This window comes from Neorhizobium sp. JUb45, assembly GCF_004343585.1.
Taxonomy (GTDB): Bacteria; Pseudomonadota; Alphaproteobacteria; order Rhizobiales; family Rhizobiaceae; genus Neorhizobium.
On sequence record NZ_SLYW01000003.1, the window covers coordinates 173,014 to 288,356 of the forward strand.

Here is a 115,343-nt window from a genome sequence, read left to right on the forward strand (position 1 = left end):
GTGCGGGCGGTGAAGGAAAGATCATGCAATACGGCACGGCTGTCATATTCGAACGACACATTTTCGAAGCTGATATCGTGGTTTGCAAGCTGCACCTCCCTGCCCGTATCCGGTTGAGCAGCGGTGCTAAGCACCTCCTCGACAGATCTCGACGCCACGGAAATATGGGCGATGTTCTGGAAAAGATTGAAGAGTTTGGTGAGGGGCAGGCTATAGCCCGAGCCGAGGATGACGAAAAAAGCCAAGGTGGCGATATCGATTTCACCGGCCTGCAGCAAAAGCAGGCCGACCGGCAGGATGATGGTGACATTGGCGAGGACGAGCGCGCTGAAGGCGCCGCCGAGCGGCACATAGGAGCGAGCGATGTCGAGTTCTATATCGACATAGTCGCGCACGGCGCGGGAAGCGCCGGAGACGCTTTCACTGCTGCTATTGAAGATTTTCACCACCGGCATGCCCGCCACATATTCAAGCACGGCTGCATTCATGCGCTGGTTGGCCACCTGAAATGCACCGACCTTGCGGCTGGAACGCACCGTCGCCATCACGATCAGCAGAAAAGCGACCGGCGTCAGCACGATCGATGCAAACGCCATGCGCCAATCGACGACGAACAGCCAGACCGAAACCACGGCCCATGTGGTCAGCGCGCTGCTGCCTTCCGGAATGCCGTGTGCCGCAACCATTTCCAGCCGCTCCGGCTCGTCGATCACGAGCGTCTTGGCCTCACCAAGCGTCCGGTCTGAAAACCAGCCGAGCGGCAGCCGCATGAGGTGGGCGGCAATCGCCAGCCGCAAGTCGTGAATGATGCCGAATGCCGCGATATGCGCCTTCGCCACCGAAGCGGCCTGCAACCCATAACCGCCGAGAATGGCGACAACGGCCAGCCCGGAGGAGATCAGAAAACCGGAAAATGTCGCTTCTGCCGCAATGACGTCGACGACCAGACGCCAGACCAGCCACAGCGGAACAAGTTCCAGCGCGGCGGCACAGCAAGCAAGGAAAACAGACACTGCGATGGTGAGCCGCTTTTTGCCGGCATGGAGCCAAAGCAGGCGCAGGCTGGCGAAATAGTCGATTTTGGGTCCGACGGCCGTGGGACAGTTTTCATGTCCGTTTTTCTTTTCGGCATCGGCATTGCTCATCTCAGTCACTACGCACACCCGGTTCTACACGGCAACATTCCAGCCGATCGCATTGCTCGCGAGCGCCCCTGCCCGCGTTCTCCATCTGCATCCTTCTCGCCAGACAATGGGCACGGTGGGCAAGCCGCGCCTGCCGCTAAACTCCGCATTCGGCTGAATTGGCTCCTCAGCGGAGCGGTCACCAACGGATGGTTCGGTGTCTAAGGGAGAAGACAATGCCGCCATCGCCATGATGGTGCGCAGACGAGTGCCGTAATGCTGGAGGTTGCCGTGACTGCTGAACCCATCGCGATCATAGGAATGACCTGCCGCTTTCCCGATGCGCCGGATATCGCCACCTTCTGGCGCAACCTGACCGGCGACCACGAGGCAGTGCGACCGCTCGAACCTGCCGAGATGGAACGGCAGGGCATAGATCCCTCGCTTCTCGAAAACCCGGACTACGTGAATGCCGGTACGGTGGTTGCGGATGCAGACAGGTTCGATCACGCCTTTTTCGGTTATTCGCCACGCGAAGCCGAGCTGATGGACCCGCAGCACCGACTGTTTCTGGAGGAATGCCGGAAACTGATGGATATTGCCAACCTGACGCGCAGCGATCTCAAGATCGGTGCGTTTGCCGGTTGCCGCCAGAGCACATACCAGTCGCTGCTGCCGCCCATCCGCGCCGAGGAAATCACCCGCACCGACAGTTTTCAGCAGCTGATGGGCAATGACAAGGATTACCTCGTCACCCGCGCCGCCTACAAACTCAACCTGACCGGCCCGGCCATGACGGTGCAGACAGCTTGCTCCAGTTCGCTTGTTGCCGTGCATCAGGCCATCGAAAGCCTGCTGAGACGCGAATGCGACGCAGCCCTTGCCGGTGGCGTGGCGATCTCCTTCCCGCAGGGCAGCGGGTATTTTCGCCAGCAGGGCATGATCTTTTCAGAAGACGGTCATTGCCGGCCGTTCAGCGCCGAAGGCACCGGCATCGTGGCCGGCAATGGGCTGGGCCTTGTTGCGCTGAAAAGACTGGCGGAGGCGCAACGGGGCGGTGATGTCGTGCATGCCGTCATCCTCGGCTCGGCCGTCTCCAATGACGGCAGCGCCAAGATCGGTTACACCGCGCCCGGTCGTGCCGGCCAGCAGCGCGCCATCCGCGAAGCGCTATCCCGCAGCGGCGTTTCGCCGATCGAAATCGGAATGCTGGAGGCGCATGGCACCGGCACTCCCCTTGGTGATCCGGTAGAGATCGACGCAATTTCCGAAATCTATCGCGCCGCCGAGGTGAAGCCGCAGACCATTGCGATCGGTTCGGTGAAGGGCAATGTCGGACATCTCGATACCGCCGCCGGCATCGCGAGCCTGATCAAGACGGTGCTTGCGGTCAAATCCGCGGCCATTCCGACAAGCCTCCACAGCACTCCTCATAATCCGCGTATCGGCTTTCCCAATACGCCGTTTCAGCCTGCCGAAGAAACGACAGCGTGGCCGGATCGCTTCGAGCGCCGTATCGCCGCCGTCAGTTCCTTCGGTATCGGCGGCACCAATTGCCACATGATTGTCGCCGAGCCGGGCGTTTCAGAAGGCGCGACGGACCGATCGGATTGCGAAGACCATATCCTCGTCTGGTCCGCCCACAGCGAAGCAGCGCTTCAGCATGGATTGCCGGCACTTGTGCAAACGCTTGACGACAGCGGACTTGCTGCGCAATGCGCGACTGCGGCGCTGCGCCGCCAGCATTATCCTTATCGAGCCGCCGTCACTGGCCGCACTGCGGAAGAACTGAAGGCCGCAATGTCCGCCATCAAGCCGATGCGCGCATCGGCGGGCGGTCGCGTCGCATGGATGTTCAGCGGTCAGGGCAGCCAGTTCACGGCGATGGGCAAGCGGTTGCGGGACGAAAACCCGTCCTTCCGGGAGGCTTTCGATACCTGCGTTGCCGGTTTTGCTGCAAACGGCATCGAAGACCTAGATGACGTGATCAATGATCCGGCAAGGGCCGCCGACCTCGACCGCACGCTCTATACCCAGCCTGCCCTGTTTTCCTGGCATTATGCCTTCTCACAGATGCTGATCGACTGGGATCTGCGACCCGATCTCGTCTTTGGCCATTCCGTCGGCGAATTTGCCGCCGCCGTCACGGCCGGCATGCTGGCACTCCATGATGCCATAAGGCTGGTGGCGATGCGCGCTCGCCTGATGGAAAATGCAACCGAAGCCGGCGCCATGCTGGCTCTCTCGCTCCCGCAAGCGGAGCTTGAGGCGGTTTTGCAGAACCATCCGGGCATCGGCATTGCCGCCATCAACGGCCCGGATCGTTTCAGCCTCAGTGGCCGTATTGCAGAGATCGACACGCTGTCGATCGAATTGACGGAACGCAAGGTCGCGCATCGCCGGCTTGGTGTGAACCGGGCGTTTCACTCGGCAACCATGGAAGCGATCGAAATGCCGTTCAAGGCGGCATGCCCGGTTGCGGATTTCGGCGCGCCCGAATGCGACATGCTTTCTACGCTGACGGCGGACCTGCTAAATCCCGGCTCGCTTGATGCCGATTACTGGTATCGCCAGCTGCGCGAACCTGTCCGTTTCCTTGATGCCGCCCAGCGTCTTGCCGATCTCGATATCGATCAGGTGATCGAGATCGGCCCGGATGCCAGTTTCTCCAGGCTGCTGACCGCTTGCGATATCCCCGCGTCGGCGGCAGCGCTCACCGCAAAAAGCGCTGACGATCCGGCATCCGTGATCGCTGCGCTTTACCGGCTGGGGCATGAAGCACCGCTCGAAAATCACTACCGTTCGCGCAATTTCGGTCTGGCCAGCCTGCCGCCGGTCAGCCTGATGGGAACGCGCATCTGGCCGGAGACATTGCCGAAAACAGCCCGGCCGACAGAGAACAAATCGGCTCTGGAAACCCTGTTCGCTCCCCTCAGGGCACCATTCTCAGCGCGCAAAGCCGCTGTTCAATTCGGTTTCGAACGGCCACTGCCGATCACGGCAAGGCCTTTGGCCGGGACGGATCACCGCGGCTTCCTCGGGCATGGCAAGCTGGCGCTCGCATTGGCAGCCGGCGCGGTAGAGGCCGAATATCGTCCGGCCGCCGCCCCGGCATTGCCGACTGCCGCAACGACACCGCTAGCGGACTGGCTGGCGGCGGCGACCGCAGCGGGCAACACCATAGCGACAGCATGGCTTTCCGCTGACTGGCGTCAGGCCAGCGACGTCCGTGAGGTTGAGGGCCGCGTATTTCTGTCGGACGGCAGACGCTGCGTCGCCTGGCTGGACATGGGTGAGCCGGAAATCGCTGCCGAACAGATGCCGGTGCAGCTGTGGCAGTGGCGCTGGAACGAGGTGGCGCGCCTTTACCAGCAGAAACTCAGCGCATCCTCCATCGCCACGCGCGAAGAATGGCTGATCGTCGGAGACGGCGCGGTCGCCGATGAAATCGCGGCCATGGGCAGGTGGATCGGCCATAATGTCCTGCAGAGCGGCCAGCCACTCGACGGAGCGTTCAGCCAGATCATCGATTGCCGCGCGCTTGGCGATGCGACGGAATTCACTGTCGGCACAACGGCGGTAACCGCTGCGCTTAACCGCGCCCTCGGTTGGCTGCGTCATGGACTGGCGCATCCTGCGTGCCGCATCACCACGCTTGTCGCCAATGCCTGCGATCCGCAGACCGGAAATCCGGCCGGCCCGAACTGGGCCACCATGCAGCTTTGGCGCAGCCTTCGCAATGAACACCCGCATCTGCCGATGACCTGCGTGGACATTGCCGATGGCAAGGATATCGAAGCGCTGACCGGTCATCTCGATCATCTCCATGATCTTGGCACCACATTGGCATTGCGTGGCGGCAAACTTTACGAGCCGGCCATCGAGGCCGCCATCGCGCGCGAAGATCACAGCCCTATCGACTGGGGCAGCCGTCCGGCCACATTGATCGCCGGTTTCGGGGCTGTCGGGCGGGAACTCGCTTTCTGGCTGGCCAATCAGGGATGCCGGCATCTTGTCATCATCCTGCACCGCGCACCGGATGCCGCGCAGGAAGCCTGCATTGCTGAACTGAAGGCTCGCGGCACGACTGTCGACATGCTTCATGCCAGCCTGACCGATGCAGCAGATCTGCGCGCCGCCGTCACAAATCTCGGCGTGTCGATCGGGCAGGTTTTTCATACCGCCCATGCCGGGGGAAGTGCACTTCTCTCGGAAGAAACGTTGGAACGCTTTGCCACCGGCGTCACCGTGAAAATCGAAGGCAGCCTTGCTCTCTATCAGGCAGTTTCCGACCAGCCGCTGGCGCTATTTTGCCTGTTCAGCTCAGCCGCCTCGCTGCTGGCCATGCCGGGCGCGGCCTATAATGTCGCCAATGCCTGGCAGGATGCCTTTGCCCAGCACCTGCGCGATCAGGGCGTGCCGGCACTCTCGATTGCCTGGGGCCAGTTCGCCATGGACCGCCGCGCGGAAAAACTGGAACAGCTGGGCAAGACCAGCCTCAAGCCCATCCCGGCGGCAACCGGCTTTGCCATCATGAATGGTCTTCTGAAGGACGGCGTCACCGGCCTCGTACCGATCTCGGTCGATGCCGTAGCGCTTGCCGCGGCGACCGGCGGCATGCCGGCCACCCGCAGCCTGCTGCGCCCGCTTCTCGATACCCGCAATGAAGCCAGGGAAGAGGTGGAATTCGAACTCACGCTCGATGGCCTTTCCGAATCCGAACGGTCGGAAAAAATCGCCGCCTATCTGCGCGCGATCATCGGCAAGCGGCTGAAATTCGACAGCGATGCTCTCGACATCGACCGACCGCTGACCGAACAAGGCGTCGACTCACTGGTCTTCCTCGAACTCGTTCACATCATCAACGGCCGCTTCAACCTGTCACTGCCACCGACTGCCGGTTACGAGTATGGCACCATCGCCGCACTCTCCGCGCATATTGCCGGCCTCACGGAAAAAACCACCGACGACATCGATTTCTCGCGTCAGTTGGCTAAGGGCAATATCGAGATCATCGACCGGCCGGAGGAACGTTTCGAACCCTTCCCGCTGACCGATCTGCAGCAGGCCTTCTGGGTCGGCCGCAAGGGCGGCATGCGGCTCGGAGCCGTTTCCTGCCATGAATATCTGGAAATCGAACTCGACGATCTGAACGTCTCAGCCCTCGAAACCGCGTGGAACCGGCTGATCGCTCGCCACGAAATGATGCGCTGCGTGATCACGCCCGCCGGTCAGCAGCAGATCCTGAAAAAGGCACCGCACTACGAGATCACGCAACGCGATCTGACAGTACTTTGCGAACAGGAGCGTGAGGAGACCCTGAACGGGATCCGCGAGCGGATGTCCTATCAGGTGTTCGATCCGCAGGTCTGGCCGTTGTTCGAACTGACCACCAGCCATCTTCCGGGTGGCGCGACACGCATCCATCTCGACATGGATCTGCTCGTCTTCGACATCCAGAGTTTTCGCGTCGTGTTTGGCGAACTGGCAACGCTGCTGGCAAACCCGGAAGCTTCACTGCCCGACCTCTCGCTGTCTTTCCGCGACTATGTGCTGGCCGAAGATGCCGCGCGTCAGGGACCGGCATGGGACAAGGCCCGCGATTTCTGGCTGGAAAAACTCGAAACATTCCCGCTGGCGCCGGAACTGCCGCTGCGTCGCAAGCCGGAAGAGGTTGCCCGCCCGACTTTCCGCACGCTTGATCATCGGCTTTCGTCCTCCCACTGGAAGCAATTCCAGGCGAAGGCGTCCGAGTGCGGCCTGACCGCCAGTGGTGCGCTTCTGACCGCCTTCAGCCAGGTGCTTGCGACCTATAGCAAGGCGCCGGAATTCACCCTCAACGTCACCTATTTCAACCGCAAGAACGTGCATCGGCAGGTGATGGACATTTGCGGCGATTTTACCTCGCTGATGCTTCTGCCGGTCGAGGCACGCGGCCAGGAAAACTTCATCGACGCGGCCAAGCGCACCCAGAACGACCTCTGGCAGGCATTGGCCCACCGCGAATTCAACGGCATCCGCCTGATGCGAGAACTCGGCCGCCAGCGCAATGGGGGCGCCGATGGCATCGACATGCCGGTCGTTTTTACCAGCATGATCGGCATGGACTTTGACGATCCGAACCGCGCCGACTGGCCACTGACCAGTCGTCAGGTGTTTCAGATCAACCAGACGCCGCAGGTCTGGCTCGATTATCAGGCAACCGAATATGGCGGTGCGCTGGTCACCCGTTGGTTCATTGCCGACGACCTTTTTGAACCACGCATGATCGACGGCATGTTCCGCGCCTACACGGATTTCCTGCAGAAGCTGGCTGTGGATGACACGCTCTGGGGGGCGCTCGTGCCCGACATGCGCCCCGAGACGGATCGCCTTCTGGCGGCAAGCACCCAGACGATTGCGGAGCGGCCGCAAGGCGTGTTGATGCCGGATCTGCTGCAGCACTCGGCGAGTGCCATGGCCGCCAACACCGCCATCTTCAGCCCACAAGGTGATCGCACCTACGCCTCTCTGCGGACGGATGCGAACCGCCTTGCCAACCACCTGATCGCCCTCGGTCTTCAGCCATCGCAGCCGGTCGCGGTCGTCATGCCCCGCCAGCCGGATGCGGTTCTGTCGGCGCTCGCCATTCAGGCTGCCGGCGGCTGCTATGTACCCGTCAACGGCGATTACGAAAACGAGCGGCTGATCGCCATCCTGCAGGATCTTTCGCCCTTTGCCGTGCTGACCCATGGCCCGGCACCTACCCTTCCGGCAGAATTTTTGCGTATCGATCTGGCCAGTCTTTCGGTCACGGATCTGCCCGATACGACGCCGGAACAGCGCCAGACCGAAAAAGACCTCGCCTATATCATCTACACATCCGGAACGACCGGCCAGCCCAAGGGCGCCATGCTCGATCACCGCGGCCCGCTCAACACGATCTCCGCGCTGATCCGCCGACTTGGCGTCACCGAACGCGACCGCACGCTGTCGCTATCGGCCTTCCACCACGACATGTCGGTGTTCGACATCTACGCGATGATGGCAACCGGAGGCGCGATCGTGCTTCCGGATCAGGACCGCTCCAAGGATGCCATGCATTGGCTCGATCTCGTTTGCGAGCACCGGCCGACCATCATCAACGCCGTTCCGGCCTTCGTCTCCATGCTGCTCGATGCGCAGGCGCTGCGCCAGATCGATCTTCCAGCCCCGCGCCATGTGATGATGGGCGGCGACTGGATCCCGCTGGAGCTGGTGCGCCGCCTGAAAGCGTTGTGGCCGACATGCGAGATCCACAGCATCGGCGGGCCAACCGAAACCGCCATCGTCTCGGCCTACTACCACCTGAAGCAGATCGATCCGGCCTGGACAAAAATCCCTTACGGCCGTCCGCTCGAAAACCAGACATGCCGCATCCTCAACACCGCGGGGCAGGATTGCCCGATCAGTGTGGTCGGCGAAATCTGCACCGGCGGTCTGGCCATGTCGCTCGGTTATTGGGGCGACGAGGTTCGCACGGCGGAACGCTACCGCATCCACGCGTCCAGCAGCGAAAAACTGTTCCATACCGGCGACCTCGGCAGGCTGAACCCGGATGGCGAAATCGAGATCGTCGGGCGCATCGACAGCCAGCTGAAGATCAGCGGCATGCGCATCGAGCCGAGCGAGATCGAGGCCGTACTGGGCGAACATTCTCACATCGCCGATGCCGCCGTCATCTATGGCGGGTCGCCGCTGAAGCAGTTGCATGGGTACTTCACCCCTTCCAGCGACGCACCGGCGAACGGTTCGCATAGTGACGGCGACAATGGCTGGCACCGTGCGCTGACGGTGGGAGACTGGGCCTGCAACGACCTGTCGGAGGATTTCAATCTCGACGACTACGGCAGCCATTTCGACAATATGGAACAGCTCAGCACCTGGGTGATGCTGGCGACCATGCAGGCGGCGGGACATTTCTGCACTGCCGGTGATACGGCCACGACTGGCGATCTCATCGCCTCGCTGAAGGTGATCGAGAAATACAAAAAGCTGTTCGTCAGCTGGCTCGATGTGCTTGAAAGCGATGGCTATCTGCAACGGAGCGGCGCCACCTATCGCGCCACCGATCGTATTGCCCTTGCCGAACGGCTGCCATCCCTGAAGGCCCGTATCGCCGCCCGCGCCACGCAGGGTGCCGATTATGACCGCCGCATCTGGTCGCTTTACGAGCGCTGCATCGCCGAGCCGCAGGCGCTGTTGCAAGGCCGGCTCAATCCGCTGGAACTGATGTTCGAAGGTGGCCGCACCGATTTCGTCGAAAGCTGGTACCGCGAAAACCCCGTTTCGAAACATTTCAACATCGTCGCTGGCGAAACGGTGCGCGGCCTGTTCGAAGATGCCGACCCCGACCGCACGATCCGCATTCTCGAATTCGGTGCGGGTATCGGCAGCGTCACGCATGATATCCTCAAGGCCCTGCCGCACGAAAACTTCACCTACGCCTTCACCGACCTGTCGCGCTACTTCCTCGACAATGCGCAAAAGATGTTCGCTGACTGGCCGCAGATGCATTTCGGCCTGTTCGACATCAACCAGGATCCGGCCCTGCAGGGGTTTGACCTCGGTTCCTACGACCTCATCATCGGCGCCAACGTTCTGCACGATGCGGCGGACGTCAATCGCAGCAGCCGGCTGGTGCGTTCTCTTTTGAAACCATCGGGTCATCTGCTTCTCGTCGAAGGCACCCGCAATCCGCGCTTCCAGCTGGTCAGCCTCGGTTTTGTCGAGGGGCTGAGCCATTACGAGGACGAGCGGCTGGAAACCAACCTGCCTATGCTTGATGCAAGCCGCTGGCAGACGGTGCTCGGCGGCGCAGGCTTTGCCCTGCAGGCCGCCTTGCCGAAACCCGGCAATCCGGTCGAGCGCATGAACTATCACGTAATCCTCGCCCAGAATGCAGCGACAGTGACCGTGATCGACCATGCCGAACTCGATATCTGGCTGAAGGCAAAGCTACCGGATTACATGGTGCCGCAGCGCTGGCACCAGCTTTCCGCCATGCCGCTGACGCTGAACGGCAAGGTGGATCGCACACGCCTGCAACAGGCCGTCGAGCTGGAAGTGCAGCCGCCCGAGCAGAGCGAGGATCCGCTGGCCGAAGGTTTGCAGACCCGGCTTGCCGGTCTCTGGCAGGAAATTCTGGGTCAGCAAATCATCTCGGCATCGGCAAATTTCTTCGTGCTTGGCGGGGATTCACTGCTGATGACGCGGCTTTCGAGCCTGCTGCAGCATCATTTTGGCACCGCACCTGATCTCGCCTCTCTGCTGCGCAACCCACTCCTGAAGGATCAGGCCCGTCTGATTGCCGAAATCGCCGGTAAAGAGGGGGCGCTGGAAGACGACGAAGCCTTCGAAAGCGGAGTTATCTGATGGAAGCTGTAGCCCCGATGACGCTCGCCGAATTGCAGCGGCAGATGCAGGAAAACCGCATCCGCCTGTGGGTGGCGGATGGAGAACTGCGGTATGCCGCCCCGCAGGGCAAGATGACGGCAGCGCTGCGTTCCGCGCTCGGTCATCACAAGACTGTGCTGATCAGCGAGCTTTCTCGCGAAGCGGCGACAATCACCGCGCAGCCGGACGCCCGCCACCAGCCCTATCCGATGACGGATCTGCAGCAGGCCTATTGGGTCGGCGAGCATGGCGGTTATGCGCAATCCGCCATCCCCTGCTTCTTCCATCATTGCCGTTTCGAACACATTGAGCCGGACGTTGTTCAGCAGGCATTGTTTCGCCTACAGACCCGCCACGAAGTGATGACCGCGCGCTTTCTTGCGAACGGAACGCAGGTCATACCGAAGCCGGGCGATAACCCCTGCCTGTTGGCCGTCGAGGATTTTCGCGCACTTTCCGCAGACGAGGCCGAAAAGCGTCTCGAAATCCTCTGCGAAACCTATCCCGAAACACTGCCGTCACTGGAACAGGGCCCGCCGCTTGCCGCAACGCTGGTGCGGCTGGCCGGCAGCGACCGCCTTCTGATCGCTTTCCGCCTGATCGCCATCGACGGGCCTTCACTCTCGATGATTTTTCGCGATCTGCTGCGCTACCTGTTCGAGCCAGATGGCGCGCAGGAGACGCCACCGCTTCTCAGCCATCGCGATTATGTGCTGGCGCTCAAGGCGGCATCGGCGCCCGAAAGTGTGAAATATTGGGATCGTACGCTACCGGCCCTGCCGCCACCGCCGCAACTGCCACTGACCGGTCATTCGCCACGCTGGTCGAGTTTTCGCCGACTGGCCGGAAAACTGGATGGCGAACGCTGGCAAAAATTGAAGGCGCGTGCCGCCGAACATGGCGTCACCGCAAACGCCGCCATGCTGGCGCTTTACGCTGCAATGCTGCGTCCGTTTTCGGCTCAACCGGATTTCACCCTGAACGTGCTTGCCAACTACCGGCCGTTCTCGTATCCGCAGATCGGCGAGATGACCGGCAATTGCTCCAATACCTCGCTGATCGACTGCGTTGACGGCGGCAGTTTTGCCGAACAGGCGCGCCGCATTCAGGCATTGATGGCCGAACGGCTGGCCCATGCTTCGGTCAGCGGCGTCTCCTTGATCCGTCGGTTACAGCTTGCCGCAGACACCGACGCGCCGGCTGCACCCTTCGTGTTCACCAGCGGTATCAGCAGCGGTCGCCCCAGCCTGCCGGCCGAACACACCAGCCGTTTCGAACTGCTGGGCAGCCATCTGCGCACGCCGCAGGTGTGGATGGACCATCAGGTGATCGAGAACCATGAGGGGCTGATCTATTACTGGGATTATGTCGAACAGGTTTTCGCCGATGGCGTGCCGGAAGCAGTGTTTCAGCACTATCAAATGGCGTTGGACAGACTGGTCGAAAACCCGGCGGCATGGATAGACAGTAATCCTGCCGGCAGCGATACGACGCTTCCCCCTCTCGTCCCCGGCCATGCTCAGGACAGGGCAGAAACGCTGCCTCAGGTGTTCCTTTCCACAGCCGCCCGCACGCCGGATGCGATCGCCCTGCTTTCGAACGACGAAACGCTGACCTACGACGATTTACGCCTCCGGGCTGAGCGAATTGCTGCGACCCTCACCAATCGCGTTGCAAAACCTGGCGATATCGTCGCGATTGCCTTGCCGAAAGGTGCCGACCAGATCGCCGCCGTGATCGGCGTCAGTTTGGCCGGGCTCGTGTGGTTGCCGATCGACAGCCGCATGCCGGCCGAGCGTCGTGATGCCATTCTGCGCCATAGCGGCTGCCGCTGGCTGATTGCCGAAACGGCGAATGTACTGCCGGACGGCGTCTGCAATCTGTCGCCGCAGGTTTTTGCTGAACTGCCAAACCCGGCCTTTGCGTCCGCGTTCGCGCGTCCTACCGATCGCGCCTACATTATCTACACATCCGGTTCGACCGGCCTGCCCAAGGGCGTGGTTATCACCCATGGCGCGGCGCTTAACACCATCCGCGACATCAACCGGCGTTTCGACATCACCGCGGATGATCGCATTCTGGCGCTATCGGCGCTCAGCTTCGACCTGTCCGTCTTCGATATCTGGGGCGCGCTGGCCGCAGGCGCCGCCATCGTCGTGCCGCCCGACAGCGAGTTCCCGGATCCGGCAGCAACCCTTGCCGCCTGCGCCCGCCACGGCGTGACCGTGTGGAATTCGGTACCGGCGCTGCTCGACATGGCGCTGTCTGCGTCCACCGACGCACCGGTCAGCGCACTAAAAACGCTGCGCACGATCATGCTGAGCGGTGACTGGATTCCGCTGGCGCTTGCACAAAAGGTTCTGGTCGATTTTCCGGATGCAAAATTGTTCAGCCTCGGCGGCGCCACCGAAGCGTCGATCTGGTCGAATTTTTATCCGGTCACGGCAATCGACCCGGCGTGGAAATCGATCCCCTACGGTTTCGGGCTATCCGGCCAGCAATTGCATGTGCTTGACGCCCATGGCCGCACCTGCCCGATCGGCGTAACCGGCGAGATCCATATCGAAGGGTTTGGGCTGGCCGAAGGTTACCTCAACGACGCCGAAAAGACTGCCGCCAGCTTTGTGGTTCATGAGAGCGGTCGCCGCCTGTATCGTACTGGCGATCTTGGGCGCATGCTGCCGGATGGCGCGATCGAATTTCTGGGCCGCAAGGATTTTCAGCTCAAAATCGGCGGGCATCGTATCGAGGCAGGCGATGTGGAAGCCAACCTCACGCGGCATCCGGATATCGATCAGGCTCTGGTCTTTGCAATGCCGACGCCGGGCGGCCATCCGATATTGGTCGCCTGCTATACCGGCCGGTCGATGCCATCCTCAGAACTGGGTGCGTGGTTGGGCGAGCGTCTGCCGCGATACATGGTGCCGGATCGCATCGTTCATCTGGACACCCTGCCACTGAGCGCCAATGGCAAGCGCGACCGCAAGGCGGCAGTTGCACGTGTTGCTGCCATCCTGCCGGCTGGCGGAGACGGTAAATCCTCCGCCACCGCGATTGCGCATGACCTGGCACCGCTTGCCGATCTCTGGGCAGAGGTCACCGGGCGCAAGCCTGTCTCTCCGGAAGAGGATTTTTTCCAGAGCGGCGGCAATTCACTGCTGGCCGTGCATCTGTCGCGGGCCATTTCGAAAACGTTCGGAGTCGAGGTCGGCCTTGTCACGATTTTCCGCGCACCGACGCTGGCCGCAATGCGCCAGGCCATCGCCGCGCAGATGCCGGCCGACACTTCCTCATCACAGACCAGCGGAGCCGCTTCATGACCTGCCTCCCCTTCAAGGACACAAAGCCTCACGCGAGCATCGATCTGTTCTGCCTGACCTATGCCGGCGGCAGCTCGGCGGTCTATCGCGACTGGGATCGCCTGTTTCCATCGTGGATCTCGGTGCGACCGATCGAATATCCGGGGCGCGGCACGCGCATGGGCGAGCGGCTGGAAAACGATCCCGACCGTCTGGCGGGCGATATCGTCGAAGGATTGAAGCCGCACATGAAGCGCCCCTTTGCCATTTTCGGCCACAGCCTCGGTGCGGCACTGGGTTACCGCATGACCCTGCTGCTGCAGGAAAAAACGCCGCCGCTTGCCTTCTTCGCTTCCGGCCGACACAGCCCGGCTTGCGCGGATCCGGCGCCGCAGCGGGCGCATCTCTGCGACGACGACCTGCTGGCCGAGGTGCGCTCGCTCAACGGATCGCCCTCGGAAGTGCTGGAAAACCGCGAGTTGATGGCGCTGCTTCTGCCGATCATCCGCAACGACTTTCACATGAGCGAAGCGATCCGCGCCGAACGTGATGCGCGGCGTATCACCTGCCCCCTGCATGTCTTCGGAGGTGTTGATGACCCGGAAGTGCCACCGCGGGGCATCGCCCAGTGGCGCAACGTGTCCGCCGATGCGTTTTCGACCACGATGCTCGATGGCGACCATTTCTTCCTCCACCACGCCCAGCATGTGCAGGCGATCTCGGCGCGCATTGCGGATGTCCTGATGCCGCACGCATCCGGGCAGACCGAAACGCGACGCCGCGCCTGAAAAGAGGAGAGACCATGTCCCGCACCTTTTGCCAGATTGTCGGTTTCGGCCCCGCCTGTACGAGTTTTCTCGTCAGCGCCGACCGCAATGGCCTCCTGACTGACCTGCTGCAACGCGGCCTCGTCATTCACGAGCGGCGCCCGAGCGTCGAGCAGCTGCTGTTTTCCGGCATCAACTACGATATCCCGTCCAACTCCGACGCCAGCGATTTCCTCGACGGCATTTCGCCGGATGGCATTTTTGCGCCGGTTCTGGACAGCATGCCGGCACGCCTCATTCGTGCGCGCGGCAGCCAATCGGCGCCATTGCAACTGGTGGCCATGCTTTCGGCCGAACTGCGTCGGGTCTTTCTCACTGCAGCCGGCCGGTTTTCGAATTTCGAATTGCGGCTTGGCCAGATGGTGCGTGAAACGGTGCAGACCGGTAGCGGCTGGGTGATGCGGTTCGAGGACGGTTCCACCGTCGAAAGCCGCCTCGCCATTCTTTCTGCCGGCAGCACACCACATCTGCCGCCGGAACTTCGCCGGATCGCCGAGCAGCGCGGCATTCCGCTTCTCCATTCGGACACGGTTTTGCGGCCGGTCGATCTTGGCGATCTGCTGCCGGAAAATGCGCGGCGCATCACCGTAATCGGCGCATCGCACAGTGCGTTTTCCGTTCTGCACAAGCTGATCGAGGCGCTGCCCGGCCGCCCTCTTGACCTGACGCTGGCGCACCGCACCCCGATCCGCCGCATGCACCGTTCGGCCGACCTCGCCCGCGAAGCCGGCGAAACGTTTGATCCGGTGCGCGATGTCTGCCCGTCCAGCGGCCGGGTTTTTCGTTTCCAGGGCCTCTATACCCGCTCGAAACTGCTTTACGAGCAAATCCTCGCCGGACGTCATCCCAACATCACCCTCGCACGCTGCGCCGATGCGGACGCCGTGACCGACATCATGCGGATATCCGACGTGGTGATCGCCGCCACCGGCTACCGGCCCAATCTGCCGCTTTTCAGCGATGCAGCGGAGCGGCCGATCAGGCTTGGCCGCAATGGCAGCGCCGTCAATGTCGATGCTTCGGGCCATATCGCCGACAGTCAGGGCCGGCCGCTTGCCGGCCTGCTCGGCATCGGCCTAGGTTTCGGCCGCATGCGCTCCGACATCGGCGAGCCCTCCTATCGCGGCGCGCCCGTCGGCATCAACATTTTCCAGGGCCCGGACGGCGACGCGCTCTGTGACAGCATTCTCTCGACACTCCAACAAAAAGCAGGTGAACCTCTTGGCAAAGAGTATTCTTAAGGAATGGGCCGGGCGCTTCCGCAGCGAGGCGACCGGCGTTTCGGCAAAAACCGAATGGGCCGACCAGCTGACCCGCTCGCGCAATGCCGGGCCTCGGATGACCAACCAGACGGTGATCGATCCGAAACAGCACGGAACGGGCACGCTCGCCGTGCATGCCGGCACCTATAACGACCCGATCACCGGTGCCGTCGGCACACCCGTGTTTGCGGCCACCACCTTCCTGTTCCAGAAGGAAAGCTACGAAGCCTTCGATCAGGGCATGATCCGCGATTACCCGATCTATACCCGTTACGGAAACCCCAACCAGTGGGCCGTGCAGGAGAAGATCGCGGCGCTGGAACATGCCGAAAGCGCCATCGTGTTTTCCTCCGGCATGGCGGCGATCAGCACCACGCTTCTGGCGCTGACCAATCGCGGCGGCCATATCGTCACGGCGCGTGATCTTTACGGCGGCAGCTACAATCTGATGCGCGAGGACATGCACCAGTTCGGCCGCGAGGTGACCTTTGTCGATCCGATGGATATCGCGGCAATCGAGGCGGCTGTTCAGGACAATACCGAGGTCCTGTTCTTCGAAACGCTGACCAATCCGCTTTTGAAATTCGCACCGGTGCGCGGCCTCGCCAAGCTGGCGGCCGAGCGCAACCTGTTCCTGATCCTCGACAACACGTTCCTCTCGCCCTGCTGCCTGACGCCGATCGATGACGGCGCACATGTGGTCATCCATAGCGGCACGAAATACCTGAACGGCCATAGCGATCTGGTTGCCGGCACGGCCGCCGGCAGCCGCAAATATCTCGACATGATCTGGGCGCAGATGCTGAAGCTCGGCGGCAGCCTCAATCCGCAGGATTGCTCGGTTCTCGAGCGCGGCATGAAAACGCTGGCACTGCGTATGCGCGCGCATAACGAGAATGCGGAGGCGCTGGCCCATTGGCTGGCGGCGCATCCGGCGATTGCCCGCGTCTACCACCCGGCTTTGCCGGATTATCCTTATGCGTGGGCGGCGGAAGCGCTGACAAAGGGGAGCGGCGGCATGGTGTCCTTCGAGGTGAAGGGCGGCGACAAGGCCGGGCTGAAGCTGATGGAAGGGCTGAAACTCGTGCATGCCGCCACCAGCCTCGGCGGCGTCGAATCCCTCATCAGCATGCCCTTCAACACCAGCCATAGCAGTCTGATCGATCGGCAGCGACGTGAGGTCGGCATCAATCCCGGCCTGATGCGCCTGTCCGTCGGCATCGAGGATCTCGACGATCTCAAGGCCGATCTCGACCGGGCACTGCGCGCAATCGGAGACATCAAGCAATGAAAAACGGCATCAACGTCGCCGCCGTCAGCGAACTCGTCCACGAGATCCGCAAGGTCGCCGGCGAAGGCGAAATCTTTTACTGCGTCGATCTGGAATGGCTGGGCGGCCTGACGATGGATATTCACACACGGCCGCTGCGCTTCGGCAGCAAGCGGCTGGGGCGCGATTTCGCCTTTCGCGTCAGCCATCACGACGATCCGAGCCCGCAGGCGCCGCCGACCCCGGCCGATTATTTCACCACCGGGCTTGGTGCCTGCGTCGCCAATATTCTCGTGCAGGGCGCATCCTACAAGGGCCTGACCATCGACAGGCTGCAGGTGGAAACGGCGACAAAACGCAGCGGCGGCGCGCTGTCCGATACCGCCATCTCGGTCAATCTCGACGCAGACGGCAGCTGGCTGCAATACAAGCAGATGATGATGAACGTGGCGCGTTTTTCGCCCAATTACATCACCGTGACGCTGCCGAACAGGATCGAGGTTTCCTACCGCCACCTGCCTTCGAATTTCCGCCGTGCCAATGGCGCTGCGAATGATGCCAAGGTCAACGGCACTGCAAACCCGACGGCACAGGCCGGCTCCAATGCGCCGATCCATCTCGGCGTCGATATCGCCTGGCGCAACGCCACCCAGTTCGATGTCAGCCTGCGCGACCGCCAGTATCAGGACGAAAGCTGGAGCCTGCCCGCGCGTTTCTCGGTTGATCAACCGGCGCCGGCCGCCGGTCTCAACGAGGCGCCCAACCCGCAGGAATATCTGCTGGCGGCGGTGCTTTCCGACCTTGCCCAGCAACTGGTGATCCTGTGCGTACAGGAAGGCAAACCGCTACGCCAACTGTCCGCATCCATGCGGTGCCGGCTGGACATGCGCGGCTGCTTCAACCTGTTCGACAAGTCGGCCGTGCAGTTGCAGGACAATGTCATCGAGATTTCCGCCGTCAGCGACAATACGGAGGAAGAGATGCAGGCGTTTCTCGCCCGCGCGCAACAGTCCTCGGCCTGCTGGCAGGGTTTTGTCAACGCGACGCCGGCAAGCCTGGAACGGGTGGCCTGACGGGCCACGAAGCGACCGACAGGCAGATAGCCTCTACGCCAACAGCAAAACCGTCGCCTTCACCCGCGACGGTTTTTGCGTTCGGCTGATCCGTCATCCGCCTCACCTCCAAGCCCGAAACCGAAATTTTCATCCGTCAAGTCACTCCGCGAAAGGCACTGAATGCTCCGCGTCTGGCCGGACAGGAACAATGCTCCCGCCTAGTATGTGACATGCGCAGAAACACACGTCCGCGGCCATTTTCGCGATGCGAACATTCAGTCACACGAGCGGGGCAAAGCATGCTTTCAATTTCCCAAACCGCCCTCTCGCCGCTTCCCGTCTCCCATAAATGGCAAGGTGCAGCCACGTGAGCGCTCAGTCTTTGGAGCAACCGAGCGAGCGCATCGCCATCATTGGCCTGGCCGGACGTTTTCCCGGCGCGCCGAGTGTCGCCTCCTTCTGGGCGATGCTGGAGGATGGATTGTCGGGACTGAGCAAGCCTGCGGAAGATCATCCCGGTGTCGTCGGCGCGCGTTTTGCACTCGCCGACAAGGAATGCTTTGACGCGGAATTTTTCGGCTTTGCACCGTCGGAAGCAGCCCTGATGGACCCGCAGCAGCGGGTGTTTCTGGAAACCGCCTGGCACGCCATGGAAGATGCCGGTTACGGGAATGGGGCCAACCAGGTAACCGGTGTGTTTGCCGCCTCCGGATTTGGCGATTACGTGCTCAAACATGTCGGCCTGCGCAGCTATGCCGACAGCGCCGCCGAGCATTTCGCGATGTTGATCGGCAATGACAAGGATTTTCTGGCCTCACGCGTCGCCCATCATCTCGACCTCAAGGGTCCGGCCGTGGTGGTGCAGAGCGCCTGCTCCAGCGGACTTCTGGCCGTGCATCAGGCCATCCAGTCGTTGCTGTCAGGTGAAATAGAGATGGCGCTGGCCGGCGCCGTGTCGATCTCGATGGATATCGAGGACGGTTATCACGCAGATCCCGGCGGTCCGATGTCGCCGACCGGCCGCATCGCGCCCTTCTCGGCCGGTTCCGATGGCATTGTCGGCGGAAACGGCGTGGCGGCATTGGTGCTGAAGCGGCTGGAAGACGCCATCCGTGACGGCGATGCCGTTCAGGCCATCATCGAAGGTTCCGCCGCCAACAATGATGGCGCGGAACGCGGCAATTTCACTCAGCCGAGTGTATCCGGGCAGAAGCGGGTTTTGCGCGAGGCGTTGGCGCTCAGCGGTCTCGATCCCGCCGAGATCGGCTATATCGAAGCCCATGGCACAGGCACGCCGATCGGGGATCCGATCGAGATGGAGGCGATCCGGGCCGTCTATGGCGCGGGCAACACGCCCTGCCTGATCGGTTCGGTCAAGGCCAATGTCGGCCACCTCAATGCGGCAGCCGGGCTGGCTGGACTGATCAAGGCCATCCGGGTGGTGCAGACCGGCCGAGTGCCGGCGACGCTGAATTTCGGTGCGGCCAATCCGCTTCTGGAACTTGACGGCAGCCGGTTTGCGATCTGCGACCGGCTGACGGACCTGCCGACCGCTGCCACATATACCGCTGCCGTCAGCTCCTTCGGTTTTGGCGGAACCAACGTGCATGTCGTTCTGTCGAGTCCCACACCGGAATCCGTTGCAGCCGCCAGTGATGCGCCCGTCCTGCTGGCATGGTCGGCCCGCAGCGACGCTGATCTGGCCGTCATGGAACAGGCCCTGGCCGGTTTCTGGAGCGAAGTCGCAGACCGATCGCTTCTGGATGATGCCGGCACGCTGCTGACCGGCCGCAAAACCTTCGCCCACAAACATGCGATGGTCGCTAGCAATCGCGGTGAAGCCGCGGCCAAGCTGGCTTGCGGTAATGTCATCCACTCAAACACGGGTGAACCTTCCGAGCTTGTCTTTGTGTTTCCCGGTCAGGGAACGCAGTTCGCCGGCATGGGCAAACCGTTCTACCAGACGCTTGCGGCCTTCCGCGAGGCAATCGATCGCTGTGCGACGATCGCAACGCCGCTGATCGGTGAGGATATTCGCCCGCTGATCTTCGGCAATGACAATACGGCGCTGAAGCCGACGCTTGTGACGCAATTTTCGCTGTTTGCCACGGAATATGCGCTGGCCCGCAGCCTGATATCGGCCGGACTGAAACCGGCGGCCCTGCTGGGCCACAGTATCGGCGAATATGTTGCAGCCTGCATCGCCGGGGTGTTTTCGCTGGAAGATGCGCTCAATCTCGTTTTTGCGCGGGCACAATTGATGTCGCGGCTGCCGGAGGCGGCGATGCTGGCCGTTCCGGGCAGCCCGCAGACCATCCGGCCCTATCTGCACGACGGCCTTTCACTGGCAGTGGTCAACCGCCCGGATCGATGCGTCATTTCGGGTTCAACAGGCGATATCGAAAAGCTGGCGGCAGACCTTGCCGGCAAAGGCATTTCAAGCCGTTTGCTGGATGTTTCGCATGGGTTCCATTCGCATCTGATGGATCCGGTTTTGAGCGAATTCGCCGAAGCCTGCGCCAAAATTCGTTTTTCCACGCCGAAAATTCCGGTGCTCAGCAATACCAGCGGCAGAATTGCCGATGCGGACGACATTGCCACACCGGATTACTGGGTCAGGCACCTGCGCCAGACCGTGATGTTTGCCGACAACATGGAAAATATCGCGAAGATCTGGCCGAACGCCACCTGCCTCGAACTCGGGCCCGGCACGAGCTGCACCGGTGCGGCCAAAGCCGCCGGTTTGCGATGCCTGCCGATGCTCGTCTCCGCGGACAGCCAGACGACCGATCTTCTGACGGCGCTTGCCGCGCTCTGGGTGGAAGGCCACCCGATCGACAATGATCTGCTGATGCTCGGGCGACCGTGGCGGCGCGCATCGCTGCCGGGATATCCTTTCCGCCGCATACCGCATCTCCTGCCGGCACTGGATCGCGCAACCGAACAGGTGCCACTTCAGCCAAAAGCGCTCTCGCTGGAAAAATGGTTCCACGCGCCGACATGGCATTCCCTGCCCATGTCAGGAAAATCGGGAATATCCGAACAGAAAACTCTTCTTCTATTCCTGCCCGAGAAGAACGAGGTTTCCGACGGTTTCGACGGCAGCATCCGCATTCTTCCCGGCAATGCCTATTCTCAGGAAGCCGATGGCAACTATCGACTGCGGCCCGGCAATGCCGGTGATTTTTCTCGTCTTGCCGAAAATCTGCGCATGCGTGGCATACAATCGGCAACCTGCGTTTTCGGCTGGCTGTTTGACGAAAATGCCGTTGCAACGAGCTATGGCGACGATAGCCTCGTGCGGTTGGCGCAGACCTTGGCACCCGCCGGCCTGATCGATCACGTCATTCTCGTCACACGAACACTGGCGCCGATCATTGGCACGGAACAGCCCGATGCGGAACAGGCGCTGGCGCTCGGCGTGCTGCGGGCGATACCGTTCGAACATGAGGCGGTGAAAGCCAGCTGGCTGGATGCCGACCGTCTGCCGAACCGCAACGAGACCGACCGGATCCACATGCTGCGCACCCAGCATGCCGGCAGACACGCGCTTTCGCTTGGCCTGCGCAATGGCCGTTTCTGGCAGCGCCATATCGAACCGGTCAGCGTCGAACCGACTATCGCCGGAGATGTTATCAAGGACGGTGGCGCATATCTGATTGCCGGCGGCAACGGCAATCTTGGCCGCCATCTGGTAACACAGCTGCGTCAAAAGAACTGCAATGTCATCACACTCGGACGGTCAGCATCGACGACCGATACCGTGACGGATGGCGAAGCGGGCGGCAGCCTGACCCACATCACCGGTTCCGCAGCCGACAGATCCATACTGGAAGACCTGTCGCGCAATCTGCGGGCACAAGGCAGAATGCTCAACGGCATTTTCAACCTTGCCGGCCGCTATGTCACGCAGACGCTGGCCGACCGCACACTGGCGGAAACGGACGGCAACCGCGCCGCCAAGGTGGATGCAACGACCGCTCTTGCCGATATCTTTGCATCGCACGAGCCGGATTTCCTCGTCGCCTTTTCATCCCTTGCCGGCGAGACATCCGGTTACGGCAATTCGGATTACATGTCCGCCAATCTCTATCTCGATTTTCTGGCCGAAGCGGGTGCGCGGCCCATGCCCGTCATCAGCATAGGCTGGGATAACTGGCAGGCCGAAGGCGCTTTCCATGGTGTGCAGCAGAATGGCAAAGCGCTGTTTACCGGTGAAGACTGGCAGGCGATCGACCCCGAGCGCGGGTTTTCCGCATTGTGGCGGATCATTGCCAGCGGTCTGCCGCATGTGATCGTCACGCCGCGCGCGCTCGACCATCGTCTGTGCGAGATCAGCGATGCTGCCAATGCCCGGTTTGCTCGTAAACCCGATGCAAAGAGCAGGGTGATTGCCGCCAATGACGGTTCGCCGCTGGAGCGTTTTTCCCGGCTGTTGTTTGCGCAGACACTGGGCATGCCCGAAATCACCGCAACGGACGATTTTCTTCAGCTCGGCGGCGATTCCATTCTGGCCGTCCGGCTGCTGTCGCGCCTGCGCCGCGTTTTCCAGATCGAATTCGGCCTGCCGGATTTCCTTGCCGCACGCACGCCGGAACAACTGGCCCGCCGCCTCGAAACCTTCGACGGCACAGAACAGACGGCACTCGCCTATCTGCACATCCATGCCCTTCCCGATACCGAGCGGCAGGCGCTTTTGCGCCGGTCGGCCAGCGCCTGAGGTGAACCGCCCATGTCGATCAACACCTCGCTCAACACCCTGCCCATCTTCGATCCGGAATTGCTGAGCCGGCTTACCGGACTTGATGACGACCCCGTTTTTATTGCCGCCGATACTGACCAGCGCCATCAACCGTTTCCGCTCACCGAAATCCAGCGGGGCTATCTCATCGGCCGCGATGCCAGCCTGCCGCTGGGTGGCGCCGCCTGCCAATTCTATTACGAACTCGATTGCGAGACGCTGGATATCGATTGTTACCGGGGCGCCTGGCGCAAGGTGATGCAGCGCCATGACATGCTGCGGGTGAAAATTCTCGACGCCAGCAGCCAGCAGGTGGAACGGGATATTCCCGAACCGGCAATAGTCATTCACGATCTCACCAGCGAAGCCGACCGGGAAGAGCGGCTGACCGAGATCCGCCGGCGGCTGGCGCGCGATCTGCCGGCTGCCGACAAATGGCCGATGATCGACATAGAACTCAGCCTGATGCCGAGCGGACGCGTATTCATCCATCTGCGCTTCGATCTTCTGGTCGCCGATCAGCAGAGCATTCTCATTCTGCTTGATGAGGTTGCACGGTTTTATCGCGATCCCGGACTTCATCTGAAAGAACCCGCCCTGACATTCCGTGATTGCGTGATGACGGAACGTTCGGAAGAGGATGCATACAAGGCACGAAGCTATTGGCGTGAACGTGCTCCCGACATGCCGGATGCACCGGTCCTGCCTCTGCTGGCACCCGTCGAGGAATGTGGCGTACCGGTCTATGATCGGTTGTCAAACACAATGGCCAAGCCACAGTGGAATGACCTTAAGACAACCGCGGCACGGCTTGGCGTAACCCCCTCGGCGGTTCTGCTGTCGCTGTTTGCCGAAGCGCTATCGGCCTGGGCGGCAAAGCCGCATTTCTGCCTGAACATGACGCTGTTCAACCGCCCGCCCATTCACCCCGATGTCGACCGTGTGATCGGCGATTTCACCACCAATCTCTTGTTCGAAACCGATCTGCGCACGACCGAAAGCCGGCGCGCGCGCATCGCACGGCTGCAGGCCGCTCTCTGGAGGGACATGGAACACAGCGCCGTCGGAGGCACGGAGGTGCAGCGGCTGATGGCGACGGCGCGTGGTCATCTCGACCGTCCGTTGATGCCTGTGGTCTTCACCAGCACGCTGACCCAGAACGACGCCAAGCTGTTTACCGATGCCGCCGCCCAACCCGGAAAACCGGTGCTCGCCCTGTCGCAGACACCGCAGGTCATTCTCGACAATCAGGTGATGGAATGGGAAGGTGCGCTGGCGATCAACTGGGATATCGCCGTCAACGCGCTCGATATCCGGATCGCCCGCTCGCTGTTCGATGATTTCGTTGCTCTGGTCGAGCGTTTTGCCAGCCGGCCGGACATGCTGGATGAAACGGTTTCGGCCGTTGCCGATCCGTCCGAAGCGATGATAGCCCCGGCGATTATCGAGCATGCCGCGCGACATGAGCGTCTGGCAGACCTCTGGCTGCGAAACCTGCCGGCAGTGCTGGAAAAGCCTTCTATCGGCACATCGGATCGCAGCCTCACCCACGCGGAACTTGCCCGTCAAGTGGCAGGATTGGTGGAGCGGCTTGCAGAAGACGATATCGGGCCGGGCGCAAAAGTCGCCATCCGGCTCGCCAAGTCACCGGAACAGATTGCCGCCTGCCTTGCTGTCTCGATTGCCGGAGCGGCCTATGTGCCCATCGATACGACGCAACCTCTTGCCCGGCAAGCGCGCATCCTCGCGGATCTCAAGCCGAACGCCATTATCGGCGACGGGCTGCTTCCGCTCGAACTCGCCGAAACACCGACCGCACATGTGATCGATATCGGCCGCGTGCCGCTCGGGTCGATCGACCGCTTGCATGAAGCACCTGGCGCAGCGCCGAATGATCTGGCCTATATCATCTATACGTCCGGTTCGACCGGCAATCCGAAGGGTGTGATGGTCAGCCATGCGGCGGCGGTCAACACGATTGCCGATGTCAGCGCCCGTTTCGGCATCGGCGCCGATGACTGTGTGCTTGGCCTGTCGCAACTGCATTTCGATCTTTCGGTCTATGATATTTTTGGCGTGCTCGGCGCCGGCGGTGCGATCGTGCTGCCGGATGTGGCGGAGCAGAACAACCCCGCCCATTGGCAGGCGCTGTGCCTCCAGCATGGCGTGACGCTGTGGAACACCGTGCCGGGCCTGTTTTCGCTCTTCGTCGATTACCACGAGATCGGCACTGGCCGTGCCATGCCGCCAATCGCCACGGTGATGATGAGCGGAGACTGGATCGGCCTCGATCTTCCCGGCAGGGCGAAAAAAGTCTGGCCGCAGGCAAGGCTGTTCAGCCTTGGTGGCGCCACCGAGGCGGCGATCTGGTCGATCTACCATCCGATCGAAACCGTCGATCCGGCCCGGACCAGCATTCCCTATGGAAAGGCGCTCGGCCGCCAGCAGATTTTTGTGCTGACCGAGGACATGCACATTGCCCGACGCGGCCATACCGGCGAACTTTATATCGCCGGCGATGGGCTGGCCTTCGGATATTTCGGCGATGCCGAAAAGACGAAAGCCCATTTCCTGAAACATCCCCGCAGCAGCGTGCCGCTTTACCGCACCGGCGATCTCGGCGCCTATGACGCCGATGGCACGATCATCTTCCAGGGTCGCACCGATGCGCAGCTGAAGATCAACGGTTATCGCGTCGAACCCGGCGAAATTGCCCGTGTGCTGCAAAACCATCCGGATATCGAGGAAGCACAGGTTCTGCCGGCAGGCGACAGGAAAAACCCGCGCCTTGCAGCCTTCATTCGCAGCAGCAGCGGCATCGACCACAAGGCCATCGCGACCCATCTGCGCGCCGAACTGCCCGCCTATATGGTGCCGGCACTTTTCCATACGGTCGAAACATGGCCCTTGACGGCAAATGGCAAGCTTGACCGCAAGGCTTTGCTGGCGTTGATCGATGAGGCCGGGCAGACCAGCGCTCCGGCAACCGGGGTGAAGACAGATCAGGCACTGCAACTTGCCGTTCTCGGCATGGTCGCCGAAATCCTCAGGCAACCGTCGGTGACGATTGACGACAATCTCGTCGCACTGGGTGCCTCTTCGCTGGAGCTGATCGCACTGGCTAGCCGCATCGAGGTGCTGAGCGGCAAACGACCGCCGCTGACCGAACTGGCGCGCGCCGTAAGAATGCCGGATCTGGTGGCGCTGGTCGGCGCTCTGATGCCGGAGACGTCGAAGACGGCATCAGGTCCCAGCCTCTGGCCCGGCGAAGATGTTTTGCGCGATTACCTAGCCCGCAATCCTGCCATCAGTGATCCGGTGGCGCGGCGGCTGTTCAAGACGCGGCCGCGTTCGCTTCAAAACGGTAATGCCATCGTGCTGGACGCTCAGCCGGGGATCGACCTGCCACCGCTGGCAGACCGTCGCAGCTGGCGGGATTTCTGCGATCGTCCGCTGTCGTCGGCTGAATTGTCAGAACTGCTCAGCCCGTTGCGCCGCCATTATGCCGATGGGCAGGCACGCCGCCTTTATGCCTCCGCCGGCGGACTTTATCCGGTTGACACCTATCTGATCCTGCAGCCGCAGGCTGTCGATGGCATGGGTGCCGGTGGCTATCGCTATAATGCGGATACCCATGCGCTGATCCCCTGCGCCTCGGGCGACACCATGGTCGATATCGCCACGCTCAGCTCCGGTAACCGCGATCTGCTGGCGGCCAGCAAGGTGCTCTTCTGCTTCGTGCTGTCGCTGGACGCCATCGCGCCGCTTTATGACACGGCCAGCCTGCCCTTCGGCATGATCGAATGCGGCGCGATCTGCCAGCTGCTGGAACAGGCCTCCGCACAATTGCCGGTCGGCCTTTGCCAGATCGGCGACATGCCGCTTGCCGAACTGGGTCGCCGCCTCGGTCTGGCATCCCACCGCATATGCCTGCACACACTGGCAGCCGGCGCTTTGCATCCCACCCCGCACGCGACATGGCTTGCCACCCCAAAAACCTATGAACAGGACATGATGGAGGGCGAACTGTGAGCCTTTCCGCCCTTCTCGACGAACTCGAACAGACCGGCATCCAGCTATGGCTGGAAAACGGCCAGCTGCGTTTCCGGGCCCCGGCCGGCGCCATGACGGCACCGCTCAAGGCAAAACTGACGCAGCAGAAACAGGCCTTGCTGGATCGTCTGTCCGGCTCATCCGGCCAGCCCGCGGCAGAGGCCTCGCGTTTCGAACCTTTCCCGCAGACGCCGATCCAGCAGGCCTATCTGGTCGGGCGCACCGGCGCGCTCGATCTCGGCGGCGTTTCCGCCAACAGTTATCTCGAATTCGAATGCCCGGATCTGGATATCACCTGCGCCGATGCCTGCCTTGCCGAGGTGATTGCCCGGCACGACATGTTGCGTACCGTACTTCTGCCCGATGGCATGCAGGTGGCGATGGAAAGCGTACCGGACTATCCCGTTCCGCTCAGCGATCTGCGCGGTCTCGATGCAGCAGACCAGCAGAAACGCCTTGCCGAACTGCGCAAGGATATCAGCGAGCGGGTCCGCGACCCGTTTACATGGCCGCTATTCGAGCTGCATTGGGTGCGCACCGGCGAAAAGCTTCTGCTGCTCTCCTGCGTGGACCTGATCGCGCTCGATGCCTGGAGCAGCCAGCTGTTTCACCGTGAATGGTTTGCGCTGATCGATGGCCGGCAACTGCCGCCACCACCCGGCATCCGTTTCCGTGATTGCGTGGTCAACGAGACCAGCGAGCAGCGCAAGCAGGAGGCGTGGCAATACTGGCATCGCGAACTGCCGCTTCTGCCGCCTGCGCCCCATCTGCCAGCGTGCCGCGTGTCGGGCCAACCGGGCCGTTTCCACCGCCTTTCCGGTCATGTCGACCAAGCTCGCTGGCAGGCCCTCAAGGCCGCGTGCAAAGACCGTGGCGTAACGCCCACCAGTCTTGTCGCCGCCGTTTTTGCCAATGCGCTTTCCATCTGGAGCCGCAATGAAGACGTGACGTTGAACATGACGCTGTTCAACCGCCCTCAGCAACATGCGGACATGCGCCGGGTTCTGGGTGAATTCACCAATACGACGCTTGTCGGCTTTGCCGGCATGCAACGCCCGCTGCTGGAGCAGGTTCGGGAAACCCAGTCAGGCCTGCTGGAGCGGTTGGAAAACAGTGTCGTTTCCGGCGTCGATCTGCTGCGCGAACTGGCGCGGCTGCGCAAGGATTATTCCGGCTCGCTGATGCCGGTCGTCTTCACCAGCCTGTTGATCGGTGAGGAAGCGGAGAGCGGCGATGACCGCCGCTGGAAACAGATCGCCGGCATCAGCCAGACGCCGCAAGTAGCGCTCGATCATCAACTGTTCGAGGAAAACGGCGGTCTGTCCTTCAACTGGGATGCCGCCGAAGCCGCGCTCGATCTCGATGCCGTGAAGGCAGCGTTCGAGCGCTATGTCGAGATACTGACGGCGCTTTGCGACGATACCGGCAATTGGGACCGGCCGATCGCACGGCTTTTGCCGGAGAGCCAGCAAACCATCCGCCACGCCATCCACGCTCCACCGACCATCACCCTTGATGACAATCTCGATATTACGGCCGGTTTCTGGAACGGCCTGGGCGAGAATGCCGGGCGCGATGCGCTGCTCTGGAGCGGCGGGAGCATGTCCCATGGCGAACTCGCGGCACGCGCCACGACCCTTGCCGGGCGCCTGCGCGATACGGGTGTTCACAAGGGCGACCGCGTGTTCGTGCGGCTGCCGAAGGGACCGCTTCAGATCGTCGCCGTTCTGGCCGTTCTGCATGTGGGTGCAGTCTACGTGCCGGTGGCGCCGGACCTGCCGAACGCCCGCATGGAGGCAATGCGTGCGCAGGTGACACCCGTTGCCGAAATCGTCGAAGCCGGTCAGGTCGGCGAGGATGACCACCGCCAGATTGCCGTATCGCTGACGGATGCCATTTCGGACGTGGCTGCAACCGACAGAGTGCCGGCAAAAAGCAGCGACACCGCCTATATCATCTTCACCTCCGGTTCGACCGGCGTGCCGAAAGGCGTGGCGATGTCGCATGGCGCGGTTGCCAACACGCTGGATGACATGGCCACCCGTTTCGGCATGACAGCCGATGATCGTGTCTTTGCGCTGTCTTCGCTGAGTTTCGACCTCTCCGTCTACGACATCTTTGCACCGCTGGCGCATGGCGCCGCCGTGGTGTTTCCCGATCCGGGCCAGGAGCGCAATCCTGCTCATTGGCACGCCATGCTTGAAGCGCATCGGGTTACGATCTGGAACTCCGTGCCGATGCTGCTCGACATGGCGCTGGTCTGGTGCGCCAGCATGACGCTTGCGTTGCCCGCTTCCCTGCGGCTGTCACTGGTGAGCGGTGACTGGGTGCCGCTCGATATGCCTGCCCGCCTCACAACGTCTGCCCCTCAGACGCGTCTTGTCGCACTCGGCGGCGCGACAGAAGCGGCGATCTGGTCGAACTGGCAGGAGGCGAACAGGATCGCCCCTCATTGGAAATCGGTGCCTTACGGCAAGCCGCTGACCAACCAGTATTTTCGCGTGCTCGACCGTTATGGTTCGGACCGACCCGATCGGGTTGCCGGCCAGTTGCATATTGGTGGCCATGGACTGGCCGATGGCTACTGGGGCGATGCGGAAAGAACCTCCTCGGCCTTTATCACCATCAAGGAGAGTGGCGAACGGCTTTATCGCACCGGTGATCTCGGTTGCTTCTGGGAAGACGGCACACTCGAATTTCTCGGTCGCGATGATGGTCAGGTGAAGGTCGGCGGGCATCGTATCGAGCTTGGCGATATAACCCATGCTCTGGAAAGCCATGCCGACGTCGCCCGCGCCGTGGCGATCACGCAGGAAACGAGCGGCGGCCGCCAGATCGTCGCCCATGTCGCGACCGCCGGAAACACATCGCCGAGCGAAGAAATGTTACGCCAGCATTGCCGCTTCCTGCTGCCGGCCTACATGGTGCCGACCCGTATCGGCATTCATGCTGCCTTACCGCTCTCGGCCAATGGCAAGATCGATACCAAGGCGCTGCCGGCAATCACCGAACGCCTGTCGGTTACCACGTCACTGCGTTCCAGCCGCGTCCGCAGCGTGTTCGAGCGCATCCTCGGTCGCCGGGGCCTGCCCGCCGATATCAATTTCTTCGAACTTGGCGCCACATCGATCCGCCTCGTGGAGGCACATGCGGCGCTGCGCAACGAACTCGGCATCGATCTGCAGGTCACCGATCTTTTCATGCACACGACGATCGCCACGCTGGAGGCTCATGTCGCCAGCCTGCAAGCCGCTGACACAACCGCTTCCGGGAAGGTTCACTGATGCAGCACGCTCCCGCCAAAACAATGGTCGCAGAGACCGCGCCGACCTTCCTATCGCAGGCGGATCTTCTTGACCGCGCCCTGTTCGTATCCCCGAAGACCCGCATGCTTGCCAGCGGCATGGCGGCTTGCTGTGACCCCGCCGACGGTGACCTGCGCGCCAGCATGGATCGGTTGTTCGCGATGGCCCGAGCCGGCGGTCACCCGCCGGTCATCATAGGCGCCATTCCCTTCGACACAAATGCCGCCCCTTCGCTTTATGTGCCCAGACAGATCGAGGAGCCGTCGCTTGCCGACTGGCAGGCTTTTGGTTTTTCGCCCTCCCGTTACGCCGCACCCAAGATCACGGACATGCGGCAGACACCGTCTCCGACGGATTATCGTCGCGCCGTGGCGGAAGGCGTGCAGCGCATTGCCCGCTCGCCTCTCGAAAAGCTGGTTCTGGCCCGTCGCCTCGAAATCGAGCTCGATAACCAACCGGATGTCATCAGCCTGCTGGCGACGCTGATGAAACGGCACAGGGCGAGTTTCGTCTATTCCATCCCGCTGACAGCCGATGGAGACCGGGAAGCCGGCCTTCTGGTCGGCGCCAGCCCGGAACTTCTGGTATCGAAGCGCGGCAACCGGGTGTTCGCCAATCCGCTGGCCGGCACCATCGCCGCCGATCCCGATCCGAAGCGCAATGCCCGCAACATTGCCGACCTCATGGCATCACCCAAGGACCGGCACGAGCATGCCTTTACCAGCCGCGCCGTCGGCGAGGCACTGCGGCCTTTCTGCAGATCGATCAACGTCCCGCACGAGCCGAGCGTGCTTGCCGCAGGGCCGGTCAATCATCTGTCGACCGTTATCGAAGGCGAACTGTCCTCGACCGATACCGGCATTCTCGACCTCATGCTGGCGCTGCATCCGACACCGGCGGTTGGCGGCGTGCCGCGCGCCGAAGCTTTGGCGGCGATTGCCGATATCGAACATTTCGACCGTGGTCTTTATGCCGGCATGGTCGGCTGGTGCGATGAAAACGGCGATGGCGAATGGGCGGTGACGCTGCGCTGCGCCGAGATCCGCAACCGCAACATCCGCCTGATGGCCGGTGCCGGCATTGTCGCCGGATCCGACCCGGATGCCGAATTCCGGGAAACAGAAAACAAGTTCAAGACCATGCTTCAGGCACTCGGCCTCGATGCGAAGGCAATCTGACAGATAAGAGGAGCCGATCATGCAGCACACAAGGGCGGGCGACGACGCAGCCGACATGCCGACATGGCCGCAGGAATTTCGCGAGCGCTATATCGGCGAAGGCTTATGGCGCGACGAAACATTTGCCGGCACAATCGATCGGCTTGCCGCAGGCTATGGAAACAGGATCGCGCTGATCGACGGCGACCGCCGGCTGACCTATGCCGAACTGCAACAGCGCGTGCATGCGCTGGCCGCAGGTCTTTCCGAACGCGGTCTGGTGCGGGGCGACAAGGCCGTTGTGCAGATGCCGAACAGCATCGCCTTCGTCGAGATCACCTTTGCTCTGATGCGGCTGGGCGTCGTGCCGGTTCTGGCACTGCCGGCTCACCGCCATCTCGAAATCGGTCGTTTTCTCGAATTCGTCGAGGCACGCGCCTTCTTCATCGCCGACCGGGCGGGCGGCTTCGACTACCGGGGCCTTGCCCGCGATCTCAGGCCCGGCCTGCCGGCGCTCGAACATGTCGTCGTCGATGGCGAGGCAGAAGAATTTCTCGACCTCTCATCGTTATACAAACATGGCGGCACGGTCCCTGACGCGCCCTCACCGGATGATGTGGCCGTTTTCCAGATTTCCGGTGGCACGACGGGCGTTCCAAAGCTCATCCCGCGCCGCCATAACGAATATCTCTACAATATCCGCACGGCAGCCGAGGTCAGCGGCATGGATGGTGACACCGTCTATCTCTGCGCGCTTCCCGTCGCGCACAATTTTCCGCTGGCCTGCCCCGGCATTATCGGCACATTCATGCAGGGTGGAACGGTGGTGATGGCCCCGGATCCGGGTGCCGACACCGCCTTTGCGCTGATGGATGCCCACAAGGTGACCATTGCCGCGGTGGTGCCGCCACTTGCGCTTTTATGGATGGAAGAGGCCGAAAAGCGCAACCACCGGCCGGAAAGCCTGCAGGTGCTGCAGGTGGGGGGCGCCAAGATGAGTGCCGAACCGGCGCGACATGTCGGACCGAAACTCGGCTGTACGCTGCAGCAGGTTTTTGGCATGGCCGAAGGGCTGATCTGCTTTACCCGGCTCGATGACCCGCAAGAGGTTATCGTCAACACGCAAGGGCGACCGATGTCACCGGGCGACGAAATCCGTGTCGTCGATGCCGATGGCAATGACGTCCCAGTCGGAGAGACCGGCGAGCTTCTGACGCGAGGCCCCTACACGATCCGTGGCTACTACCGCGTGCCCGAGCATAATGCCCGCGCCTTCACGCCGGACGGTTTTTACCGGACGGGGGACATCGTGCGGCTTGCCTTTGGCGGCAATATCGTCGTGTCCGGACGCGACAAGGACCAGATCAATCGCGGCGGCGAAAAGATATCGCCGGAAGAGGTGGAAAACCTGCTCCTCGCCCACGACGATATCCATGATGTCGCGGTCGTCGGGTTACCGGATGCCATGCTCGGCGAACGCATATGCGCTTTCGCGATCAGCAGGAGCGGCCAGACGAAGGCCCTTGCCCTGACCCGACACCTGCGCAGTCGCGGCCTCGCTTCCTTCAAGATGCCGGACGATTTCGTTTTTGTCGCAAATTTCCCCGAAACCGGCATCGGCAAGATCAGCAAGAAGGAACTGCGCGAAAAACTGAAGCAACTCCATCTCGACCAGATCTCCATCAGCAAGGCCGGATAGATCATGCCCACGCCCAAGGAACTCGGAATAAAGGCACTGACGCCGGCGGATTGCCAGGATCTCGGCGATATCAGGCAGGCGATCGACACGCTCGACCATGCGGTGGTGGAAATGCTCGGCCTGCGGCTCGGCTATGTGCTCGAGGCTTCACGTTTCAAACCGGATGCCGCCGCCATTCCCGCGCCCGAACGTGTTGCCGCCATGTTGCCGGAACGGCGGCGCTGGGCCGAGGAAAACGGCCTCAACCCGGATTTCGTGGTGCCGCTGTTTGCCCAGATCATCCAGTGGTTCATCCAGCAGCAGGTGGCGTTCTGGCAGGAGCGACACGAAACAAACAGGTCGGTGGAATAGGATATGGCGGAACTTGCGCGAGCCGGACACGACCTCAGTGAGACCTACAACGCCGCGAGAGCGCGTGTCCACGCGATGGTGGCTGCAGAAATCGGCGCCGAGCCGGAAGAATTCGGTCCCGACGAAAACCTGATCGAACTGGGGCTGGCCTCGATCGCACTCATGCGCCTGCAGGCGGCCTTCGCCGCCGCTGATGCGACGATACCCTTGAGTACACTGATCTCCGAGCCGACCGTCGATGCCTGGACGGCGCTCGTCATGGAAAATCGGTTGGACGGCAGGGCCGATATCGGCTCGGCTACCGCAAAACCCGAAGCGGAAGAAGCAGCCTTTCCGCTGACGGACATCCAGCGTGCCTACTGGCTAGGCCGGGAGAACCACTTTGAACTCGGTGGCACCGCTGCCCACGGTTACATCGAAGCACGCTGCGATGATCTCGATATCGATCTGCTTGAAGACGCGCTGAATGCGACGATTGCCGCACATCCGATGCTGCGGGCGGTGATCAGCGCGGATGGCATGCAACGCGTGCTCGACGACGTGCCGCGTTTTCGGATCGACCGTACCGATCTGACCACCCATGCCGATACCGGGCGGGAGAAAGGCCTGCAGGCCATTCGCGATGTCATGGAACAGCAGGTGCTGCCGGCCGATTGCTGGCCGCTTTACCGCGTCCATGCTGCCCAAGTTTCCGAGCGCTCCCATATCCTGCATCTGAGCTTCGACATCCTTGTCTTCGATCTCAAATCACTGGAGATCTGGCTGGGCGAATGGTGGACCCGTTACAGCGATCCCGATGCCGTCATCTCCGCTCCGGTTGCCCGGTTCCGCGATCATGTCGCGGCGCTGGAGGCACGCGCACATTCTCAGGCAACGCAAGAGGCACGGCGTTACTGGCGCAAACGTGCCGCCTTGATGCCGCTTGGTCCCGCGCTGCCACTCGCCCGACCACTGGAAGCGCTCACCCCGCCGCGTTTTGCCCGGTTGCAGACCATTCTCGATCGTGATGACTGGCAAAGACTGCAGGACGCGATCCGCCAGCGCGGCCTGACGGCATCGGCCGTATTGCTGGCCGCTTACGCACGTATCCTTTCTTCGTGGAGCGACAGCAGCCGGTTCTCCCTGACGACCACCCTGTTCAACCGTCCGATGACCGGCCCGGACAGCGGCAACGTGATCGGCGACTTTACCTCGCTGACACTGGTCGAGACCGACAGCGGATCGGCGCCTGCATTTCTCGCGTTTGCGCAGCAGGTGCAGACGCAATTATGGCACGATCTCGACCACAGCGCTGTGAGCGGCGTCGAGGTTCTCGGCATGGTCGCCGGTGTTCACGGCCTGCATAACCGGGCGATCATGCCGTATGTCTTTACCAGCGCGCTCGGCACCGGCCGCAGTTATCTCGACGCCTTTTCGGGGTTCGGCGAGATCACCCGCGCTGCCGTGCAGACCCCGCAGACCCTGCTCGATCATCAGACGCTGGATCACGACGGCCGGCTGGTGCTGAACTGGGATCATGTGGAAGCGGCATACCCACCGGGCCTGATCACCGACATTGCCGACCTGCATCTGCAATTGCTGCGCACACTTGCCCGTGACGAACCTGCCTGGGATGCGCCTGACGTCACGGCATTGCCCGCCGCGCAAGCCAGCCGACATGCGGCCGTCAATGATACGGCATGGCAGGCACCGACAACCGCCGTGGCTTTGCATGAACCTTTCCAAAAGCAGGCACGGCAACGTCCCGACGCTATTGCCGTCATCGCCGATGGCCAAAGCTGGACCTATGCCGATATCGACTGCGCCAGCATGCGTCTTGCCCACCGGATCGCCGCCCGGCAGGAGAACCATGGTCTGCCGGTGAGCATACTCCTGCCCAAGGGCTGGCAGCAGATCGTGGCCGTGCTCGGCATTCTCAAGGCGGGCATGGCCTATCTCCCCATTGATCCGGCCTTGCCGACGGCGCGCATCGGGACGCTGCTGGAGGAAAGTGGCAGCAATCTCGTACTGGCTCTGCCCGACAGCGAGATCGAAAAAGTTTCCGGGCGTCAGGTCCTGCATATCGGTCGCGACCTCTTTGAACCCATGATGGAAGCGGAAGAACTGGCGCCGCTGCGGCAAGCCTGTGCCGATGATCTCGCCTATATCATCTTCACCTCCGGCTCGACCGGCAAACCCAAAGGCGTTGCAGTCCGGCATGGCGCGGCACTGAATACGGTTCTCGATATCAATGCGCGTTTTGGCGTCGGCCCTGCCGATCGATGCCTCATGGTCTCGTCTCTGAGTTTCGATCTTTCCGTCTACGACATTTTTGGCCTGCTGGCGGCAGGCGGAACGGTGGTGATACCGCCGCCTGCGGTGGCACCGGATCCGGACAACTGGCTGGACCTGATCGAAGAGCACGACATCACGCTGTGGAACAGCGCACCGGCGCTGATGCAGCTGTTCCATGACCGTCTGTCTGACCGCGAACAGCTGACCGCACTCTCGCGCCTGCGGCTGGTGATGCTGAGCGGCGACTGGTTGCCGCTGCCATTGTGCCGCTCCCTGATCGCGCTCGACAATGGACCAAAACTGGTGTCACTCGGCGGCGCCACCGAGGCGGCGATCTGGTCGATCGCTCACGAGGTCGATGCGGTCTCGCCCGCCTGGACAAGCATTCCCTATGGCCGACCGCTCGCCAACCAGACCATTCATGTTCTGGATGAAAATTTTGCCCCGCGCCCCGACCATGCCATCGGCGAAATCTTCATTGGCGGTGCTGGCCTCGCTGACGGGTATTGGCGCGACCCGCAAAAGACGGCGGAGCGTTTTGTCACGCATCCCACCAGCGGTGAACGGCTTTATCGCACCGGCGATTTCGGGCGCTGGCACCCCGATGGTTTTGTCGAGTTTCTCGGCCGCCGCGATGGTCAGGTCAAGGTCAACGGCCTGCGTGTCGAACTGGGCGAGATCGAGACGGCGATCGCAAACGATCCGTCCATTCGACAGGTCAGCGTCGTGGCCGCCGGCACGGCCGGCAAGGGAAACCGGCTCGTCGCCTTCCTGACGCTCGATGAACAGGGTGCCTATGACGAAGCCGTGCTGCGCCGATATCTCGACGACAGGCTGCCGGCCGCGATGATCCCCGCCACGTTCGTTATCCTCGACCATTTGCCGCTTTCCATCAACGGCAAGGTCGACCGCAAGGCTCTGGAAAAACAGGCACAGGAACTGGCCGAGCCGGCGCAGAGCAAACCGACATTGCCTGCGTCGCAACTTGAAAACCGCATCCGCGACATTTGGCAGAACCTGTTGGAACATCCGGTGGAATCCACCGCCACGAGCTTTTTCCAGGCGGGCGGCAATTCGCTGCTGGCAACCCGGCTGGCGGGAAGGCTGTCGCAGGCTTTCGAAAAACCGATCTCGGTGATCCGCGTGTTCGAACATCCCACCATTGCCGGACAGGCCGCTTTTCTTGCCGCGGATGGCGAACAGGAACCGGCGGTCGCAGAGCCGACACCAACACGCATTCGTCGTTTCCGCGACCGTCCGCGTGCATATGAAGGAGACAGACGATGAGCCATCCCGGCGGTTTCATCCATACCGCAAGCCTCGCCGTTGTCATGGCCGTCACCGGCATGGGCACTTTGGCCATGGCACAGGAGCAGCCAGCCGTCGTCGCGTCAAAACTGCCGGCGATCGTCGTCACCGACGTGATCGAGCGTGCCCTCACCGATCGCGTTCTGGCCAGCGGCACGATCCGCCCTGTGGACGAGGTTCTGGTTCAGCCACTCGTCGATGGCCTGCCGATCAAGGTTATCCATGCCGATATCGGCGACCGCATCACGGCCGGGACCATACTGGCGACGCTCGATGGCGATGCGCTGGTTTTGCAGCAAAGCCAGTATCAGGCCAACAAGGCCAAGGCCGAGGCGGCTCTTGCGCAGGCGCGGGCGCAGGTTGTGGAGGCGCAGGCAAGCTACGACGACACCATTCGCCAGCGCGACCGTACCAAAAGACTTGGTCAAAGCGGCACAAGCTCGGTTTCGCAGATGGAACAGGCGACAGCACAGGCCGACGTTGCCGACGCCAAGCTGAAGGCGGCCGCACAGGCCGTTATCGTCGCCGAGGCGGAAATCAGGGTTGTCGATGCCCAGCTTGCAGATATCGAGCTGAAACTTGGTCGCACGGACGTGCGCTCGCCGGTGTCCGGTATCATATCGATAAGGAACGCAAAGGTCGGCGCGATCGCCGCCGGCAGTGGCGATCCGCTGTTCAACATCATCCGCAACGGCGCCATCGAACTGGTCGCAGATCTGCCGGAAGCCGACATCGGCAAGATCAGGCGTGATCAGAAAGCCACGATCCGCGTGGCCGGCAACCGCACCGGCATAGACGGCGTCGTGCGCCTCGTCTCGCCGACGGTCGATGCCTCGACCCGTCTCGGCGCCGTCCATATCGTCGTCGATGCAATAAGCGCCGCCCGATCCGGCATGTTCGCCAGCGCCGAAATCATCGTTTCGCAGGCCAATGTTCTGGCATTGCCGCAATCGGCCGTCACCACAGGCCGAGACGGCCCGACCGTCCGCAAGATTGCTCAGACGAATGGAGACAATGTCGTCCGGCAGGTCTCCGTCGCAATCGGCGTTCAGGATTCCGGTTTTGTCGAGATCGTCAGCGGGCTTGTCAAAGGCGAAAGCGTCGTGGCCAAGGCCGGCGCCTTCGTGCGCGATGGTGATCATATTGCGCCCGTAAACGCGCCGGATCACACGCAATCGGCGCAGCCTACGAACTGAAGGTTTTTCGAATGAATTTTTCCGCCTGGTCGATCCGCAACCCGATCGCGCCGATCCTTGGTTTTGCGCTGCTGATGTTCGTCGGCATCCAGTCCTTTTATGCGCTGCCGATCACCCGCTTCCCGAACGTGGATGTGCCGGTCGTTTCGATCGTGGTCAACCAGAGTGGTGCATCGCCGGCGGAGCTGGAAATGCAGGTGACCAAGGAGGTCGAGGACGCGGTCGCGGCCATTAGCGGAATCGACGAGATCCACTCGACCGTGGTCGACGGGCAGTCGACGACCAATATTCTCTTCAGGTTCGAAAAGCCGACCAACGAAGCCGTTCAGGACACCAAGGATGCCATCGACCGCATCCGCAGCGACCTTCCCGCCGATGTCGAAGAACCCGTCGTCTCCAAGGTCGATGTCGAGGGTCAGGCGATCCAGACCTTTGCCGTCTCCTCCCCCAACATGACGCTGGAAGAGATTTCATGGTTCGTCGATGATACCGTCAAACGCGCCCTGCAGGGTCAGGCTGGCGTCGGCCGTATCGACCGTTACGGCGGCTCCGACCGCGAGGTCCAGGTCATGCTCGAACCCGGTCGGCTCGATGCCTATGGCATTACCGCATCCGAAGTGAACGAGCAGCTGCGCGGCACCAATGTCGATCTCGGTTCCGGCCGCGGCCAGATCGGCGGCAATGAGCAGGCGATCCGCACGCTCGGTGATGCACGCAGTGTCGCGGAACTGAGCAATACCACCATCACCCTGCCGACCGGCAATTTCGTCAAACTCTCGCAGCTCGGCCGTGTCACCGATGCCTATGAGGAGCAGAAATCCTTCTCGCGCTTCAACGGCAATCCGGCCGTCACCTTTGCCGTCTTCCGCGCCAAGGGCGCCAGCGAAGTCTCCGTGGCCGAAACCGTCGCGAAAAGTCTCGATCAGGTGCGCGCTGCCCATCCGGATGTCGCCATCGAGATGGTCGATGACTCCGTCTACTTCACATACGGCAATTACGAATCCGCACTGCACACGCTGGTCGAAGGTTCGATCCTTGCCGTCATCGTGGTGTTCCTGTTCCTGCGTAACTGGCGTGCGACGCTGATCGCAGCCGTCGCCCTGCCCTTGTCGGCCGTGCCGACCTTCTGGATCATGGACGTGATGGGCTTTTCGCTCAATCTCGTCAGTTTCCTAGCGCTGACGCTGGCAACCGGCATTCTGGTGGATGACGCGATCGTCGAGATCGAAAACATTGCCCGCCATATCAAGATGGGCAAGACGCCGTATCGGGCAGCGCTGGAAGCTGCGGATGAAATCGGCCTCGCCGTCATCGCTACCAGTTTTACCATCATCGCCGTCTTCGTGCCGGTGTCGTTCATGCCGGGCATTCCGGGCCAGTATTTCATCCAGTTCGGCCTGACGGTTGCGTTTTCGGTGTTCTTCTCGCTGATGGTGGCGCGGCTGATCACGCCTCTCATGGCCGCCTATCTGATGCGGGCAGAAGACGCGATGGATGACCATCACGACAATGATGGCCGGCTGATGCGGGCATATTCGAAGGTCGTCTCCGGCACGACACACAAATGGTACTGGCGTTATGCGACGCTGCTCGGCGCGATCGGTTTCCTGTTCGCATCCATGGCGCTCCTCTCGCAGGTCCCCGGCAGTTTCATGCCGCCGGAAGATTCGTCGCGCGTCGTCCTCTCCGTCGAACTTCCCCCAAGCGCCACGCTGGAGGAAACGGACCTCACCACCAGCGAGGTCTTCCGAACCATCCGTGACATAAACGGCGTCGACAGCGTGTTCGTGTTGGGCGGCGCGTCGCCCAAGGGTGATCTGGAACTGCGCCGTGCCACCATCCGCGTCATCCTCGGCAACATGGATCACTCGCTTTGGAAGACGATCGTCAATAAGGGGCTTGGCAACATCCCGCTGCTGGGTGCCTATTTGCCGAAGGTCGAAGACCATGGCCGCACACGGCCGCAATGGGATATCGAGAAGGAGCTGTTTGAAAAAATACGCGCCATTCCGGATGTCCGCATTTCGAAAGTGAATGACCGGGCCGAGCGCGAGCTGACCTTCAACTTTCTCTCCGATGACAACGACAAGCTGAATGAGGCCGTCGCCATTCTGGAAAACAACCTTCGCGCCTCGGCGATCCTCGCAAATGTATCGTCCGAAGGGGCGCTTCCCCGCCCGGAACTGCAGATCCGTCCGCGCAAGGATGAAGCCGCCCGCCTCGGCGTCACCCCACAGCAGATTGCCCAGACCGTGCGCGTCGCCACGATCGGGGATATTGATGCGGCACTGACAAAGATCTCGCTCGATGACCGGCAGATCCCCATCCGTGTCCAGACCTCGCTTGACGCTCGTCGTGATCTCGCGCGGCTCCGATCGCTGAAAGTGAAAACCACATCGGGCGCCACCGTACCGCTCTCCAGCGTCGCCGATATCGATTACGCCGAAGGTCCAAGCTCGATCAAACGTTACGATCGCCATCGGGTTGTGTCGATCGGCTCGGATGTGCCGCAGGGTACGGCGCTGGAAACCTCGACCGCCGAGTTCAAACGGATCGTCAATGAGACCACCTTGCCGCAGGGCGTAGGTCTGGTGGAAAGCGGAGACGCAAAAGTTCAGGCGGAGATGCAGGCGGGTTTCGGCAATGCCATGCTGCTCGGGCTGCTGCTGGTTCTGGTCGTCCTGATCCTTCTCTTCAAGGACGTGATCCAGCCTTTCACCATCCTCTTCTCGCTGCCGCTTGCCATCGGCGGCGTCGCGGTGGCGCTGATCATCACCCAGAACGCGCTGTCCATGCCAGTGCTGATCGGCATTCTCATGCTGATGGGTATCGTCACCAAGAACGCCATCCTGCTGGTCGATTTCGCCATAGAGATGAAACATGCGGGCATGGCACGTGTCGATGCCATGGTGGAGGCCGGACGCAAACGCGCCCGCCCAATCATCATGACCTCGATCGCCATGTCTGCCGGCATGCTGCCATCCGCGCTCGGCGTCGGTGAAGGCGGCTCGTTCCGTGCACCGATGGCGATTGCGGTGATCGGTGGCATCATCGTCTCGACCGTGCTTTCCCTGCTGGTCGTGCCGGCCTTCTTCCTGATCATGGACGACCTGTCACGCCTGCTCGCGCGTCTGTTCGGCCGATTGGTCGGGAAGAAGGACGAGGAAGAACTGCCGATGACGAAAGAGGCGCTCAGCAAGGCGTCGCGGCAACACACGGAAGCACTTGCTGCATTGGAAAAACGTATCGCCACGGCAGACACCAATAGGCAAATCGCCGCCGAGTGACATCCGCGACGGTTTGGCAGATCACGATTGCTTCGGAGCGATTTCAGTCTGACGGTCAACCCTTAGGGCGATGATCAAGAAACTCCAAGTGGTGGTCGTTTTCATCGACCTATGCCGAACGCAATCGCGAGCTGCCCGTTTAGGGGAGCAGCTCGCACGTTGTCCTTTCGGCAATTCAATTGAAGGCGCCAAAGCTTAGTGAGCATGCCACGGCGTTGGGGAGTATCCTTCGACCATCGAGGCCAGACGCCCGTCTCCCAGCTGACGTTTGCGCACGAGCACGCTCATGACACGTGCCGCGGTCGAAAAGGTCATTTCATCGAGGGGCCCCTCGCCCTGCCAGGGCTTGGAGAGTTGCTCGGTAACACCGCCCACGACATTGGCAGGCACGACATCCGTGCAGCCGCGCAATGCGCCGAAAATTTCGGATATGGGGATTGTTTCAAGCCCGACAGAAAGAGCCGGTTCGGGGTCTCCAATCTGCCAGTCTTCAAATGCTTCGAGTGAGTCGCGAAAATACTGCTGCAGGGTGATCGGCGCGTGACCATGTTCAAGCGCGGGAAGGATATGAGCCATCAGCTTTCTCCGTGTCTGCTTGTGGGGTAAGTCGACCAATCCAGTCGTTTTACACGTCTATGACCTCGCCGTGAAGCCCTTTTGACACGCAAGGATTGCACCGACCCGCGATAGCATCGAATCCGCAGCACTCCCCTTCGGGTAAAAAGCGCCAAAAAACAGCCGATTATTGAAGGTTTATTCCTTTCAACCCAAGCGCCGGCATGGCTCAATAGCCGCTTAATTTCAGGAGGCTTTGATGAGCAATGTCGTTGGCTTGACCACAAAGCTCAGGGCGGTTGCGCCCTATATCGCAAGTGAGGACCAGGCGATCGAAGTCGCAACCACGCTGGCAAAGCGGGTTCGCGAGGGTTCGAGCAATCGCGACCGTCAGCGCATCCTGCCCCATCATGAAATGGAGCTTGTTTCGCAATCCGGGCTGCTCGGCGTTACCGTTCCCGCAGAATATGGCGGCGCCGACATTTCGAACCCGTTTCTGGCGGAAGTGATCGCCATCCTCTCGGAAGCGGATAGCTCGGTCGGCCAGATTCCGCAGAACCATTTTTATATTCTGGACGTGCTGCGGCTTGCCGGAAGCGAGGAGCAGAAGCGATATTTCTTCTCACGCGCACTGGCGGGTGACCATTTCGCCAATGCGTTGGCGGAAAAAAACGTGAAGGCGGCGGGCGACATCGAAACGCGCCTCTCACCGGACGGCGCCGGCTATCGGATATCCGGCCGGAAATATTATTCCACCGGCGCGCTGTTTGCGGACTGGATCGCCATATTCGCGCTCGACGAGCATGACCGGCTGGTGATGGCAATCGTGGCACGGGAAAGCGATGGCTTGTCGATCGTCGATGACTGGTCAGGTTTCGGGCAACGCACCACCGCCAGCGGCACGGTCAACATCGACAATGTCTATGTTTCGGCGGATGCCGTCATCCAGCAACACCTCGCATTCGAGCATCAAACACCGCTCGGCGCTTTCGGCCAGTTGCTGCATGCCGCAGTCGATCTGGGCATTGCACGCGGCGCCTTTGCCGACATGGTGGAGTTCGTGCGTACCAAGGCGCGCGGTAACATCAATCTTGGCATCGATGCCGTCAGTGCCGATCCGCTGGCGGTGGCGCGTGCAGGCTCGATCGCGGTAAAGATCGAGGCCGCGTCGGCTGTTCTGGATCGCGCCGGCCGGAAGATAGACACGGCACAGGTCAGCCCATCTCTGGAAGCCAGTACCGAAGCCTCGATATCCGTGGCGGCGGCGAAAATCCTGACGACCGAGGCAGCATTGGACGCGACCAACGCGCTGTTCGAGCTGGCGGGCACATCATCAACCGACGAGGTTTTCAACTTCGATCGCCACTGGCGCAACGCGCGGACACATACCGTGCATGATCCGGTGCGCTGGAAACATCACGCCATCGGCGATTTCCACCTCAACGGCAAGCTGCCCAAGCCGAACGGGCAATTCTGATCAGCGCGTAACCTGTTCGATCAAATTCGAGGACCGCTTGGCGACCATTTGCTCCAGTGTCATCGTGTCGAGCACGGCGGAAATGGCATCCCTGACTTCCATCATGGAATGCCGGACCTGACAGTGATCCGGCTCGTTGCAATCGTCGCAGGGTTCGAAAGCCGTCTTGCTGGCACAACGGATCGGAGCGAGCGGCCCGTCGAGAATACGCACCGCCTGGCCGATGGAAATTTCCGAGGCTGACCTGGACAATGCATAACCGCCGCCCGGCCCCTTCTTGGAGCGCAGAATTCCACCCTTGCGCAGTTCAAGCAGGATCGCATCCAGGAACTTCTTGGAAATGTTGTTCTGCTGGGCGATATCGCTCACGAAGGCGGTTTTACCGGGTTCAAGCTGGGCCAGATGCACCAGCGCCTTCAGCCCGTATTTCCCTTTTTTGGTCAGCATGGATGCTCGACAATCCGATCACTTTTCCGGCTTCATTGCCGGGTGTTACGCCAGCGATAGCGAAATCGTCGAAAGCCTTCAATCATCCGACTCGGCAAAAAGACGAGAGTTTATGAGGGAAAACTCTTGCATCGGCAGTCGGCCATCGCAGAGCACCTTACTTGAAATGAGATGTACATTCCTAAATTATAGGGAATACCGATATCATATTTCCAAATACCGGCACCAAGAATGGAATTTTAGATTTATCTTTCGATCTCCACGTCATCTTTGTTGAAAACGGCAAGGAGAAAGTATAGTTATTTCATAGAATAAAACTTCAAGGAGACACACATGATCGATAGCCCACAAAAGCGCACTTTCTTGCGTCCATCCTCCTTGGCCGTTCTTCACTCCGTTGTTGCCACTCCAATGCCTCGCGAATGCCAGGCGCCACCGGCGCAGATCATCCAGCAGGACACACGGAACAGAGCCCATACGGGCGGAGTGAGCACCATGAGCAGACAAGTTATTGAACACGCGGGACTTCCAGTCGGCATTGCAGTCCATCAGGACGACGCTTACCGCTTTATTGCGGTGAAGTACCACGTCATAGACCTCGACGAACGGCGGTTCGCCAACCTGAGCGATCTCAGAGCCGCCATTCGCGATCACGTCATTCAAAATAGCAGCGCGCTGGCAGCATGACCGATATCGATTTTGAAAACTCCCGGCGGCCATCGCGCACCAGGGAATTATTGAACGGAACCGCATCCGAGCACCGCCGCACGCGGGGCAGTTCGGCACGCAATCTTTTCTGCGTGAGTTCGCTCAGCCTGATCGCGATCGGTATTTTTCTGATGATCGTTGGCGCAGTCTGCCAAAGCACATCCGCTCTGCCGGAGTGGACCGGCATTGCGCCGCTCACGGCCGGATTGGTGATCCTGATCTTCCTGACCGGACGACATAGCTGAACATGATGGTGCGGCAGGCAGGATAAACCCTGCCTGCCGACAAGCCATTTATGTCACTCGTCAGGACGGCTCGCTCTCCGTTTTGCGCGCCAGAACATTCCCAACGACAATGACCAGCAGACCGGCTATGCCAAGGCATGCGGCAAGGAAGAACATCGGCACGATGGCGCTTCCCGTGGCATCATTGATCCACGGCACGGCATTCTGGGCAATGAAACCACCAAGATTGCCCACCGAGTTGATGGCGGCGATGCCCGCTGCCGCTCCTGCCCCTTTCAGGAACCGTGACGGCAGGCTCCAGAAGACCGGTTGTCCGGCAAAGATGCCGGCCGCGGCGATGCACAGGAAGACGAACTGTATGATCGGGGAGGTGAAGACCGCCGACAATGCCAGCGCGATGGCACCGATAAAGGCTGGACCAACAATATAAGGCGTCTTCTTCTCGGTCCTGTCGGCAGCGGCTGGCACGAACCAGAGCGCGATGGCGACGATCACCCACGGGATGATGTTGATGAAGCCATTGGTGGTGTTCGACACGCCAAAACCCTTGACGATCGTCGGCAGCCAGTAGCTGAGACCATAGGCTGCCAGAGGAAATCCGATAAAGCACAGCGCCATCAGCAGCACACGCGGGTTGATCAGCGCCTTGAAACCATCGTCGGCCTCGCCATCCATGCCCTGATTTTCGCGGGCGAGGCGATCTTTCAGCCAGCGTTTTTCATCGTCACTCAGGAACTTTGCCTTTTCCGGTGTGTCGTCGAGATAACAGAACGTCACGACACCGGCGATAACGGCGGGCACGCCGGTTGCCAGGAACACCCATTCCCAACCGGCCAGCCCAAGAAAACCATCCAGATCCAGCAGAAAGCCACCGAGCGGCGCGCCGACAGCATTGGCAAGGGCACTGAAAATCATGAAGAGGCCGACCATGCGGCCACGGTAATCCTTCGGGAACCAGAGCGTGAGGAGATAAAGGACGCCCGGAAAGAACCCAGCTTCCGCCACACCAAGCAGGAAGCGAAGGATGTAGAACATCGTCATGTTCTGGGTAAACGCAAGGCCGATCGTCACCAGCCCCCAGGAGACGAGGATGCGGGTAAACCAGACGCGCGCGCCAAAACGGGTGAGAAACAGATTGGCCGGCACTTCGAAAATGAAATAACCGACGAAAAACAGCGAGGCACCCAGGCCGTAAGCGTATTCGCTCATGCCCAGTGCATCGACCATGTCGAGTTTGGCATAACTGACATTCTGCCGGTCAATATATGCAATGAGATAGAGAATGCCCAGGAACGGCATGAGCCGCCAGGTGATCTTTTTGATAAGTGCCTGTTCTGAAACCATGCATCTCCTCCAATGCAACAACGCCCCCTCAACACCACCTAGTGTGCAGCAGGGGACTGGCAAGTGGAGGTCGCATGCCATCAGCGAAGTAAGGGCGGTTCAGCCTTCGTCGCGGTCACCATCATCATCGTCGCGAAACTTTCGCTTATAGGGAAGCGTCAGGATCGCCGAAGCAGCGGCTGCCGCAGCGAACAGCGACGCAAACGGCACCATGACAAGCATCAACGGCAAAACAGGATTGGACGCCCGTCTGAGCAGGCCCAGCAAACCGCCGATATCGAGTAGCAGCAGCGACGCGCCGACAAATATGCCGATCAGCGCGCCACCCAGAGCGTTCAGCGCCATCAGGCGCAACATATCCTGATGATCACGCCGTGCCGCTTCGGGGCTCATGCGCGGCTTGCGACTGTTGAGCAGAATGAAATCGCGTTTGCGCTGCCGGCCCGCCCACCGTTTGATCGGCTTGAGCGGATCGGTCAGCCTTGCCATTTCGACGATCGGTACAAGCATCACGTTTCCTCCGCAGCCTGTCGATCGTCAAAAAATATCAGATTTCGAAGAAGTTCTCGAACGATTCCGGAAAGCTCTTGCGCGCCACTCGCTCATCGATCCTCAGCAGGGCCTGATAAGAAAGCGGATCGAAATCCTTTTCCACCGGCACGACTTCACGGCCCAGAAGAAGGTTGAGACGCGCGGCATCGAGATTGCCGCGCTCAAAGGGTTCGGCCCCAAAATGATGCCAAAGCGCATGGAGAAATGCACCGTCGACGCGGTGTTCAGCCATGCCCGGGCGTTTGCGCCGAGGGATCACCTTCAACGGCGTCACACCCTTGGGATTGGCGCGACGGATCGTGAACTGGATCCCGGTGCTTGGCATCCCGCCCGGAAAACCGCGATGTTTGGTCATTTCGGGCAGGTTTGCCATCTGTCTCAGTCCTTTAAGCGTTGGCGACCTTGTCGGCCGTCTTTGTGTCGAAATCGGAAGCGTCGTGACGCTCGCGCAGCTGTTCGGATGGCTCACCGGATGTCCGGTTGACCATACGGCCACGCTTCACTGCAGGCCGTGCGAAAATCTCCGCCGTCCAGCGTTGCAGGTGCTTGTAACTCTGAACTTCGAGAAAGTCACCGGCATCGCCATAGGCCTGGCCAAGCGCGAGATTGCCGTACCACGGCCAGATCGCCATGTCCGCAATCGAATATTCCTTGCCGGCCATGAACTGGTTATCGGCGAGGTGACGATCGAGCACATCGAGCTGACGCTTGGTTTCCATGGCGTAGCGATCGATCGCATATTTGATCTTGACCGGCGCATAGGCGTAAAAATGGCCAAAACCACCGCCCACAAAGGGAGCCGAGCCCATCTGCCAGAACAGCCAGTTCATGGCTTCGGTGCGGCCCCGCAGATCGGTCGGCAGGAAGGCACCGAATTTTTCCGCCAGATAGACGAGGATGGAGCCCGATTCGAACACGCGGATAGGCTCGCCGCCGCCTTTTGGCGCGCGGTCCAGCAGCGCCGGGATTTTCGAGTTCGGATTGACATCGACAAAGCCGGAGCCGAACTGGTCGCCCTGGCCGATATTGATCAGCCAGGCATCGTATTCGGCGTCGGAATGGCCGGCTGCCAGCAGTTCTTCCAAAAGGATGGTCACCTTGACGCCATTCGGCGTACCCAGCGAATAAAGCTGGAACGGATGTTTGCCGACCGGCAGAACCTTGTCCTGCGTCGGGCCGGCAATCGGCCGGTTGATACTGGCGAACTGGCCGCCATTGCCCTTTTCCCAGGTCCAGACTTTTGGAGGTTCATAACCCGCGGGAAGATTGTCGGCGGAAGATTTTTCGGTCATCAAAACGGTCCTTTGCGTGGATAGCAGTTGGCGTATGAAAAACGCTGAAAGGCTATATAGGCAATCGACCGCGTGGATGCACAGGTCCCAGACCTGATATACCGACAAAAATTAGAAATCTATTCCTTCAACGCTGCCATCTTGCCAGCTCGGTATTGACCCGATCCCGCCAGCCACGCGCCTTGACCAGCGTCTCGGGGAACAGTCCGTCGATGGCAAAGAAAGGTGCGGAAGGATCGGCAGCATCGCCAGCCCGTGCGGCGCCGAGAATTTCCTCTCGACGTGGATCGTTGCAATCCATCCGCTTGGTGACCGCAGCAATCCAGGCGGCAACGACATCGGCAAACTCGGTCGCATCACCACCCGCCGCCAATGCTTCCGCTGCCGGCGCAAAAATGCGTTGCGGCAGTTTCTGGCTGCTGTCCGAGGCGATCTGCACATTGCGATGGGCAATCGCCGGATTGGCAAAGCGGGCGATCAGCTGATCCGTATAAGCGTTGAGATCGATACCCGGCACCGGATCGAGCGTCGGCAGCACCGCTTTCATGTGCCGTTGAACCAATGCCCTCAGCGCCGGCACCGCCATCACATCGCGCACATATTCCAGATTATGCAAAATGCCGAGATGGGCGATCAGCGTGTGGGAACCATTGAGCAGCCGCAGCTTCATCTTTTCATACGGCTCGACATTTTTGACGAAGAGCGCGCCGCCCGCTTCCCATTGCGGTCGACCGGATACGAACCGATCCTCGATCACCCACTGCATAAAGGCTTCGGTCTCGATGGCCAAAGCATCCTCGACACCGAGCAGTTTTTGCGCACGCTCGCGTGTTTCATCGGTGGCGGCAGGCACGATGCGATCGACCATGCTGGAGGGGAAAGCACCATTCTCCCTGATCCACGTCGCCAATGCCGGGTCACGCCGCTCTGCCATCTCCAGCACAAGGCGTTCAACGATATGCCCGTTGGAGGGCAGGTTATCGCAGCAGAGAACGGTATAAGGCGGCAGCCCCGCCGTCTTGCGCAGCGCCAGCCCTTCGACGAGAAAGCCCAAAACGCCGACAGGTTCGTGCGGATTGGCGAGATCAGCGGCGACCGCAGAATGCGCCATGTCCAGTCCACCGCTGGCCGGGTCGAGACCATAAGCCTTCTCCGACACAGTCAGCGTGACGATACGGATCTCTTCGCTGGCAAGGGTAGCCAGCACCTTGGCGCGGTCGTCTGCGGCACAGATCCAATCGATCGTGACGCCGATGACTTCCGCCGCATCATCCCCCTCACCACGCACGATGACGGAGAACAGGCCGTCCTGCGCTGCCATTGCCGCGACCGGTTCCGGCGATCGCAGGTTGACGGCGACGATGCCCCACGGCCCGAACGTGCTCATCAGCGCGCGCTGGGTGAAAACCGCCTGATGTGCACGGTGAAAGGCGCCAAGCCCGATATGGACGATACCGGGTTTCAGCACCGTGCGGTCATAGGCCGGCACCGCCACGTTTGCGGGAAGAATGGTCGAGGATGAGAGCCGTGTCATGGCGTCACCGCATGCCGTAGTCGGCGTGCAGGAGCGTCCGCTCGATACCTCGCAATTCGGCCAGCCCCTTGAGACGGCCGATCGCCGGATAACCGGGCTGGGCGCCACGCGTCACGTCATCCAGAATTTCCTGACCATGGTCGGGACGCATGGGGATTTCGTGATCCTCCCTGCCGTCGTCGCGCCGCCGCTTTTCTTCCTTCAGCAGCGCTGCGATGACGGCAACCATATCCGTGCCACCTTCCAGATGTTCGTCTTCGTAAAACGAGCATGGCAGGCTGTCCTCGTCGCGCGTGACATTGCGCAGGTGGACGAAATGGATACGCGAGGCAAACCGTTCGGCAATCGCCGGCAGGTCGTTATCGGCACGTGCACCGAGCGAACCGGAGCACAACGTCACGCCATTGGCACGGCTATAAACCGTATCGAGAATATAGGCGTAATCGGCCTCGGTGGAGAGAATGCGCGGCAGGCCGAGCAGCGGCCACGGCGGATCATCCGGATGGGCGCAGATGTTGATGCCGACCTCTTCCGCGACCGGCACGACTTCGCTCAGGAAATCGATCAGATGCGTCTGCAGTTTTGGTGCAGTGATGCCCTGATAGGTCCGCAGCTTTTCCAGCAACTGGTCGAGCGTGTAGCCATCCGCCGAACCCGGCAGGCCGGCGCCGATATTGCGGCCGAGTGCAGCAATCTTGGCATCGCTTATTTCGGAAAAACGCCGGGCAGCGGCATCCTGCAAGGCTTCCGGATAGTCAGAGGCAGCATCCGGCCGTTTCAGGATGTTGATATCGAAAGCGACGAAATCGGTGAGATCGAAACGCATGGCGCGGGCGGCGTGGCGGGTTTCCCAGCGCAGATCGGTGCGGGTCCAGTCCAGCACCGGCATGAAATTGTAGCAGACCGTGCGGATGCCACTTTGCGACAGACGCCGCAGCGTTTCCTGCCAGTTGGCGACGTGGGTGCGCCAGTCTCCCGTCTGGGTCTTGACGTTTTCCGACACCGGCACGCTTTCCACCACATCCCAGAACAGGCCACCGGCCTTGATTTCCGCGTGGCGTTTGGCGATTTCATCCACCGGCCAGACATCACCGGTCGGGATGTGATGCAGGGCGCTGACAATGCCCTTGGCCCCCGCTTGCGCCGCATCCTGCACGGTCACCTTATCGACCGGTCCGAACCATCGCCATGTATGTCTCATGCGTCATGTCCCTTGATATCCGAATTCAGCACAATCAGATCGTGAGTGGCCCGCGCCCTCCTCCGGCGCGGGCGGCATTGGTCAGCGGATCAGGCCCATCTCGGTCGGCAGCCACAGGGTGATGGCCGGGATGAAGGTGATCAGCACCAGTGCGACCAGCAGCGGCACCAGCCAGGGCAGGATGGCGATTGTCGTGCGCTCTACCGAAAGTTTGGCGACACGCGACAGAACGAACAACACCATGCCAAGCGGCGGATGCAGCAGACCGATCATCAAATTCAGTGTCATGATCAGACCGAAATGAACCGGATCTATATCAAACTGCAGCACGATCGGCAGCAGGATCGGCACCAGAATGGTGATGGCGGCGATCGTATCGAGAAAGCAGCCGACAAACAGCATCAGCAGATTGACGAGGATCAGGAACACCCACTTGCTGTCGGTCAGGCTGGTGATCGCCGTCGACAGCAGCTGCGCCGTCTGGCTGACCGTCAGCAGCCACGCGAAGACCGAGGCCGCCGCCACGATGAACAGAACCGAGGCCGTGGTTTCGATCGTGTCGAAGGTCGCCTTGGCCAGCGACTTCATCGTCATCGTGCGGTAGCGCACGAGGCCGAGGAACAGCGACCACAGAACGGCTGCAACAGCCGCTTCCGTCGGCGTGAACCAACCCATGGTCATGCCGCCGATCAGGATGACCGGGGTCATCAGCGCCATGACGGCGGAAAAGTCAAAGTACCAGTCACAGGCAAGAAGAACCACCAGCACGATCAGGATCGACAGGTTGAGCGACAGACCGACCAGCGTCAGAAGATAGATGCCGATCGGCACCATCATCACCACCAGCACTTCCAGCGAGGCGCCAAAAATGTTGCGCAGGCTGAACGGGGTGTCAGAACCCCACTGCTTCACATAGGCAAAGACGGCGACGGTCAGCATCATCAGCACGGTCATGACCACGCCCGGCACGATGCCGGCCATGAACAGCGCGCCGATCGAGACATTGGCCATCATGCCGTAGATGACGAAGGGCAGTGATGGCGGAAAGATCGGCCCAAGCGTTGCAGAGGCGGCGGTCACACCGACGGCGGCTTCGACCGGATAACCGTGATCCTTCATCGCCTTGATTTCGATCGTGCCGATACCGGCGGCGTCGGCAAGCGCGGTGCCGGACATGCCGGAAAACACCACAGAGCCGATGATGTTGACCTGCGCCAGACCACCCTTCATCCAGCCGACCAGCGCGACCGCGAAGGAATAGATGCGGCCAGTCACGCCGGCCGAGTTCATCAGGTTGCCGGCGAGGATGAAGAAGGGCACGGCCAGAAGCGGAAAGCTCTCGACGCCGGCAATCAGCCGCTGGGCTGCGATAATGTCGGGCGCGACGCCGTAAAAGACGATGTAGAGGACCGACGAGGTGGCCATGGACACGGCGACGGGCAGGCCGAGCACCATCAGAAGCAGAAAGGAACCGATCAGAAGCAGCATGATATCAACCCTCGGCGCTCTGGAATTCTTCGGGGCGTTCCAGCACCGAATAACCGCGACGCATATTGGCGACAAAAACCTGGATGGAGCGCAGCAGCATCAGCACGAAGGCGACGAGCACGCTGTAAAAGACGATGTTGCGGGGAAGCTGGACGGTGACCATTTCCTCACCCTCGACGATCTCCATGTAACGCCACATCAGCCATGAGCCGTAGGCGAAGAAACCGATGCGGATGAGATCGACGGCTGTCGCCATTATGCGGGTGATATGCGCCGGCAGGTAATGGTAAAGCACATCCACCTGGATATGGCGCGACATGCGCACGCACATGACCGAGCCCAGAAACACCACGCCGATCAGGCAGTTGACGGCGATTTCCTCGGTCCATGCATAACTGTTGTTGAGCACATAGCGGGTAAAGAACTGCAGGAAGACGCAGCCCGTCATTGCCCAGAACAGGGCAAGAGTCACCCAGTCCTCGAAGGCATAGATTTTCAGGTTTACGTCGATCGGGGCTTCGTCGAAGGTATGCGCAAGCTCCTCAGGCGTGACCTGAGTGCGAATTTCCGGCTGCGTTGACATATTCATGCATCCCATTTGCTGGTGAGCGGTCGCGGATGATGAAAGCCCCCTCTGGCCTGCCGGCCATCTCCCCCACAAGGGGGGAGAAAACCTGCCGCAACCGCCTTGCCTCAAGGGAGGTTCGGCTGGTCGGCCGGGTTAAGCCCTCCCCCTTGTGGGGAGGGTTGGGAGGGGTCTTTCTTCAGCTAAGCGCGGCCTTCCTCGACCGCGCCAAACGGGATCACTTGATGGCGCGAATGGCTTCCCAATCGGACTTCTGGTAGCCGAACTCTTCGAACGTCACCTTTTCCAGCACGTTCTTCTCGAAATCGGCCTTGTCGACCTCGACAACATTCAGACCACGCTTCTTGAAATCGTCGACAAGCGCCTTTTCACGCTCCTCGATGATTTTCGTGGTGCGCTCGGCGGCCTGCAGCATCACCTCGGTGAAGATCTTCTTGTCTTCATCGGACAGGCTTGCCCAACGGCTCTTGGACACGACCGTGTTGAGGTGGTCGACGATATGGCCGGACAGGACGATATTCTTCTGCACTTCGAAGAATTTCTTCGCCTCGATCGTGGTCAGCGGGTTTTCCTGAGCATCCACCGTGCCGTTCTGCAGCGCCAGATAGACTTCGGCGAAGGCAATCGGCGTGGTGTTGGCACCGCAGGCGCGGGGCATGGCGAGATAGGCCGGCACGTCCGGCACGCGCATCTTCACGCCCTTGAGATCTTCGCATTTCGCGATCGGCTTGTTCGAGGTCGTATGGCGGGTGCCGTAATAGCTGACGGCCGTGATGACGTTGCCGGTCTTGTCCTCATACCCCTTGGCAAGCCGCTTGAAGACATCGCTCTTGGTATAGGCGATCAGATGCGCCGGATCACGGAAGATATAGGGGAAATAGGTGACGCCGATCGGCTTGTAGTCACGCGAGGCAAAGCTCGAGCCGGAAATGATCATGTCGACCGTTCCGAGCTTCAGACCCTGGTTGATATCGGCTTCCTTGCCGAGCTGCGATGCCGGAAAGACGTCGATCTTGTAACGACCTTCGGTGCGCTTGGCGATTTCCCCTGCAGCCCAGACGGATTCCGTGTGGAAGGGTTCGGATGTCTCATAGACATGCGCCCATTTCAGCGCGGTCTGCGCCTGCGCGGTCAGCGACGATGCCATGATGACTGCCGCTGCTCCCAGCAGCGTTTTGAACCTGAATGTCATGCTCTCCTCCCGAGTGATTTCAGATATGTGCGATAAAGATCCGCCGCCTCCTCGCGGTCGGATCAGTCTTCTCTTGGCGGCTCCTCTCCGAAGCTTTCCGAGAATCTCTTCTGCGAGCGTGTCAGATGCTCGCGCATGGCTTGGCGCGCCGCTTCCGGGTCACCGGCAGCGATTGCGTCGCGAATGACGTGATGTTCCTCCAGTGCCTTCTGCCAGGTATGCGGCCCCTCGAAATAGCTGGCGAGCTTTTCGAAATAGGGCGACAGACGGCGGTCGTAGATCAGGCCCGTGAAACGATTGAGGGCCGAGTTGCCGATGATGTCGGCAATGGCGGTATGAAAGGCGCGGTCGATCGCCAGCGCCTGATGCGAATTTTCGAGCGAACCTGCCATCTCGGCCAGAAGCGCGTCCAGCACGGCGATATGTTCAGGCCGCGCCACACGCGCCGCCTCTTCGGCAATCGCGCTTTCGATCAAGCAACGCGCCTGCAGAAGCTCGAACGGTCCATCGCTGTCATCGGCCGGCAGAACGGTATTCTTGCCCGGCTTGCGGTTCACATAAACGCCCGATCCCATGCGGATCTGGATCAGCCCCTCGACCTCGAGCACGATCAAGGCTTCACGCACGGTCGGGCGCGACACACCCAGCCGTTCCGCAAGCTCGCGCTCCGCCGGAAGACGCTCGCCAGCCGGCAGCTCTCCCGTTTCGATAAGCGCACGCAACTGCTCCGCGACCTGCCGGTAAAGGCGGCGCGGCTCCAGAGCCACAAACATTGATGTCCTCCCGGCGCCGACAGTTCCTCCTCCGCGGCGCTGGTGGTCAGATTGTCTGACCAATTTGCAGATGTCAATATTTTATAAAGAAATGGGGCAGTTCCTATAGTGGTCCATATATGCGGCAGGACGGGCCGAAGCATAAGCGGGCCAAACGCGCCGCTTATGCTCGCATGTCGCAATACGAGTTAGCTGAAATGCAGCGTCACGCCGTATGTCTCGCCAAGGGCGGCAAATGCTTCCCGCGTCGCCGGATCGATCCGCACGCCGGCCTTTTCCCGCTCGGCAGCCACAGCCCATTCACGATCACCGGGCGCCATCACATGCTGCCCCTCCCTTGCCGGGGAATTGCGCAACACGTCCAGATACCGTGCCATGCCGGCATCGAATGTCGCCTGATCCCCAAAAGCATCCGGCTTGATGGCGATGACGAAGGCACCGAGCCCGCGCGGCGTCGCCATGTCCGACGAGATCATGCCCGGCAGATCGAAACTGAGCCGCATGCCGGTCACGACCGCGCTGAGGATTTCCGCGAGACCGGCAAGGCCGGCACCCTTGAAACCGAATTCACCGCCGAGCGGTGCCAGCATGTCCACCGCTTCCGCATCCCGCGTGTCGATGCCCGCAGAATCGGATGCCACGGCCTGCGGCAGCTCTGTACCTGTGCTGCGATAAAGAAGCACGCGGTTGAAGGGGACCGCGCTTGTCGCCATGTCGAGCAACCATGGATTCTCTCCCGCGGAGGGAACCGCCACGGCAATCGGATTGGTGCCGTGAAAACGTTGCGCGCCGCCATGCAGGCGAACAAAGCTGTCGGAATTGCAGAAGGTGAAACCGATAAACCCTTGCCGCGCGGCCTCTATCGAATAGGCGCCGGCCGGCCCGAAATGCGAACTGTTGCGAATGCCGACAGCGCCGATACCGAAGTGCGCCGCCAGTGCGATGGCGTGATCCATGGCCGTATAAGTGGCAAGCGCCCCATGCGCATCGCCGGCATCCAGCGTTTCGATGGCACCGAAAGCATTGGCGACCTTCAGGTCCGGGTTCTTGTTGATGCGCCCGCCTTCCAGCGCCCTGACATAATGATCGAGAAGCCGCACGCCGTGACTATCCACGCCGTGGCGCGTGCCATGCATCATCGCTCTTGTGACCGCATCTGCCGTGGCCTCGTTCGCCCCACAGGCGATGAGCACCGAATGGCAAAAGCGCTCAAGCTCGCCCAGGGAAACACTGTTCTGATTATGCTGATCCACGCGTTTGGCTCCTCCCATTCAATCGTGTGCGGAGAGCCTAACGCATCCCTTTGGAAACCGGAATGGTTTGCGCGCAAGACGAGGATGGCGGATCGACCCGATCGCCGCTAATGGTTTCCAATCACGCTTCGATCACACCGATCGCCTTCAAGGTTCGCCATGCCCGCAAATCCCGCCTCCTCGATCAACACCCCTCTCGATCTCACCACACGCTTCGTGGGATTTGCCGAACTGAATGAACCACGCGTGGTCATCGACGAGGCCGTCCTCAACCGCAATATCGAGGACATGGCCGCTCTGATCGGCGGGCGTGCGGCACTGCATCCGCATATCAAGACCCACAAGAGCCTCGAGATCGCCCGGCTGCAAAAACAGAACGGCGCGGCAGGCTTCACCACCGCCCGCCCCTATGAAGCGGCCATGCTGCTGCGCGACGGTCTTTTTCCCGTCACCATCGCCTACCCGCTTCTCAATCCGCTGACGATCGCCAGTCTGCTGCGGGAGGCAACGAGCGCCGAAGACATCCGGTTTGTTGCCGATAGCCACGAGACCGTGGAAGCGCTTGTTGCGGGTTCACAAGAGGCAGGACGAAAGGCGACGGTCTTCATCAAGGTCGATGTGGGCCTGCATCGCTGCGGTGTGGACCCGAATGGCGGCGCGGCTCTGGAGATTGCGGCCGCCATCGACAAAAGCTCCGACCTCGCCTTCGCCGGCCTGCTTTCGCATGCCGGTCATGCCTATGGCGCCGGCAATGCCGTTGCCATCACCGCGATTGCCGAAAGCGAACGCGCCATCATGTCCGCGCTACGCAAGCAGTTAGAGGCGGCCGGCCTTGATGTGCCGCGCGTTTCCGTGGGCAGCACGCCGACCATTGTCAGCAATGCCGGCTTCGACGGCATCGATGAAGTACGGCCCGGCAATTATGTCTTTTACGACCTTACCGCAGTGAGGCTTGGGCTGGTGGACCGCAACAATCTGGCGCTCGGCGTCGCCGCGCAGATTATCGCCGTCAACGATCATTACGCCATTGCCAATGTCGGCTCGAAAACCCTGTCTTCCGATCTGGGTGCACATGGCACGTCGGCGACAAAATCCTTCGGCGAAGCCTGGATGATCGGTCAGGATGAGCCGATGTCGGTGGCAAAACTTTCCGAAGAACACGCGTTTCTGGAATGGAGCGGCAAACGCCCCGCAGTCGGAACGCCTGTGCTCATACTCCCCAACCATTCATGCCCGGTCGCCAATCTCAGCGGCGGCATGCTGGTTCTCGGCGGCGAAAACGCACCTTCACGAGCGCTGCATGTAGAAGCTTTTGTCGGCAATTTCCGGTAGGAGTTACGGCGCTATTTCTGTCGGATGTGCTGCTCGACCAGCCGTTTCAACACGGCCTCATCCTTCGCCTGCAAAGCATCGACCATCTGGTGATGCTCAAGCGCTGACTGATCCACCCGCGCCCTCGTATGCCACTGCGAGACAGGCGCGGATGAGGTGCGCTGGCGCAATTCCGCAATGACGCCGTTCAGCTCCTCATTGCCGGAAAGATCGACGAACAGCCGGTGGAAGGCAAGATTGCCCTCATAGACCTCGAGCAGCGTGCCCGAAAGCGTCAACTCCTGAAAGCGAACCGCCAAAGCGCGCAGGTTTTCGACATCCGCATCACTCGACCGGGCGATCACTCTCGGCACGATACCGGTTTCCAGCATGATGCGGATTTCGGCAATATCCTCGGCCTGCCTGCCATCGGTGCGATAGACATGATAACCGCGATTGGGAACATGCTCGACCACGCGTTTTAATGCCAGCCGGTCCAGTGCGCGGCGGATTTCATTGCGGCCGCGACCATAACGGGTTTCGAGATCGATCTGCTTCAGCCAGACACCGGGAGCATAATGGCCAGCCTGGATGTCCTGCAGGATCAATTGGGTCGCGTCCTGCCCATCTTCCGCCTCGGTCACCGTGAGAGAGCCTGTCATCACCTACCTTTGAAACCCCGCATTTCTGCTTAAGAAACAATCAAAAATACATGTTGCGCAAATGTTATTCCGTCAATAGGATTGGTACCAATTTTGTTAATAAAAGAAATACCGCGCATGAAAAACTCCGATGCCGTATGGGAACTGGTCGATGAAAAGACCGCCGATTACGCTCGTTTGAGCGATCAGGTCTGGGACACGCCGGAAGTCAACTACGAGGAATTTTCGTCGTCCGACGCGCACGCGGCACAGCTCGCGGCCGAAGGTTTCCGCATCACCCGCAATGTCGCAGGCATGCCGACGGCGCTCATGGGCGAAGCGGGTGAAGGCGGCCCGGTAATCGCTATTCTCGGTGAATATGATGCCTTGCCCGGCCTCAGCCAGCAGGCCGGCCTTGCCGAAGAAAGCCCGCTTGTCGCCGGTGGCCACGGCCATGGCTGCGGCCACAACCTGCTCGGTTCCGGCTCGCTTCTGGCCGCCGCCGCCGTGAAGGATTATCTCGCCGCCAACAACATTCCCGGACGCGTGCGTTACTACGGTTGCCCGGCGGAAGAAGGCGGATCGTCGAAGGGGTTCATGGTCCGGGCCGGCGTGTTCGATGATGTCGATATCGCCATCTGCTGGCATCCGGCCGCTTTTGTCGGCGTCAACAATCCGGTGTCGCTGGCCTGCAACGAGCTGAATTTCCATTTCTCCGGCCGCGCCTCGCATGCCGCCGCCACGCCGCATCTGGGCCGCAGCGCCCTTGATGCCGTCGAACTGATGAATGTCGGCGTCAACTATCTGCGCGAACACATGCCGTCGAGCGCACGCGTGCATTACGCCGTCACCGATACCGGCGGCCACGCGCCGAACGTGGTGCAAGCGCGCGCCACAGTGCGCTACCTTGTGCGTGCCCGCGATCTTCCCGACCTTCTCGAACTGGTGGACCGCGTCAAGGACGTGGCCGACGGAGCTGCCAAGATGACCGGCACGACGGTAAGAAGCGAGATTATCAGCGGCGATGCCAATCTGGTCGGCAACACGCCGCTGGAAACCCTGATGCACAGCCATATCGAGCGTATCGGCCTGCCGGATTTCGACGACGCGGATCGCGCCAAGGCCGCCGAATTCCAGAAGACGTTCACGCCGGCCGACATCAAGGCTTCGTTCCAGCGCTTTGGCCTCAAGCCGCGTCCCGGCGTATCGCTCTGCGACGTGATCTTTCCGCCGGAAAGCGGTGACACATCGATCGTTGGCTCCACCGATGTCGGCACCGTCAGCTGGGTGGTTCCGACCGTGCAGGTGCGCGGCGCGACCTATGCGATCGGCACGCCCGGCCATTCCTGGCAGCTGGTCGCCCAGGGCAAATTGCCGGCAGCCCACAAGGGCATGGCGCATGCCGCCAAGGTCATGGCTTCCACTGCCGCCGACCTGTTTGCGCATCCGGAAAAAATCGCCGAGGCCAAGGCTGATTTTGCATACCGGCTGGAAGGCACGCCCTTCGTCAACCCGATCCCGGATGACGTCGATCCACCGCTGCCGCCCGCTCAGGACGCTGCATGACACAGCCCTCGCTTTTCGATCTGTTGGGCAGTGGCCCGGATGGCTGGGGCCCTGCCCTTGCCGCCGGCGCGCTGATGACGATCCTGATCGCGCTGGCGGGTTATGCCATCGGCATGGTGTTCGGGGCATTGGGCGCCTGGGCCAAAATCGCCGGCGGACCTGTCGCGCGCGGCGTTGCCGGCACCTATACGACAGTGCTGCGCGGCATTCCCGATCTTCTTGTCATCTATCTCTTCTATTTCGGTGGCAGCACGGTCATTTCGGCAATCGGCCACCTGTTCGGTGCAAGCGGCTTCATCAGCTTCCCCGGCTTTCTGGCCGGCGCACTTGCGGTTGGCGTCACCTCCGGCGCACAGCAGACGGAAGTGTTTCGCGGCGCCTACAAGGCGGTCCATAGCGGCGAACTGGAAGCGGCGATTGCCTGCGGCATGTCGCCCTTTCTGCGTTTTCGCCGCATCATTGCGCCGCTGACGCTGCGCCACGCGCTGCCTGGCATGGGCAATGTCTGGCAGGTGGTACTGAAGGAATCCGCGCTGGTATCGATCACCGGCGTGGTTGAACTGCTGCGCCAGTCGCAGATCGGCGCCGGCTCCACCGGCCGGCCTTTCGACTTCTATTTCATCGCCGCCATCATTTATCTCGCCATCTCGACCCTGTCGGGCGCGCTGCTGCAATTCGGCGAAAAGCGGTTCACCCGCGGCGTTCGGAGGGGCTGATGGATTTTGCTTTTCTCTACGAGACGTTCGTCACGCTGGTCTCGGCCATTCCGACGACGTTGCAACTGGCCGCGACATCCGTGGCGCTCGGCACCGTTCTCGCGCTTGGTCTGGCTCTATGCCGTCTCTCCGGCATTGCGCCGCTCGACTGGTTCGCCCGCGCATACATTTTCATTTTCCGCGGCACGCCGCTGCTGGTGCAGATCTTTCTGATCTATTACGGCCTCAGCCAGTTCCGCGAAGTGCGCCGCAGCATGTTCTGGTTCATCCTGCGCGATCCCTATTGGTGCGCGGTGATCGCACTGATGTTGTGCACGGCAGCCTACTCCGCCGAAATCATCCGTGGCGGGCTGTTGTCAGTCCCGCACGGTCAGGTGGAAGCCGGCCGCGCTTCCGGCATGTCGCGTTTTATGGTGTTTCGCCGCATCGTCATGCCGCTTGCCATACGCCAGTCATTGCCGGCCTATTCCAATGAAATCATCTCGATGGTGAAAGCGACCTCGCTCGCCTCGATCATTACCATCATGGAAATAACCGGCGTGGCCGCCAAGCTGATTTCCGAAACCTACAGGGCGATTGAGGTCTTCATCGTTGCCGGCGCGATCTATCTCGCCATCAATTTTCTGCTGATCCGCATCGTCGCCTTGATCGAATATCGCCTCAGCCCGCATCTGCGGCAGGCGCCTGTCCTGCCGCCCGTTGCCGCAGGAGAAACGAGATGACCGTCATGTCCAACATCACCACCACGCCGGCGATCGAAGTGCGTGGCCTGCGCAAGAGCTTTGGCCCGACAGAAGTGCTGAAAGGCATCGATCTCACCGCCCATGAAGGCGAAGTGATCTCGATCCTCGGCTCTTCCGGCTCCGGCAAATCGACCATGCTGCGTTGCATCAACATGCTGGAAACGCCTGATGCCGGCGACATCAGCGTCGCTGGCGAAAAGATCGCTCTGAAGCATGACGCGAAAGGCCGTGGCCAGATCGTCGATCGCCGCCAGGTGCAGCGCATCCGCTCGGAACTCGGCATGGTTTTCCAGAGCTTTAATCTCTGGTCGCACAAGACGGTGATCGAAAACATCGTCGAAGCACCGATCCATGTGCAGAAGCGCCCGAAGGCGGAAGCCATTGCCGAAGCCGAGGCGCTGCTTGAAAAGGTCGGCATTGCCGACAAGCGCAACCATTACCCCGCCCATCTTTCCGGCGGCCAGCAGCAGCGTGCGGCGATTGCCCGCGCGCTCGCCATGCGCCCGAAAGTGATCCTGTTCGATGAACCGACCTCGGCGCTCGACCCTGAACTGGTGGGTGAAGTTCTGCGCGTCATGCGCTCGCTGGCCGACGAAGGCCGCACAATGCTTGTCGTCACCCACGAAATGGGTTTTGCCCGCGACGTTTCCAGCCGGGTGATCTTCCTGCATCAGGGCGCGATAGAGGAACAGGGCAGCCCGCAGGAGATGTTCACCAATGCGCAATCGGAACGTTTTCGCAAGTTCATCAGCGGTTGAAGACTGAAAGATACCCAACAAGGAGACGGGGAACAAAATGACATTTCTGAAAACACTGGCTGCCGGCACGTTCGCAGCCCTCACACTTGCAACCGGCGCTCTCGCGCAGGAAAAGACGGAAATCACCATCGCCACCGAAGGTGCTTTCCCGCCCTATAACCTGACCAAGCCGGACGGCACGCTCGATGGTTACGACGTCGAGTTGGCGCATGATCTGTGCGCCCGCATGATGCTGAAGTGCACGATCGTTGCCCAGGCATTCGACGGCATGATCCCTGCCCTTAACGCCGGCAAGTTCGACGCCATCATGGCCGGCATGTCGGCTACCGACAAGCGCAAGGAAGTCATCGACTTCTCGATCTCCTACGGCAGCACCGGCCAGGCGTTTGCGACGCTGAAGGACAGCGACCTGTCGAAAATGCCGCTGAAGGATGCGCTGTTTTCGCTGACCACCAACGAAGCCGGCGCCCGCAAGGCCGTCGAAGAGCTGAAGCCGCTCCTGAAGGGCAAGGTCATCGGCGTGCAGAGCGCCTCGATCGGCGCCCGCTTCATCGACGAATACCTGTCGGACACGGTCGAGAAGCGCGAATACAAGACCACCGAACAGCACGATCTCGACCTTCTGTCGGGCCGCGTTGACGTGATCATGGCGTCGATGGGTTATCTCATCAAGGCCGTCGAAAAGCCGACCAACAGCGAGATGGAAATCGTCGGCCCGCGTTTCCAGGGCGGCTTCCTCGGCGCCGGCAGCTCGGTCGGCCTGCGCAAGAGCGACACCGCGCTGAAGGCCAAGTTCGACGAAGCGCTGACCGCTGCCATCAAGGACGGCACCGTCAAGAAGCTCTCGGAAAAGTGGTTCGGCTTCGACCTGACCCCGCAATAAGCTTTTTAAAAAGCGAACAGCAAAAAGCCGCGGCACCGATGTGTGTCGCGGCTTTTTCGTTTTGGAGGTGAAAACACGCATCTGCGTGATTGTTGATAAATGGCAGAATAGTGACACTTATCATGCAATCAATAAACATGAGTATTTTAGTCAGATTCAAACTTGACTCATTGACGAATGTTTTCCTAGCTAGGGACGAACGTTTCCAGCGGGGAAATCACTTCGATTTTGGGGCAAACAATGCAGTCGAAACTCTTCAGATCGCGCCTTCTCATTTGCAGCACGGCCATGGTGTCGGTGATGTGCGCAACAGTTACAGCGCTGGCTCAGGACACCACACAACAGGCTGAGACCCAGCTTGGACCGATCGTCGTTCAGGGCCAAGGCGGCGGCATTGCGGACGCCCCGGCGTCGCCCCTCACCCAGCGCACCGATCGGGTGGTCATCCAGCAGCGCATGGTCACCGATTTCAAGGATTTTGCTCGGCGTGTGGATGCCGGTGTCAACTTCAACAGCCAGACGAACAGCATCAACCTGCGCGGCCTGCAGAACGATCGCGTCCTCACGACGCTGGACGGCATCCGCGTTCCGTGGCTCGTCGATCCGCGCTCTTCTGCACAAGGCGGCGTAAACTCGTTCGATTTCGATAGCCTGTCCGCTGTGGACATTACCAAGGGAACGGATTCCAGCCGTTATGGCTCGGGCGCGCTCGGCGGCGTTGTCGAACTGAAGACGCTCAACCCGGAAGACCTGATCGACGGCAAGAAGAACTGGGGTGCCGTGGTCAAGAGCACCTATGACAGCGGCGACGAAAGCTGGGGCAACAATGCCGCCGTTGCCGGCCGCTTCAACGATACCTGGCTTCTGGTACAGGGCGGCTACAAGAAGGGTAACGAGACCGGCAATGAAGGCACGATCGGTGGATATGGCAGCACCAGAACGGAACAGAACCCCGGTGACTTCGACCAGCGCAACATTCTTGTAAAGCTGCACCAGTATCTCGATGGCGGCCATCGTTTCGGCCTGACCGGTGAAATCTTCAATCGCGACGAAGATTACAGCAACATGCGCGGCACGACATCGTCATATCAGCCGGGTTCGCTGCAATCGGGCGAAGAGGTAGATCGCAAGCGCCTTTCGGCATCTTACGATTTCATCTCGCCCGACAACAGCGATTGGCTCGATCAGGCCAATATCGTTGGCTACTGGCAGAAGCAGACGATGAACAACACGACCGACGGTTTTCGTCTTCAGGATGGCCGTGCCGCCCTGCCTGCAATCCCTGCTATCCCACGCATTGGTTACGCCGGCACGGCCAGCGGTTCAGCGCTCTATTATGGCCTGCCCACCGGTGTCTATCAGCGTGATAACCAGCTTGAGCAAACGAGCTACGGTCTGAGCGGCAACGCATCCAAGGCAGTGGATCTCGGCGGCCTGTCCAACACGTTCCGCTTCGGTGGCGAAATCTATTGGCAGGACACGCACCAGTATTCCGCAGGCGTCGACAATTGCCCAGATGTCGACTGGTCCACGGTTCCGCAATATATCGTGCCCGGCGGCACCAGCCTCGGCCCGCAAAGCTGCCGCATGCTGCACTCGAATTCGTCAGATATGCCCGACGTCGATAGCGTCACATTCGGCATGTATGTCGAAGACGACATCAAGTTCCTCGATGATCGTCTGACCATCACCCCTGGCCTGCGTTTCGACTATTACGAGCACTCGCCGAAGAACACGGCCGCCTACCAGAGCAGCCCTCTGTTCGACACCGATTATCTGGAAGGCACCAGCGATTCCCGCTTCTCGCCCAAGCTGCGCGCAGCCTTCAAGGCAACGAACGAGCTGGAACTTTTTGCGCAGTGGTCACAGGGTTTTCGTGCACCCAGCGTCACCGAGCTTTACCAGACCTATGGCGCACCGGGCTCCTACGCCCGCATCGGCAACCCCGACCTGAAAACCGAGACCAGCAACGGCTTTGAAATCGGCGCCAACTACAAGGCGACCGACTACAGCATCTCGGCCACCGTCTTTAACAATTACTACCGTAACTTCATCGATCAGGTAACCCTTGCACCGCCCGGCGGAGATTTCCCGGTCGGAGGCATTCTGGGATACGACAATCTCAACCGCGTCCGCATCTACGGTATCGAACTTGCCGGCGAATGGCAGTTTGCCAATAATTGGCGGACATGGGGTTCGTTCGCCTGGTCGCACGGCAAGGATACGGACACCAATCAGTACCTGAATTCCGTTGCCCCGCTTCGCGCCATCACCGGTCTTGGTTACTCTACCGACACCTGGGGAACCGACGTGTCGTTGACCATGGCGTCGGCGCGCAACAAGACCAGCGGCACCGGCTTCAAGGCACCGGGTTACGGTCTGGTGGACACGACCTTCTGGTGGCAGCCGGAACAGATCGAGGGCCTGAAAATTCAGGCCGGTATCTTCAACATCTTCGACAAGAAGTACTACAACGCCATCGACGTTCCTGACGGCACGGCGCTGGCTTCCAGGGACTTCTTCAGCGAAACAGGCCGTTCATTCCGCGTTTCCGTTACCAAGAAGTTCTAAATCGCTACAGATACCGTGCCGGCCGGACTGTTACGCAGTCCGGCCGATTTCATTTTCAGACCAATCACAACCGCGCCTTGGTGCTCCTCGGCGTCGCCAGCAACAGGTTCGTCTCGCTCGCGGTTATGCCCGGCACAAGTCGCACCCGGCGCAGCACATTGTCGAAATCCGCCAATGTCGCCGTCCCAAGTTCGACGATCAGGTCCCAGCGTCCATTGGTCGTGTGGATCTCGGAAATCTCCGGAAAACCGCCCAGCGCCTGAATGACGCGATCGGCAACACGCCCCTCGATCTCCACCATCATGATGCCACGCACCGGCAGTTCCACTGTGTCAGCCCGCAGGATGACGGTGTAGCCGATGATGTTGCCGCTCTTTTCCAGCTTTTCCATGCGCGCACGCACCGTCGCCCGCGATGTTTTCAGATCGGCGGCAAGATCGGATATGCTGCGGCGGGCGTCGTGACGCAAAAGCGTCACCAGTCTGTGATCGAATTCATCCATGTGCAGATTGATAAATCATGCTGCCGAAATGGAAAGCCATTTCGATATTTTTGGCAAATATATCTATTCAATCTGCCAGCCTGCCATGATCTTTTCCATTCAACGGAGTAAAAACATGCATTGCAGATTGATCGGCATCCCCCTTCAGGACGGCGCATCGCGGCTTGGCTGCGAAATGGGGCCGAGCGCCCTGCGTGTCGCCGGCATCCGCACGGCGCTGGAAGACCTTGGTCACGAAGTCACCGATATCGGCAATGTAGCGATCGATGACGTGCCGGATGTGCATCACCCGAACCCCGCGCTGCGCAACCTGCCGCAGATCGTCGCCTGGACGCAGCTGTTGAGCGAAGTCGCCTATCACGAGAGCAGCAAAGGCATGCCGATCTTTCTGGGCGGCGATCACGCGCTGTCTGCCGGAACGGTGCCGGGTGTGGCGCGGCGTGCAGCCGAACTGGGGCGCCCTCTCTTCGTGCTCTGGCTCGATGCCCATACGGATTTCCATTCGCTGGACACCACCACCAGCGGCAATCTTCATGGCCTGCCGGTTGCCTATTACACCGGTCGTGCCGGTTTCGACGGCTATTTCCCGCCGCTCTCTCATCCGGTCGATCCGGCAAACCTCTGCATGATCGGCATTCGCAGCGTCGATCCGGCCGAGCGCAAGGCCATCAAGCAGACGGGTGTTACCGTTCACGACATGCGCACCATTGATGAACACGGTGTCGCCGTGCTGTTGCGTCGCTTTCTCGAACAGGTCGAGGCCGCGAACGGTCTTCTGCATGTCAGCCTCGACGTCGATTTCCTCGACCCGGCGATCGCGCCCGCCGTTGGTACCACGGTTCCGGGCGGCGCCACCTTTCGCGAGGCGCATCTGGTGATGGAAATGCTGCATGACAGCTGCCTCGTCAGCAGTCTCGATCTCGTCGAACTCAACCCCTTCCTCGACGAGCGCGGCCGCACCGCCACGCTGCTTGTCGATCTCACCGCCAGCCTGATGGGCCGCACCGTCATGGATCGCCCGACGAGGAGTTACTGATGACTGCCGAACAGAACCTCAACATCGTCCCCTTCGTCAGCGTCGAGAACATGATGGATCTCGTGCTCACGACCGGTACGGAAGCCTTCCTTCGCGAACTGGCGGCCTATGTGGAGGAGGATTTCCGGCGCTGGGAACTGTTCGACAAGGTGGCGCGCATCGCCTCGCATTCGCGCGACGGCGTGATCGAGTTGATGCCGGCCAGCGACGGAAAACTTTACGCCTTCAAATACGTCAACGGCCACCCCAAAAATACCCGCAGCGGCCGCCAGACCGTGACCGCTTTTGGCGTGTTGTCGGATGTCGACAGCGGTTATCCGCTGCTTCTGTCGGAAATGACGATCCTGACGGCGCTTCGCACCGCAGCCACCTCCGCCATTGCCGCAAAATATCTGGCACCCAAGGGCGCAACCACCATGGCCCTGATCGGCAATGGTGCCCAGAGCGAGTTTCAGGCGCTGGCCTTCAAGGCACTTCTCGGCATCGACACACTGCGGCTCTACGATATCGACCCATCCGCCACCGAACGCTGCCGCAAAAACCTCTCCGGTCTCGGCCTGACCATCACATCATGCCGATCTGCCGAAGAAGCGGTCGAAGGCGCGCAGATCATTACCACGGCCACGGCCGACAAGCGCAATGCCACCATATTGACCGACAACATGATTGGCCCCGGCGTGCATATCAACGCGGTCGGCGGCGACTCGCCCGGCAAGACCGAGCTGCATCGGGACATCCTGCTGCGCGCATCGATCTTCGTCGAATATCCGCCGCAGACGCGCGTCGAGGGAGAAATCCAGCAATTGCCCGCCGACTATCCGGTCACGGAATTCTGGCAGGTGGTAGTCGGGCAAAAGACAGGCCGGGAAAGCGACGGCCAGATCACGTTGTTCGACAGCGTCGGCTTTGCAACAGAGGACTTTTCGGCACTTCGCTACGTCTATGACAAGCTGCATGGCGGCAACGGTTTTGAAAAACTCGACCTTGTTGCCGACCCCGATGAGCCGCGCGATCTTTTTGGCATGCTGCTGCGCCGCGCGGCGATGCCGGCAGGCAGTATCTAGACTTCAGGGGGCATCGCCCACCCGACGCCACCACAGCCAATAGTCGTAATAATCCGGCCACTTCTACAATCCAGAAGAAGCACTTGATGTCGGGCACATGACAATAGAATCGAATTCGACGACCGGGCCTTCTTGGCCTGATACATTTTCATCTTCTTTAATTCAAATTTAAACTGAATACCGTTCTCTCCGCCGCAGTGCAGATTTCCTGGCACCGCGCGCATGAGGCGTTGCGACCGAGCCCGAGCGGGCATGCCCAACAGTCAATTCCCCCGTCGTTCTCCGTCGCCCAAGGAACTTCTGCTTGTCCAAGAAAACCAATCTGATGACGCGCATTCTCATTGCCGCGTCTCTTGTCGTCGTTGCCGCGTTTGCCGGCTTTTCACTGTATATCGACAGTCTTCAGCGCGCTGCTGTGGCCGAGTCGGTTGCACACAACATGGATTCCTCGGGCAAGCAGGCGGCCCAGAGCATTTCCAACTGGCTCGGCGGCCGCGTCATGCTGACCGACACCGTGGCCAAGGGTATGGAAAAGGCCGAAACCAATGCCGCCAAGATGGCTGTGCTGAACAACCCCGTTCTTGCCAGCCAGTTTCTGTCCACCTATTTCGGCGGCGAAGACGGCATCTTCATCCAGTACCCGGACATGGCGATGCCCGCCGAATACGATCCGCGCAAGCGTCCCTGGTACAAGGGCGTCGTTGCGACCGGCGGCCCGGTGCTGACGGAACCCTATATCAGCGCATCGACCGGCCAACTGAACGTCACGGCCGCCGTGCCGGTCATGGTCAACGGCAAGCTGGTCGGCGTCACCGGCAGCGACTTTTCGTTGGAATCGCTGGTCACGGCCATCAAGTCCATTGATGCCGGCCCGAAGGGTTATGCCTTCCTCGTCAACAAGGCCGGCAAGATCCTGATCCACCCGGACGCCAAGATGATCGACAAGACCATCGGCGAACTCTTCCAGGGCACCGCGCCCGCCATGTCCACCACGATCTCCGAAGCGCAGACGGCCGGTGAAATGAAACTCGTCAGCTTCCTGCCCGTCGCCGGCCTGCCCGGCGCGGAATGGAGCATCGGCTTCGTCGTTGACGAAGAGACCGCCTATGCCTCGATCGGCGAGTTTCGCATCGCGGCAACCATCGCTACCCTTCTCGGCGTCGCCGCCATGATCGGCTTCCTCGCCACTCTGCTCAGCAGCCTTGTCGTCAGGCCGGTCACGCAGATGACGGCGGCCATGGAAGAGCTGGCCAGTGGTCACCTCAATGTCGCCATTCCGGGTGAAAGCCGCACCGACCAAATCGGTTCGATGGCAGCGGCCGTTGCCGTGTTCCGCACCAATGCACGCGAACGTCTGCGTCTGGAATCCGACGCCGAGCAAAACCGTTCGCTCACCGAACAGGAACGTAGCGAGCGCGAACGCGTCACAGCCCGCAACAGTGCCGATGTCCGCTTTGCCGTCGATGCGCTGGCCAAGGGTCTTGCCCATCTGTCGGATGGCGATCTCGAATATCGCATCTCGACACCTTTCGTTGCCGACCTCGATCGTCTGCGCGAAGACTTCAACGGCTCGATCACCAAGCTCAATGCCGCCCTGACCAAGGTCGGTCACAACGCCCGCGCCATCGATGCCGGCGCCAGCGAAATCCGCCATGCGGCCGACGATCTTGCCCGCCGCACCGAACAGCAGGCAGCCTCGGTGGAAGAAACCGCAGCGGCTCTGGAAGAGATCACCACGACCGTCAAGGATTCGGCACGTCGCGCCGAGGAAGTCGGCCGTCTGGTCAACCGTACCCGCGACAATGCCGAGCAGTCCGGCAATGTGGTGCGCAACGCTGTTCGCGCAATGAGCGGCATCGAACAGTCCTCGTCGGAAATTTCCAACATCATCAGCGTCATCGACGACATCGCGTTCCAGACCAACCTTCTCGCCCTGAACGCCGGCGTCGAAGCAGCCCGTGCCGGTGAAGCCGGGAAGGGTTTTGCCGTCGTTGCCCAGGAAGTCCGCGAGCTGGCCCAGCGTTCGGCAAATGCCGCCAAGGAAATCAAGGCGCTGATCACGACCTCCGGTTCGCAGGTCCAACAGGGCGTCACTCTCGTCGGCGAAACCGGCAAGGCGCTGGAAACGATCGCTGCCGAGGTTCAGGAGATCAACGGCCATATCGCCGCCATCGTCACCGCCTCGCGCGAACAGTCGACAGGCCTTCAGGAAATCAACACCGCCGTCAACACGATGGACCAGGGCACGCAGCAGAATGCCGCCATGGTCGAGGAACAGACGGCCGCAAGCCATGGTCTGGCTTCGGAAGCATCGGCATTGAAGGCGTTGCTGGCGCAGTTCCGTCTCGGCGGTGCTTCGGATGGATCACGCAACGGCTACAGCCGCGCCGCATAAAACGGCAGCTATCATCATCGACAACCAGATGGCCGGAGTAAAATCCGGCCATTTTGCATTTGAGAAGCCTGATCGAGACATCGGCGCGCAATCATGCGTCAACACGCATGTCGGTCAGAACGGATCGCTGGAAGAGATGAAAACTGCACACGACATGGCGGCACAAAGCTTGCGCCTGTCGGCAGGAGAAGGTAGCGCGTACGCAATACAAAAAACGCGCAGGGGCTTTATTGCCTGCAAATCCTCAACGAAAGATAAACCGGAAGAATTTTTCAATGGAAACCGTCACCATCGAAACACGCGCCGATTTTGCTCAATGGGCGATCGAACGGGCGCGGGCAATCGTCGCCGAGCAGGGCGGCAATCTGGCACTGGCCGCACGCGACATGCAGGACGACAAGATCGCCGAAACCGGCAATGCACTGGGACAGGCCATTGTCGACGCCATGCTGGAAGTGTTTGACGGCCTCGCGCCAGAGGATTGACCAGCGGCCTCCCGCTGAGACAATGACTTACGAAGCAAGTTGCGTGGGATAAAGCCGCGCTTCGGCACTGAGAAACAGCATTTCGCTGGCGTCACACCAGCCATTCGGGCGCAATCCCTTGATTGCGTCCGGCCATTCGGCCTTGCCGGACGCATTTACATAGCCCAGGCAATCGCAGCTCCCGGCGTCTTCAAAGTGAAGATAAGCCAGTCTGCCCACACCGAGCGTTTCAATCGCACGCCACATAAAAACCCCTGAACTGCGTAATACGGCCGTGACAATGTATCACGACGCTTGCGCGGGTCTGGTGACGGGAATGTGACAGCCTGTTTTCTTCTCCGTCATCACATTCCTGTTGCACGCCCGGTTTCGCCACCCGGTTTTGCCCGCGCCTTATTGCAAAACCCATAAACTTGAGTATCAGTGTCCAATTATTAGTTCGGCACCAGGTTTCCACCTGCGCAATGGCCGACAGAAAGGGCATTCACGTGGTCTCTCGTTTTCTAATCTCCCTAGGTTTCCTCGGAATTTTCGCCACGTCCGGCACTGCCATTGCGGCGGAAAAGGGCAACCCTGAAGCCACCCGCATCGTCTCGATCGGCGGCACGATCACGGAAATCCTCTATGATCTTGGTGCGCAGGACCGCATTGTCGCCCGTGATTCCACCAGCTTTTATCCCGCCGATGCCAATTCCAAACCGGATGTCGGTTACATGCGGGCGCTCTCGGCCGAAGGCATTCTGGGCCAGAAGCCGGATCTCATCCTGATGGAAGAAGGCTCCGGCCCGCCTCCGGTGATCGAAATCCTCAAGGCCAGCGAAGTGCCGATGGTGGTCATCCCGACGCCGCCGAAGGCAGACAAGATCGGCCAGAAAATCCGTGACATCGGCGCGGCCGTCGGCCTTTCCGACAAGGCGGAGCCGCTTGCGACCAAAACCGAAGCCGACCTGAAAACGCTGGCCGATGATGTCGCCAGGATCAAGGCCGAGAAGAAGAAGGTTCTGTTCGTGCTGTCGCTCTCGAACGGCCGCGTGATGGCCGGTGGTGCCGACACCGAAGCCGGTGCCGTGATCGAAATGGCCGGCGGCATCAATGCCGCGCCGACCATCAACGGTTATAAGCCACTCTCCGACGAAGCCGTCATTGCCGCCAGACCCGATGCGATCCTGTCCATGTCGCGCGGTGATCATTCCATCAAGCCGGAACAGGTATTTTCCCTGCCTTCAATGCAGACAACTCCGGCCGCCGAGAACAAGGCGCTGATTTCCATGGACGGCCTGCTGCTGCTCGGGTTCGGGCCCCGCACGCCGGAAGCCGCACGCGCACTCGCCGCGCAGATTTATCCCGGCGAGATCAAGTAGACATGAGAGCGCTCTCCTTGCCCCTGCGGCCAGCCGCTGATGGCGATCGCACCCAGCAGGGCGTCCTCGTTCTTTTCGGGCTTGCAGCCCTGCTGGTCATCGCCTGCCTGATCTCTCTCGGTGTCGGGCCAACAGGCGTCGGCCTTGCAGACCTCTGGGCCTACCTCACCGGAAATGCCGATCGGCTGACCACGCAGGAGCGCGTGATTCTTGAAGCCGTCAGGTTGCCGCGTACCGCACTCGGTCTGCTGGTCGGCGCAGGTCTCGCGGTATCCGGCGCCATGATGCAGGGGTTGTTTCGCAATCCGCTCGCAGATCCCGGCATCGTCGGCGTCACAGCCGGCGCAGGTCTCGCCGCCGTGGCGGCGATCGTGCTCGGCAACGGCATTCTGGCACCAATCGCGCTTCTGCTCGGCAATCAGTTTCTACCGCTAATGGCGTTTTTCGGGGGGCTCATCAACACCTGGGCGCTCTACCTGATCGCCACCCGCGACGGTCGCACCTCGACAACGGCCCTCATCCTCTGCGGCATCGCCATCGGCGCATTGACGGCGGCATTGATGGGCCTGCTGATCGTCATGGCCGATGACCGGCAATTGCGCGATATCACCTTCTGGAGCCTCGGCTCGCTTGGCGGCGCCACATACGGGCGCATCGTCTCCATCCTGCCCTTCATCGCTGTCGTGCTGGTGATCATTCCCTTCGTCGCGCGCGGACTGGACGCTCTCATTCTGGGAGATGCCGCAGCCTTTCACATGGGCATCCCGGTGCAGCGCCTGAAAAAGATCGTCATCATCGCCGTCGCCGCGGCCTGCGGCTCCACCGTTGCCGTTGCCGGCTCCATCGGTTTTGTCGGCATCGTCGTGCCGCATCTGCTGCGCCTGGCCATGGGGCCATCCCACCGTTTCCTGCTGCCCGGATCAGCCCTTGGCGGCGGCGCCCTGCTGTTGATCGCAGACAGCGTGGCGCGCACGGTGGCAGCACCGGCAGAATTGCCGATCGGCGTCATCACCGCCCTGTTCGGCGCACCGGTCTTCCTGTTCCTGCTGCTCGGTAAGAACGGCGCCAGCATGCGAGACCTGCCATGATTATCGCCGAAAATATCACCATCACCCGCAGCGGTCGCAATCTCGTCAAGTCGGTCGACATCGAGCTGAGACCCGGCTGCTTCACCGTGGTGATCGGCCCGAACGGCGCCGGCAAATCCACGCTGATGAAAGTTCTCTCCGGCGAGATGCGGCCGGACGAGGGAACCGTTTCTTATCACGGCAAAAATCTCGATCTCTGCCGGCCGGAAGATCTGGCGAAATGCCGGGCGGTCCTGCCGCAGGCAACACAGCTGGCTTTTCCGTTCACGGCGCTCGAAATCACCCGCATGGGCGCTGTCGCCCACGGCGCGCTGGATCCATCCGATCAGGCCCGCAAGGCATTGAAACGCGCCGGTCTTCATGGTTTTGAACGCCGTCCCTACCCTTCCCTGTCAGGCGGCGAGCAGCAGCGCGTGCAATTCGCCCGCGCATTGGCGCAGGTGCCAAAGCCGGTGTCCGACGGCGTGCCGAATGCGCTGTTTCTTGATGAACCGACGGCAAGCCTCGATCTCGGCCATCAGATCTCGGTGCTGGAAACGGCGCGCGATTTTGCATCCGCCGGCGGCATCGTGCTGGCCATCCTGCATGATCTCAATCTGGCCGCCGAGTTCGCCGATCATCTGGTCGTCCTGCACAATGGCAAGGTCGTGAAGTCAGGCGTCTGCGCGGACGCGATCACCGACGACGTCATCGCAAAAGTGTATGGCATCGGCGGCGCTGTCGGTCGCCTGCCTGCGGTGCATATGCCCTATGTGCTGCCGCAATCACGGCATCGCTGACAAGGAAGGTCCTTATGGCCCCGATCGCACGGTCTTTCGCCAGACCGGCAGGGCTTTCAGCGTGGTGACGGCACTGGCATCGGCAAACTCGCGCCCGTCCGTCACGCCTTTGGCGATGATTTCCGCCATTTCCTCGATAGGCTGGCGAAACGTCGTCAGCGCGTAACCGTCCCAGCCCGCCTGTTCGATATCGTCGAACCCGAGGACACACAGATCCCTCGGGATGACCATGCCAAAATCCTGGCGGGCGATATCCATGAAACCGCAGGCGAGAAGATCCGTGACGCAGAAGACGGCATCCGGACGCGCCGCGCCGGGCAACAACAGGCGTGCGGCTTCCGCGCCGCTGCGATAGCTGGTTGGCCCGACCTTGATCACCTGCGGCGGCTCGAAACCCGCTTCGACGATCGCCGCACTGAACAGCTTTTCGCGTGCCAGAAGGCTGGGCGAATTGTTGGTGGATGAAACGATCGCGAACGACCGACAGCCCGCACGGGCGAGCATATGCCGGGCATCGTTCATGGCGCTCTCGTGATCGAGATTGATATGCTCCGCCTCCTCTATCTGCCCCTGCCGATTGATGAGGATGACGTGCTGGCCGCTTTCGATGCAGGTGCGCACCAGCGAGACCGGCGGCGCGCCGGAGAGCACGATGGTGGCGGACGCGCGATAATTTAGCGTCTGATGCAGAGCCGCGCGTGAATCCGCCTCGTTGCCGGCGGTGTTGATGACCATGACGGCGCGGCCTGCCGCCTGAATGCGCCGCGTCAGCGCTTCGAGAAGCGCCGACTGGTAAGGCGCATGCAGATCGCCGCCGAGAATGCAGATCGGCCGGCTCTTCTCCTGCGACAACCCGCGCGCCAGATGGTTGACGTGGTAGTTCAGCTCTTCAGCCGCCGCCAGAACCTTGCGGCGGGTTTCATCCGAAACGCTCGCCCCTGCTGTAAACGTGCGCGATACTGCGGAGCGGGAAACCCCGGCGCGCTGCGCGACCTCGCTTGCACTTGCAAAATTCTGCGGCGGCCGATTGCTCATGCGACAGCCTTGTCCTTGTTCGCTTCGATAAGACGGATCATATCGGCCGCCCGCTCGACGGCATGGATCAGTTCCGGTTTCGGCGTTTCGAACCATTCGTCAGGATGCAACTGCCGTCTGTCACGCACATGGTCGATCGCCGATGCCAGCGTCGGATAGAGGTCCGGCATTTCCAGATGCAGGAACAGCGACACCAGCGAAACCGACCGGCTGCGACCGGCGCGGCAGTTGACCAGCACATTGCCCTTGTCCCGATGCGGATAGGACGGCTTTTGCGGAAAGCTCTGGCTGAGCGCCCCGCGCAGGAGATAATAACCGGCCATCAGCATGGTATCGGCATTGCCGGGACCATCGACGAGGCCGAGCTTGTAATAACGCAGGAAACCAGGACCGGAGGCGATGCGTCCTTCCTCGACAGGCTGCTCTGCGCCGACGAGATTGACATCGAAATTGACCGCGCAATTGACGATCACCTTGATGCCATGCTGTTCCAGCAAATCCGGCGTACTCACGGCTTCACGGCCACCGATATAAAGATCGACATCCCAGCCCGGCAGGTTCTTCTGGATAAGGCTCAGGTGCGGCCGCTCGTAATGCGGAGAGGACGTCATGCCGCTTCTCCCTTTCGTTCTGTCGGTGCGATCGCAATTTTCATCGCAGCGGAAAATTCGGCGGCAATGCCGGGCGCTGCGGCAAAAATCTCGCCGCCCATCAGCAACTCGGCTTCAGTTGCGGGATAGGCACCGGTCACACCGCCGGCTTCGCGCACCATCAGCAGACCGGCAAGGCAATCCCAGGCATTCATATAGTATTCCGCATAACCATCGGTGCGACCTTCCGCGACCCAGGCAATGGCAAGTGCCCCGGATGCCCCACGGCGGATATTGGCGCCCTCGGCAAGAACGGGCTCCTGCGCGGCCAGATAATCCGTCGTCGCTACGCGCGGCGACCAGCCGATCTCGACCGAAGCATTGGCGATGGCATCTGTTGCGGCAACGGCAAGCGGCGTGCCGTTCTTGGTTGCCCCTGCCCCCTTGCGGGCGAAATAGAATTCGTTCGAAGCCGGATTGAAGATCGCCCCGAGCAGTGTCTCACCCTTCACGCAGAACGAAATCGCGACGCAGAAATGGGCAATGCCGCGCGCGAAATTGGCGGTCCCATCGATCGGATCGATTACCCAAAGCCGTTCCGCCAGCGCGCCGCCGGCTTCCTCGCCCAGAATGCCATCTTCCGGAAATTCCGCCGCGATCGCAGCGCGTACATGGTTTTCCACGGCGCCATCGGCTTCGGTCAGAAAATCCTGGCGCCCCTTGAGGGTGAAATCGCCCGGCTTGCGGGTCTGGAAGGCGTCAAGTGCCAGCGCGCCGGCAGAGGCCGTGACAGTGCGCAGCAGGGTTTCGCGTTGGTTCAGTTCATCGACAGTCAGCATGGGGTCTTTCGGCGAGAGGATGACGGGGCACTGCAAGTGAGGCCCCGCCATGTTTCAGTTCGAATATGCGGCGATTACTTCTTGTAGTTCAAGGACCAGAGATCCTGCCAGTCCTGACGCGCTTCCCAGTCGTCACCGCCGGTCGAGGCATCATAGGCAAGCAGCTGATCGCGCACCTTGCCGACGCCGGAAGGTTCGTTGTCGGGGAGGCCGATCGTGGTGTTCGTCGACATCTTGCCGTCCTTTGCCTGTGGCGCGATACCTTCAGCCGTCATCATGTACCGGATGAACAGTTTTGCGGCATTCGGGCTTTTGGTGCCGGAGGCGATCAGACCGAGCGATGGGTAGGTCCAGCCGGAAAAGGGCGAGAGACCAGCGCAAAGGCCAAGCTTCATGCCATCCTTGTTGTCACGGTATTTGGCCGTGCTGACCAGACCAACAAAGCTTTCCTTGGTGTCCGGCGCGCCGATCGATTCGGCGGCAGCACCATCGGAATCGGTGAGCAACGGGCTGTTGGCGGCCAGAGCCTTGACCCATGCGGCGGTGGCACTGGCCTCGTCCGTCTTCAGCGGCTTGCCGTATTGCGCCTGATAGGCATCGGCAACAGCCTTGTCGGCATGCGTGGCGAGCTGGTTGAACCAGTCGGTATAGGACGGCTTGCCGATCGGATCCTGCATCGCCACCTTGCCCTTCCATTCGGCCTCGGTCAGCTGCCAGATATTCTTGACCGGGCAGCTGTCATGCAGGGCAGTGTTGTACGTCCAGACATTCGGAGCGAGAACGATGGTCAGCGGATCCTGATAGATCGCAGGAATATCCTTGGCGAGATCGGCAGGCAGCCAGCTTTTGGCATATCCCTTGGCAACGATCTGCGACAGCGCCGCCGGTGCATCCGCCAGAATGACCACATCGGCCTTGACGTTATTGGCCTGCGCCTCGCGGATGACGATTTCCAGCGTCTCCGGTGCGCCGGATTTTACGCCGGTGACCTTCACGCCGTATTTTTCGGAAAAGGCCTTGGCCTGTTCGACGATCTTGCCGGTGGAATCATAAACGGTGATCGGCGCTTCTTGTCTGGCAGCCTCGATCACGGCGTTGAGGTCGAATGCCTCCTCGGCGCCGGCGCTGGTGGCGACCAGCGAGATGGCGGCGGAAAACATCAGCGAAGACATCAGAGTGCGGGAAAGTCTCATCGATATTCCTTTGAATGATTTGAACAGGGATTTTTACGGGAGTTTATGCGGGTAAAAGCGCCGGCCGGCCTTGGCCGATCGGCTGTGCCGCGTTTTGCGCGCGGATTTCAGTGAGCTCGATGCGCTGCCCATCGGCGTCGAACAGGTGCAGGCCTTCGGCTTTTGCAAAACAGTCGACCACGTCGCCCGGCCTCGCCGTCGGGCGCGTGTGGGTGGCGTGGAAAAGACGCTCGGCCCCAAGCGAAAGCTCCAGTATCCAGCTGCCACCGGTCGGCATGATGCTTTCAAGCTTCAGCGTCCCGAGCGGCACGGCACCGACGGTGGCGGAAAACGCAATCTCTTCCGGCCGAATGCCGACTGACGCAACCTTGGACGTGCCCCCTAAGGGCAGTTTGCCGAACAGCCGCGCGGCCAGCCCGCCAAGCACTGACTGGGCATCGAGCGAGATCATGTTGATCGGCGGGTTGCCGATGAATTCCGCCACGAACCGGTTGACCGGCCGCGAATAGATATCATCCGGCGCACCGACCTGCTGCAGACGACCACCGTTCATCACCGCGATCGTGGTCGCCAGTGTCATCGCCTCCCACTGGTCATGGGTGACAAAAACGATCGTAGTGCGGAATTCCTCATGCAGTCGACGCAGTTCGGCGCGCATTTCGAGGCGAAGCGTGGCATCGAGATTGGACAGCGGTTCATCCAGCAACAGGATTTCGGGATTGACCGCCAGCATGCGGGCCAGCGCCACGCGCTGCTGCTGACCGCCCGAAAGCTGCGACGGATACCGCGCCGCATAATCGCGAATGCGTAGCTTTTCCATCACGTCATTGACCTTGGCGCGGCGCTCCGCTTCCGGGATCTTGCGCAGGCGCAGGCCGAAATCGATGTTGCGCTCCACGGTCATATGCGGCCAAAGCGCATAAGATTGGAAAACGAGGCCGAGCCGACGCTGCTCCGGCGGCAGAAAAGTGCCCGCGCTCAGGCTATCGACCACACGTTCGCCAATGGCGATCTCGCCGCCGCTCAGGTGCTCGAGACCGGCAATCATCCGCAATGTCGTGGTCTTGCCGCAGCCCGAGGGGCCTAGCAGGCACATGAATTCACCATGGGCGATGGTGAGGTTCAGATCGGAAACGGCGGCATGACCATGGCCGGCATAGTTCTTGGTGACATTGGTCAGTGTGATATCGGGCATGTCAGCTCTCCAGACCCTTGGCGATGCCTTTGCCGGTCAGTCGGTTGATGAGAATGGTGCCGGCCAGCGCCAGCAGCGCGATCATCAGCACGACGGCATTGGCGGCCTGGGTGTAATTGTAATCCACGAGGCGCAGCGAATAGGTGGTCAGCACATCGGTGGCCGGCACGGCGAGGATGATGAACAGGCTGACGCCCTTGATGCCGGAGATGAACGGCAGCAGGATCGCACTCGCCAGAGCCCGCTTCTGGATCGGCATCACGATGCTGGTCATGCGTCGCCACCAGCCGGCACCGGCAACACGCGCCGCCTCTTCCGGCTCCTTGCCGAGCTGTGCCATGGCGGCAATGCCGGATCGCGAGGCAAACGGCATCTGATCGGCAATCAGGGCCAGAATGAGGATGATCGAGGTGCCGTAAAGTGCCGGGATGGGACCGCGCGGCACGGCAAACAGCGTCAGCGTTGCCGCCGCAAAAGCGATGCCCGGCACCAGATAGGGCATGAAGGTTATCTGCCGCAGGAAGGCGCCGAGCGCAGCAAACGGGCTGCGGATGACGACATAACCGACCAGAAGACCAAGCACGCCCGAGGCCAGCGACGCGGCGCCGATGATGACCAGCGTATTGAGACCGGCGCTCCAGAATTCCGGCGTCAGCAGTATGCCGTTGCGCAACGCAACCGTATCGAGGTTCGAGCCGATCCAGTAATCGAAGGTAAAGTTTTCCGGTGTGAAACGGCCCGGCACGCGCATGATGGTCGAGAGAAACAGCGTCAGCAGCGGGACGACGACGCCGATGACGAAGAAGGCGACCGCAAAACCGGTGGCCGGGATAAACCAGCGCCCGAGCGGGCGACGACGGTTCATCGCCCCCTTGCCACCGACAATGGCGAAACGACGCGCCTCGCGCATCATCCGCGTATCGATGTAGAGCGTGAGCACACCGATCGCCATGATGACCGCCGCCATCACGGCTGCCATGCCGCTCTGGCGGGTAGAGATCGCGCGGTAAAGCGAGGTCGACAGCGTATCGAAGCCGACAGGCAGGCCGAGCACATAAGGTACGGCAAACTCGCCGATACAATCGGCAAAGATCAGCAGGCCGGAAGACAACAACGCCGGGCGCATCAGCGGCAGCACGATCTGGAATGCGACGCGGCGCCGACTTGCACCGAGAATACGAGCCGAATCCTCCAGCTGCGCATCGAGCCGCTGCAGCGCGCTGCCGAGGATGAGGATCACAAAGGGCGCATAATGCAGCGACAGGATGATGATCATCGGCAGGCGGCCATAGGCCAGCCAGTCGGGCGTGGCAAAACCGAGATTTTCCATCCAGCCGGGCTGGCCGCCCACAGTGCGGTTCTTGAAGATCGTCGTCCAGGCAAGTGCGAGCGTCCATGTCGGCAGCATGAAGGGGATGATCAGCGCCGTTGCGAACCAGCCGCGCCCCGGCAGCTCGGTCCGGTTGATCAGCCAGGCGAGCATGCCGCCGATCGACATGGACAGCACGATCGCACCAGCCGCCACCGACGCCGTATTGAGAAGCGGTTGCCACAGAAGAATGGCGGACATGCGGGAGGCAAAGGCGCGCGTGAGATAATAGAGCGTGAACGCCCCCTCCGGTGCGCGCATGCGCGCCGCATCGCCGATCTGCACGATCGCGACATTGACGAGAATCGAGATGACGGGCGCGAGAATGAGAAGAGCGAACAGCAGCGCAAGCACCAGCCCGATGGCAATGACCGGATCGCGGCGCGCCACGGCCAATTGATGACGCAGCCGCTGGAACCGTGAACCGGCATCCCCCCGCGTCATTCGCCCGTCGATCATCACCATGATGGCCGCCCCTTCTCTCGTTTATCGAGGCGGACCATAAAAAAGCTCGATGACAGCCGGATGACATTTTGCACATATGTGCACATCGAATATCGGGATTTTTTCGAAGACGCAGTTGTTATAAATCAGGTCTTGCTGGCATCGTCACAGGCCAAAGGCAGATCACAAATCAAGTATTTTTGCCCATAGGCGCATCGTTCAAAAAGGAGTTGATCGAGAGGTGCGCACCCAAGCGCAACCGTTCAGCGTCAAACCGCCGCAGATTGGCATTATCCACCTCGGTGACATCGCTGCGGCTTTGTGGCATTGAGATAACATGAGGGCGATCAGGCAAATCCTATCCGACAGGATTCTGGCCACCGCAATGGCGGTGGTGATCGCCTATGTGGTTGTCCTTCAAGGCCTGGCCGGCAGCTATGCCCGCGCATCCACCATCAGCCCGGCAGAAAACCCGTTCCATGTCATCTGCGCCTCTTCCGGCATCGTGGACACCGCGCCGGACAGCAAAAACACACCGCTGAAGAAAAGTGCGGAATGTCCATGCGCGCTGCTTTGCCGCCTCGCCGGTTCCGCAGTGCCCGCCATTCTTGCCGGCTCTGCCCCAGACATCCACAGGATCGCCGTCGCAGACAAGCCGACAGCGCACATGGTGGACATGGTCGCGCCGTCATCACAACGCCGGCTGCTCGCCGAACCTCGAGCGCCACCGCCGCGTGCCTGAACATCGGAATGTGAGGCGCCTTGCCCCCATGTTCGTCTTTCAGGAGAGATGTCTATCCGGCATCTCTCACGTTTCATGTTCGCGCTCCCCTCGCCTGACGGCACAGTACCGAACCCGAGCCGGCCGAGCGCACCCACCGGAGGAAACCCATGATCAGAAAACACATCGGCATCTTTGTGGCACTTGCAGCGACACTCAGCTTCGGCACGGCTCGGGCGCACGAATTCAAGGTCGGGGAGATCGAGATCGGCCATCCCTATTCGCGTGCCATGCTGCCCGTCGCCAAGGTTGGTGGCGGTTATCTGAAGATCACCAATGCCGGCCCGGCCGACCGTCTCGTCAGCGCCAGCTCCGATCGCGCCGGCAGCGTCGAATTCCATGAGATGAAGATGAATGGCGCCATCATGGAGATGCGCGAACTCCAGGGCGGTATTGTCCTTCCCGCCAAGTCCACAGTCGAGCTGAAACCGGGCGGTTATCATGTCATGTTCATGAATGTCACAAAGCCCTTCAAGGAAGGTGAAATGGTCAAGGCCACGCTTGTTTTTGAAAAGGCCGGCCCGGTCGATGTCGAGTTCGCCGTCGGCCCGATTGCCGGTGACAAGGCGCATTCGGAGCATGGAAAATGACGTCGAAAAATCCGTTCATGATGATCGCTGGCGTCGTGTCGGGCATTTTTGTGCTCGCACTCGTCGGCGTCATGGTCTGGATGTCGAAAGACACGCCCCGTTCGGGCACGTTCGGCACCGCCTTTTCCCTGGTCAATGACCAGGGAAAACCGGTCGATCAGTCGATCTTCAAGGGCAATCCGTCGCTCGTCTATTTCGGCTATACGCACTGCCCCGAGGTCTGCCCGACGACACTTTACGAGGTGGCAGGCTACCTTGAGGAACTCGGCGCGGAAGGCCAGTCGCTCAAAACCTACCTCTTCACCGTCGATCCGGAGCGCGACACGCCGGACATCATGAAAGGTTATGTCACCGCCTTTTCAGACCGCATCACCGGTGTCACGGGAACGCCGCAGGAAATGACAAAGGTCATTGCCGGCTGGAAGGCATTCGCGCGCAAGCAGCCAAACCCCAGCGGCGGTTATTCCATGAGCCACACGATGGATCTGTTTCTGATCGGCGCCGACGGACGCTTGAAAGGTCTCATTCCCTATGGCGCAGACCCTGACGAAGCCATCGAAAAAATCCGTAGCGCGCTTCTGTAATGAACACCGATTCCGGCCGTCGCAAAAGCTTGCGCAGCGGCCGGAAAGACCTGCGAACCTCAGCCTTGCCGCCTATTGCCGACAGGCTGTCCGTCTCCCACAAAAAAGCGCAGCCTTGCGGATTGCCGTGATGACAAAGCTTTGCTAAGGGGTGGCACCGTTTCCACCGGCTACAAGAATCTTCGCTTCGCGGAGTTGTTCCGGTTGTTTGATGGGGCGTCGCCAAGCGGTAAGGCACCGGTTTTTGGTACCGGCATTCCCAGGTTCGAATCCTGGCGCCCCAGCCACAACACTCTTTTTCAAGCCTAGAATCCATGTTTTCCGGCGTTTTCGCTTAGCTGGGAATCACGTTTCAGACGCTGTCTTACAGGAGTGTGTGACACAAGTGTCTTACAGGAACGCCGCTAAATCCTGCCCGTCCTTCCATTCAAGAGATGGGGCGAGGTTAGTTTGTGCTTTGCCAACTGGCGAATGGCTACTTCTCCGCCTGGCGATGAGAATGCTCACGGCCAGGTCGTGATAGCCGGTCACCGCAATCCAGCGACAGCCCCCAAAGATTGGCAAATGTCATCTGGGTTAAGCCGCTCCCCTTACGGGCGCCGGCAAGGACGGGCAGAGACACGCGGCTCTGCCCGGCTTGAGTCTGGGGTGAGGTGCGATGGCACCCAAGACAATACAGCCACTGGCCGCGAGATCGTCTTTGTTGATCAAGCCACCTTACCCAATACCCCATGCGGGTCGAGCACGAACTTGGTCGCCGCACCCTGATCAAAGCTCTCATAGCCTTGCGCGGCATCCTCCAGCGAAATCACCTTGGCATTGACGATATCGGCGATCGGCAGGCGGTCGTGCAAGATGGCCTGCATGAGCTGGCGATTGTATTTCAGCACCGGCGTCTGCCCCGTATGGAAGGACTGCGCCTTGGCCCAGCCAAGCCCGAACCGCAGTGACAGGCTGCCCTGCTTGGCAGCCGCATCCACGGCACCGGGATCTTCCGTCACGTAAAGCCCGGGAATGCCGATCTGACCGGCGGCGCGGGTGATTTCCATCATCTGGTTCAGAACGATCGCCGGCTGTTCGCCGCCGGCATGGCCGCGCGCCTCGAAACCGACGGCATCAATGGCACTGTCCACCTCGTCGGTGCCGACGACCTGCGCAATCATGTCGCCAAGTCTGTCAGACTGTGAGAGATCGATCGGTTCGAACCCGACCTTTGCGGCATGCGCCAGACGCTCCTTGTTGAAATCGCCGATCATGACGACGGCAGCCCCCAGAATGCGGGCGGAAGCGGCAGCCGCCAGCCCCACCGGCCCGGCACCGGCAACATAGACCGTCGAGCCGACGCCGACGCCGGCCTTCACCGCGCCGTGAAAACCGGTCGGCAGAATGTCGGAGAGCATGGTGAGGTCGCGGATTTTTGACATCGCCCGGTCGCGATCCGGGAATTTCAGAAGGTTGAAATCGGCGTAAGGAATGGTGACGTAGCGTGCCTGCCCGCCGATCCAGCCGCCCATATCGACATAACCATAGGCGCCGCCGGCACGCGACGGGTTCACCGTCAGGCACACACCTGTGTCCTGGGCCTTGCAGCAGCGGCAACGGCCGCAGGCGACATTGAAGGGCACAGAGACGATATCGCCGATCTCCAGCATCTCGACATCGACGCCCTTTTCGATCACCTCGCCGGTAATTTCATGGCCAAGCACGAGGCCAGGCATGGCGGTGGTGCGTCCGCGCACCATGTGCTGGTCGGAACCGCAGATATTGGTGGAAATGACTTTCAGGATGACGCCGTGCTCGATGCGCCGACCATCGGGCGCCTCCAGCTTCGGATCATCGATATCGCGGACTTCCACCTTGCCGGGTTTCAGATAAACGACGCCACGGTTCCTGCTCATACCATTCCTCCTTGGTTGAGTTTGCCCCCGAACTGTTCTGGTCGAAGGCATTTTTGCGGGGCCGATCCCTCCTCGGATCGACGCCGCAACCTTCCAATCGTTATTGCCGTTTCAAGAGACCATGCATGATGCTTTCGAACGCCCGCGAAAACGACATGGCCGGTCGGCAAAGACGACATATGGTCTGGAATGCGGTGAAGGGAACAGTAGGCATTAAAAAGCCGCCCGCAACATCGTCGCGGACGGCTCGAAAAATCTCTCGACGATATCGGCAATCAGCCCCGGCGCGCAGCCTTCTTCGGCGCGGCCTTGCCGTCGTCGAAACCGATGCGCACTGTCGTGAAGCGCGAAGCCCCTCCAGCAGCATTCGGGATCGAGACGTCGGCCTTGTTGAAGATGAACTGGCCGCTGCCTTCCGGCGGGATGTTGGCGTTAAAGGCAACCTTCTGCGAATAGATGACGTTACTGCCATCGACCACTTCCACCAGAACCGGCAGCGTCACGTCACCGGTCTTGCCGGCGGCGCCGGCCACGATGCGGCCCTGCGCCATCACATTGATGGTCAGCGTGGATTCACTCGCCGTGCAGGAGCGCGTCACGTCGGCAAAGGAGGCCTGATAGATCAGCTTGCTGTCGTCGCCTTCGGCGGCCTTGCCGACATAGGACCGGTGGAAACCGGTATCGGTGCGGATCACCACCTGCGGGCAATAGGCCTGCACGACCGGTGTGACACTGGCCTGCGCTTCGGCACGACCGGCAGCGCCCAGATCGGGCGTGCTGCAGCCGGCAAGCGCTGCGGCCAGCCCGGCACCGGCAGCCGTGCGCAAAACCGTCTTGAAAGATGCCGTGGTCAGGGATGTTTTTCCAAACACGTTACTCAACCCTTTTGCATATCTGATCTGCCGCCTGGCCGATCCTGGCTTTATTTCTGGCGCGACCGGAACTTCCGGCACCTCTTCAAGCCAAGGTCTATAGCAGTGGCATTTTGAAAAATCGATCCGTTATGACACGAAAATCATCTCTACGTTGAGAGACATGCGAATACGGCAAAATTCGAACTGCGGAACCGCTCGGGCATAATCCGGGCTCGCATTCCCCATCGGCTTTCTGTATTGAAGGCCGAACTTTTTTACGCCGGCTTTTCCGGAGCCGATGCTTCTTTCTGGGGAATGAACTTCGTGGAATACATCTCGACACGCGGCGAAGCACCCGCGCTCAGCTTTCGCGACGCACTCATGGCAGGCCTTGCCCGCGATGGCGGCCTTTACGTTCCGCGCGAATGGCCGACATTTTCCAAAAAAGACATCAAGGCCCTGCGCGGCAAGACCTATCAGGAGATCGCATTCGCGGTTATCAGCCGTTTCACCGGTAACGAGATCGCGGCCGACAAGCTGCAGGCGATGATCAATGAGGCCTATGCCACCTTCCGCCATCCGGCCGTTGTGCCGCTGGTGCAGACCGGCCCCAACGATTTCGTGCTGGAACTTTTCCATGGTACGACGCTCGCCTTCAAGGACGTGGCGATGCAATTGCTCGCCCGCCTGATGGACCACGTACTGGCCGAACGCGGCCAGCGCGCAACCATCGTCGGCGCGACCTCGGGCGATACTGGCGGCGCCGCCATCGACGCCTTTGCCGGCCGCGAGCGCACCGATGTGTTCATCCTGTTCCCGCATGGCAAGGTTTCGCCGGTGCAGCAGCGCCAGATGACCTCCTCGGGTGCTTCGAACGTTTATGCGGTTGCCGTGAAGGGCAATTTCGACGATTGCCAGAACCTTGTGAAGGAGATGTTCAACGACGTCGCCTTCCGCGAAAAGGTCGGCCTGTCGGGTGTCAATTCGATCAACTGGGCGCGCATCATGGCGCAGGTGGTTTACTACTTTACCTCCGCCCTTTCGCTTGGCGCACCAGACCGCAAGGTCTCGTTCACGGTACCGACCGGCAATTTTGGCGATATCTTTGCAGGCTACGTGGCCAAGAAAATGGGCCTGCCCATTGAGCGTCTGGCGATTGCCACCAACGACAACGACATTCTCGCCCGCACGCTGAAGACCGGCCGTTACGAGATGAAGGGCGTGCACGCCACCACCTCGCCGTCGATGGATATCCAGATCTCCTCCAACTTCGAACGCCTCCTGTTCGAAGCCTATGGTCGCGATTCCGGCGCCGTGCGCAATGCCATGGCGAGCCTGAAACAGTCCGGTTCGTTCGAGATCCAGCCGGAAGCCCTGAAAGCCATCCGCCGCGAGTTCCGCGCCGCCCGCGCCACCGAAAAGCAGGTTGCCGCGACCATCAAGGACACCTTGGCCGAGACCGGCTATCTGATCGATCCACATACGGCAACGGGCGTTTTTGCGGCGAAAAAGTTCGCAAAGCCGGGCGTTCCGATGGTGACACTGTCGACTGCCCACCCGGCCAAGTTCCCGGCTGCCGTAGAAAGCGCTTGCGGAATTTCTCCAGCACTTCCACTATGGCTTGCTGATTTAATGACACGGGAGGAGCGTTTCGATCTCTTGGATGCGGACCTGAAAGCCGTCGAAGGCTTCATCAGCAAACATGCCCGGGCCACCGCCTGACGGGATCAGAAGACGCCGGAGATACAGTATGAATGTTAATATCACCCGGCTCGCCTCCGGGTTGACCGTCGTCACCGAAAACATGCCGCATCTGGAAAGCGTTGCGCTGGGCGTATGGATCAAGTCCGGCTCGCGCAACGAGATGGATAACGAGCATGGTATCGCCCACCTTCTCGAGCACATGGCCTTCAAGGGCACCGCGCGCCGCAGTGCCCGCGATATCGCCGAGGAAATCGAGAATGTCGGCGGCGAGTTGAACGCCGCCACCTCGACGGAGACGACCTCCTATTACGCCCGCGTGCTGCGCGACGACGTGCCGCTCGCCGTCGATATCCTTGCCGACATCCTGACCGAATCGGCTTTTGATGAAGAAGAACTGCAGCGCGAGAAGAACGTCATCCTGCAGGAAATCGGCGCGGCCAATGATACGCCCGACGACATCGTTTTCGACCGGTTTTCCGAAGTCGCCTATCGCGGCCAGACGCTTGGCCGGCCGATCCTCGGCACGCCGGAAACAGTGCTGGCGTTCACGCCCGACAATATTCGTGGTTACCTTTCGCGCAATTACACCACCGACCGCATGTTTGTGGTAGCGGCTGGCGCCGTCGATCACGACGTGTTCGTCAAACAGGTGGAACAGCGTTTCGCCTCGCTGCCGCAGAGCCCCTCGGCACCGCCGGTTCTGGAAGCTGCCAAATATATCGGCGGTGACGTGCGCGAAACCCGCGACCTGATGGATACGCAGGTGCTTCTCGGCTTCGAGGGCAAGGCCTATCACATGCGGGACTTCTACTGCTCGCAGATCCTTGCCAACATTCTCGGCGGCGGCATGTCCTCGCGCCTGTTCCAGGAAGTGCGCGAACATCGCGGCCTCTGTTACTCTGTCTACGCCTTCCATTGGGGCTTTTCCGATACCGGCATCTTTGGCATCCATGCCGCCACCGGCGCGCAGGACCTGCCGCAGCTGGTTCCGGTCATTCTCGACGAGCTGCGCAAGTCTTCCGAAGTCATGCACCAGCAGGAAATCGATCGCGCCCGCGCCCAGATTCGCGCCCAGCTGCTGATGGGTCAGGAAAGCCCCGGCGCGCGCGCCGGCCAGATCGCCCGCCAGATGCTGCTTTACGGCCGTCCGATCCCGAGCGGCGAGATGATGGAGCGTCTGGAAGGCATCACCACCCAGCGCCTGACCGATCTTGCCGGACGGCTGTTTTTCGATACAGTTCCGACATTGTCGGCCATCGGCCCGGTGGAAACGCTGGCGCCGTTCGAAGACATCACCTCGGCGCTTTCTTCGCCGCAGATCAAGACACAACAGGCCACCGGCTGATCCGGCCCGGCCGGGGCTCAAAACATCGCTCCGGCTAACCGCCTTCCCGCCGATGTTCCCTGCCGACCCAGGGCTATCGCATATGGACCCGATGCAGCGCCGCGAGCTCCCTTTGAGTGCCCTCGTTGAAGCGGGGGCATCTGGCATCAAGAAAGTCCCCCTCTGGCCTGCCGGCCATCTCCCCCACAAGGGGGGAGAAGACTTGCGGCAATCACTTGCTCATATTGAACCTCGGCGGATCGGCTGGGTTAAGCCCCTCCCCCTTGTGGGGAGGGGTTTGGGGCGGGGTCTTTTAATATGCGAAACCGTATCCGGTGGAGCACGCATGACATGACGAAATCAGTCTTTCGTTTCCTGTCGCGGCAGCCGGAGACGCCGGAGCTTTACGGCGATCACCATCTGTTGCGCCTGCCGCGTTTTGCCGATTACCGCCAGTGGTTTGCCGCCCGTGACGGAAGCCGCGCCTTTCTGCAGCCATGGGAGCCGACTTGGCGGGCCGACGAACTGACGGAAAGCGCTTTCCGGCTGCGTGTGCAGCGCAATACACAGGAATTCTCCTCGGGCGTCGCGGTGCCGTTTTTTCTGTTCCGGCGCGAAGACATGGCACTGATGGGGGGGCTTACTGTCGGCTATATCCGCCGGGGAGCGGCACAAAGCTGCATGATCGGCTACTGGATGGGTGAAAAATATGCTGGCAATGGCCATATGTTCGCCGCACTCAAGCTAGCAGTACCCTACATCCACACCGGACTTCAGTTGCACCGTATCGAAGCAGCCTGTATTGCAGAGAATTGGAAAAGCGTGCGTCTTCTCGAGAAGGCCGGTTTCGAACGGGAAGGTCTCTTGCGAAAATACCTGAAGATAAACGGCGAGTGGCGCGACCACCTGATGTTTTCACGACTGGCCGGTGAGCCGACAGAGATCGGCACACCATGATGCAGCGTGCCCCTCGCCTGACCATGCAGCGCATTCTTGCCGCGCTGGTTCTGATGCTGACCGCCCTCGTTTCAACGGCCGCCTTCGCCGCCGAGCCGGTCAAGCTTTCGCGTGACGACACCGCGCTCGACCTGACGCCGACAACCGAGATCTATGCCAACCAGGGCGAAGCCTTTCAGGTTTCCACCGCTGCCGGCACCGATGGCATCCGCCGCCGTATCGAGGTGCGCGCCTCCTCGCAAAGCCACCAGGGCGACTGGGCTGTGTTCGCGCTCGCCAACGTCACCGACGAACAGCTGGAGCGCGTCATCGTCGCACCGCATTTCCGCCTGGCAAAATCGCAGCTATTCTGGCCCGATCTCGGGTCGCAGCGCATCATCTCGATCACGCCATCCGAAGGTTTTGCACTCGACCGTATCGCCAGCCCCGATGCCGACGTGTTTCGCATCACGCTCAACCCCGGCGCCGTCATCACTTTCGTGGCCGAGCTTTCGACTCCGCAACTGCCGCAGATCTATCTCTGGCAACCGGATGCCTATAAGGATTCGATCAACTCCTTCACGCTCTACAAGGGCATCGTGCTCGGCATCGCTGGCCTGCTTGCCGTGTTCCTGACCATCCTTTTCGTGGTCAAGGGCACCTCGATGCTGCCGGCCGCCGCCGCCCTTGCATGGGCGGTGCTCGCCTATGTCTGCGTCGACTTCGGGTTTCTCGAAAAGCTCATATCGGTGACATCGAGCGACCAGCGAATATGGCGTGCCGGCGCGGAAGTGTCGCTGGCCTCATCAATGGTGATCTTCCTGTTCACCTATCTCAACCTCAACCGCTGGCACGTGCATCTGGGCTATGCGACATTTGCCTGGATCATCGGTCTAGGTCTGCTGTTCGGCGTCGCCATCTACGATCCGTCGATCGCATCCGGTATTGCGCGCCTGTCCTTCGCGCTGACCGGCACGGCCGGCATCCTTTTGATCGTTTATCTCGGCATGAACCGTTTTGACCGCGCCATTCTTCTGGTGCCGACATGGGCGGTTCTGCTGGTCTGGCTGTTCGGCGGCTGGCTGACCGTCACCGGGCGGCTGGACAACGACATCATCCAGCCGGCGCTGGGCGGTGGTCTGGTGTTGATCGTCCTCTTGATCGGCTTCACGGTCATGCAGCACGCCTTTGCCGGCGGCGCCTATCAGCAGGGCCTGTTTTCCGATCTGGAGCGCCAGTCGCTGGCGCTGACCGGCTCGGGCGATACCGTCTGGGACTGGGACGTGGCGCGCGACCGCGTCATCACCACGCCGGATATTTCCGCGCAGCTCGGCCTTTCCTCCGGCACCATGCACGGGCCGGTGCGCAACTGGATCCCGCGCCTGCACCCGGATGATCGCGATCGCTTCAAGGCGACGCTCGACGTGCTCTTGGAACACCGCCGCGGCCGCCTGAACCACGAATTCCGCATCCGCGCAGAAGACGGCCATTTCCACTGGCTGCAAATCCGCGCCCGGCCCGTTCTCGGCTCCAACGGCGAAATCATCCGTTGCGTCGGCACCGTCGTTGATGTGACCGAGCAGAAAAACTCCGTCGAGCGGCTGCTGCAGGATGCCATGCACGACAACCTCACCGGCCTGCCGAACCGTCAGGTGTTTCTCGATCGTCTGCAATCGGTGCTGACCATCGCCGCTTCCAGCGATGGCGTGCGCCCGACCGTGCTGTCGATAGATATCGACCGCTACAAGCAGGTGAACGACAGTTTGGGCATCGCCGCGGGTGACAACATTCTCATTGCGCTCACCCGCCGCCTGCGCCGTTTGCTGAAGCCGCAGGATACGCTGGCCCGCCTCTCCGGCGACGAGTTCGGCCTCATCCTCGTGTCCGAACGCGATCCGGCCAAGGTGGCGGATTTTGCCGATGCCGTCTCCAAGGCGATCATGGTGCCTATCAATTTCGCGCATCGCGAAATCATCCTCACGGCCTCGATCGGGCTTGCCTCATGGGTGGACCAGCAGGAAAACGCGCAAGGCCTGTTGAGCGACGCCGAGCTTGCCATGTACCGGGCCAAACGCGCCGGCGGCAACCGCGTCGAACCGTTCCGCCCGGCCTTCCGCGCCTCCGGCACCGACCGCCTGCAGCTGGAAACGGATCTGCGCCGTGCGCTGGACCGCAAGGAACTGACCATGGCCTACCAGCCGATCATCCGGCTGGACAATGGCGAGATCGCCGGTTTCGAATCGCTGATGCGCTGGGAACACCCCAAGCGCGGCACGATTCCGCCGAGCGAGTTCATCCCGATCGCGGAAATGTCGGACCTGATCGGCCCGCTCGGCCTGTTCGCGCTCGACCGCTCCGCAAACGACCTGAAGGACTGGGAAACCCAGACCGGTGTTCTGCCGATCTTCATGTCGGTGAACCTGTCGAGCGCGCAGCTGATCAACAATGATCTCTGCAACGACGTCCGTTCCATCCTCGCACGCACCCATTGCGAACCGAGCCGGTTCAAGCTGGAACTGACCGAATCGGTGATGATGGAGAACCCGGAACAGGCCCGCCTCGTGCTCAACAAGCTCAAGGAAACCGGCCTCAGCCTCGCACTGGACGATTTTGGCACCGGCCATTCCTCGCTCGCCTACCTGACGCAATTCCCGTTCGACACGATCAAGCTCGACAAGGCGCTGGTGGCGGGTGCGGCCGAAAAACGCGCACTGCTGCTGCGCTCGGTGATCGCCATGGCCCGTTCGCTGGAAATGGTGGTGGTGGCCGAGGGCGTGGAGACCGACGAAGACGCCGCCGATCTGGTGAAAATGGGCTGCCATTACGGCCAGAGCTATCTGTTTGGCCCGCCGATGGATGCCGGTTCGGTGCAACGGTTGCTGAAGGAACGGTTTCCGCTGACAAAACGGGCGTGAGGGGGGAAGCGACGGTCGTTATTGCGACCGACCGTCATCCAACTCGACAACGAAGCCGCCACAGAGAAATTCGAAGGCATCCTGTTCCGCATCAAATACGCGGTATCGCACCTCCGGAAAGTGCGATGATTTCTCTGGCTCGATCTGCAGATTAATGCCGGAAAGGGTCAGCATATTTTCGGGGCGTAACTCCACGCACTGATCGAAATGAAGCGAGAGACGACGCGTGCTTGTCGGGTTCACCATCACCATTGTGATGAACAGAAAAACGCAATCCGCAGACCGCTTGATCCCAAGCTCATCGATACGGCGGTAATCCCAGCATCTGGCCAAGGAAAGCTGTTCAAGCTTGTCTATCATAAGAATTTCTCAGTAAACGAAACATCGATTGCTGGCGGGTTTCAATCAACCTAGCATCGGCAGGACAGAGAAATCCAAGTGCGTTTTCCGATATCCTTACTCAAATCGTTTTTCAGACGGACAGATCAGATGCAGATTTCGCCCGAAATGTCTGATTTTCTGTTTCGCTTCGACCACTTCAACGACAGCGTCATCGAAACCATATCCGTCGATTACGGCAGTGACCAACCATTGCCGCGCATTCGCATCGTCCTGACCTGCCAGGATGATCTAGCCGACGAGCCAACTTGGAGACGTTGTGTCCTCGACTTTCGAAATGTTCGGGAGTTCAGGATCGGGCAGGACATGAACAGATCGTCCTGCGTGACATCCTTCGGCGTAGCCGTGACGATGGACGCCGGCTTGACCTATGTCGATTTCAACTGTCTCGGAGACACGGAGCGGAAAATCGATGAGGTACGCTCGTCCGGCTTTTTTGTCGGCGCGGAAACCGTCGAATTCGGCACTCTGGAAAACTAGTTCAGTGTAGTTTTTCTCGCTTCCCACTGTCTCATGTTCTGCAGTGCGTCCTCGAACATTCCATCGATATAGCCCTTGCATTTCAGTCGTGTCGCCGTCTGCTCCAGCTTCTGCCGGATATTTTCCGGCGTTCTGCCATAGGCGATCCCAGCGGGGACATTGTGGAATACGTCCGCCAGCGTTTGCGCCTTGCGCACATTGTCGGTCGCACGGATTTCGATCAGTGCGTAACCCAGAACTTTCAGGATGAGTTTGTAATCATCGCCTTGTGCCGTCATGTGAAACTCCGTGTTATGTGTGGTTGTGATGAAGGACTGTTTCCGTTTTAATGGGCGCAACACCATTGGGCCTCATTTTTCGGGCTATGGATGCTGAGTTGTCGCCTGCCGGTCGGAGACGTGGCCTATGTCGGTTCATACAAGGGAAATGCTTGATCGCCTTTCGCGCCGTGCCAGACGCGAATTTTCCTGCGGTCTGATGTCCGATACCAAATGGCGAAAGCTGTTCGCGACACTTGCGCACCTAGACATGCCGGAAGGCCAGATGCATGTTAAATTTCTGGACACGCCCGAAGTTCGGGCGATGCCTTTTCCCGGCCCGGTAGCCTTATGGCCACCGCACCCCTACATGGACTTGCAATTCGGCCCAATCGAACTGCGCGCCATCGAATGGATCGACTTTCCGCATATCGCCAGCACACCGCGAAGTCGCAACCTGCCCGACAGGAAAACCCCTCAGGCTCTTGCTCCTATCCGCCAAAATCTGAAGAGGCTGGGACAGTTTCCGATCGTCGAAACAGAGCACGGTATCCGCATCGAAGGTTACAGGCGATAAAACTGGGTTCGGCGCAGGCTGAAGGATGTGTAACTTGGTATGATCCGATCACTTACAAAATTCGCCTGCCTCGACTGTCAGCGTGTTTTCAAGCGACCCGCCGATGCCACTCAGAAAGTGTGCCCGCGCTGCGGCGGAGTTACCTATCGGACGGGTTCGGACTTTCGGCCGCCATCGGCCTCCGATAAAAAAGCCTGGGCTGTTGCCGCCTTCCTAATCTCCAAAGGATTTCCGTATTACCGGCTGGGCGTGCGTTACCCGACAACTCTGAAGGAGGCGGAGCGATTTGTGGAAGCCAATGCGGATTTTGCCGTAGACGTCAGCGAGAATGGTAAGGTGCCGGTGCAGTCTCCCAGAGATCGGAGACCGTGATTTTCTTGTTCGCCTGATCCGCCGCCCGATACCTTTAGCTTCTAAAAAATCCCCATCCATCGGCCTGCCCGGCACAGGATAGCGCAAGCTTGCTCAGATGTTCTTCATTATCGGTGATATTGCGGCAAGTCGGTCGCATGTCCAGAGATGCGGTGACATCAAACCGGTGGCCCTCTCGCTCGATCTCTTCGCCCGTAATGCTGAATCCATCCATCCGAGCTGTTCCTGCAAATTTCTCCGCGGAATCTCTATCGGGAAACATGTGAGAAAAGTCTACGACACTTGAAGGCCGGAGATCGGCTCCCTCCCTCTCCATCTTTCTCAGGATCTCGGCATTTTCATCGTATAGCGACATGACAGCCCTACAAAACCGTGACCGTTACCGCCAGTGAACGTCCGGCATACATCTCAAATGTCACACCGCTTCGTAGCAGATGATGCGGTGCCTCATCGACCAGAAAGCGCGCAGTACCCCGATCGAGTTCCTCGAATTCGAGCACCACGCTCCAGCCTTCATCCGCCGGGTCAGGATCAGATTGAAATCTGGCGGGCGCCGTATAGCACCCCGGCACAGTCATCCTGCCCGCGGCAATCTCGCTCCAGAGTATCTTTACCTTGCTGGTCATTCGAATGATCCTGTGCGCATCAGCATTTTATCGCCCGGGCACGGTCAAGCAATGGCCAAAATCCCCCTCAATACCGCTGATGCACCAGCCCGTGAATAAACTCCAGCTTCGCCACCACGGTCGGGCCTAGAATGAACGGATAGAGATCCGGCACGCCCAGAGAGCGGTGCATGGCGTTGAGCGCCACGCTGAACGGGATCCATGCCGAAACCAGCTGTTCGGCATCATGCGCGAAATATGGATTGAAGCCGATTTCCGAGGACATTTCCTGATGTCCGCGCGGTTCCACCACCATGCCGAAGGCGCGCGCCGTTTCCAGCGTGTCGACGATATGCAGGTAATGGGCAAAGCTTTCGGCAAAATCCTCCCACGGATGGGAGCTTGCATAGGTGCTGATGAAATCCTCCTGCCAGTTCGGCGGCGGCCCCTGCTCGTAATTGCGCTTCAGGGCTTCGGCATAATCCTGCCGTTCGTCGCCGAAGGCCAGACGAAACGGGTCCAGCCGGCCGCGGTCGCGCACCAGCTTGTCCCACATGTAATGGCCCACCTCATGGCGGAAATGGCCGAGCATGGTGCGGTAGGGTTCATCCATCTCCACCCGTATCTTTTCGCGGGTGGCATCGTCGGCTTCGGCGGCGCGGATGGCGATCAGGCCGTCCTCGTGGCCGGTCATGGGCGCAACCACCGTGCCATCCGGCTGCACTTCATCGATCAGGAAATCGAAGACCAGACCGCCTTCCGGGTCCTCGTTGCGCGTGGTGCGCGGCAAGTCCCATTTCAGCAGCGAATAAAACAGATGGCGTTGCGCCTGGCTGATGCGCCGCCATTGCTCCAGCCCATCCACCGTCGAGGCATCCGGCACGAGGCGATTGTGGCGGCAGGCAGGGCAGAAGGTCTCGCCGCTGCCGGCCGGCACCGTCCAGTTACAGATGTCGTGATCCGCATTTGCGCAGAAAAACACTCTCTCCGCCGGGTTGGAAACCAGCCGCCAGCCACCCTCATCGGTGTCTTCGGCAAGCGCATGCATCGTCAACTGCCCCGGCACGAAACCGAGGCGGTGGCCGCAATTGACGCAATTGCGGTTGTCGAAATGGATTGGCTGGCCGCAATGATCACAGTCGAACAGGCGCATTGTATTTCCCGGAAAAAAGAGAAAACAAAAGGTACAGATAAAGAAAACCTGCCTCGGCGAATGCCGAAACAGGTTTTCGAAAACTCACACGCGTGACGCGCTATCAGGCGCGATCAACGATATCCTTCAGGCCTTCCTTGGCCTTGCCCTTGGCCTGCTGTGCATGGCCCTTGGCTTCCTGTGCAGCGCCCTTGGCGCGCAGGGAATTGTTGTCGGTCGCCTTGCCGGCGGCCTGCTTTACCTTACCGGCAACTTCATTACCCTTGCCGCTGATCTTGTCTGCAGTGCTACCCATTGTCGTTCTCCTTGGTTGCCGGTGCTTTATTCTTTTCACCGTGTCTGCAAATAGAACGAACTGCTGTGCTTTTTGTTCCGCGCCGCAAAACATCACAGGCTGTTATCGGGATAAAAATCAGGCATGCCCGGCATCGGTGGACAGCATGGCGGCGCTGATGCCCATGGTGGCAAGGGCCCGCTCGTATTTGCCTTCGAGGCAATGATCAAAGATCATCTCTTCCGTGGCCGGGCAGTTCAGCCAGCCATTGCCGGCGATTTCCGCTTCCAGCTGGCCCGCGCCCCAACCGGCATAACCCAGCATCATCGTGGCGCGCGTCGGCCCGCGATCCTCGCTGATGGCGCGCACCACGTCGAGCGTCGCTGTCAGCGAAATATCGTCACTGATCGGAATGCTACTATCGCCGGTGTAATCGTCCGAATGCAGCACGAAACCACGGCCGGTTTCCACCGGACCACCGGACAGGATGGGAAAGGCGCGCGTCTTCTCCGGCAGAAGGATGGCATCGTGCTCATCCAGCATCTTCAGGTGCAGAAGCACGTCGACAAAGGAAATCTGCTGCGAGCGGTTGATGATGAAGCCCATGGCGCCATCGGCCGAGTGGGCGCAGATATAAACGACGGAACGGGCAAAGTTCCCATCCTCCATACCCGGCATGGCAATCAGGAACTGGCCGTCGAGAAAGCCGCGCTCGCGTTTGTCTCCAAGGGTGGGGAATTCCATCGTGCCTCCAGCCTGCTGCCGGCCGGGTGCGCCGACGGGCAGCGTCAGTTTGCGATCATCAACTGCAACATGGGTCAGTCTCTCCTGTCAATCAACCGAAAATGATTGTGTTTTTGAGATGTTGACTGGCCTACACCCGCAAGATGCAATAGTGGCCTTGATCATGCACATCACCCTGCCCTACCCGGATACCCGTCGTCGTTCCTGGATTGTCGCCGCTGCCCTGCTTGCCGGCGTGCTCGCCCTTGCTGCGCTGTTCTGCCTGCCGTCCATTGCCACGGCTGAAACGACAGCGTGGGCGCAGAATGAAGGCGGGCGCATGCGCATCGTCACCCTGCCGCCGGATGCCAGTGGGCGGGTGCGCGGCGGCCTGGAAATCGAGCCGAAGCCGGGCTGGATCACCTATTGGCGCGAACCGGGCGAGGCCGGTATTCCGCCGAAACTGAGCGTGGCCGAGGGCGGCGCGGCCAAGATCGGCGAACTTTCCTATCCGGTGCCCAAGCGCGTCGGTGACGGCAGATTGCTCGATATCGGCTACGACAAGCCGGTGACGCTGCCATTCGAACTGACGGTGAACGATCCCGCCGCCCCCGAACCGGTCACCGTCTCGAGTTTTGTCGGCCTGTGCCGCGATATCTGCATCCCGTTTCAGGCGGATTTCCTGCTGCATCTGAAGCCGGAAAACATCACCCCGCCACAGGAATTCATGATCCTGCAGAAAGCCGGCGCACTTCTGCCCGATCCGCCATCGATGGATTTTGCCGTCACCCATTATTCGCTGACCGATGCCCAGCAGACATTGCGGCTGGCGCTGCGCCTGCCGCAGGGCACCCAGAACAAGCCGCAGGTTCTGGTGACTGGGCCTGAAGGTTACGTATTGTTCGACGAGGCATCGGGCAAACGCGAGGGCGACAGCTATCTGGTCGAGATGGCGATCGAAAAACTGCCGGTCAAATATGACATCAAGGGCAAACGCTGGGACATTCTGGTGATCGCCGGCACGCGCGCCATGGAAACGTCGCTGGCGTTCGACTGAAGGCGCGGCCCGCCGGCCGGCCTTCCCATTTTTGGTCAACGCCCCGCCTTGCCTTGATCCCCGCGCCGCCTATAGTCGCCTTGACCTGACGATTGTCAGGAATGGGGTTCACGAGGAGACTGACATGACGATTTCGATCGGTGAAAAGCTGCCGCAGGCGACTTTCAAGGAAAAGACGGCGGATGGCCCGACCGAAGTGAACACGAGCGACCTTTTTGCCGGCAAACGCGTCGTGCTGTTTGCCGTGCCGGGCGCGTTCACGCCCACCTGCACGCTCAACCATTTGCCGGGTTATCTCGACAACCGCGAAGCACTGATCGCTAAGGGCGTCGATGATATCGCTGTCGTTGCCGTCAACGACTGGCATGTGATGGGTGCATGGGCTCAGGCATCGGGTGGTCTGGGCAAAATCCATTTTCTCGCCGATTTCGATGCCGCCTTCACCAAGGCGCTCGGCCTCGATGCGGACCTTTCCGGCGGCGGTCTCGGCATCCGCTCCAAGCGTTATGCGATGCTGGTGGAAGACGGCGTGGTGAAATCCCTCGATATCGAGGAAAGCCCCGGCCAGGCCACCGTTTCCAGCGCACAGGCGATGCTGGAACGTCTCTGAGACCTGTCAGCCGGCAGAGTTGCGAAGGGCGCCCGCGAGGCGCCCTTTTTCATATATCCAGATCGAATTCCAGAAGCACGGCCAGCCCGCCCTCGGCGGATGCCACGATTTTTTCGCCGACCACGACATGGTCCGGGTGAACCAGATAGGCATCGCGCGCCTCGACCGTGTCGAATGTGACGACCAGCGCATCGGCGAAACCGCCGCCAAGCCCTTCCGGCGAGACATTCGGCCCGTATTTCACATCAACGATGCCGGACAGCTTTTGCTTCAGCGCAACGATCGCTTCGAAGATCTCCTTCTTCTGCGCCTTGTCGATCGAGGTTTTGAAGCGGATCAGAACGGTGTGCAGGATCATGTGACAATTCTCCGGGTAACATCCTGCCAGACAGATAGGTGCCCGGTGCCGGCCCGGAAAGGGCATGCCTACTTTTCCACACCGCAGCCATCACCACGAGGGGAGATATACCCCGGCCGCTTCAATGCGCGTTTACCGCGTATATTATGGCGACTTTAAGGCGATCATGGCTAAACCGGGGCATTGAATATTTTTGAAAATTCGAAAGCAATCAGAATGCGTTATGGTTTTATCGGATTATTCGGTCTGCTGCTCTGCTCGACCGCGGCGCATGCCACCGACCTCTCCGGCGATTATGCCGGCAGCTGCGACAACAACAACACTGTCCAATGCTGGATCCGTATTTCCGAACGCACCAAAGTCGAACTCACCGTTGCCGACCGGCTGGATTTCGAAAAGAAGCGCTGTGTTCTTTCCGGAACGCTGCTGCCGACGGCAACCGGTCTGAAGGGCGAGATCGGCAAGGGCAATCGCCTTGCGCTGCGCGATACGCCGGCCGGCGGCATCTATATGAGCCGCCTGCCTGTTTCCGCCTGCAAGATTGCCCTCAACGGCTTTTACGGCGTCATCGGCGACTGAAGCCGGCGCTTGCCATCCGATTTTCACGCGGCGCTCCGGGCTGGAAGCCCGCCTCTCCACACATCAAACATCATCCATAAGGGTCAAGGGTCATGGGCAAGATACATAGTGCGAAATTTCTGATGGCGAGTGTCGTCAGCTTCTCGCTGGTCACCGGTCAGGTTTTTGCGGAAACGCAGGCGTTCGCGCCTGCAGTCGCCGCGACAGACAGTGCCGCAACAGCCCCGGCCCCGGTATCGGCCCCGGCCGTCGCACCGGCACCAGACGCCATGGTACAGGCGCCTGTCCCCGCAGCAGTTACCCCACCGGCCGCAGCCGCGTCCAATGATGGCTGGGAGCAGGAATTTGCCCTGTGGCAGGCCGCTTCCAGCGGCAATTCGGTGGATGAATATAACGGCTATCTTGCAGCCTATCCGGCCGGTAAATTCGCGGCCATCGCCAAGGCCCGCATCGTCAAGCTGGTAGCCAGCGAAACACCGGCAGCCGACGAACACAATGCACCCGCCGAGATCGCAGCGCCCGTCGAGCCGGCCTTTTCCGTCGGCACACCGGAAACCGAAGCCGTATTGCTGAGCCAGAGAGCGACGCGCCGCGAAGTGCAGGGCCGGTTGACGTCGCTGGGCTTTTCCACCGGCGGTGCCGATGGCGCGCTGGGCGCCCGCAGCCGCAATGCCATCATGCAATGGCAGGGTTTCGTCGATGCACCGACCACCGGCTACATTTCCTATGACCAGCTGGCACGGCTGCGCACCGATTCCGAACAGCCCTATCAGAGCTGGCTCGCCTCCCAGCCAAAGCCGAAGCCGGCTCGCGTACGCGCGCGCCCTGCCGCCGGCGACGAACTGGTCGGCCGCGTCAACGACAACAGTGCTGCCGATGCCGCCATCGCGCTTGGCGTACTGGGTCTTGCCGCCGGCGTTATCGGTGGTGCAGCCATGAGCCGTGGCCGCCATCATGGTCCGCGTTATTACCGTGGCGGTGGCCGTCCGTTCCGCCACCATCGTTGAGCGAAACGTTTTTAGAAAGGACAGAAGGGCCGGCGGGTAACCGCCGGCCTTTTTGCTTTCGATTTGACGATTGTCACCTATAGGCGAAATTTAGCGGCAACCTGCGACAAAATGCAACCTTGAGCAGTTCTCACCACCTGTCACTCTGTGGGCATCGACAAGGCATACGAGAGGGAGGACTCGGCATGACTCAGAAGATGAAGGCGGCGATATTCGTCGAAAAAGGACGCATCGTCCTCGACGACAAACCGATCCCCGAGATCGGCCCGCTCGACGCGCTGATCCGCATCACCACCACGACGATCTGCGGCACCGATGTGCATATCCTGAAAGGCGAATATCCCGTCGCCAAGCGGCTGACCATTGGCCACGAACCTGTCGGCATCATCGAAAAGCTCGGCTCCGGCGTGAAGGGGCTGGCGGAAGGCCAGCGGGTGATTGCCGGTGCGATCACGCCATCGGGCTGGAGCACGGCCTGCCTTTGCGGCTGCGGCGCGCAAGATGGCGCCGGCACCAAACATGGCTTCAAGGCCATGGGCGGCTGGCGGTTCGGCAACACCATCGACGGCGCGCAGGCCGAATTTCTGTGCGTGCCGGATGCCATGGTCAATCTGGCGCCGATCGATGATGGGGTGACCGATGAACAGGTGCTGATGTGCCCGGACATCATGTCGACCGGCTTGTCCGGCGCCGAAACCGGGCAGATCAAGATCGGCGATTGCGTCGCGGTGTTCGCTCAAGGACCGATCGGGCTGTGCGCCACGGCCGGCGCCAAATTGCTCGGTGCGACAAAGATCATCGCCGTCGATACCCTGCCTGCGCGGCTGGAGATGGCGCGGCGCATGGGTGCGGATTTTGTGGTCGATTACCGGGCGGAAAACCCGGTGGATGCGATCATGCGTATCACCGATGGGCGCGGCGTCGATGTGGCGATCGAGGCGCTCGGCACGCAATCGACCTTCGAGGCGGCGCTACGGGTTCTCAGGCCCGGCGGCGTTCTCTCCAGCCTCGGCGTTTACTCCACCGATCTCACCATACCACTCGATGCGTTTTCCGCAGGGCTTGGCGACAAATCGATCCGCACCACCCTTTGCCCCGGTGGCAAGGAGCGCATGCGGCGCATGCAGGACGTCATCTCTTCCGGCCGCGTCGACCTGTCCGGTCTCGTCACCCACCGCTTCAAGCTCGATCAGATCGAAGAGGCTTATGATCTCTTCGCCAATCAGCGTGACGGCGTGTTGAAGGTGGCGATCACGCCCTGAGCTTCCATGCTGCGTGCGCAGATCGACACTTCGCCAGGCAACAGAATGCCGGGATCACGGGAGGAGGTGGGACGACACGCCGAAACCGTAACGTCCCGCATAGCATCGGCCCGGTCGCATTCCCCGGGCCGATGTCTTATTTGATGAGCAGCGAACGGCCGAACGTGGATTTTTTGAACGGCGCCATGCCGAGGCGGGCCAGTTCATCGGCGCGCTCATTTTCCGGGTGGCCGGCATGGCCCTTGACCCAGTGCCATTTCACCTTGTGGCGCTGGTTGGCGACATCGAGCCGCTGCCACAGTTCGCCATTCTTGACCGGCTTCTTGTCGGCAGTCTTCCATCCGTTCTTTTTCCAGCCAAAGATCCATTTCGATATGCCATCCATGACATATTTGCTGTCGGTGTAGAGATCGACTTCGCACTCGCTTTTCAGCGCATCCAGCGCAGAAATGGCGGCGAGCAGCTCCATGCGGTTGTTGGTGGTTTCCGCCTCGCCACCGTTCAGTTCCTTGGTGGTTTCGCCATAACGCAGGATAGCGCCCCAGCCGCCGGGACCGGGATTGCCCGAACAGGCGCCATCGGTGAAGATCTCGACCTGTTTCATGCCGGCTCTCCCGAAATGCCGTAATCGGCAACGCCCGTTACTTTTGCATGGAAGCGCAGCTTGCGCAGATATTCGATCGGGTCCTTTTTCACCACCAGCGCGCCTTCCGGGGTTGTCAGCCAGTCGTAAAGACGGGTGAGGAAGAACCGCAGGGCTGAGCCGCGCGCCAGGATAGGCAGGGCAGCGAGTTCCTCTTTGCTCAGCGGCCGCACCGACTGATAACCTTCCAGCAGCGCCTTGCCCTTGGTGACATTGTAAGCGCCGTCTTTCTCGAAACACCAGGCATTGAGGCAGATCGACACGTCATAGGCCAGCATGTCGTTGCAGGCGAAATAGAAATCGATCAGGCCCGACAGCGTGTCGCCGAGGAAGAAGACATTGTCCTGAAACAGGTCGGCATGGATGACGCCCGACGGCAGGTTCTTCGGCCAGTGGGCGGAGAGGAAATCGAGTTCGCCGGCAATTTCGTCCTGCAGACCGGTCTCGACCTCGTCGGCGCGGTCGGCAGCCTTTGCCCAGAGCGACACCCAGCCTTCGAGCGACAGGGCGTTGGGACGGGTGATCTGAAAACCTTCGCCGGCAATGTGCATCTTGGCGAGCGCGCTGCCCACTTCACGGCAATGTTTTGCTTCCGGCTTGCGCAGCCACATGCCCTCAAGGAAGGAGATCAGCGCGGCAGGACGGCCCGACAACTCGCCCAGCAGAGCGCCATCGTTGCGCGGCAAGGGCAGCGGGCAGGTGAGACCGCGATCAGCCAGATGCTGCATAAGGCCGAGGAAGAAAGGCAGGTCTGATTTTTCGACGCGCTTTTCATAGAGCGTCAGAATCAGCGGATCCTTGGTGGTGTGCAGCAGAAAATTGGTGTTCTCGACACCCTCGGCAATGCCCTTGTAGGAGGTCAGCTCGCCAGCGTCATATTGGCTGAGGAACTGCTTGAGGTCGATTTCGGTGATGTCGGTATAGACGGCCAAGGGTATCTCGCGGGGTGTGTCGTTGTGGGGGGCAGAATCGTCCGCCGGACATTATTATGCCATTTGCCTTGATGGGCGGGCTGCGGACAAGAGGAGCCGCTCAGAAAACATGGCTTGGCCTGATGCTTCTCCCTATAGAAACCCGTCATCCGCCTCTTGCCGCAAGGGCAATCGCATCCGCCACTTCCTCGGCGCGGTCCTCCAGCGTGCTCGTTGCCACGCGCAGATGATTGCCGCGAAGCACCGAAAATTTGTTTCCTGGCTGCGCGGCAATGCCGCGTGCCGCCAGCGTGACCAGGGCAAATGGCTCCGTTTCCACCGTGACCCATGCACACAGGCCCCTGCCCACCGTCGCCTCGACACCACGCGCCGCCAGCCGTTCCGTCAGACCGTCGCGGCGCTTCTGATATATCTCGCGGGCATTGCGGACGATATCATCGGTTGCCGGATCGCGCAGTAGCCAGGCCACCGAGGCTTGAAGGATGCGGCTGGTCCAGGCCGCACTGAAACTGCGATAGGACTGGATCTGTTCGACAATGGCTTTCGTGCTGGACAACACCGCCAGACGCAGGTCCGGTCCAAGCGTTTTCGAAAACGAAAGGATGTGGATGACGCGGTCAGGGAATTCGGTGCCAAGTGAACGGCGCGGCGTTTCGGCGATATCCGCAACGCCGTCGTCTTCTATGATCAGCGTATCGCTGCCGCGCAAGACATCCGCCAGTTCCCACATACGTCCGGCAGTCACTGTCCGGCCGGTGACCGAATGCAGGCGCGGCTGGAACAGGAACACCACCGGCTTGTAGCGCATCGCCTCCTGAAGGGATGACGGCACCGGCCCGTCCGCATCGCATTTCACCGGAATGATATGGGCACCGATATGTTCGAGAATATCGAGAAGGCGCATGGCCGTCGGCTCCTCGATGGCAACGGGAGCACCTGGCGTCACGAGTGCGTGGATGGCGGTATAAACGGCGTTGTAGCCGCCATTCATGGTCAGGAATGCTTCGGCATCATAGGGCCATGTCTTGCGGACTTCCGTCTCCAGTTCCGGCAGGATTCGACTGCGCTCGTAGCTATTGAGGTCCTCGGCCTGGGCGCCATAGGCCAGCGCCTTTTCGAGCGGCGGCAACAGGCGCTGATCCGGCACGGCCATGGTCAGGTCCAAAACACCGGAACCGTAATGGCCGGAACTGGCCAGTCGTTCCGGCTTGGCGATGAAGCGATCCCCGCTTACCCAGGTACCGTTGCGCCCCCTGCCGGTAATGATTTTCTGCTTACGAAGCTCGCTCCAGGCCTCGGAAATCGTCGCCGGGCTCACACCGAGCGAAAAAGCGAGGTCGCGAATTGGAGGCAGCTTTGCCCCGACCGGCAATGCCCCGGCGCGGATCAACGCACTGGTTTCCAATGCGATTCCGCGAATTGTGCGATCGCTTAATTTTTCAGCAAACCAGGTCGAATCGTAGGCATCGCTCATTATGTCACCAAATTTAATGTTCAATAACGTAATAACATTTGATCATTTCGAATTGAACATTTTAATCTCAGCTCATCAGCATTTTCTGACATGAGTAGCTCAAATGACACTGCGCCTTAAAATTGCACTGCGTGACTGGGACTACATGACGCCGCTGGTCCTCGGTGACGTCACATCCGACAAGCTCGATCTGGAGGTCGATCGCATCGGCACGCTGGTGTCGCATGTCGGCAAGGACCCCGATCACGACGCCGCCGAAATGTCGTTCAGCCGCTATACCCAGCTGCGCCATGACGGTGATGACAGTGTTGTCGGTATCCCCAACTTCATCATGCGCGGCTTTCGTCATCGCTGCATCATGACCATGGCCGGCAGCGACATCACCACGCTCGGTCAGCTCAAGGGAAAACGCATCGGCGTTACCGGCTGGCGCGACAGCGGCAACACCTGGACACGCGCCGCCATCCGCCGCGAAGGTGTCGAGGTCACGGACGCCATGTGGTATGCCGGTCGCCTGACCGAGGCACATCCGATCACCGACCGTCTGGACGGTTTTGGCCAGCCCGGCCTGATCGAGGCCTGCCCCGGCGAAAAGCCGATGGTCGACCTTTTGCGTGACGGTGGCCTCGATGCGATCTTCACGCCGTTCATGCCGAACGGTTATTTCGAGCCGGGTTCGCCCTATCGTCAGGTTCTCTCGGATTTCCGTTCGGAAGAGCGCCGTTACTTCGATGAAGTCGGTTATGTTCCCGGCATGCACCTGATCGGCATCAAGGCCGAGATCGTCGCCGAAAACCCGTGGGTGGTCGCCGAAGTCAGCCGCCTGATCGACGAGTCGCAGAAAATGTGGACCGAGAAGCGCCGCAAATATGCCGAAACCACGCCGTGGATGTTCGACGAAGTGCTGAAAACCTCGCGCGAACTGCCCAAGGGCTGGGATGCCAGCGGCTTTGCCGTCAACCGCAAGATGATTGACGACTTTGCCGGAGAATTGCATGCGCAGGGCATCATGAAACGTCACATGACGCCGGAAGAACTGTTTGCATACGACACCGACGGCAGCCGCATCGGTTGATCGCAAGCCTGAAACCTTAGCCTCTCAAGAAACGTAGTTTGTGTAAAACAAGGGGAATGAACATGTCGCATAAGAAACTCATCGCTCTCGCATTGGCCGGCGTTGCTCTCGCCGGCGTCGCCAAGGCTCAGGACGCCGCCATCAAGCTGGACGTCGTCAAGGAACTGCACGACCGTCTGCCGGCCGACATCAAGACCGCCGGCAAGATGATCTCCGTCAACAACGGCTCGTTCCCTCCCTATGAAATCGTCACCGGCACGGAAATGACCGGCGCCAGCGCCGATCTCACCGACGCGCTCGGTCAGGTTCTCGGCGTCAAGATCGACCACGCAACCGTCGGCGGCCTGCCGGCACTGCTGGCCGGCGTCAACTCCAACCGCTACCAGTTCGCCTTCGGCCCGGTCGGCGATTTCAAGAGCCGTGAAGAAGCCAACGATTTTGTCGATTGGGTTCAGGAATTCGTGGTCTTTGCCGTGCAGAAGGGCAACCCGAAGGGCATCACCTCGCTCGACACCGCCTGTGGCACCCGCATCTCGGTCATGGCCGGCGGCTCGGCCGAGCGCGTGATCCAGGCGCAGTCGGAAAAGTGCAAGACCGACGGCAAGGCAGCGGTTGAGGTTCAGTCCTATACCGACCAGCCGGCCTCGATCCTCGCCGTCCGCTCCAAGCGCGCCGATGCCTTCTTCTCCTCGCAGGCACCGCTGACCTATTTCGTTTCCCAGGCAAACGGCCAGCTGGAACTGACCGGCGTTGGTGAAAAGAACGGCTTCGACAACCTCTACCAGGGCGCTGTCGTGCCGAAAGGTTCGCCGCTCGGCCCGATCCTGAAGGACGCCGTCAAGGTTCTGATGGACAACGGCACCTATGCGACCATCATGAAGAAGTGGGGCCTTGAGAACAACATGCTCAAGGAGCCGGGCATCAACCTCGGAGGCGTGTTGCCGAAATGAGCCAATCAACCGTGACCAACGCAGCGCCATCCGGCGCTGCGGACTTCCGCGATGTGGCAACCGCCCACGCGCCGTTCCGCTACGGGCGCCTTGCGCTCTGGCTGATCGTGACGATCGTCGTCGTCGATTTCGGCTGGATCGTCGCCAATAACGAAAACTTCGGCTGGCCGGTCGTTGCCCAGTATTTCTTCGACCCGACGGTTCTGAGCGGTCTTTACGTCAGCCTTGGCCTCACCGTGATCGCCATGATCCTCGGCGTGGCGCTCGGCCTGCTGATCGCCATCATGCGCATGTCGGACGACAGGCTGGCGAGCGGTTTTGCCTCGCTGTTCATCTGGTTCTTCCGCGGCACGCCGCTGCTGGTCCAGCTGATCTTCTGGTACAACATGTCGACGCTGTTCCCGAACCTGTCGCTGGCCATTCCCTTCGGCCCGACGCTGGCAAGCTGGGACACCAACTCGGTGATCACGCCAATGACGGCGGCGATCGTCGGTCTGGCGCTCAACGAAGCGGCCTACATGGCGGAAATCATCCGCGGTGGTCTCCTGTCCGTTGAACGCGGACAGGCGGAAACCGCGCAGGCATTTGGCATGACCAAGGCCCGCGCGCTTCGCCGCATCATCATTCCGCAGGCGATGCGCTCGATCGTTCCGCCGACGGGCAACCAGCTGATCAGCATGATCAAGGCAACGTCGCTGGTCAGCGTCATCGCCATGGCCGACCTGCTCTACTCGGTGCAGTCGATCTATAACCGCACCTTCGAAATCGTGCCCATGCTGATGGTTGCGGTCATCTGGTACCTGCTGATCACCTCTGTCCTGAACATCGGCCAGAGCTATATCGAAGCCTATTACGGCCGCAGCGACCGCCGCAACGCAACGACCGCCGCCAAACCGGCTGCGGTGACCGAGGAGGCAAGCCATTGACCGCAACTGTCAAAAAAATTGCCGTTGATGCAAAGCCCCTCGTTCAGGCCCGCAACGTTCACAAGGCCTTCGACCAGCTCGAAGTCCTGAAGGGTATCGATCTCGATGTCGCGCCCGGTGAAGTCGTCGTTATCCTTGGACCTTCGGGCTCGGGCAAATCGACCTTCCTGCGCTGTATCAACCACCTCGAAGCCATTCAGCAGGGCTTTATCGAGGTGGATGGCGAGCAGATCGGTTACCGGGTGAAGAACGACCGGCTGGAAAAGCTGACTGATAACGGCATTGCCAAGCAACGCCGCAAGATCGGCATGGTGTTCCAGCAGTTCAACCTCTACCCGCACATGACGGTGCTGCAGAACATCATCGAGGCACCGGTCGGTGTGCACGGTCAGAGCCGCAAGGAAGCGATCGCGAACGCCCGCCAGCTTCTGAAGCGCGTCGGTCTTTCGGAAAAAGAGGGCAACTATCCGCGCCAGCTTTCCGGTGGCCAGCAGCAGCGCGTGGCGATTGCCCGTGCGCTGGCGATCAAGCCGAAACTGATGCTGTTCGATGAGCCGACCTCGGCGCTCGATCCCGAACTCGTCGGCGAAGTGCTGGCGACGATGAAGGATCTGGCAAAGCAGGGCCTGACCATGATCGTCGTCACCCACGAGATCGGTTTCGCCAAGGAAGCCGCCGACCGCGTGGTGTTCATGGATGGCGGCGTCATCGTCGAGCAGGGCAAGCCGGAAGATGTGATCGGCAACCCGCAGCATCCGCGTACACAGGCTTTTCTGTCGCGTTTCCTATAAAACATCCTCCCCGACTAGCCCCGGCCGAAAGGCCGGGGTCTTTTGTTTGAATTTCAAAAAAGTCTGGATAGACCATGCCCACCCAAGACAATCTCTACGCCCGCGTTGCCGATTTCGATGCGATGGAAGCCGAACTGAAGGCAACTCGCCAGCACCTGCACGCCCATCCGGAACTCTCCTTCGAAGAGGCAGAAACCGCCCGTTACGTGGCCGACAAGCTGGAAGGCTGGGGCTACGAGGTCACCCGCAATGTCGGCGGCCACGGCGTTGTCGCGACCCTGAAGAACGGCACCGGCACCAAGAGCATCGGCATCCGCGCCGACATGGACGCATTGCCGATCCTGGAAGAAACCGGCGCATCCTATGCCAGCACGGTTCCCGGAAAAATGCATGCCTGCGGCCATGACGGCCACACGACCATGCTGCTCGGTGCTGCAGAATATCTGGCCCGCACCAAACGTTTCAACGGCACTGTGACGCTGATCTTCCAGCCCGCCGAGGAAGCCGGCAAGCAGAGCGGCGCGCAGAAGATGATCGCCGACGGTCTGTTCGAGCGTTTTCCGATCGACGCCATCTTTGGGCTGCACAACCATCCGGGCATGCCTGCCGGCGCGCTTCTGACCCGTCCGGGCGCCATCATGGCCGGCGGCAACACGGTCAAGATCACCATTGTCGGCAAGGGCGGCCACGCTTCGCGTCCGCATCTGACCGTCGACCCGGTGCTGATTGCCTGCAATCTCGTCGTGACGCTGCAGTCGATCGTGTCGCGCAATGTCGACCCGACCCAGACGGCTGTCGTCACCGTCAGCACCATCCATGCCGGTGAAGCCTCGAACGTCATTCCGAACACCGCAAAGATCTCGATGAGCGTGCGCTATTTCGATCCGGCAGTCGCAGAACTGCTGGAAGAGCGCATCCGCAAGCTGACGGCAAGCGTTGCCGAAGGCCATGGCGCGACTGCGGAAATCGAATACGAATACGGTTATCCGGTGGTGATCAATTCCGAGGCAGAAACCGCCTTTGCCAATGAAGTGGCGCAGGAACTGGTAGGCACCGAGAACGTCTCCACCTGCCCGCCGCTGCCCGGCAGCGAAGACTTTGCCTACTACCTGCACCACCGCCCCGGCAGCTTCCTGCGTCTGGGCAATGGCAAGGATTCGCCGATCCTGCATTCGTCGAAATACGACTTCAACGACGGCAGCCTGACCACGGGTTCGGCCATGTGGGCACGACTGGCCGAGCGTTATCTCGACGCATAAGCCGGTTTGTCGAGCAAGCATTTGATGAGCCTCCTGCGACGAGCATCGCAGGAGGCTTTTTCTTTGTGGGTCGATTATCGATCCGCCCGGATCAACCGGCCGGGTTCGGCACCGGCGTGTTGAGCAGCTGTTGCTCCCACAGATAGGCAATGCCGCTGCCACCAGCGTGCTGCACGACGACTTCCGTGATTTTCTGAGCCGTTTCCATCCGCGCCCAATCACGTTGCCATTCCGATGCGACAGCCAGCCAGGTCGTCATGTTTGCGCCTGCGGCAATCATCCGCTGGATGGCGACTTCATGCGCTTCGACCGAAGTGCCACCCGAAGCATCGGTGACAACCGTCACGTCCCAGCCTTCGCCGAGCGCCTGTATTGCGGGCATGGCGACGCAGACTTCCGTCCACAGGCCCGCAATGATCAACTGCTTGCGGCCGGTCGCCTTCACCGCATCCACCGTCTTCTGGTCCTGCCAGGTATTGATGAATGTGCGGTCGATGATCTCCTGGCCGGGAAACACCTCGGCGATCTGCGGAAACAGCTTTCCACCCCGATCGGCGATCACGGTCGTCAGGATGGTCGGCACGCCGAATGCCTTCGCCGCTTTGGCCAGACCAACGGTGTTGTTGATGACCATTTGCGGTTCATGGCTGTTCAGATTTGCCAATTGATAGGGCTGGTGGTCGATCAGAACCACGACGGAATCTTCGGGACGAAGAAGTGAAGCAAGGCCGTTACGAAAAGTCATAAATAATCCTCCGCTGCCATTTTGTGTGAGCAAGGTTTCCCGGCAGGCATGCGCCGACAGCAACGCCGCCTGCGACGCGGACACTGTCATTCCCGTTTTCGATACGGTAGCCTCCAGAAATGCCGAAGTGTGTCGCAGATTGAGGAACGCCGAATGGATATCGAGGAGCTAAGAACATTCGTGGAAGTGGCCGATGCCGGCGGCGTTTCACCTGCCGCGCGGCGGCTGGGGATTTCAAAATCGATGGTCAGCCGAAGGCTTGCCCGGCTGGAAGACGATCTTGGTGTCCAGCTTCTGGCGCGTACCACCCGCGGGGCCGCCCTCACCGAGGCGGGCCTGACGTTTCGTGATCATGCGGCGCGGGTCTGCGTCGAGATCGATCAGGCAAGAGAGACGATCCTGCCGACCGGCGATCTTTGCGGGCGTTTGCGGATTGCGGTGCCGCTGTCTTTCGGACCCACCCATTTTGCCCATGTGCTGGCGGACATGGCGCAGCGGCATCCGCAACTGCACATCCATACGGCCTATAGCGATCGGTTCGTCGATCTCGTTTCCGAAGGTTTTGATTGCGCCATCCGGGTCGGTTATCTGCCGGATTCCAACATGATCGCCCGACGCGTCGGCCCGCTTTACGGAAAGCTGGTCGCGAGCCCCGATTACATTCGCAGAAACGGCTCTCCCGAAACACCGGAGGATCTGGCCGGCCATCAGGCGCTCATGCAGGGAACTGAACCCTGGCAATTCATGGATGGCGACGAAATCGTGACGGTTCATCCACGCGGCCGCTTCAAGGCCGATAACGCGATAGCGCTGGCGGCCGCTGCCTTGGCAGGGGTCGGCATCGCGTGGATTCCGGACGGCGTGACCGAGGAGCATCTGGCGTCCGGCGCGCTCGTTGCCGTCATGACACGTTTTCCGCCGCCACCGGCCGGGATTTATGTCATCCGTCCGCCGGGGCAGCACCCGGCGAGAAAGGTCCGTGTGCTGACGGAAATGCTGATCGAGTGTTTTGAGCACGCTACAGCGCCAAAAGATGGGGATGGCTGAGACAGGTTTTCCGGACGGCATTGGTCAGCAGGGGGCATGTGCCCGCCGCACGCCATCACTTGATGCCGAAAGCTGCCCGCGCCGTCTTGCAGGCGTAATCTCCGGGGGAACATTCTCGACAGACATCGGGACGGACATCGTAGACGCCGCAGGATGTGCTGACACCCACGCGGCCGGTAAGGGCCGAGCAGCGTGAGTCTTCGCAGCGCATGCCCCGTTGATCCGCCGCCACGAACTGTAGCGGGATCAAATCCAGGGCTTCATCGCTTTCGGTGGTGAACCTTGGCCATTCTTCGGAATAGGAACAGCAGGCGCCACATGCCTGGCAATCGAAAAGGCTTTCGCCGCCCTCGTCATCTTCGACGAGACCATCGTTGCCGGCATCGTGCCGATCGTGATCCGGCCGCCCAGATGAGACGGCCATGATCCTTACTTGTGCTTGAGCAGCCACATCTTGCCTGCCATCGTTATGCCATGCGGGCATTCGGCATCTGCAGCATTCTGGTCAAGGCCCTGCAGAAGACCGTATTCCCGCAACTGGTTGAGCGTTGCCGTCGTCGCAAACTTGATTTTCAAGGGACGTTCCTTGAAGCGATCGGTTTTCGCATACGTGACGGCAGCGCCGAGGTGGGTCCACCTGTTGCCCTCTTGCGGGTGAAGGTCGCCATCTTTCGCGAGCTTCAGTCCCCGGATCTGGGTTGGGGTCAACTCAACAGTCAGAATGGCGGTGGTCGTGCTGGTCATTTCTTTTGTTCTTCCTCTACGTGACGAAGCGCAGCGTGGCTCAACATATCACTTTCAAGCAAATCAATAATATGGACGGGTTAGGACTTCTTTACGTTCGCGTCCGGACTAGCTGCAGCATCAGGCATGGCACTTCGTGCTTCCATGGCCAAACGCGCCTCCCGGAGGCGGGAAGTCTTTTCTTGACGAGCTTTCACAACCGAGTCCAGTTCTTCGTGCGCGCGATCGCGTGCCGTGGTCTGAACCTTCGTCTTGTCGAATGCCTTTTCGGCGGTTTGTCGCGCCTTGCTGTGTTGCTCGTTCATTGTTTTCCCCGGTGTCAGTGACAGCGCATAATCCCGAAAGCCGGTTTCAGCTTCAGGCAATGAGCAGACTTTAAACTGATAAAGCGACTTATGTGCGCCGCATATGGCCCACAGCGCTGTCTTCAGGAAACAAAAAGGCCAGGCATTGGCCTGACCTTCTGTGTCCTACGCTTTCGGCAGTGCCAGTACATCCGTGGTCACACGAAAGCGGATACCGGATCAGACGGCCTGGAGATTGCAGGCAGACATCTTGCCGGACTTCTTGTCGCGTTCCAGCTCGAAGGAGACCTTCTGGCCTTCTACGAGTTCGCGCATGCCTGCACGCTCAACGGCGGAGATGTGCACGAATGCGTCGGCTTCGCCGCTGTCAGGCTGGATAAAGCCGAAACCCTTGGTGGAATTGAACCATTTAACTGTGCCAGTGGTCATGATGAACCCTCTCATAGCAATAGACGTGGACCGCAACGCGGAAGCGTCGCGGATGATGATAACGATGCTTTAAAGGGAGGGTCGTTCAATACGCGGTGCCAATCGCGCAGTAACCAAATCTCGGCAAGAAAAATATCGGTAAACTCTAAATAGTGATCAAAGCACCGAAAGTCAACTTTTAGTTTTTGAGGCCCCGTTTCCACACCATGCTCTCAAGCTGCCGGCATTGCCCGACAGGAAAAGAAGGAAACGGAGATTCCGCCCCCTCCCTCACGTCATGTCGTCTGATCAGGCCTTGTCGGGCTGAGGGCCTTTCAAGGCATTTTCGGTCGCCTTGGGTTTTGCCGGCGCCTGCAGATCCCCCATCAGCGAGGCGATCGCGTTTTCACCGGTAAAGCCCGCTTCCTTCAGCAACTGGTCGAGCACAGACTTGTTGGCCTGATAGTTCAGCAACTGGCCGGCAAGACCTTCGCCGAGGCCGATACCCGAGCCACCGCCTTCGCCGCCACGACCCAGCATGCCGCCGGTGTCGAAGATACGGATATCGGAGATCTTCTCGATCGGCTTGACGGCTTCCGCCAGCGCCTGCGGGATGATGCGGATACGCTCGCGCAGGATCTCGTAATCGATGATGGCGGCGCTCAAGCGATTGCGCGCCTCGTTGAGCAGGGCTTCGCTTTCGGCTTCCGCCTTGCCGGTTTCGAGCACGCCCTTGGCGCGGATGATGGCGGCATCCGCTTCAGCGTTGGCAAGCGTCTTGATGGCATCGGCCTGGTCGACGGCCGCCTGCTTTTCAGCTTCGGCGCCGACGGTGACGGCAGTCGCCTCGGTCTCGGCCTTCTTGCGGGCGTCGATGATGGCGATCTGGCGTTCACGCTCGGCGATCTCGACGGCCTTGGCGGTCGACACCTTTTCCTCGGCTGCAATCGCCAGCGCGCGGGCTTCCTCGGCGCGGGCCTTGGATTCGGACTCTTCGCGGCTCTTGTTGGCAACCGCGATGGCGCTTTCCTGCGAGACGATCTGCAGGTCGCGACGGGCTTCCGTGTCACGCTGCTGGACGGCGCGGGTGGCGTCGATATTGGCGCTTTCGCGGGCCTGCTTGGCAAGTGCCTCGCGTTCGGCGATCGCCTGTTCCGAAGCGATGCGAGCTTCTTCCTCGGCGCGCTTGGCGGCCTGTTCCTGCTGCGCGGTTTCGGCGCGGGTGGCCGCCGACTTGTTGGCGACGTCGCGTTCCTGGTTCAGTTCCGCCTCGCGCTTGGTGCGCTCGATCTCGAGCGAACGCTGGCGGGCCTCAAGATCCTTCTGGGCGATCGCAACTTCCGTATCGCGGACGATCTCGTTGCGTTCCTTCTTGCGTGCCTCGGTGATGCGGGTAAGCGTGGCCAGACCCTGGGCGTCGAAGAAGTTGTTGGCGTTGAAATGCCGGATATCGGTCTGGTCGAGACGGGTCAGCGATACCGATTCCAGTTCGAGACCGTTGGACTGCAGGTCTGAGCCGACGGCTTCCTGCACGGCCTTGACGAAGTCCATGCGCTGTTCCTGCAAGGCGTCCAGGTTCATCGTGGCGGCCACCGAGCGCAGGCCATCGACGAATTTCGCTTCGATGAGGATGCGCAACTGTTCGGCATCATTGGTGCGGTCACCCAGCGTCTGGGCAGCGAGCGCGATGGAGGAGGCATCCGGCTTGACGCGGACATAGAACTCGGCGCCGATATCGACACGCATGCGGTCCTTGGTGATGAGAGCATCACCCTCGCCGCGGCGCACTTCCAGTCGCAGCGTCTTCAGGTTGACGCGGGCGATCGAGTGAAAGATCGGCAGCACGACGGAACCGCCGTCGAGCACGACCTTCTGGCCGCCGAGGCCGGTGCGGACATAGGCTTCGTCTCGG

General features: G+C 60.6%; 94 protein-coding genes and 1 tRNA gene (2 of these 95 only partly in view). 53 read left to right on the plus strand and 42 right to left on the minus strand.

Annotated elements, in window-relative coordinates; all coding sequences use genetic code 11:
• Positions 1–1,145, minus strand: the 5' portion of a protein-coding gene (locus EDF70_RS13470) for an ABC transporter ATP-binding protein (protein WP_132275798.1). It extends 697 nt beyond the left edge of the window; the window shows 1,145 of its 1,842 coding nt (coding positions 1–1,145); the start codon lies at positions 1,143–1,145; the stop codon falls past the left edge of the window.
• Positions 1,146–1,415: 270 nt separating this feature from the next.
• Between EDF70_RS13470 and EDF70_RS13475 the strand changes: the two genes are divergently transcribed.
• From EDF70_RS13475 to EDF70_RS13545, 15 genes are all read left to right on the plus strand, one after another.
• Positions 1,416–10,517 (plus strand): non-ribosomal peptide synthetase/type I polyketide synthase, encoded by a 9,102-nt coding sequence (locus EDF70_RS13475; RefSeq protein WP_165932025.1) that lies wholly within the window; start codon positions 1,416–1,418, stop codon positions 10,515–10,517.
• The gene (locus EDF70_RS13480; RefSeq protein ID WP_132274181.1) at positions 10,517–13,858 is read left to right on the plus strand and encodes a non-ribosomal peptide synthetase; all 3,342 of its coding nucleotides are present in this window, start codon (positions 10,517–10,519) and stop codon (positions 13,856–13,858) included. The genes EDF70_RS13475 and EDF70_RS13480 overlap by 1 nt, the downstream gene beginning before the upstream one ends.
• A complete protein-coding gene (locus EDF70_RS13485) occupies positions 13,855–14,625 on the plus strand; it encodes an alpha/beta fold hydrolase (protein ID WP_132274183.1) in 771 nt (256 codons plus the stop codon). The genes EDF70_RS13480 and EDF70_RS13485 overlap by 4 nt, the downstream gene beginning before the upstream one ends.
• A 14-nt stretch (positions 14,626–14,639) precedes the next feature.
• Positions 14,640–15,905, plus strand: a complete 1,266-nt coding sequence (locus EDF70_RS13490; protein ID WP_132274186.1) for a SidA/IucD/PvdA family monooxygenase — start codon at positions 14,640–14,642, stop codon at positions 15,903–15,905.
• Positions 15,886–17,217: an aminotransferase class I/II-fold pyridoxal phosphate-dependent enzyme gene (locus tag EDF70_RS13495; RefSeq protein WP_207908252.1), complete on the plus strand. Its 1,332-nt coding sequence runs from the start codon at positions 15,886–15,888 to the stop codon at positions 17,215–17,217. The genes EDF70_RS13490 and EDF70_RS13495 overlap by 20 nt, the downstream gene beginning before the upstream one ends.
• Positions 17,214–18,269, plus strand: a complete 1,056-nt coding sequence (locus EDF70_RS13500) for an OsmC family protein (protein ID WP_132274189.1) — start codon at positions 17,214–17,216, stop codon at positions 18,267–18,269. Before EDF70_RS13495 ends, EDF70_RS13500 begins: the two co-directional genes overlap by 4 nt.
• Before the next feature lie 349 nt (positions 18,270–18,618).
• A complete protein-coding gene (locus tag EDF70_RS13505) occupies positions 18,619–22,971 on the plus strand; it encodes a type I polyketide synthase (protein WP_165932026.1) in 4,353 nt (1,450 codons plus the stop codon).
• 12 nt (positions 22,972–22,983) lie between these two features.
• Positions 22,984–27,024 (plus strand): amino acid adenylation domain-containing protein, encoded by a 4,041-nt coding sequence (locus tag EDF70_RS13510; RefSeq protein WP_132274194.1) that lies wholly within the window; start codon positions 22,984–22,986, stop codon positions 27,022–27,024.
• Positions 27,021–30,329, plus strand: coding sequence for a non-ribosomal peptide synthetase (locus EDF70_RS13515; protein ID WP_132274197.1), 3,309 nt, complete (start codon positions 27,021–27,023; stop codon positions 30,327–30,329). Before EDF70_RS13510 ends, EDF70_RS13515 begins: the two co-directional genes overlap by 4 nt.
• Positions 30,329–31,528 (plus strand): isochorismate synthase, encoded by a 1,200-nt coding sequence (locus EDF70_RS13520; RefSeq protein WP_132274200.1) that lies wholly within the window; start codon positions 30,329–30,331, stop codon positions 31,526–31,528. The genes EDF70_RS13515 and EDF70_RS13520 overlap by 1 nt, the downstream gene beginning before the upstream one ends.
• Before the next feature lie 19 nt (positions 31,529–31,547).
• Positions 31,548–33,206: an AMP-binding protein gene (locus EDF70_RS13525; RefSeq protein WP_132274203.1), complete on the plus strand. Its 1,659-nt coding sequence runs from the start codon at positions 31,548–31,550 to the stop codon at positions 33,204–33,206.
• Between the two features lie 3 nt (positions 33,207–33,209).
• Complete coding sequence (locus tag EDF70_RS13530) at positions 33,210–33,557, plus strand: isochorismate lyase (RefSeq protein ID WP_132274206.1); 348 nt, start codon at positions 33,210–33,212, stop codon at positions 33,555–33,557.
• Between the two features lie 3 nt (positions 33,558–33,560).
• On the plus strand, positions 33,561–37,118 hold the full coding sequence (locus EDF70_RS13535) for a non-ribosomal peptide synthetase (RefSeq protein WP_132274209.1): 3,558 nt from the start codon (positions 33,561–33,563) through the stop codon (positions 37,116–37,118).
• On the plus strand, positions 37,115–38,335 hold the full coding sequence (locus EDF70_RS13540; RefSeq protein WP_132274211.1) for an efflux RND transporter periplasmic adaptor subunit: 1,221 nt from the start codon (positions 37,115–37,117) through the stop codon (positions 38,333–38,335). Before EDF70_RS13535 ends, EDF70_RS13540 begins: the two co-directional genes overlap by 4 nt.
• 11 nt (positions 38,336–38,346) lie before the next feature.
• Complete coding sequence (locus EDF70_RS13545; protein ID WP_132274214.1) at positions 38,347–41,622, plus strand: efflux RND transporter permease subunit; 3,276 nt, start codon at positions 38,347–38,349, stop codon at positions 41,620–41,622.
• A gap of 195 nt (positions 41,623–41,817) precedes the next feature.
• On the opposite strand, the gene EDF70_RS13550 is transcribed toward EDF70_RS13545, so the two are convergent.
• Positions 41,818–42,198 (minus strand): hypothetical protein, encoded by a 381-nt coding sequence (locus EDF70_RS13550; RefSeq protein WP_132274217.1) that lies wholly within the window; start codon positions 42,196–42,198, stop codon positions 41,818–41,820.
• Between the two features lie 238 nt (positions 42,199–42,436).
• Here EDF70_RS13550 and EDF70_RS13555 point away from each other — a divergent pair, with 238 nt between their 5' ends.
• Positions 42,437–43,654: an SfnB family sulfur acquisition oxidoreductase gene (locus EDF70_RS13555; RefSeq protein ID WP_132274220.1), complete on the plus strand. Its 1,218-nt coding sequence runs from the start codon at positions 42,437–42,439 to the stop codon at positions 43,652–43,654.
• On the opposite strand, the gene EDF70_RS13560 is transcribed toward EDF70_RS13555, so the two are convergent.
• On the minus strand, positions 43,655–44,101 hold the full coding sequence (locus tag EDF70_RS13560) for an Rrf2 family transcriptional regulator (RefSeq protein WP_132274222.1): 447 nt from the start codon (positions 44,099–44,101) through the stop codon (positions 43,655–43,657).
• A gap of 495 nt (positions 44,102–44,596) precedes the next feature.
• On the opposite strand from EDF70_RS13560, the gene EDF70_RS13565 reads away from it, so the two are divergent.
• Together EDF70_RS13565 and EDF70_RS13570 are read left to right on the plus strand one after the other, a co-directional pair.
• Positions 44,597–44,788, plus strand: coding sequence for a hypothetical protein (locus EDF70_RS13565; RefSeq protein WP_132275804.1), 192 nt, complete (start codon positions 44,597–44,599; stop codon positions 44,786–44,788).
• The gene (locus tag EDF70_RS13570; RefSeq protein ID WP_132274225.1) at positions 44,785–45,054 is read left to right on the plus strand and encodes a hypothetical protein; all 270 of its coding nucleotides are present in this window, start codon (positions 44,785–44,787) and stop codon (positions 45,052–45,054) included. Before EDF70_RS13565 ends, EDF70_RS13570 begins: the two co-directional genes overlap by 4 nt.
• 60 nt (positions 45,055–45,114) lie before the next feature.
• On the opposite strand, the gene EDF70_RS13575 is transcribed toward EDF70_RS13570, so the two are convergent.
• The 11 genes from EDF70_RS13575 to EDF70_RS13625 all read right to left on the minus strand — a co-directional run bounded on the left by EDF70_RS13575 (position 45,115) and on the right by EDF70_RS13625 (position 56,269).
• Positions 45,115–46,398: an MFS transporter gene (locus tag EDF70_RS13575; protein WP_132274228.1), complete on the minus strand. Its 1,284-nt coding sequence runs from the start codon at positions 46,396–46,398 to the stop codon at positions 45,115–45,117.
• Positions 46,399–46,497: 99 nt separating this feature from the next.
• A complete protein-coding gene (locus EDF70_RS13580; protein WP_245519202.1) occupies positions 46,498–46,908 on the minus strand; it encodes a hypothetical protein in 411 nt (136 codons plus the stop codon).
• Between the two features lie 37 nt (positions 46,909–46,945).
• Complete coding sequence (locus EDF70_RS13585) at positions 46,946–47,323, minus strand: hypothetical protein (RefSeq protein WP_132274231.1); 378 nt, start codon at positions 47,321–47,323, stop codon at positions 46,946–46,948.
• A 13-nt stretch (positions 47,324–47,336) separates the two neighbouring features.
• On the minus strand, positions 47,337–48,242 hold the full coding sequence (gene yghU / locus EDF70_RS13590) for a glutathione-dependent disulfide-bond oxidoreductase (protein WP_132274234.1): 906 nt from the start codon (positions 48,240–48,242) through the stop codon (positions 47,337–47,339).
• 127 nt (positions 48,243–48,369) lie between these two features.
• Positions 48,370–49,776, minus strand: coding sequence for a mannitol dehydrogenase family protein (locus EDF70_RS13595; RefSeq protein WP_132274237.1), 1,407 nt, complete (start codon positions 49,774–49,776; stop codon positions 48,370–48,372).
• A 4-nt stretch (positions 49,777–49,780) separates the two neighbouring features.
• On the minus strand, positions 49,781–50,977 hold the full coding sequence (gene uxuA, locus EDF70_RS13600; RefSeq protein WP_132274240.1) for a mannonate dehydratase: 1,197 nt from the start codon (positions 50,975–50,977) through the stop codon (positions 49,781–49,783).
• Positions 50,978–51,058: 81 nt separating this feature from the next.
• The gene (locus tag EDF70_RS13605) at positions 51,059–52,465 is read right to left on the minus strand and encodes a TRAP transporter large permease (protein ID WP_132274243.1); all 1,407 of its coding nucleotides are present in this window, start codon (positions 52,463–52,465) and stop codon (positions 51,059–51,061) included.
• Between the two features lie 4 nt (positions 52,466–52,469).
• Positions 52,470–53,054, minus strand: a complete 585-nt coding sequence (locus EDF70_RS13610; RefSeq protein WP_207908253.1) for a TRAP transporter small permease — start codon at positions 53,052–53,054, stop codon at positions 52,470–52,472.
• Between the two features lie 214 nt (positions 53,055–53,268).
• Positions 53,269–54,243 carry a sialic acid TRAP transporter substrate-binding protein SiaP gene (locus EDF70_RS13615; protein WP_132274246.1) on the minus strand — a complete coding sequence of 325 codons (975 nt, stop codon included), beginning with the start codon at positions 54,241–54,243 and terminating at the stop codon, positions 53,269–53,271.
• A gap of 62 nt (positions 54,244–54,305) precedes the next feature.
• Entirely contained in the window at positions 54,306–55,016 is a 711-nt protein-coding gene (locus tag EDF70_RS13620; protein ID WP_132274248.1) for a FadR/GntR family transcriptional regulator, read from the minus strand.
• Between the two features lie 188 nt (positions 55,017–55,204).
• Positions 55,205–56,269: an Ldh family oxidoreductase gene (locus tag EDF70_RS13625; protein WP_245519163.1), complete on the minus strand. Its 1,065-nt coding sequence runs from the start codon at positions 56,267–56,269 to the stop codon at positions 55,205–55,207.
• A 159-nt stretch (positions 56,270–56,428) separates the two neighbouring features.
• Between EDF70_RS13625 and EDF70_RS13630 the strand changes: the two genes are divergently transcribed.
• Positions 56,429–57,601 carry an alanine racemase gene (locus EDF70_RS13630; protein WP_132274254.1) on the plus strand — a complete coding sequence of 391 codons (1,173 nt, stop codon included), beginning with the start codon at positions 56,429–56,431 and terminating at the stop codon, positions 57,599–57,601.
• An 11-nt stretch (positions 57,602–57,612) separates the two neighbouring features.
• On the opposite strand, the gene EDF70_RS13635 is transcribed toward EDF70_RS13630, so the two are convergent.
• A complete protein-coding gene (locus tag EDF70_RS13635; RefSeq protein WP_132274256.1) occupies positions 57,613–58,242 on the minus strand; it encodes a GntR family transcriptional regulator in 630 nt (209 codons plus the stop codon).
• Between the two features lie 117 nt (positions 58,243–58,359).
• Between EDF70_RS13635 and EDF70_RS13640 the strand changes: the two genes are divergently transcribed.
• The 6 genes from EDF70_RS13640 to EDF70_RS13665 all read left to right on the plus strand — a co-directional run bounded on the left by EDF70_RS13640 (position 58,360) and on the right by EDF70_RS13665 (position 65,458).
• Entirely contained in the window at positions 58,360–59,787 is a 1,428-nt protein-coding gene (locus tag EDF70_RS13640) for a M20 family metallopeptidase (protein WP_132274259.1), read from the plus strand.
• Positions 59,784–60,503 (plus strand): ABC transporter permease subunit, encoded by a 720-nt coding sequence (locus EDF70_RS13645; RefSeq protein ID WP_132274262.1) that lies wholly within the window; start codon positions 59,784–59,786, stop codon positions 60,501–60,503. The genes EDF70_RS13640 and EDF70_RS13645 overlap by 4 nt, the downstream gene beginning before the upstream one ends.
• Complete coding sequence (locus EDF70_RS13650) at positions 60,503–61,225, plus strand: ABC transporter permease (protein WP_132274264.1); 723 nt, start codon at positions 60,503–60,505, stop codon at positions 61,223–61,225. Before EDF70_RS13645 ends, EDF70_RS13650 begins: the two co-directional genes overlap by 1 nt.
• On the plus strand, positions 61,222–62,004 hold the full coding sequence (locus tag EDF70_RS13655) for an ATP-binding cassette domain-containing protein (protein WP_165932027.1): 783 nt from the start codon (positions 61,222–61,224) through the stop codon (positions 62,002–62,004). Before EDF70_RS13650 ends, EDF70_RS13655 begins: the two co-directional genes overlap by 4 nt.
• A gap of 37 nt (positions 62,005–62,041) precedes the next feature.
• Positions 62,042–62,887 carry a transporter substrate-binding domain-containing protein gene (locus tag EDF70_RS13660; RefSeq protein ID WP_132274267.1) on the plus strand — a complete coding sequence of 282 codons (846 nt, stop codon included), beginning with the start codon at positions 62,042–62,044 and terminating at the stop codon, positions 62,885–62,887.
• 240 nt (positions 62,888–63,127) lie between these two features.
• On the plus strand, positions 63,128–65,458 hold the full coding sequence (locus EDF70_RS13665; RefSeq protein ID WP_132274271.1) for a TonB-dependent hemoglobin/transferrin/lactoferrin family receptor: 2,331 nt from the start codon (positions 63,128–63,130) through the stop codon (positions 65,456–65,458).
• A gap of 64 nt (positions 65,459–65,522) precedes the next feature.
• Here the strand turns inward: EDF70_RS13665 and EDF70_RS13670 are convergent, their stop codons facing one another.
• Complete coding sequence (locus EDF70_RS13670; protein WP_132274274.1) at positions 65,523–65,960, minus strand: Lrp/AsnC family transcriptional regulator; 438 nt, start codon at positions 65,958–65,960, stop codon at positions 65,523–65,525.
• A gap of 115 nt (positions 65,961–66,075) precedes the next feature.
• Between EDF70_RS13670 and rocF the strand changes: the two genes are divergently transcribed.
• The 4 genes from rocF to EDF70_RS13690 all read left to right on the plus strand — a co-directional run bounded on the left by rocF (position 66,076) and on the right by EDF70_RS13690 (position 70,940).
• Complete coding sequence (gene rocF / locus EDF70_RS13675) at positions 66,076–66,996, plus strand: arginase (protein ID WP_132274277.1); 921 nt, start codon at positions 66,076–66,078, stop codon at positions 66,994–66,996.
• Positions 66,996–68,060, plus strand: coding sequence for an ornithine cyclodeaminase (locus tag EDF70_RS13680; protein WP_132274280.1), 1,065 nt, complete (start codon positions 66,996–66,998; stop codon positions 68,058–68,060). The genes rocF and EDF70_RS13680 overlap by 1 nt, the downstream gene beginning before the upstream one ends.
• A gap of 304 nt (positions 68,061–68,364) precedes the next feature.
• Positions 68,365–70,455: a methyl-accepting chemotaxis protein gene (locus EDF70_RS13685; RefSeq protein ID WP_132274282.1), complete on the plus strand. Its 2,091-nt coding sequence runs from the start codon at positions 68,365–68,367 to the stop codon at positions 70,453–70,455.
• A 275-nt stretch (positions 70,456–70,730) separates the two neighbouring features.
• A complete protein-coding gene (locus EDF70_RS13690; protein WP_132274284.1) occupies positions 70,731–70,940 on the plus strand; it encodes a hypothetical protein in 210 nt (69 codons plus the stop codon).
• 27 nt (positions 70,941–70,967) lie between these two features.
• Here the strand turns inward: EDF70_RS13690 and EDF70_RS13695 are convergent, their stop codons facing one another.
• On the minus strand, positions 70,968–71,186 hold the full coding sequence (locus tag EDF70_RS13695; RefSeq protein ID WP_132274286.1) for a hypothetical protein: 219 nt from the start codon (positions 71,184–71,186) through the stop codon (positions 70,968–70,970).
• A gap of 218 nt (positions 71,187–71,404) precedes the next feature.
• Between EDF70_RS13695 and EDF70_RS13700 the strand changes: the two genes are divergently transcribed.
• Genes EDF70_RS13700 through EDF70_RS13710 form a run of 3 tightly spaced genes read left to right on the plus strand, consistent with a single transcriptional unit; the run spans position 71,405 to position 74,168 of the window.
• Positions 71,405–72,301: a hemin ABC transporter substrate-binding protein gene (locus EDF70_RS13700; protein ID WP_132274288.1), complete on the plus strand. Its 897-nt coding sequence runs from the start codon at positions 71,405–71,407 to the stop codon at positions 72,299–72,301.
• A 2-nt stretch (positions 72,302–72,303) separates the two neighbouring features.
• Positions 72,304–73,389 (plus strand): iron ABC transporter permease, encoded by a 1,086-nt coding sequence (locus tag EDF70_RS13705; protein WP_132274291.1) that lies wholly within the window; start codon positions 72,304–72,306, stop codon positions 73,387–73,389.
• Positions 73,386–74,168 carry a heme ABC transporter ATP-binding protein gene (locus tag EDF70_RS13710; RefSeq protein WP_132274294.1) on the plus strand — a complete coding sequence of 261 codons (783 nt, stop codon included), beginning with the start codon at positions 73,386–73,388 and terminating at the stop codon, positions 74,166–74,168. The genes EDF70_RS13705 and EDF70_RS13710 overlap by 4 nt, the downstream gene beginning before the upstream one ends.
• Positions 74,169–74,180: 12 nt before the next feature.
• On the opposite strand, the gene EDF70_RS13715 is transcribed toward EDF70_RS13710, so the two are convergent.
• The 6 genes from EDF70_RS13715 to EDF70_RS13740 all read right to left on the minus strand — a co-directional run bounded on the left by EDF70_RS13715 (position 74,181) and on the right by EDF70_RS13740 (position 80,854).
• The gene (locus EDF70_RS13715) at positions 74,181–75,203 is read right to left on the minus strand and encodes a substrate-binding domain-containing protein (RefSeq protein WP_132274297.1); all 1,023 of its coding nucleotides are present in this window, start codon (positions 75,201–75,203) and stop codon (positions 74,181–74,183) included.
• Complete coding sequence (locus tag EDF70_RS13720) at positions 75,200–75,814, minus strand: dual specificity protein phosphatase (protein WP_132274301.1); 615 nt, start codon at positions 75,812–75,814, stop codon at positions 75,200–75,202. The genes EDF70_RS13715 and EDF70_RS13720 overlap by 4 nt, the downstream gene beginning before the upstream one ends.
• Positions 75,811–76,632, minus strand: a complete 822-nt coding sequence (locus EDF70_RS13725) for an inositol monophosphatase (protein ID WP_132274303.1) — start codon at positions 76,630–76,632, stop codon at positions 75,811–75,813. Before EDF70_RS13725 ends, EDF70_RS13720 begins: the two co-directional genes overlap by 4 nt.
• A 74-nt stretch (positions 76,633–76,706) precedes the next feature.
• Positions 76,707–77,804, minus strand: a complete 1,098-nt coding sequence (locus EDF70_RS13730; RefSeq protein ID WP_132275816.1) for an ABC transporter substrate-binding protein — start codon at positions 77,802–77,804, stop codon at positions 76,707–76,709.
• 64 nt (positions 77,805–77,868) lie between these two features.
• Positions 77,869–79,020 carry an ABC transporter ATP-binding protein gene (locus EDF70_RS13735; RefSeq protein WP_132274306.1) on the minus strand — a complete coding sequence of 384 codons (1,152 nt, stop codon included), beginning with the start codon at positions 79,018–79,020 and terminating at the stop codon, positions 77,869–77,871.
• Position 79,021: 1 nt separating this feature from the next.
• Positions 79,022–80,854, minus strand: coding sequence for an iron ABC transporter permease (locus EDF70_RS13740; protein WP_165932028.1), 1,833 nt, complete (start codon positions 80,852–80,854; stop codon positions 79,022–79,024).
• A gap of 316 nt (positions 80,855–81,170) precedes the next feature.
• Between EDF70_RS13740 and EDF70_RS13745 the strand changes: the two genes are divergently transcribed.
• The 4 genes from EDF70_RS13745 (at position 81,171) to EDF70_RS13760 (ending at position 83,075) form a co-directional block, all read left to right on the plus strand.
• Entirely contained in the window at positions 81,171–81,575 is a 405-nt protein-coding gene (locus EDF70_RS13745; protein WP_132274309.1) for a hypothetical protein, read from the plus strand.
• Positions 81,576–81,724: 149 nt separating this feature from the next.
• Positions 81,725–82,204, plus strand: a complete 480-nt coding sequence (locus tag EDF70_RS13750; protein WP_132274312.1) for a copper chaperone PCu(A)C — start codon at positions 81,725–81,727, stop codon at positions 82,202–82,204.
• Positions 82,201–82,788 carry an SCO family protein gene (locus EDF70_RS13755; protein WP_132274314.1) on the plus strand — a complete coding sequence of 196 codons (588 nt, stop codon included), beginning with the start codon at positions 82,201–82,203 and terminating at the stop codon, positions 82,786–82,788. The genes EDF70_RS13750 and EDF70_RS13755 overlap by 4 nt, the downstream gene beginning before the upstream one ends.
• 212 nt (positions 82,789–83,000) lie before the next feature.
• Positions 83,001–83,075, plus strand: a tRNA-Gln gene (locus tag EDF70_RS13760).
• 420 nt (positions 83,076–83,495) lie between these two features.
• Here the strand turns inward: EDF70_RS13760 and fdhA are convergent.
• Positions 83,496–84,686 carry a formaldehyde dehydrogenase, glutathione-independent gene (fdhA, locus tag EDF70_RS13765; RefSeq protein ID WP_132274317.1) on the minus strand — a complete coding sequence of 397 codons (1,191 nt, stop codon included), beginning with the start codon at positions 84,684–84,686 and terminating at the stop codon, positions 83,496–83,498.
• 275 nt (positions 84,687–84,961) lie between these two features.
• Positions 84,962–85,558 carry a PilZ domain-containing protein gene (locus tag EDF70_RS13770; protein ID WP_245519164.1) on the minus strand — a complete coding sequence of 199 codons (597 nt, stop codon included), beginning with the start codon at positions 85,556–85,558 and terminating at the stop codon, positions 84,962–84,964.
• Between the two features lie 297 nt (positions 85,559–85,855).
• Between EDF70_RS13770 and thrC the strand changes: the two genes are divergently transcribed.
• The 4 genes from thrC (at position 85,856) to EDF70_RS13790 (ending at position 92,419) form a co-directional block, all read left to right on the plus strand.
• Complete coding sequence (gene thrC, locus EDF70_RS13775; protein ID WP_132275825.1) at positions 85,856–87,262, plus strand: threonine synthase; 1,407 nt, start codon at positions 85,856–85,858, stop codon at positions 87,260–87,262.
• Between the two features lie 28 nt (positions 87,263–87,290).
• Complete coding sequence (locus tag EDF70_RS13780; protein ID WP_132274320.1) at positions 87,291–88,589, plus strand: pitrilysin family protein; 1,299 nt, start codon at positions 87,291–87,293, stop codon at positions 88,587–88,589.
• Between the two features lie 330 nt (positions 88,590–88,919).
• The gene (locus EDF70_RS13785; RefSeq protein WP_132274324.1) at positions 88,920–89,525 is read left to right on the plus strand and encodes a GNAT family protein; all 606 of its coding nucleotides are present in this window, start codon (positions 88,920–88,922) and stop codon (positions 89,523–89,525) included.
• Positions 89,522–92,419 (plus strand): EAL domain-containing protein, encoded by a 2,898-nt coding sequence (locus tag EDF70_RS13790; RefSeq protein ID WP_132274326.1) that lies wholly within the window; start codon positions 89,522–89,524, stop codon positions 92,417–92,419. The genes EDF70_RS13785 and EDF70_RS13790 overlap by 4 nt, the downstream gene beginning before the upstream one ends.
• A gap of 18 nt (positions 92,420–92,437) precedes the next feature.
• Here EDF70_RS13790 and EDF70_RS13795 read toward each other — a convergent pair whose 3' ends face one another.
• A complete protein-coding gene (locus EDF70_RS13795) occupies positions 92,438–92,779 on the minus strand; it encodes a hypothetical protein (RefSeq protein ID WP_132274329.1) in 342 nt (113 codons plus the stop codon).
• A 129-nt stretch (positions 92,780–92,908) separates the two neighbouring features.
• On the opposite strand from EDF70_RS13795, the gene EDF70_RS13800 reads away from it, so the two are divergent.
• On the plus strand, positions 92,909–93,298 hold the full coding sequence (locus tag EDF70_RS13800) for a hypothetical protein (RefSeq protein WP_132274332.1): 390 nt from the start codon (positions 92,909–92,911) through the stop codon (positions 93,296–93,298).
• Here EDF70_RS13800 and EDF70_RS13805 read toward each other — a convergent pair.
• Positions 93,295–93,576, minus strand: coding sequence for a hypothetical protein (locus tag EDF70_RS13805; RefSeq protein WP_132274335.1), 282 nt, complete (start codon positions 93,574–93,576; stop codon positions 93,295–93,297). The two genes, EDF70_RS13800 and EDF70_RS13805, sit on opposite strands and share 4 nt — an antisense overlap.
• Positions 93,577–93,703: 127 nt before the next feature.
• Here EDF70_RS13805 and EDF70_RS13810 point away from each other — a divergent pair, with 127 nt between their 5' ends.
• Complete coding sequence (locus EDF70_RS13810; RefSeq protein ID WP_132274338.1) at positions 93,704–94,132, plus strand: DUF6678 family protein; 429 nt, start codon at positions 93,704–93,706, stop codon at positions 94,130–94,132.
• A gap of 406 nt (positions 94,133–94,538) precedes the next feature.
• Here EDF70_RS13810 and EDF70_RS13815 read toward each other — a convergent pair whose 3' ends face one another.
• From EDF70_RS13815 to EDF70_RS13835, 5 genes are all read right to left on the minus strand, one after another.
• Positions 94,539–94,859 (minus strand): ribonuclease E inhibitor RraB, encoded by a 321-nt coding sequence (locus EDF70_RS13815; protein WP_132274341.1) that lies wholly within the window; start codon positions 94,857–94,859, stop codon positions 94,539–94,541.
• 7 nt (positions 94,860–94,866) lie between these two features.
• Positions 94,867–95,130: a hypothetical protein gene (locus tag EDF70_RS13820; RefSeq protein WP_132274344.1), complete on the minus strand. Its 264-nt coding sequence runs from the start codon at positions 95,128–95,130 to the stop codon at positions 94,867–94,869.
• A 67-nt stretch (positions 95,131–95,197) separates the two neighbouring features.
• Positions 95,198–96,262 (minus strand): putative zinc-binding metallopeptidase, encoded by a 1,065-nt coding sequence (locus tag EDF70_RS13825; RefSeq protein ID WP_132274347.1) that lies wholly within the window; start codon positions 96,260–96,262, stop codon positions 95,198–95,200.
• 103 nt (positions 96,263–96,365) lie between these two features.
• A complete protein-coding gene (locus EDF70_RS13830; protein ID WP_132274350.1) occupies positions 96,366–96,557 on the minus strand; it encodes a CsbD family protein in 192 nt (63 codons plus the stop codon).
• 117 nt (positions 96,558–96,674) lie between these two features.
• Positions 96,675–97,280 carry a YqgE/AlgH family protein gene (locus EDF70_RS13835; RefSeq protein WP_132274353.1) on the minus strand — a complete coding sequence of 202 codons (606 nt, stop codon included), beginning with the start codon at positions 97,278–97,280 and terminating at the stop codon, positions 96,675–96,677.
• Positions 97,281–97,431: 151 nt separating this feature from the next.
• Here EDF70_RS13835 and EDF70_RS13840 point away from each other — a divergent pair, with 151 nt between their 5' ends.
• Together EDF70_RS13840 and EDF70_RS13845 are read left to right on the plus strand one after the other, a co-directional pair.
• Entirely contained in the window at positions 97,432–98,316 is an 885-nt protein-coding gene (locus EDF70_RS13840) for a protein-disulfide reductase DsbD domain-containing protein (RefSeq protein ID WP_245519165.1), read from the plus strand.
• Between the two features lie 124 nt (positions 98,317–98,440).
• Positions 98,441–98,926, plus strand: coding sequence for a peroxiredoxin (locus EDF70_RS13845; protein WP_132274356.1), 486 nt, complete (start codon positions 98,441–98,443; stop codon positions 98,924–98,926).
• 49 nt (positions 98,927–98,975) lie between these two features.
• Here the strand turns inward: EDF70_RS13845 and EDF70_RS13850 are convergent, their stop codons facing one another.
• Positions 98,976–99,284 carry a Dabb family protein gene (locus EDF70_RS13850; RefSeq protein WP_132274358.1) on the minus strand — a complete coding sequence of 103 codons (309 nt, stop codon included), beginning with the start codon at positions 99,282–99,284 and terminating at the stop codon, positions 98,976–98,978.
• A 216-nt stretch (positions 99,285–99,500) separates the two neighbouring features.
• Between EDF70_RS13850 and EDF70_RS13855 the strand changes: the two genes are divergently transcribed.
• The 3 genes from EDF70_RS13855 to EDF70_RS13865 all read left to right on the plus strand — a co-directional run bounded on the left by EDF70_RS13855 (position 99,501) and on the right by EDF70_RS13865 (position 102,132).
• Positions 99,501–99,863 carry a hypothetical protein gene (locus tag EDF70_RS13855; protein WP_132274361.1) on the plus strand — a complete coding sequence of 121 codons (363 nt, stop codon included), beginning with the start codon at positions 99,501–99,503 and terminating at the stop codon, positions 99,861–99,863.
• Between the two features lie 92 nt (positions 99,864–99,955).
• Positions 99,956–100,870 (plus strand): peptidoglycan-binding domain-containing protein, encoded by a 915-nt coding sequence (locus EDF70_RS13860; RefSeq protein ID WP_132274364.1) that lies wholly within the window; start codon positions 99,956–99,958, stop codon positions 100,868–100,870.
• A 185-nt stretch (positions 100,871–101,055) separates the two neighbouring features.
• Entirely contained in the window at positions 101,056–102,132 is a 1,077-nt protein-coding gene (locus tag EDF70_RS13865) for an NAD(P)-dependent alcohol dehydrogenase (RefSeq protein WP_132274367.1), read from the plus strand.
• A 136-nt stretch (positions 102,133–102,268) separates the two neighbouring features.
• On the opposite strand, the gene rnhA is transcribed toward EDF70_RS13865, so the two are convergent.
• The 3 genes from rnhA to EDF70_RS13880 all read right to left on the minus strand — a co-directional run bounded on the left by rnhA (position 102,269) and on the right by EDF70_RS13880 (position 105,181).
• Positions 102,269–102,736, minus strand: a complete 468-nt coding sequence (gene rnhA, locus EDF70_RS13870) for a ribonuclease HI (RefSeq protein ID WP_132274370.1) — start codon at positions 102,734–102,736, stop codon at positions 102,269–102,271.
• Positions 102,733–103,707 carry a homoserine kinase gene (locus EDF70_RS13875; protein WP_132274373.1) on the minus strand — a complete coding sequence of 325 codons (975 nt, stop codon included), beginning with the start codon at positions 103,705–103,707 and terminating at the stop codon, positions 102,733–102,735. The genes rnhA and EDF70_RS13875 overlap by 4 nt, the downstream gene beginning before the upstream one ends.
• 145 nt (positions 103,708–103,852) lie before the next feature.
• Complete coding sequence (locus tag EDF70_RS13880) at positions 103,853–105,181, minus strand: PLP-dependent aminotransferase family protein (protein WP_132274376.1); 1,329 nt, start codon at positions 105,179–105,181, stop codon at positions 103,853–103,855.
• 103 nt (positions 105,182–105,284) lie between these two features.
• Between EDF70_RS13880 and EDF70_RS13885 the strand changes: the two genes are divergently transcribed.
• The 5 genes from EDF70_RS13885 (at position 105,285) to EDF70_RS13905 (ending at position 110,182) form a co-directional block, all read left to right on the plus strand.
• Complete coding sequence (locus EDF70_RS13885) at positions 105,285–106,256, plus strand: nitrate ABC transporter substrate-binding protein (RefSeq protein WP_132274379.1); 972 nt, start codon at positions 105,285–105,287, stop codon at positions 106,254–106,256.
• A 62-nt stretch (positions 106,257–106,318) separates the two neighbouring features.
• Positions 106,319–107,206, plus strand: a complete 888-nt coding sequence (locus EDF70_RS13890; protein ID WP_132274382.1) for an ABC transporter substrate-binding protein — start codon at positions 106,319–106,321, stop codon at positions 107,204–107,206.
• The gene (locus tag EDF70_RS13895; RefSeq protein ID WP_132274385.1) at positions 107,203–108,132 is read left to right on the plus strand and encodes an amino acid ABC transporter permease; all 930 of its coding nucleotides are present in this window, start codon (positions 107,203–107,205) and stop codon (positions 108,130–108,132) included. Before EDF70_RS13890 ends, EDF70_RS13895 begins: the two co-directional genes overlap by 4 nt.
• Entirely contained in the window at positions 108,129–108,923 is a 795-nt protein-coding gene (locus tag EDF70_RS13900) for an amino acid ABC transporter ATP-binding protein (protein ID WP_281033596.1), read from the plus strand. The genes EDF70_RS13895 and EDF70_RS13900 overlap by 4 nt, the downstream gene beginning before the upstream one ends.
• 74 nt (positions 108,924–108,997) lie before the next feature.
• Positions 108,998–110,182, plus strand: coding sequence for a M20 aminoacylase family protein (locus EDF70_RS13905; protein WP_132274388.1), 1,185 nt, complete (start codon positions 108,998–109,000; stop codon positions 110,180–110,182).
• Positions 110,183–110,273: 91 nt separating this feature from the next.
• On the opposite strand, the gene EDF70_RS13910 is transcribed toward EDF70_RS13905, so the two are convergent.
• Entirely contained in the window at positions 110,274–110,927 is a 654-nt protein-coding gene (locus EDF70_RS13910) for a hydrolase (protein ID WP_132274391.1), read from the minus strand.
• A gap of 153 nt (positions 110,928–111,080) precedes the next feature.
• Between EDF70_RS13910 and EDF70_RS13915 the strand changes: the two genes are divergently transcribed.
• Positions 111,081–111,974, plus strand: a complete 894-nt coding sequence (locus EDF70_RS13915; protein ID WP_132274394.1) for a LysR family transcriptional regulator — start codon at positions 111,081–111,083, stop codon at positions 111,972–111,974.
• Between the two features lie 55 nt (positions 111,975–112,029).
• On the opposite strand, the gene EDF70_RS13920 is transcribed toward EDF70_RS13915, so the two are convergent.
• The 5 genes from EDF70_RS13920 to EDF70_RS13940 all read right to left on the minus strand — a co-directional run.
• Positions 112,030–112,398 carry a YkgJ family cysteine cluster protein gene (locus EDF70_RS13920; protein ID WP_132274397.1) on the minus strand — a complete coding sequence of 123 codons (369 nt, stop codon included), beginning with the start codon at positions 112,396–112,398 and terminating at the stop codon, positions 112,030–112,032.
• Positions 112,399–112,403: 5 nt separating this feature from the next.
• Positions 112,404–112,718: a hypothetical protein gene (locus EDF70_RS13925; RefSeq protein ID WP_132274400.1), complete on the minus strand. Its 315-nt coding sequence runs from the start codon at positions 112,716–112,718 to the stop codon at positions 112,404–112,406.
• An 80-nt stretch (positions 112,719–112,798) separates the two neighbouring features.
• Complete coding sequence (locus EDF70_RS13930; protein ID WP_132274403.1) at positions 112,799–113,023, minus strand: hypothetical protein; 225 nt, start codon at positions 113,021–113,023, stop codon at positions 112,799–112,801.
• A 219-nt stretch (positions 113,024–113,242) separates the two neighbouring features.
• A complete protein-coding gene (locus EDF70_RS13935) occupies positions 113,243–113,452 on the minus strand; it encodes a cold-shock protein (protein ID WP_132274406.1) in 210 nt (69 codons plus the stop codon).
• A 288-nt stretch (positions 113,453–113,740) separates the two neighbouring features.
• Positions 113,741–115,343, minus strand: the 3' portion of a protein-coding gene (locus EDF70_RS13940) for a flotillin domain-containing protein (RefSeq protein WP_132274409.1). It continues 92 nt past the right edge of the window; 1,603 of the gene's 1,695 nt are visible here — the last part of the coding sequence; its start codon lies off the right edge, out of view; its stop codon occupies positions 113,741–113,743.

Coding starts and splice junctions, on each gene's coding strand:
- EDF70_RS13480 (WP_132274181.1), top strand. CDS start 10,517: ATGGAAGCTGTAGCCCCGATGACGCTCGCCGAATTGCAGCGGCAGATG.
- EDF70_RS13485 (WP_132274183.1), top strand. CDS start 13,855: ATGACCTGCCTCCCCTTCAAGGACACAAAGCCTCACGCGAGCATCGAT.
- EDF70_RS13490 (WP_132274186.1), top strand. CDS start 14,640: ATGTCCCGCACCTTTTGCCAGATTGTCGGTTTCGGCCCCGCCTGTACG.
- EDF70_RS13500 (WP_132274189.1), top strand. CDS start 17,214: ATGAAAAACGGCATCAACGTCGCCGCCGTCAGCGAACTCGTCCACGAG.
- EDF70_RS13510 (WP_132274194.1), top strand. CDS start 22,984: ATGTCGATCAACACCTCGCTCAACACCCTGCCCATCTTCGATCCGGAA.
- EDF70_RS13520 (WP_132274200.1), top strand. CDS start 30,329: ATGCAGCACGCTCCCGCCAAAACAATGGTCGCAGAGACCGCGCCGACC.
- EDF70_RS13525 (WP_132274203.1), top strand. CDS start 31,548: ATGCAGCACACAAGGGCGGGCGACGACGCAGCCGACATGCCGACATGG.
- EDF70_RS13530 (WP_132274206.1), top strand. CDS start 33,210: ATGCCCACGCCCAAGGAACTCGGAATAAAGGCACTGACGCCGGCGGAT.
- EDF70_RS13535 (WP_132274209.1), top strand. CDS start 33,561: ATGGCGGAACTTGCGCGAGCCGGACACGACCTCAGTGAGACCTACAAC.
- EDF70_RS13540 (WP_132274211.1), top strand. CDS start 37,115: ATGAGCCATCCCGGCGGTTTCATCCATACCGCAAGCCTCGCCGTTGTC.
- EDF70_RS13545 (WP_132274214.1), top strand. CDS start 38,347: ATGAATTTTTCCGCCTGGTCGATCCGCAACCCGATCGCGCCGATCCTT.
- EDF70_RS13550 (WP_132274217.1), bottom strand. CDS start 42,198: ATGGCTCATATCCTTCCCGCGCTTGAACATGGTCACGCGCCGATCACC.
- EDF70_RS13555 (WP_132274220.1), top strand. CDS start 42,437: ATGAGCAATGTCGTTGGCTTGACCACAAAGCTCAGGGCGGTTGCGCCC.
- EDF70_RS13560 (WP_132274222.1), bottom strand. CDS start 44,101: ATGCTGACCAAAAAAGGGAAATACGGGCTGAAGGCGCTGGTGCATCTG.
- EDF70_RS13565 (WP_132275804.1), top strand. CDS start 44,597: ATGAGCAGACAAGTTATTGAACACGCGGGACTTCCAGTCGGCATTGCA.
- EDF70_RS13570 (WP_132274225.1), top strand. CDS start 44,785: ATGACCGATATCGATTTTGAAAACTCCCGGCGGCCATCGCGCACCAGG.
- EDF70_RS13575 (WP_132274228.1), bottom strand. CDS start 46,398: ATGGTTTCAGAACAGGCACTTATCAAAAAGATCACCTGGCGGCTCATG.
- EDF70_RS13580 (WP_245519202.1), bottom strand. CDS start 46,908: ATGCTTGTACCGATCGTCGAAATGGCAAGGCTGACCGATCCGCTCAAG.
- EDF70_RS13585 (WP_132274231.1), bottom strand. CDS start 47,323: ATGGCAAACCTGCCCGAAATGACCAAACATCGCGGTTTTCCGGGCGGG.
- yghU (WP_132274234.1), bottom strand. CDS start 48,242: ATGACCGAAAAATCTTCCGCCGACAATCTTCCCGCGGGTTATGAACCT.
- EDF70_RS13595 (WP_132274237.1), bottom strand. CDS start 49,776: ATGACACGGCTCTCATCCTCGACCATTCTTCCCGCAAACGTGGCGGTG.
- uxuA (WP_132274240.1), bottom strand. CDS start 50,977: ATGAGACATACATGGCGATGGTTCGGACCGGTCGATAAGGTGACCGTG.
- EDF70_RS13605 (WP_132274243.1), bottom strand. CDS start 52,465: ATGCTGCTTCTGATCGGTTCCTTTCTGCTTCTGATGGTGCTCGGCCTG.
- EDF70_RS13610 (WP_207908253.1), bottom strand. CDS start 53,054: ATGAATATGTCAACGCAGCCGGAAATTCGCACTCAGGTCACGCCTGAG.
- EDF70_RS13615 (WP_132274246.1), bottom strand. CDS start 54,243: ATGACATTCAGGTTCAAAACGCTGCTGGGAGCAGCGGCAGTCATCATG.
- EDF70_RS13620 (WP_132274248.1), bottom strand. CDS start 55,016: ATGTTTGTGGCTCTGGAGCCGCGCCGCCTTTACCGGCAGGTCGCGGAG.
- EDF70_RS13630 (WP_132274254.1), top strand. CDS start 56,429: ATGCCCGCAAATCCCGCCTCCTCGATCAACACCCCTCTCGATCTCACC.
- EDF70_RS13635 (WP_132274256.1), bottom strand. CDS start 58,242: ATGACAGGCTCTCTCACGGTGACCGAGGCGGAAGATGGGCAGGACGCG.
- EDF70_RS13640 (WP_132274259.1), top strand. CDS start 58,360: ATGAAAAACTCCGATGCCGTATGGGAACTGGTCGATGAAAAGACCGCC.
- EDF70_RS13645 (WP_132274262.1), top strand. CDS start 59,784: ATGACACAGCCCTCGCTTTTCGATCTGTTGGGCAGTGGCCCGGATGGC.
- EDF70_RS13650 (WP_132274264.1), top strand. CDS start 60,503: ATGGATTTTGCTTTTCTCTACGAGACGTTCGTCACGCTGGTCTCGGCC.
- EDF70_RS13655 (WP_165932027.1), top strand. CDS start 61,222: ATGACCGTCATGTCCAACATCACCACCACGCCGGCGATCGAAGTGCGT.
- EDF70_RS13660 (WP_132274267.1), top strand. CDS start 62,042: ATGACATTTCTGAAAACACTGGCTGCCGGCACGTTCGCAGCCCTCACA.
- EDF70_RS13665 (WP_132274271.1), top strand. CDS start 63,128: ATGCAGTCGAAACTCTTCAGATCGCGCCTTCTCATTTGCAGCACGGCC.
- EDF70_RS13670 (WP_132274274.1), bottom strand. CDS start 65,960: ATGGATGAATTCGATCACAGACTGGTGACGCTTTTGCGTCACGACGCC.
- rocF (WP_132274277.1), top strand. CDS start 66,076: ATGCATTGCAGATTGATCGGCATCCCCCTTCAGGACGGCGCATCGCGG.
- EDF70_RS13680 (WP_132274280.1), top strand. CDS start 66,996: ATGACTGCCGAACAGAACCTCAACATCGTCCCCTTCGTCAGCGTCGAG.
- EDF70_RS13690 (WP_132274284.1), top strand. CDS start 70,731: ATGGAAACCGTCACCATCGAAACACGCGCCGATTTTGCTCAATGGGCG.
- EDF70_RS13695 (WP_132274286.1), bottom strand. CDS start 71,186: ATGTGGCGTGCGATTGAAACGCTCGGTGTGGGCAGACTGGCTTATCTT.
- EDF70_RS13700 (WP_132274288.1), top strand. CDS start 71,405: ATGGCCGACAGAAAGGGCATTCACGTGGTCTCTCGTTTTCTAATCTCC.
- EDF70_RS13705 (WP_132274291.1), top strand. CDS start 72,304: ATGAGAGCGCTCTCCTTGCCCCTGCGGCCAGCCGCTGATGGCGATCGC.
- EDF70_RS13710 (WP_132274294.1), top strand. CDS start 73,386: ATGATTATCGCCGAAAATATCACCATCACCCGCAGCGGTCGCAATCTC.
- EDF70_RS13715 (WP_132274297.1), bottom strand. CDS start 75,203: ATGAGCAATCGGCCGCCGCAGAATTTTGCAAGTGCAAGCGAGGTCGCG.
- EDF70_RS13720 (WP_132274301.1), bottom strand. CDS start 75,814: ATGACGTCCTCTCCGCATTACGAGCGGCCGCACCTGAGCCTTATCCAG.
- EDF70_RS13725 (WP_132274303.1), bottom strand. CDS start 76,632: ATGCTGACTGTCGATGAACTGAACCAACGCGAAACCCTGCTGCGCACT.
- EDF70_RS13730 (WP_132275816.1), bottom strand. CDS start 77,804: ATGTCTTCGCTGATGTTTTCCGCCGCCATCTCGCTGGTCGCCACCAGC.
- EDF70_RS13735 (WP_132274306.1), bottom strand. CDS start 79,020: ATGCCCGATATCACACTGACCAATGTCACCAAGAACTATGCCGGCCAT.
- EDF70_RS13740 (WP_165932028.1), bottom strand. CDS start 80,854: ATGGTGATGATCGACGGGCGAATGACGCGGGGGGATGCCGGTTCACGG.
- EDF70_RS13745 (WP_132274309.1), top strand. CDS start 81,171: ATGAGGGCGATCAGGCAAATCCTATCCGACAGGATTCTGGCCACCGCA.
- EDF70_RS13750 (WP_132274312.1), top strand. CDS start 81,725: ATGATCAGAAAACACATCGGCATCTTTGTGGCACTTGCAGCGACACTC.
- EDF70_RS13755 (WP_132274314.1), top strand. CDS start 82,201: ATGACGTCGAAAAATCCGTTCATGATGATCGCTGGCGTCGTGTCGGGC.
- fdhA (WP_132274317.1), bottom strand. CDS start 84,686: ATGAGCAGGAACCGTGGCGTCGTTTATCTGAAACCCGGCAAGGTGGAA.
- thrC (WP_132275825.1), top strand. CDS start 85,856: ATGAACTTCGTGGAATACATCTCGACACGCGGCGAAGCACCCGCGCTC.
- EDF70_RS13780 (WP_132274320.1), top strand. CDS start 87,291: ATGAATGTTAATATCACCCGGCTCGCCTCCGGGTTGACCGTCGTCACC.
- EDF70_RS13785 (WP_132274324.1), top strand. CDS start 88,920: ATGACGAAATCAGTCTTTCGTTTCCTGTCGCGGCAGCCGGAGACGCCG.
- EDF70_RS13790 (WP_132274326.1), top strand. CDS start 89,522: ATGATGCAGCGTGCCCCTCGCCTGACCATGCAGCGCATTCTTGCCGCG.
- EDF70_RS13795 (WP_132274329.1), bottom strand. CDS start 92,779: ATGATAGACAAGCTTGAACAGCTTTCCTTGGCCAGATGCTGGGATTAC.
- EDF70_RS13800 (WP_132274332.1), top strand. CDS start 92,909: ATGCAGATTTCGCCCGAAATGTCTGATTTTCTGTTTCGCTTCGACCAC.
- EDF70_RS13805 (WP_132274335.1), bottom strand. CDS start 93,576: ATGACGGCACAAGGCGATGATTACAAACTCATCCTGAAAGTTCTGGGT.
- EDF70_RS13810 (WP_132274338.1), top strand. CDS start 93,704: ATGTCGGTTCATACAAGGGAAATGCTTGATCGCCTTTCGCGCCGTGCC.
- EDF70_RS13815 (WP_132274341.1), bottom strand. CDS start 94,859: ATGTCGCTATACGATGAAAATGCCGAGATCCTGAGAAAGATGGAGAGG.
- EDF70_RS13820 (WP_132274344.1), bottom strand. CDS start 95,130: ATGACCAGCAAGGTAAAGATACTCTGGAGCGAGATTGCCGCGGGCAGG.
- EDF70_RS13825 (WP_132274347.1), bottom strand. CDS start 96,262: ATGCGCCTGTTCGACTGTGATCATTGCGGCCAGCCAATCCATTTCGAC.
- EDF70_RS13830 (WP_132274350.1), bottom strand. CDS start 96,557: ATGGGTAGCACTGCAGACAAGATCAGCGGCAAGGGTAATGAAGTTGCC.
- EDF70_RS13835 (WP_132274353.1), bottom strand. CDS start 97,280: ATGGAATTCCCCACCCTTGGAGACAAACGCGAGCGCGGCTTTCTCGAC.
- EDF70_RS13845 (WP_132274356.1), top strand. CDS start 98,441: ATGACGATTTCGATCGGTGAAAAGCTGCCGCAGGCGACTTTCAAGGAA.
- EDF70_RS13850 (WP_132274358.1), bottom strand. CDS start 99,284: ATGATCCTGCACACCGTTCTGATCCGCTTCAAAACCTCGATCGACAAG.
- EDF70_RS13855 (WP_132274361.1), top strand. CDS start 99,501: ATGCGTTATGGTTTTATCGGATTATTCGGTCTGCTGCTCTGCTCGACC.
- EDF70_RS13860 (WP_132274364.1), top strand. CDS start 99,956: ATGGGCAAGATACATAGTGCGAAATTTCTGATGGCGAGTGTCGTCAGC.
- EDF70_RS13865 (WP_132274367.1), top strand. CDS start 101,056: ATGACTCAGAAGATGAAGGCGGCGATATTCGTCGAAAAAGGACGCATC.
- rnhA (WP_132274370.1), bottom strand. CDS start 102,736: ATGAAACAGGTCGAGATCTTCACCGATGGCGCCTGTTCGGGCAATCCC.
- EDF70_RS13880 (WP_132274376.1), bottom strand. CDS start 105,181: ATGAGCGATGCCTACGATTCGACCTGGTTTGCTGAAAAATTAAGCGAT.
- EDF70_RS13885 (WP_132274379.1), top strand. CDS start 105,285: ATGACACTGCGCCTTAAAATTGCACTGCGTGACTGGGACTACATGACG.
- EDF70_RS13890 (WP_132274382.1), top strand. CDS start 106,319: ATGTCGCATAAGAAACTCATCGCTCTCGCATTGGCCGGCGTTGCTCTC.
- EDF70_RS13895 (WP_132274385.1), top strand. CDS start 107,203: ATGAGCCAATCAACCGTGACCAACGCAGCGCCATCCGGCGCTGCGGAC.
- EDF70_RS13905 (WP_132274388.1), top strand. CDS start 108,998: ATGCCCACCCAAGACAATCTCTACGCCCGCGTTGCCGATTTCGATGCG.
- EDF70_RS13910 (WP_132274391.1), bottom strand. CDS start 110,927: ATGACTTTTCGTAACGGCCTTGCTTCACTTCTTCGTCCCGAAGATTCC.
- EDF70_RS13915 (WP_132274394.1), top strand. CDS start 111,081: ATGGATATCGAGGAGCTAAGAACATTCGTGGAAGTGGCCGATGCCGGC.
- EDF70_RS13920 (WP_132274397.1), bottom strand. CDS start 112,398: ATGGCCGTCTCATCTGGGCGGCCGGATCACGATCGGCACGATGCCGGC.
- EDF70_RS13925 (WP_132274400.1), bottom strand. CDS start 112,718: ATGACCAGCACGACCACCGCCATTCTGACTGTTGAGTTGACCCCAACC.
- EDF70_RS13930 (WP_132274403.1), bottom strand. CDS start 113,023: ATGAACGAGCAACACAGCAAGGCGCGACAAACCGCCGAAAAGGCATTC.
- EDF70_RS13935 (WP_132274406.1), bottom strand. CDS start 113,452: ATGACCACTGGCACAGTTAAATGGTTCAATTCCACCAAGGGTTTCGGC.